The sequence below is a fragment of the Paracoccus zhouxuedongae genome, from assembly GCF_041927815.1.
Classification (GTDB): domain Bacteria; phylum Pseudomonadota; class Alphaproteobacteria; order Rhodobacterales; family Rhodobacteraceae; genus Paracoccus.
The window spans coordinates 1-112,111 of the sequence record NZ_JBHFHM010000006.1 but is presented as its reverse complement, the minus strand read 5'-3'; the positions used below and the strand labels follow the sequence as shown (position 1 = coordinate 112,111).

Below are 112,111 nucleotides of genomic sequence, written 5' to 3'. Positions count from 1 at the left end.
GCACCGACCTGCAAAAGGCCGTGGCCGGTGGTGCCGCCGCCGCGACCTATGTTCTGGCCGAGGGCGGCAAGGGCCTTTACGCCCGCCTGCATGGCAAGCTGTCGCAGAATGACGACCCGGCCAAGCTGGAAGAAGTCTGGAACTTCGTCGCCGATGCCTGGTTCGAGGGCGGTAAGCGCGATGACGACGTGCGTCTGCTGGAACTGCGCCTGACCGAGGGCGAGGCCTGGGTCACCAGCAAGTCCGGCCTGCGCTTTCTGTACGAGGTCGCCAAGGCCCGCATCACCGGTGCCGAGCCGGACATGGGCCAGCATATGAAGCTGCGCTTCTGAGCGAATGCGAAACGGCCCGCCAGCGGCGGGCCGTTTGCGTTTCAGATCATAGGGTTACAGCTTGCCGTTGCGCTGCTGGATCATCATGAACGTGTCATAATTATATTCGGCCACCTGCGCGTTCAGATAGTAATCCGCGCGGAACGCCTTGATCGATTCCCACAGCTTTGCGAATGCCGGGTTCGAGGCGACCAGCTCATCATAGACGCCGTTGGCCGCGTCATAGCAGGCGTTCAGGACTTCCTCGGTGAACGGGCGCAGTTGCGCGCCGCTGGCGACCAGGTTCTTCAGCGCCGCCGGGTTCTTGTAGTCATACTTCTGCAGCATGTCGGCATCGGCAGCCTGACAGGCGGTGTGCAGAAGCGCCTTGTAGGCCGCCGGCAGTTCCTCGAACTTGGCCTTGTTGAACATGAAATGGACGGTCGGGCCGCCTTCCCACCAGCCGGGGTAATAGTAATAGGGCGCGACCTTGTAGAAGCCCAGCTTTTCATCGTCATAGGGGCCGACCCATTCTGCGCCGTCGATCGTGCCCTTTTCGAGCGCCGGATAGATGTCGCCACCCGCGATCTGCTGCGGAACCACCCCCAGCTTTTCCATGACCTTGCCGGCAAAGCCGCCGATCCGCATCTTCAGGCCCTTCATGTCGTCCAGGGTGTTGATTTCCTTGCGGAACCAGCCACCCATCTGCACGCCGGTATTGCCGCCCGGCAGCGCATAAAGGCCATTCGCGCCGACGAATTCGTTATACAGGTCGTTGCCGCCGCCATGATAGAGCCAGGCGTTATGGCCGCGCGCGGGCAGGGCAAAAGGAACCGCCGCGCCAACCGCCCAGGCCGGATCCTTGCCCCAGTTGTAGTAGCCGACGGTGTGGCAGGCTTCGACCGTGCCGGCCGAGGCAGCATCGGCGGCTTGCAGACCGGGGACGATTTCGCCCGCCGCAAAGACCTGAAGCTGGAAATTGCCGTCGGTCGCTTCGGACAGCATCTTCGACAGCACTTCGGCGCCGCCATAGATCGTGTCCAGCGATTTCGGGAAGGAACTGGTCAGGCGCCAGGTCACCTTGGGCGCCGATTGCGCCAGTGCCGGCGCGGCGAGGGCGCCAGCGGCGGCAGCAGTAGCCCCGCCAACCGTGGCGCGGGTCAGAAACGAACGACGATCCATCAGCAAACTCCTCCATGTCGTGATCGCGGCGGCTTATCGGGCCGTTCAGGGTCAGCTTAGGGCGGGTCAACAAGGCTGTCCAGAAAGCTTGCGACTTTTATCGGATCGACGTCTGGGGCAGGCGCATGTCGACCCAGATTGGCAGATGGTCCGAGGCCCGCCGCGCCAGCCGCGTGTCATGCACACCGGCATCGGTCAGGGTAATCGCCTGCGGCAGCGCGATGCGGTCCAGCGCCAGTTTCGGCGCCGGGGCGGGATAGCTGGGGCCGGGGGCGATCATGCGCCATTCGGACAAAGCCTCGGTGCCGCGATCGGGCCGCCATTCGTTGAAATCGCCGGTCAGCACGGTGGGCGGCGCGCCGGGGCGCTGCGCCATCCGCGCCAGCCGCGCCAGTTGCGCCCGGCGCGAGCTGCGCAGCAGCCCCAGATGCACCGCGACCAGCCGCCAGCCCGGCAGATCGACCAGCACCGCGCCGCGCGGCTCGACCCCCGGCAGGGCCAGGCGGCGCACCCGCGCGATGGCGGCCAGATCGGGCCGCATCAGCACCGTCTGGCCGTGCCAGCCCAGCGATTCCGGCCCGGTCGGGCGCAGGTTTACCGGCTCCATCCCGGTATGGTCGCGCAAGAGATCACGCGGCAGCGCCTGCGGGCGCGCGCCCATGCGGAAGTCGACCTCTTGCAGGGCGATCACATCGGCGCCGATTTCCGCGATCACCAGCAGATTGCGCACCGGATCGAAGGGGCCGACCATGCCGCGGCATTTGTGCAGGTTATAGCTGGCCAGCCGAATGCGCATATCAGGTGCCGCAGAAGGTCCGGGTGACGGCCTCGCCCTCGGACGGCGGCAGGGCGTAGGTGTCCCATTCGGGGCGGTCGGTGAACGGGTCGGTCAGCGCCGCAAGAAGCGCGTGGAAGGGGGCGGGATCACCGGCGACCGCGGCCTCGATCACCTGCTGGATGCGGTGATTGCGCGGGATGCGGCGCGGATTGGCGCGGGCCATGATCGCGGCATCGGGGGCGCGGGCCTGCCAACGCGCGGCCCAGGCGTCGAAACCGTCGCGGTCGATCACCTCATCGCGGGCCGAGCCATCCGCCAGCCCGGCAAAGACGCGGGTGAAATCGGCGCGCCCCGCCGCCATCAGCGCCAGCAGGTCGTCGATCAGGTCGCGGTCCTGATCCTGCGGATCGGCCAGCCCCAGCTTGGCGCCGAACACCCGCAGGAAGGCCGCGTGATAGGCGGGGGCAAAGCCATGCACCGCCTCAGTCGCGCGGTCGAGGCCATCGGCCCCCATCAGCGGCAACAGCGCGGTCGCCAGTTGCGCCAGGTTCCACGCACCGATCTGGGGCTGGTTGGCCCAGGCATAGCGGCCATTGCGGTCGATGGCGGAAAACACCGTGCCGGGGTGATAGCCATCCATGAAGGCGCAGGGACCATAGTCGATCGTCTCGCCGCTGATCGTCATGTTGTCGGTGTTCATCACGCCGTGGATGAACCCAAGGCCCATCCAGCCCGCGATCAGATCGGCCTGCGCCGCGACCACGGCTTTCAGCAGCCCCAGAGGGCCGTCCGCGCCCGGATGATGACGCGCAATGGCGTGGTCGGTCAGGGCCGCCAGGGCATCGGTGTCGCGGCGCGCGGCAAAGACCTGAAAGGTGCCGATGCGGATATGGCTGGCCGCGACACGGGTCAGCACCGCGCCGGGCAGCGGGCCTTCGTCGCGCCAGACGACCTCGCCGGTGGTGGCGGCGGCCAGGGCGCGGGTGGTCGGGATGTCGACCGCCGCCATGTATTCGCTGACCAGATATTCGCGCAGCACCGGGCCAAGCCAGGCGCGCCCGTCGCCGCCGCGCGAGAACGCCGTGCGGCCCGCGCCTTTCAGCTGAAGGTCAAAGCGCGCGCCATCGGGGGCGATGACCTCACCCAGAAGGACCGCGCGGCCATCGCCCAGTTGCGGGGTGAACTGGCCAAACTGGTGGCCTGCATAAAGCTGGGCAATGGGCTCGGCGCCGGGCGGCAGCGCATTGCCCGCCCAGACCTCGGCCCCCCAATCGGGCACGCCGAGGCGCGCGGCAAGACCGGCGTTGAAGGCCAGCGTCTGCGGATCGCGCACCGGCGTCGGCGCCTGACGGGCAAAGAATCGGTCGGGCAGGCGGGCATAGCTGTTGTCCCAGACCGTCACAGCCGACCAATCCGTTCGGTCAGCAGGGCATAGAAGCCCTTGGCGTCGATGTCGCGGATGAACAGCGCGTTCGGGGCGCGCCCGGTCACGCCCCACCAATCGGCCACGGTCATGCCGCGCGTCAGCGGGCTTTCGGTCTCGATCTCGATATTGATGTGGCGGCCCTCGAACAGGTCGGGGCGCAACAGCCAGGCGATCGTGCAGGGGTCGTGCAATGGCGCACCCTCGCTGCCGTATTTCTGCATGTCGAAGCGTTCAAAGAAGTCGGTCCAACTGGCCACGACCTCGCCCACCGGACCAAGCGCGCGCAGCGCCTCGATCCGGGGGCGGGTGGTCAGCGCCTTGTGGGTCACATCCAGCGGCATGACGACCAAGGGCACGCCCGCGCCAAAGACGATCTTCGCGGCCTCAGGGTCGACATAGATGTTGAACTCGGCCGCCGGGGTGGTGTTGCCGCCCTCGAAACAGCCGCCGCCCATCAGCACGATCTGGCGGATGCGCGGGATGATGTCGGGGGCGCGTTGAAAGGCAGTGGCGATGTTGGTCAGCGGCCCGATCGGCACCAGGGTGACGCTGCCCGCGTCCTCGCGCCGCAGGATGTCGATGATCGCATCGACGCCGTGGCCCTCGGCCAAGCGGCGCTGTGGCGCGGGCAGCTCGACCCCATCAAGGCCGGACTTGCCATGCACATATTCCGCCGTCACCAGCTTGCGCGCCAAGGGCCGGTCGCAGCCCGCGTGAACCGGCACATCGGCCCCCGCCAGCTCGACCACCTTCAGCGCGTTCACGCAGGTCAGCGGCAGGGCCACATTGCCCGCCACACAGGTGATCGCCAGCACCTCAAGCTCGGGGCTGGCCAAGGCCAGCAGGATCGCCACGGCGTCATCCTGGCCGGGGTCGGTGTCGATGATGATCTTTTGCGCCATGGTCACCTCTTTTACCCCGCAACCTTGCAAGCGACGGGGCGAGAGTCCAGCCAGACCCTCGCCCCCTTTCTTCTTGGTGAAAATATCCCGCAGGGTCCGGGGGCGCGTAGCCCCCGGCTTCGGCGGGACACCGCCGCCAGGTCAGCCGTCGAAGTTCACTTCCTCGATCAGCTTCAGCGCCTCGGGCCGCAGCTTGGCGATCTCGGTCAAGGACAGGCTGTCGGGCGTGAACTCACCCCAGCTTTGCACCAGTTCCGACCGCGCGACACCGGCTTTCACCGGGAACTCGTGGTTCGTCTCGGCATAGATCCGCTGCGCCTCGTCCGAGACCAGGAACTCCATGAACTTGATCGCGGCGTCCTTGTTCGGCGCCGATTTGGTCAGCGCCACGCCCGAGACGTTCACATGCGTGCCGCCATCTTCAAACTTGGGGAACACGATGCGCACCGATTCCGCCCAGTCCTTCTGTTCGGGATCGGCCATCATCTGACCCATGTAATAGGTGTTGCCCAGGCTGATGTCGCATTCCTTGGCCCAGATCGACTTGACCTGCGCGCGGTCGCTGCCCTCGGGCTTCTTGGCCAGGTTGGCCTTGACGCCCTCAAGCCATTTCTTCGTATCCTCGGCGCCGTGGTGGGCCAGATAGGCGGCGGTCAGCGCGACGTTGTAATCATTAGTAAAGGGGCGGGTGCAGATGCGGCCCTTCCATTTCGGATCGGCCAGATCCTCATAGCTGGTCACCTCGCCATCGGCCACGCGATCCTTGCTGGCATAGACGATGCGGGCGCGGGTGGTCAGGCCGAACCAGTTGTCGCCGCGCAGTTCGGCGGGGATGGCGGCGGTCAGAACGTCATCGCTGACGGGCTGGGTCACGCCCGCATCGACGACCTGGGTCAGGCGCGCGATGTCGACGGTCAGCACGATGTCGGCGGGGCTGCGGTCGCCCTCGGCTTGCAGGCGTTCGACCATGCCCTTGTCGACAAAGGCGATATTGGCGGTGATCCCGGTTTCCTTGGTGAAGGCGTCCAGCAGCGGCTGGATCAGTTCGGGCTGGCGGTGGGAATAGATGTTGATTTCTTCGGCCATCGCCGGGGCGGCGACACCAGCCAGGGCGGTCGCGGTCATCAGGGTGCGGAACATCGTTGACTCCTTTTGTCGGGATGCGGCCTTGGTGCCATCCCGCCACGGTGCAGTCAATGCCTGATCCTTATGATCAGCTTTGATGCAGCAGCACCGAGGCGCCCTCGGCCGCAGGCCCGACCGCCGCCCGGAAGGCCGCGAACAGCCGTGCGCCGGGGTCGCTGTCGGCCTGCACCGGCGCGGCGGCGGGGGCGCGGTCGGCAAAGCCGTCGGCCAGGCAATCCAGCCGCCCGGCGACGGCATCCAGCCGCACCAGATCACCGTCGCGCAGCCGCGACAGCGGACCCGCGCCCATGGCCTCGGGGCTGACATGGATCGCCGCCGGCACCTTGCCCGAGGCCCCCGACATCCGCCCATCGGTCACCAAGGCCACCCGCAGGCCGCGATCCTGCAACACCGCCAGCACCGGGGTCAGGCTGTGCAGCTCCGGCATCCCGTTGGCCTGCGGCCCCTGAAAGCGCACGACGACCACGGTGTCGCTGGTGAACTCGCCGCGCTTGAAGGCGGCCTTTACCGCCCCCTGATCGGAAAAGACGCGGGCAGGGGCCTCGATCACATGGCGCTCGGGGGCGACGGCGGAAATCTTGATGACGCCCGTGCCCAGGTTGCCGGCCAGCATCTTCAACCCGCCATCGCGGGCAAAGGGATCGGCGGCGGGGCGCAGGATGCGGTCGTTCAGGCTGGCCTTGGGCCCGTCGACCCAGACCGCCTTGCCGTCGATCAGCCGGGGTTCCTGCGTATAACGCGCAAGGCCCGACCCGGCGACCGTCTCGACATCCTCATGCAGAAGGCCCGCCGCCAGCAATTCGCCGATCAGCCAGGTCAGCCCGCCCGCCGCATGGAAATGGTTCACGTCGGCCAGCCCGTTCGGATAGACCCGCGCCATCAGCGGCACTACCGAGGAGATCGCGTCGAAATCCTCGAGCCGCAGTTCGATCCCGGCGGCGCGCGCCATCGCGGGCAGATGCAGGATCAGGTTGGTCGAGCCGCCCGTCGCCATCAGCCCGACCATGCCATTCACAAAGGCGCGTTCATCCAGGATGCGACCCAGCGGGCGGTAATCATTGCCAAGCGCGGTGATCGCCACCGCCCGATCCGCCGCCGCCTGCGTCAGCGCATCGCGCAGGGGCGTGTTCGGGTTGACAAAGGACGCGCCTGGCAGATGCAGGCCCATGATCTCCATCAGCATCTGGTTGCTGTTCGCGGTGCCGTAGAAGGTGCAGGTGCCGGGGCCGTGATAGCTGGCCATTTCCGCCGCCATCAGCGCGTCGCGCCCGACCTCGCCCGCCGCGAATTGCTGCCGCACCTTGGCCTTTTCGTCATTGGGCAGGCCGCTTGTCATCGGCCCGGCAGGCACGAAGATGCCCGGCAGATGGCCATAGGCCGCCGCCGCCATCACCAGCCCCGGCACGATCTTGTCGCAGACCCCCAGATAAAGCGCCGCATCAAAGGTGTTGTGCGACAAGGCCACCCCGGTCGCCAAGGCAATCACCTCGCGCGAGAACAGGCTCAGCTCCATCCCGCGCTGACCTTGCGTGACGCCATCGCACATCGCAGGCACCCCGCCCGCGACCTGCGCGGTGGCCCCGGCTGCACGCACCGCCGCGCGGATCAGGTCGGGATAGCGTTCATAGGGCTGATGCGCCGACAACATGTCGTTGTAAGCGGTGACAATGCCGATATTCGCGGCCCGCCCCTCGGCCAGGGCGGGTTTGTCGGCCCCCATCGCGGCATAGGCATGGGCCTGGTTGCCGCAGGCCAGATGCGCCCGCGCCGGGCCGCGCGCCGCCTGTTCGGCAATCCCCGCCAGATAGGCCGCGCGGCTGTCCTGCGACCGCGCACGGATCGCATCGGTGACACGGGCGATGGTGGCGTGCAGGGTCATGGCTTCCTCCGGCTTGCTGGCTTCGTTACCGCTAACACGCGCGCGGCCCATAGGCAAGCCCGCCCGCCCGCGCTAGAAGCCCCCGAAAAGCATGAGGCGCCCCATGACCTATCCCACCGTTCGCCTGCGGCCAAAGGCCGATGCCCGCGCGCTGCGCCACGGCGCCCCTTGGGTCTATGCAGATGAGCTGGTGACCGACCGGCGCAGCCAGGCGCTGCCCCCCGGCACTCTGGCCGTGCTTGAGGATGCCGAGCGCCGCCCGCTGGGGGTGGTGACGGTGAACCCCAAGTCCAAAATCATCGCCCGGATGCTGGATCGCGACGCGGGCGCGGTGATCGACCGGGCCTGGCTGGCCACGCGGCTGGCCCGCGCCATGGCCCTGCGTGAACGGCTGTTCGATCAGCCCTATTACCGGCTGGTTCATGCCGAAGCCGATGGCCTGCCCGGCACGATCATCGACCGCTTCGGCAGCGCCGCCGTGATCCAGCCGAACGCCGCCTGGGCCGAGGCGCTGATCGGCGATCTGGCTGCCGCCCTGGCCGATGTCACCGGCGTCACCACAATCGTCAAGAACGGCTCTGGCCGCGCCCGCGCGCTGGAGGGGCTGCCCGAGGAAGTCACCCTGCTGACCGGGGATCTTCCCGGCCCGGTGCCGGTGCCGATGAACGGCGCGATCTATATGGCCGACCTGCTGGGCGGGCAAAAGACCGGCCTGTTCTATGATCAACGCCCGAACCACGCCTTTGCCGCGCGGCTGGCGAAAGGGGCGCGGGTGCTGGATGTGTTTTCCCATGTCGGCGGCTTCGGGCTGGCCGCGCTTGCCGCCGGGGCCGCACAGGCAGTGGCGATCGATGGCAGCGCCGCGGCGCTGGATCTGGCCACGCAAGGCGCCGCCGCCATGGGCGTCACCGACCGCTTTGCCACGCGCCAGGGCGATGCCTTCAAGCAGTTGGAAGAACTGGGGGCCGAAGGCGCGCAGTTCGATCTGGTCATCTGCGACCCGCCCGCCTTTGCCCCCGCCAAGCCCGCGCTGGAGGCCGGCCTGCGCGCCTATGAACGGGTCGCGCGCCTTGCCGCGCCGCTGGTCGCGCCGGGTGGCTATCTGGTGCTGTGCTCGTGCAGCCATGCCGCCGATCTGACCGCCTTCCGCAACGCCAGTGCCCGCGGCATCGGGCGCGGCGGGCGGCGCGGGCAACTGATCCACACCGGCTTTGCCGGGCCGGACCATCCGCAACTGCCGCAACTGGCCGAAACCGCCTATCTGAAGTCGCTGTTCTTCCGGCTGGACGGCTGATGGCCCGGCGCGCGCTGCTGGACGCCTGCGTCCTTTACCCCACCATTCTGCGCGAAATCCTGATCGGCGCGGCCCAGGCCGGCCTTTACCGCCCGCTCTGGTCGGCCCGCCTGTTTGAGGAATGGGCGCGCGCCGCCGCCCGCCATTCGCCCGCGGATGAGGCGATCGCGCGCGGCGACATCGCGCTGATCCGGGCGGCCTTCCCGCAGGCCGAAGTCGCCGCCGCACCCGGCCTGGAGGCGCGCCTGCATCTGCCCGATCTGAACGACATTCACGTTCTGGCCGCCGCCATTGCCGGGTCCGCCGATCTGATCGTCACCTTCAACGCCCGCGATTTTCCGCGCGGCGTGCTGGCCGCCGAGGGGCTGGCGCGGCAGGATCCCGATGCCTTCCTGATGGATCTGTGGCTGGCCGACCCGCCCGCGCTGGAGGGCGTGGTGGCGCAGGTCCGCGCCCGGACCGAGGCGATCTCGGGCCGCGACCAGCCGCTGCGCGCGCTTTTGAAACGCGCCCGCCTGCCGCGCCTGGGCAAGGCGCTGGACCCCGCACGCGGCTGACGCACGGCCATCCGCGGGCCGCCTTCACGACCTGCGCCTGGGCGGCGACGGCTGGGCAAAAGAAAATGACGGCCGTGGTGATCCGACCGTCAGCGCAGGGAGCTTCCAGGACCATCACCGGTCTTCGCGTGCCTGCCCCGCCTGTATACGCTGTCACGCCACAGGTTGTCAAGTCCGCCGGTTCATCGCGACAACGCGACGGCCCGCAATCCGCCGCGCGGCTGAACGCAGGCCCTGACCTGTCGCTGCCCGCCCGCTTCTGCTAGACAAAACCGTCAAGATCGCGCAAAACACCCTTGTTTGCGCTAACAGGCTGAGGAAACGGATGATGGTCTCGCGTGTGATTCCGGTCGAGGATTTCGATCTGGTGATTTTCGGGGCAACCGGCGATCTGGCGCGGCGCAAGATCCTGCCGGGGCTTTATCGCCGCTATCTGTCGGGCCAGTTCGCCCAGGGCGCGCGCATCATCGGGGCGGCGCGGTCGAAACTGACCTCGACCGCCTTCCGCGAGGATGTCGCTACTGCCATTGGCGAATTCGTGGCCGAGGACAAGCGCGACCCCGCCGCCATTGCCGATTTCCTGAAGCTGGTCAGCTATGTGGCCATCGACGCCACCGGCACCGACGGCTGGTCGCGGCTGAAGGACAAGATGCGCGATGGCGTGACGCAGGCCTTCTACTTCTCGGTCGCGCCGTCGCTGTTCGGCGCATTGGCCGAACGGTTGCACAGCCATGACATTGCCGGGCCGCAGGCGCGGATCGTCGTCGAAAAGCCCTTTGGCCGCGATCTGGACAGCGCGCGGGCGCTGAACGCCACCCTGGCCGAGCATTTCAACGAAACCCAGATCTATCGTATCGATCATTATCTGGGCAAGGAAACCGTGCAGAACCTGATGGCGGTGCGGTTCGGCAATATCCTGTTCGAGCCGCTGTGGAACAGCCAGTATATCGACCATGTGCAGATCACCGTGGCCGAAACCGTGGGTGTCGGCGGGCGAGGGGCCTATTACGACAAGTCGGGCGCGATGCGCGACATGGTGCAGAACCATCTGATGCAGCTTTTGTGCCTGATCGCGATGGAGCCGCCCTATCACTTCGATCCCGATGCGGTGCGCGACGAAAAGCTGAAGGTGATCCGCGCCCTGGCGCCGCTGCGCCCCGAGGATATCGTGCGCGGCCAGTATGCGGCGCGCGGTGACGAAGCAGATTACGCCACCGATGCCGAAAACCCTGCCAGCACCACCGAAAGCTACATCGCCTTGCGCGTGCAGGTGCAGAACTGGCGCTGGCGCGGCACGCCGTTTTACCTCCGCACCGGCAAGAAACTGCGCGCGCGGGCCAGCGAAATCGCGATCGTCTTTCGCGAACCGCCGCATTCGATCTTCGACGATGCCGAGGGCTGGCGCGAGAACCAGCTTGTCATCCGCCTGCAACCGAATGAGGGTATGGACCTGAAGGTGATGATCAAGGAACCGGGGCCGGGCGGGATGCGTCTGGTGCAGGTGCCGCTGGACATGTCCTTTGCCGATGCGCTTGGGGCCGAGGGGGCCGATATTCCCGACGCCTATGAACGGCTGATCATGGATGTGATCCGCGGCAACCAGACCCTGTTCATGCGCGGCGATGAGGTTGAAGCTGCCTGGGCCTGGGTCGATCCGGCGATCCGCGGCTGGGAACAGGCGGGCCACAAGCCGCAATCCTATGACCCCGGATCGTCCGGGCCGGAAGATGCACTGGCGCTTTTGCACCGCGACGGCCGCCGCTGGAGAGAGATCAAGGCATGAGCTTTCAGGATTATCCCGACCGCGAGTTTCTGGAACTGGCCGTGGCCCGCGCCATTGCCGCCGATCTGGGTGCGGCCTTGCGCGCACGCGGGCGGGCGACGCTGGCGCTTGCCGGCGGCACCACGCCCGGCCCGGTGTTCGACATCCTGTCGGCCATCGAACTGGATTGGGCCAATGTCACGGTGACCGTCACTGATGAGCGCTGCGTGCCTGCCCATCATGACCGGTCGAACGCGCGGCTGTTGTCCGAACGGCTGCTGCGCGGGCATGCCCGCGCCGCCCGCCATCTGATCTGGTGGCAGGATGGCGACACCCCCGACAGCGCCGCCGCGCGTGTGTCGAGCGAATTGGCCGATCATCTGCCGCTGGATGTTGTGCTGCTGGGCATGGGCACCGATGCCCATACCGCCAGCCTCTTTCCCGATGCGCCGGAACTTCAGGCGGCTTTGGCCTCGGATGCGGCGCCGGTGATGGCGATCCATCCCGCCAGCCAGCCCGAGGCGCGTCTGAGCCTGACCGCCCCGGTGCTGAAAGGCGCGCTTGCGGCGCATCTGATGATGACCGGCGATGACAAGCGCAAGGTCTGGGAGGATACCCACGGCAAGCCCGCGACCGAGGCGCCGATCCAGGCCTTTGCCGGCGTTCTGAACGTACATTGGGCCGCGTAGGGCATCGGGGAACCATCATGGACAGTATCTGGACCCAGCTTGCCGATCACCACCGCCGCACCGCCGACCGCCCGATTGCCGATCTGATCGACGCAGGCCGCGCCCGCGATTTCAGCGCGGCGGCGGACGGGATGATCTTTGACTATGCCCGCACCGGCATCGACCAGACCGGGCGCGCGCTGCTGCTGAAACTGGCCGAGGCCAGCCCGCTGGCCACGCGCCGCGCCGCGATGTTTGACGGCGAACGCATCAACACGACCGAGGATCGCGCCGTCCTGCACACCGCGCTGCGCGCCCCCGACCGGGCGGTGACGGTGGATGGCACGGACGTCAGCATCGGCGTCCGCGACGTGCTGGCGCGGATGCGCGCCTTTGCGAATGACCTGCGCGCCGGTCGCTTCACCGGGCAGGGCGGGGCGATCACCGATGTCGTCAATATCGGCATCGGCGGGTCCGACCTAGGCCCGGCGATGGCGGTGGCGGCGCTTGCGCCCTATGCCGACGGGCCGCGCTGTCATTTCGTGTCCAACATCGACGGGGCGCATGTGCATGACGTCTTGAAGGGGTTGAACCCGGAGACGACGCTGGTGCTGGTCGCCTCGAAAACCTTTACCACGATCGAGACGATGACCAACGCCCAGACCGCGCGCGACTGGATGGCGGCGCGGGTGGCCGATCCGGCGGCGCAATTCGCCGCGATCTCGACCGCGCTGGACAAGACGGAGGCCTTCGGCATCCCCGAGGATCGTGTCTTTGGCTTTGCCGATTGGGTCGGCGGGCGCTATTCGATCTGGGGGCCGATCGGACTGTCGGTCATGATCGCCATCGGGCCGGACCGGTTCGACGACTTCCTGGCCGGGGGCCGGGCGATGGACGACCATTTCCGCGCCGCGCCCTTTGCGCAGAACCTGCCCGCGCTGCTGGCCCTGGTCGGGATCTGGCACAACCAGATCTGCGGCCATGCGACCCGCGCCGTGTTGCCCTATGACCAACGGCTTGCGCTGCTGCCCGCCTATCTTCAGCAGCTTGAGATGGAGAGCAACGGCAAGCGCGTGGGGCTGGACGGCCGCGCGCTGGACCACGACAGCGGTCCGGTGGTCTGGGGCGCGCCCGGCACCAACGGCCAGCACGCCTTTCACCAATTGATCCATCAGGGCACCCGCGTGATCCCGTGCGAGTTTCTGCTGGCTGCCCAAGGGCATGAGGCCGATCTGGATCACCATCACCGCAAGCTGATGGCCAACGCCCTGGCCCAGATGGCCGCGCTGATGCTGGGTCGGTCGACGGATGAGGTTCGCGCGGCGATGATCGCCAAGGGCATGGCGGCGGATCAGGCCAACCGTCTGGCGCCGCACCGGACCTTTCCGGGCAACCGGCCTTCGACCCTGCTGCTTTATCCGCGGCTGACGCCCTTTGTACTGGGACAGATCATCGCGCTTTATGAACACCGGGTGTTTGTCGAAGGCGTGATCCTGGGGATCAACAGTTTCGACCAGTGGGGGGTCGAGCTGGGCAAGGAACTGGCCCTTGCGCTGGAGCCTGCGATCGAGGGCAAGGACGTGCAGACCGATGCGGTGACGCAGGAAAGCCTGGCGCGGATCGCGGCCTTGCGCGGGTGATCTGGTGCGGGACCGGGGCGCTGCCCCGGACCCCGGCGTATTTGGGCAAGGAAGAAAGGGGCGCCGGTTCGGGTGCCCCTTTGGCTTACTTGACGCGGACCATGCCGGTCGCGCCGGCCAGGCCGCCGGCGGCGGCACCGACGGGGCCAGCAACGACGGCGCCGGTCGCGGCACCGGTGGCGGCGCGGGTGCCGGCATTCGGACCGCAAGCGGTCAGGGTCAGGGTCGCGGCGGTGACGATCAGGGCCAGGGTCTTGGTCATGGTGGAGCCTTTCGATTGACGATGTGACCCCAAGCCCCGCGCTGCGGAAAAGTTCCCTTACCGCGTGTCCTTTGGTCGCAGCACCAGCCAGATCAGCGCGGCGCCCGCCAGCATCAGGAACGGCACCATCGCCAGATTGACCGCCTGCCAGCCCGCCGCCGCATTTCCCGCGCTTGCGCAGTTCATCAGCCCGCCCGACGACAGGCTGGCCACGAACACCCCGCCGAAGACGACGAAATCGTTCAGGCCCTGCACGCGGCCCCGCTCGGCCGGGGTATGGGCGCGCGCCAGCATCGCGGTCGCGCCGATGAAGCCGAAGTTCCAGCCGATGCCCAGAAGGACCAGGGCGATGTAGAACTTTTCCAGCTCGACCCCGGTCAGCGCGACGGCCCCCGCCGCGCCCAGGATCGCAAGGCCGATGCCGACCACGGTGGTATGGCCCAGCCGGGCGATCAGATGGCCAGTGAAGAAGCTGGGAATATACATCGCCAGCACATGCGCGCCGACGATGTTTGCCGCCGTGCCCATGTCCAGCCCGCAGCCGACGGCGGCCAGCGGGGTTGAGGTCATGACCAGGTTCATCAGCGCGTAAGACACCATCGCGCAGATCATCGCCACGGCGATCACCGGGCTGCGCAGCAATTCGCGCGTGCTGCGGCCCTCGGGCAGGGCGGTGGCGCTGCGCGGCGCGGGGCGCGGGATGTCGAGGAAGGCAAACAGCAGCGGCCCCAGCAGGTTCAGCCCGATGATGGCGACATAGGTGGCGATGAAGGGGATTGCAGTCATCTCGGCAGTCAGGCGAACCAGTTGCGGGCCGGTGATCGCGGCGGCCAGCCCCCCGGCCATGACATATGAAATCGCCTTGGGCTGGAACGACAGGGGCGCGGTGTCGGTGGCGGCAAAGCGGTAAAAACCCTGTGCGGCCATATAGATGCCGGTCAGGAACGAGCCTGCGCAGAACAGCACGAAGCTGCCCTGCCAGATGCCGAATGCGGCGATGCCCGCACCAAGCGCGCCCGCGCCGGTGGCGAGGATGAAGCCGCTGCGCCGACCGTGGGTCTGCATCAGCCGCGCCAGTGGCTGCGCGCTGAGCGCCGATCCCAGCACGATCATCGACAAGGGCAGCGTGCCGATGCAGGGGTTGGGCGACAGCGACTGGCCCGCCAGCCCGCCGACGATGAAGATCATCGACATCTGCGCCCCCAGCAGCGCCTGGGCGATGACCAGCACGATGACATTGCGCCAGGCGCGGGCGGGGACGGGTTCGGGGGCGGCGGCGTGATCCATGCCAAACAGCTAACCCGGCGCACGGGTCTTGGGAAGGGGCTGGCGCGGGCTGCGGCAATCGTGCAGGCTGGCGGCATGAGGATCATTCACACCGATGACGACATTGCCGAGGGCGCGGCCCATCTGGCCGCCGCCGAGCCGCGCTTTGGCCATGTCCTGACCCTGTGCGGCCCGCTGCCGTTGCGGCGGCGCGGCGACGGATTTGACGCGCTTGCCGATGCCATCGTCGGCCAGCAGGTCTCGACCGCCGCGGCGCGCGCGATCCGGGGGCGGCTGGTCGCGGCGGGGTTCGACCAGCCCGCGCCGATCCTGGCCGCTGCCGATGACGATCTGCGCGGCTGCGGCCTGTCGCGCCAGAAGGTGCGCTATCTGAAGGCCTTGGCCGAGGCCGGGATCGACTGGGATGCGCTGCGCGATCTGCCCGACGAGGCGGTGGTCGACAGGCTGCTGCCCTTGCCCGGCATTGGCCGCTGGACGGTGCAGATGTATCTGATCTTTGCGCTTGGTCGGGCCGATGTCTTTGCCCCCGACGATCTGGCCCTAGCCGAGGCCGCGCGGCTTTTGTTCGATCTGCCCGACCGTCCCCGCCCCAAGGCCTTTGCCGCCATGGCCGAGGCCTGGTCGCCCTGGCGTGCCGTTGCCGCGCGCGCCTTGTGGGCCTATTACGCGCAGCAGAAATCCCGTGAAGGAGTAGCCCCATGACCCGCGATCTGAAAACCGGCCGGCGGCCTGCGCAATCGGGCAAGGCCACATCGGCGGTGGTGTTTCTGCATGGCTATGGCGCGGATGGCGCCGATCTGCTGGGTCTGGCCGATCCCTTGGCCCCGCATCTGCCCGATACGCTGTTTCTGGCCCCCGACGCGCCCGAACCTTGCGCGGGCAATCCCTTTGGGCGGCAATGGTTTCCGATCCCCTGGCTGGATGGATCGACCGAGGAGGCGGCGCGGCAGGGCATGGCGGCGGCGGTGGATGATCTGAACGCCTGGCTGGACCGGATGATGGCGGATGAGGGGCTGACCCCGGATCGCGTCATCCTGTTCGGATTTTCGCAGGGCACGATGATGGCGCTGCATGTGGCGCCGCGCCGCGATCTGCCGGTTGCCGGTGTGGTGGCCTTTTCGGGCCGCCTGCTGGAACCCGAAGCCCTGGCCGAACAGGCCCGCGTCAAGCCGCCGGTGCTGCTGGTGCATGGCGATGCCGACCCGGTGGTGCCTTTCGCCGACATGAAGCGGGCGGGCGATGCCCTGGTGGGCGCGGGGTTTGAGGTTTACGGCCATGTCATGCAGGGCACGCCGCATGGCATCGCCCCCGATGGTCTGTCGGTGGCGCTTGCCTTCATCCGCGAGCGGCTGGGGATCGCCTGACCCCCGCCGCCCCCGGTGCAGCCCCGTCACCGCCCGTCACATCGGCGTCACCTTGTCGCGCTATCTGGCCACTGACGCCCCGTGTTGGGGGTTGTCAGGTCAAAGACGCCAGATATAGTGGCGGCATGGCTGGGGCGGTTCCCCGCCCTGATGCCATGGCGGCAGGCAGGGCAAGGGGGATTCGATGCTGGATCATGACGTCCCGACAACCGATGGCCTTGGCATCTTGCCCGGCGCTGCCGGCGATTTTCGCAGCGATTTCGTCCGAGAACCGGCGCGGCTGAAGCATTTCCCCTCGTTGGTCTTGAATGCCGATTACCGCCCGCTGTCCTATTACCCGCTGTCGCTGTGGCCCTGGCAAGAGGCGATGAAGGCGGTGTTTCTGGACCGGGTGAACATCCTGGCCGAATATGACGCGGTGGTGCGCAGCCAGCGGCAGGCGTTCCGCATCCCCTCGGTCGTGGTGCTGAAGGATTTCGTCAAGCCGCGCAAGAAGGTGGCCTTCACCCGCTTCAACCTGTTCATGCGCGACGAGTTTCGCTGTCAGTATTGCGGCGGGCGCGATCACCTGACCTTCGATCACGTCGTGCCCCGGTCGCGCGGCGGCATCACCAGTTGGGAAAACGTGGTGGCCGCGTGCAGCCCGTGCAACCTGAAGAAGGCCAACAAGTCGCTGCGTGCATCCGGCATGGTGCTGCGCAAGAAGCCGGTCGCCCCCACGCCCGAGGTGATGCACGCCATCGGTCGCCGCTTTCCGCCGGGCCATCTGCATGAAAGCTGGATGGACTACCTGTATTGGGATACCGAGCTGGAAAGCTAGGCCCGCTTCAGCCCCGCCAGAACCGTCGCCAGATCGCCGTAGCCCGTCAGGCGGCGTTCATAGGCCAGACCCAGCCGGGCGGCGGCGTCGCGCGCCTGCGCATCCAGTGCCGCATCGTCGGTCTGCGCCAGATAGATCAGCTTTTCATACTGGCCGAACATGATGCCGATCAGTTCGGGATGGCGGTCGAACCCCATCGGACGCCAGCAAAAGGCGTCGAACTGGCGGGTCAGGAAATCGGTCAGGTAAAAGGCCCGCGCCTCGGTCTCGGCCCGGGCCTGAAAGGCGGGAAGGCCGTCGAAAAACGCATAGCAATGCGGCCCGGCGATCATCGCCACGCCCAGCCTTTCGCAGGTCGCGGCCAGCCCGCCGCCGGTGCCGCAGTCGGCATAGGCGATGAAGATCCGCTGACCATAGGTGGGGCGGTGATGGGCGACGGCGGCCTCGACCGCGCCGGGGATCAGGTCGGGGGTCAGATGCAGATCGGCGGGCAGACAGGTCAGGTCGACATGCTGCCAGCCGCCGATCTGACGCAGGGCCGTGATCTCGCGCGCAAGGGCGCCGCAGGCGATGACCAGCACGCGGTCCGGCCCATCCCCGCCGGTCGAGACCGCGCCCCGCACCGGCGGCGCGGCGCGCGGCCGGCGCTGCGCGGCGCGTTCGCGCAGGCCGCGCTTCACCCGTGGCGGTCCTGATGCGGCCCCGGACGGTGCAAGGCCAGGCGCATGATCGCGGCCCCGACAAGGGCCGCCATCCCCAGCGCGCCCAGAGGCAGGCCGGATCCGGCCACCATCCAGATCGTCGCCCCGGCCAGGGCGATCACGCCAAACAGCATCAGCAGGAAATGGGGCAGGGGCATGGCACTCTCCTTCAACCGGGCCAATATGGGGGGCAGGCGCGGAAAGGAAAAGCCCCGCCATGGCAGGCGGGGCCGGTTCGCAGCGGTTCTGGCGGGTTCACGCCGGGTCAGCGCCCGGAAAACGCCCGGTCAGCGCCGCGTCATGGGGCAGGTGTTCATGCCCATCAGCCGATACAGCGGGCAGGTCTGGAAGATCCCGGTCAACAGCGGGATCAGCCCCAAGAGATAGGCCCAGCGATAGGTGGCGTCGGTGTTCAAAAAGAACCCGGCGATCAGCGCCAGACCGATGAGGATGCGCAGGATGCGGTCGATGCCGCCGACATTCTTGACCATGATGGCCCCCTTTCATTCATGGGTATGAATGTATCAGCTTTCGGCGGCGTGGCAAGCGCGCAACCCCCGTCAGTTCGGCGCGCCATCAACCTGCCGCACCAGCCCCAACAGATCGCGGGTGGCGGGGTCAAAGCGGATGATCGTGCCCTCGACAAGGGCATAGTCCCACGCGCCATCGGGGATCGGCAGGCCAAGGCGTAGCGGATCGTCGATCCGCGCCACGCCGATGTCGCGCGCAAGTGCCGCGCGGATGCGCCCGACCTGACCCGGCGGGATGCAGGCCGGTTCCTTCTTCGCAAGGCCCGGTGGGCAATCGCGCGGCGTCAGCGCGCGAACCGTGTCGATCACGCGAAAGCTGTCGGCCTCGGCCCGCAGGATCTGATCGCCCGCGATGACATAGTGGCTGCCGTCGATCAGCGCGGGCAGGCCGAACAGCGCGGGGTCGGCGATCGTGTAATAGCGCGCATCGCCCAGGATGCTGCCGGGGGCGAGGATACCCTCGGGCGTCTCGGCCTTGGGTGCGGGCTTCGCGGGCTTGGCCTTCGGCTGCACCTGATCGCAGCGCCCCTGTTTGGCCAGACCGGGCGGGCAGCCGTCCTTCGCATGGGCGGGTGTGGTCATGGCGATCGCGCCCAACATCAGCGCGGCCACTGCAAGGGGGGAACGGGTCATCGCATGGCTCCGGTTCTGCGCCGCACGCGGCGGCCATCAGGGGTCAACGCGCGGGGCCGCGCCTGGTGCCCGCGCCCCGCCGATGCAGGCAGGCGACGGCGCCTTGCCGCCGATGCCCACTGACAGCCGCAAGGCCGGGCCGATCCCGCGCGGCCATTGACCCGCCGCTCTGACCCTCAGGCCTGGCCCTGCCGCCCGCGCCCCGTGAAACGGGGCAGCATGGCCGAAAAGTCGCGGCCCCGGCCATCCTCGGCCTCGACGAAATCGGTGTAAAGCCGGGTCGCCAATTCGCCCATCGGCGTGTCGGCATCGGCACTGGTCGCGGCCTGCTGCGACAGACGCAGATCCTTCAGCATCAGTTCGGCGGCGAAACCGGGCTTGTAGCCGTTGTCCGCGGGCGAGGTCGGGCCGACCCCCGGCGCGGGGCAATAGGCGTTCAGGCTCCAGCTATAGCCCGAGGAGGTGCTGACCACATCGAACATCTTTTGCCGGTCCAGCCCCAGCTTGTCGGCCAAGGCGAAGGCCTCGCAGGTGGCCAGCATGGTCACGCCCAGGATCATGTTGTTGCAGATCTTGGCGGCCTGACCGGCACCGGATTGCCCGCAATGGACGGCCTTCTGTCCCATGATCGCAAACAGCGGCTGGACGGTCGCAAAGGCCGCGTCGCTGCCCCCCACCATGAAGGTCAGCGTGCCCGCCGCCGCCCCGCCAACCCCGCCCGAAACGGGCGCATCCAGCGCGCCCAGACCCGCCGCCACCGCCTGATCGGCCACGTCGCGGGCGCTGTCGACATCGACGGTGGAACAATCGCAGAGCACCGCGCCGGGCTGCATCGCGGGCATCACCTCGGCCGCGACGGCGCGCAGGATCGCGCCATTGGGCAGCATGGTGATGACGACCTCGGCCCCGGCGGCGGCCTCGGCGGCAGTAGCGGCGCGGGTGACGCCCGCGGGCATCGGTGCGGCCAGATCGAAGCCCGCGACCTGATGGCCCGCCGCCGCCAGATTGGCCGCCATCGGCCCGCCCATATTGCCCAAGCCGATAAAGCCGATCTTCATTCGATTTTCTCCAGATGCAGGGATTTGTCGCCCAAAGGGGCCAGGATCGCCGCGACCTGATCGCGGCTCACATCCTCGGGGCGGGCGTGTTTCCAGCGCGGGTTGCGATCCTTGTCGATGATCTGGGCGCGCACGCCCTCAAGAAAATCGGCCTCGGGCAGGGCGCGGAAGGTAAAGCGGAACTCGTTTTCCAGCGCATGTTCGATGGTGTCGGCCTGACGCGCGCGGGCGATCAGGTCCAGCGTCGCGGCCATCGACAGCGGCGCGTTGCGGCGCAGCACCTTGGCGGTGTCGCGGGCGAAATCGCTGTCGGTGCGATCAAGGCTGGCAAGGATCGCACCGACATCGGGCAGCGCGAAATGGTGGTCGATCTCGTCCTGAAGGGCGATCAGCCTTTCACCCTCGGGCGGGGTGGTGGCGCGGCGCAAGATCTCATGCGTGTCGCCGGTGTCGATCAGGTGGCGCTTCAGCCCCTCCCACGCGGCCTGGGGGATGAAGTAATCGGCAAAGCCCGCGTGGATCGCATCGCCCGGACCCATCCGTGCCCCGGTCAGGCCCAGATATTCGCCGATCCGCCCCGGCGCGCGCGCCAGCAAAAGGCTGCCGCCGACATCAGGGATGAGGCCGATGCCGGTTTCGGGCATGGCGACCTGGGTGGTCTCGCCGACGATGCGGTGGCCCGAATGGCCGCCCACGCCGACGCCGCCGCCCATCACGAAGCCCTGCATGAAGGCCACGATCGGCTTGTCATAGCCGTCGATCTTGGCGTTCATGCGGTATTCGTCGCGCCAGAATTGACGCGGGCCGTCGAAATCGCCCGCCACCCCGGCGTGATACATCGCAGCGATGTCGCCACCCGCGCAGAACGCCCGATCCCCCGCCGCGTCGATCAGCACAAGCTCCACCTCGGGGTGGTCGCGCCACTGATCCAGCGCCTTGTCGATGGCCAAAGCCATCGGATGCGACAGCGCGTTCAGCGCGCCCTCACGGGTAAAGGTGATGCGACCCGCGCGCCCCTCGCGCCGGATATGCAGGTCATTGGTGCCCCAGTCGATCGTCGTCGGCATGTCTACCCCCGTTCGGCAAGAACGGCGCGGCTGGTGATCAGGCGCATGATCTCGTTCGTGCCCTCAAGGATCTGGTGAACGCGCAGGTCGCGCACGATCTTTTCGATCCCGTAATCGGCAAGGTAGCCGTAACCGCCGTGCAGTTGAAGGCATTGATTGGCGACATCAAAGGCGTCGTCGGTGACTTTCAGCTTGGCCATGGCGCAGAACTTGGTGGCGTCGGGCGCGCCCTGGTCCAGCTTCCACGCCGCCTGACGCAGGAAGATGCGCGACGATTGCAGGCGGGTTTCCATCTCGGCCAGCCGGAATTGCAGCGCCTGGAACTGATCCAGCGTTTTGCCGAAGGCGCGGCGTTCGCCCATATAGGCCAGCGTTTTCGTCATCGCCGCCTGCGCGCCGCCCAAGGCACAGGCCGCGATGTTCAGCCGCCCGCCATCCAGCCCCGCCATGGCATAGGCAAAGCCGCGCCCGTCCTGGCCGATCTGGTTGGCCTCGGGGATCACGCAATCGTCGAATTGCACCTGCGCGGTCGGCTGCGCCTTCCAGCCCATCTTGTGTTCAAAGGCGCCAAAGGACAGGCCGGGGGTGCCCGCCTGGACCACCACGGTCGAGATGCCCTTCGGCCCGTCCTCGCCGGTGCGCACCATGGTCAGATAGCAGTCGGAATAGCCGCCGCCACTGATGAAGGCCTTGGTGCCGTTGAGCCGGAACCCCTGCGCGTCGCGATCCGCGCGGGTGCGCAGGGCGGCGGCGTCGGACCCCGACCCGGGTTCGGTCAGGCAATAGGAGAACACCTTTTCCATGCTGCACAGGCCGGGCAGCCAGCGTTCTTTCTGCTCGGGCGTGCCGAACTTGTCGATCATGCCGCCGCACATGTTGTGGATCGAGAGAAACGCCGCGACCGAGGGACAGGCCTGCGACAGCGCCTCGAACACAAGGGTCGCGTCCAGCCGCGTCAGCCCGGTGCCGCCGTAATCGTCACTGACATAAACCCCGCCCAGGCCCAGCTCGGCCGCCTTGCGCCACAGATCGCGCGGGATGGTGCCGTCCTGTTCCCACTGATCGGCATGGGGCGCGATCTCATCCTGCCCAAAGGCATAGGCCATGTCGTAGATGGCCTGTTGTTCCTCGGTCAGCGCGAAATCCATGGCATCCCCCCGGCTTGGAAACTGAACAGGTGTTTAGTTTCCAAATCTTGCGGAAGTTTTGCAAGGGTCAGGCGGGGTGGGGCGGATGCGGGTGGCTGTGTGGTGGTCGGCAGTGGTGTCAATGAGGATCTTGGCAAGCGCGGTCGTAAGGGCGGCGATGACGCTGCCGTCAGCCTTGGTGCAGGCCCATTCGTCGCTGCAACAGACAGAAAGCGCCCCGCTGCGACGCGCCCGCAGGGCCGAAACGGTCATAGACAGGTGATGGGGCGAGCCGCATCGACACCCCGCCTTCTTCGTCAATCAACGTCTCAAGCGAAATCGCGCCCCTCACCACCGCGTGAAGATACCGGCCCCTTGGGGCCGGTCAAGTGATCACAACCCCAGTTTCTGCGCCACCATCTTGTTCACGACCGCCGGGTCGGCGGTGCCGCCGGTGGCTTTCAGGACCTGGCCGGTGAACCAGCCCGCCAGTTTGGCGTTCACCTTGGCCTTTTCGACCTGCGCGGGGTTGTCGGCGATCAGTTGATCCAGCGCGGCCTCGATCGCGCCGGTGTCGGTGACGGCTTTCATGCCGCGCGCGGCGGCGACCTCGGCGGGGTTGCCGCCCTCGGTCCACAGGATTTCAAAAAGATCCTTGGCCATCTTGCCGGTGATCTCACCCGAGGCCAGCAGGTCCAGCATCCCGCCCAGTTGCGCCGCCGACAGCGGGCTTTCGCTGATCGCCAGACCCTGCTTGTTCAGCCGCCCGAACAATTCGTTGATGACCCAGTTCGCGGCCTGCTTGCCGTCGCGGCCCTGCGCCACGGCCTCGAAGTAATCGGCGTTTTCCACCTCGGCAGTCAGCACATCGGCATCATATTCCGACAGGCCCATGTCTTTGACAAACCGTGCCTTTTTCGCATCCGGCAGTTCCGGCATCGCGGCCGCGATGTCGTCGACCCAGGCCTGTTCGATTTCCAGCGGCAAAAGGTCGGGGCAGGGGAAATAGCGATAGTCGTGGGCCTCCTCCTTCGACCGCATCGAGCGCGTCTCGCCCTTGTCGGGGTCGTAAAGCCGGGTTTCCTGCACGACCTTGCCGCCATCCTCGATGATGGCGATCTGTCGGCGGGCCTCATAGTCGATCGCAGCCTGGATGAACCGCAGGCTGTTCATGTTCTTGATTTCGCAGCGCGTGCCCAGATGGCTGAAATCCTGGGTTTCCTGATAGCGTTCATAATCGCCGGGGCGGCAGACGCTGACGTTCACATCGGCGCGCAGGTTGCCGTTCTGCATGTTGCCATCGCAGGTGCCCAGATAGCGCATGATCTGGCGAAGTTTCGCCACATAGGCCGCCGCTTCCTCGGGGCCGCGGATGTCGGGGCGGCTGACGATCTCCATCAGCGCGACGCCGGTGCGGTTGAAATCGACGAAGGACATGTTGGGGTCCATGTCGTGAATCGACTTGCCGGCATCCTGTTCCAGATGGATGCGTTCGATGCGCACGCGGCGGGCGACGCCGGGGCCAAGATCGACGATTACCTCGCCCTCGCCCACGATGGGGTGGTAAAGCTGGCTGATCTGATAGCCCTGCGGCAGGTCGGGGTAGAAGTAATTCTTGCGGTCAAAGGCGCTGCGCAGGTTGATCGCGGCCTTCAGGCCCAGCCCGGTGCGCACGGCCTGGGCCACGCAGAACTCGTTGATGACGGGCAGCATGCCGGGCATTGCGGCATCGACGAAGGCCACATTGGCATTCGGTTCAGACCCGAAGGCGGTCGAAGCGCCGGAAAACAGCTTGGCGTTGGATGCGACCTGGGCGTGAACCTCAAGCCCGATGACCAGTTCCCAATCCTCCTTGGCCCCCGAGATGACCTTGGGTTCGGGCGCGCGATAGGACAGATGGTCAAGCATGGTGGTTCCCTTTGGCTATGGCCTGCGTTTTAGGCCGGGGCGCGGGGCAGGGCAAGCGGTCTGGCAAGCTGCGTGACAGGCGCAAGCCCGCCGATGGCACGCAGTCGCATCGGCAAAAGCCCGCCGAAACGGTGGCTTGGCCCGGTGGCGCGGTCTTGCGGGGGTTTACAGCCCGACCGCCGCGCGGGCAGATCAAGCGCGCAACAACCGGAGTGCCCGCATGAAAATGTGGATGAAGGCCCTGACGCTGGGGGCCGCGATGATCGCCAGCCCGCTGGCTGCAACGCTGACGGCGACCCCCGTCGAGGCCCGGCAGGCCGCCGCCAACGCCCAGATCATCCAGGTCGCGATGCGGTGGGATCACCGGCGCGAGGCGAACACCTGGACCCGCTCCACCATGTCGGCGGTGTCGCAGACCCGGCTGACGCGGATCATCCCGCATGACATCGCGCAATTCTGCCCCGGCTATGCGCAGGGCGACAGGGTGCAGCGCGCCGCCTTCTGGACGGGCCTTCTGTCGGCGATCGCCAAGCATGAAAGCACCTGGAACCCGCGTGCGGCGGGCGGCGGCGGGCGCTATCTGGGGCTGATGCAGATCTCGCGCGGGACATGGGGGCATTACGGCTGCGGCGGCAATATCCGCGACGGGTCGGACAATCTGGCCTGCGCGGTGCGGATCATGGCCAGCCAGGTCGGGCGCGACGGCGTGGTCGGCGCGGGCGGGCGCGGCGGTGTGGCGCGCGACTGGGGTCCGATGAAGATGCAGGGCAAGCGCGCCGACATTGCCGCCTGGACCCGGCGTCAGGCCTATTGCCAGAACTGATCCGATGAAAAACGGGGCGCCAGTGGCGCCCCGCTTGCGTTTTGGCCATCAGCCCTGCTGGGCCTCGATGCCATAGAACTCCTCGGGTTTCGGTGTGTCGTGGCCGCGCACCGGCAGCACCGGATGCACGACCTGCGGCTGTTCGCCCGACAGCGTATGCAGGAAGGCCACGATGTCATCGATCTGCGCATCGCTCAGCTCGGCCCCCAATTGCGAGTTGGCCATGATGTCGACCGCCTGCCGCAGATCCCAGACCTTGCCGGAATGGAAATAGGGCGCGGTCAGCGCGATGTTGCGCAGGGGCGCTGCGCGGAACACGTAGTCATCGCCCGCCGTCTCGGTCACGGCAAAGCGGCCACGGTCGCCTTCGGGCAGCACGTCGGCGCCGGGTTTTTCAACCACGCCAAAGGGATAGTAATCCTGACCGCCGAAGTTCACGCCGCCATGGCAAGATGCGCAGCCGGTATCCACGAACAGTTTCAGCCCGTTCTTTTCCTGTTCCGTCATCGCCCCGTCCTGGCCCATCAGGAACTGGTCGAACTTCGAGTTCGGGGTGATCAGCGTGGCCTCGAACGCCTCGACCGCCAGGGCGAAATTGTCGAAGCTGACGGCATCGTTGCTGCCGGGGAAGGCGGCGGCAAAGGCATCGACATAGCCCGGCATCGACTTCAGCGTGGCGACCACATTGTCGGGGGTGTTGTTCATCTCGACCCCGGCCTGCACCGGGCCTTTGGCCTGCGCGGCCAGATCGGGGGCGCGGCCGTCCCAGAACTGGGCGATGTTATAGACGGCGTTCAGCATGGTGGGGGCGTTGCGCGGCCCCTTTTGCCAGCCATGCCCGATCGAGGTCTCCAGCCCGTCGACCCCGGCCAGGCCGACATTGTGGCAGGACTGGCAGGAAAACAGACCCGAGCGCGACATGCGCGGGTCGAAGAACAGCTTGGCGCCCAGGTCGATGCGTTCGCGGGTCAGCATGTTGCCGTCGTGGATCGTCGGCGCCAGCGGGATCGGCTTGAAGTTTTCCTGCGCGACGGCGCGCAGATCGGCGTCGGGCGTGGCCGTTTCGGCCAGGGCGGGCAGCGCCGCCGTGGTCAGGGCCACCGTCACGAGCAAGCGGGTAAGCATGGGACATCTCCTGTCTGATTCTGGATTTATTCTAAATGCAGGATCTGCCCCCGCCTTGATCTGGCGCAAACGGACGTTGCCGGGGCGGGGGGTTTTCGCCATTCTGCCCCCACCCGAATGGAGACGCGCGACATGGCCCTTGAGGATGCCAAGACCCAGACCGACCTGGCCTTTCTGCGCGATGATCCGCGCGGCCTGGCCTTTGAAAACGCCTTTGCCGGGGCGACCAGCTTTCTGCGCCGCCGCTATACGCGCGATCTGCGCGGCTTTGATCTGGCGATCACGGGGGTGCCCTTTGATCAGGCGGTGACGCATCGCCCCGGCACCCGCTTCGGCCCGCGCGCCCTGCGCGAGGCCAGCACGCTGCAAGCCTTCGACGCGCCCTATGGCTGGGGCTATGACCCGTTCACCGAGCTGGCGATTGCCGATTATGGTGACATGCCCTTTGATTATGCAGCGATTTCCGACGTGCCCGCGCGGATCGAGGCGCATATCGGCGGCATTCTGGATCAGGGCGCGGGGGCGATCACCCTGGGTGGGGATCACTCGATCACGCTGGGTGCCTTGCGCGCCCATGCCCGCCGCCACGGGCCGCTGGCGGTGATCCAGTTCGACGCGCATTCCGACACCTGGGCCGATGACAACCCGGCGCGGATCGACCACGGCACCTTCCTTTATACCGCGATCCGCGAGGGGACGGTCGACCCTGCCGCCTCGGTCAGCGTGGGCATTCGCACGGATAATCCCGACACTTTGGGCGTCACCATCCTGGATGCGGCATCGGTTCACCGCGACGGCGTGCCCGGCACGCTGGACCGAATCCGCGCCGTGGTGGGCGACCGCCCGGTCTATCTGACCTTCGATATCGACGCGCTGGACCCCGCCTTTGCGCCGGGCACCGGCACCCCGGTCTGGGGCGGGCTGGCCAGTTGGCAGGCGGCGGCGCTGTTGCGGGGCCTGGCCGGCATCAACCTGATCGGCGGCGACCTGGTCGAGGTCAGCCCGCCCTATGACCATGCCAATGTGACGGCGGTCATGGGCGCGCATGTGGTGGTCGAGCTGATCGCGCTGTGGGGCTGGACCCGGCGCAAGGCGCTGAAATAACAGAAAAACCACGTATTTTTGCCGTATCGCGCGCGTATCCTTTGCGTATCTTTTCCGTATCACGCCGCGTGATACGCCATGCAACGGGGCCGCAACGCCCGCACGCAGGGGCGCTTGAATCCGCAACGGCGCAAGGATAGCTGGGGGCCATGACGCATCCTCATCCCATTCTGCTGTCGGGCGCGCCCGAAGGCTATGACGCCCGCCTGATCGCCCGCGAACTGGCGCAGGGCAGCGGCGCGGTGATCCATATCGCCCGCGACGACCGCCGGATGGAGGCGATGCGGCAGGCTTTGGCCTTCTTCGCCCCCGATCTGCCGGTCATCACCTTTCCGGCCTGGGACGTGCAGCCCTATGACCGGACCTCGCCCAATGCGGCGATCTCGGCGGCGCGGATGGCGGTGCTGGCGGGGCTGGCGGCGGGGGCGTTCCCCGAACGCATGGTGCTGCTGACCACCCTGTCGGCGGCCATGCAGCGCGTGCCCGCGCCCGAGGTGCTGAAGGGCGCGAGTTTCGCCGCCCGTGTCGGCGGCCGCGTGGATGAGGGGGCGCTGCGGGCGTTCCTGACGCGCATGGGCTATACGCAAAGCCCGACCGTGACCGAACCCGGCGATTACGCCGTGCGTGGCGGCATCATCGACATCTATCCCCCCGGCCAGCCCGGCCCGATCCGGCTGGACCTGTTCGGCGACGTGCTGGACGGCGCGCGCCGGTTCGACCCCGAGACGCAGCGCACCACCGAAAAGCTGGACGGGATCGAACTGGCCCCCGTGTCCGAGGTGATCCTGGACGAGGCCGCGATCACCCGCTTTCGCCAGAACTACCGCCTGGCCTTTGGCGCGGCGGGCACGGACGACCCGCTGTATGAGGCCGTCAGCGCGGGCCGCAAACACGCCGGCATGGAACATTGGCTGGCGTTCTTCCACGACCGGCTGACCCCGATCCTGGACTATCTGCCCGGTGCCAGCGTCATCGAGGATGACCAGCTTGGCCCGATGCGCGACGCCCGCTGGGAAAGCCTGGCCGACCAATACGACGCCCGGCGCGAGGCGATGGGTCGGCGCGACCGGGTGGATACGGTCTATAAACCGGTCGAACCGGGGCTTTTGTATCTGGACGATGCCGCCTGGCACGCCGCGATGGCGGGGCATCGGCTGGTTCGGCTGTCGGTCAATCCGCTGCCGCCCGGCCCCGGCGTGCTGGATGCGGGCGGGCGGCTTGGGCGGTCCTTTGCCGCTGAACGGCAGATGGAAAACGTCAGCCTGTTCAACGCTTTGGCGGACCATGTTCGCAAACGCCTGCAACTTGGCCCGGTGGTCATCGCCAGTTGGTCCGAGGGCGCGCGCGAGCGGCTGAAGGGCCTTCTGGCCGATGAGGGCGTGCATGATGCGCAGCCGATCCGGGCGCTGTCGGACCTTAGGTCCAAGCTGGGCCTTGCCGTCTGGGCGCTGGATCAGGGGTTCGAGGTCGACAACCGCGATTTCGGCCATCTGACGGTGATTTCCGAACAGGACGTGCTGGGCGACCGCCTGATCCGCGCGCCGCGCCGCAAGAAACGCGCCGAAAACTTCCTGACCGAGGCGACCAGCCTGTCGCCCGGCGATCTGGTCGTGCATGTCGATCACGGGGTGGGGCGCTACAAGGGCCTGGAAACCGTCACCGCCATGGGCGCGCCGCATGATTGCGTGCTGATCGAATATGCCGGCGGCGACAAGCTGTATCTGCCGGTCGAGAATATCGAACTGCTGTCGCGTTACGGGCATGAGGACGGGCTTCTGGACAAGCTGGGCGGCGGGGCCTGGCAGGCGAAAAAGGCGCGGCTGAAGGAACGCATCCGCCAGATTGCCGACCGGCTGATGCGGGTGGCCGCCGAACGCCTGCTGCGCAAGGCCCCGGTGCTGGAAGCGGCCCATCACGAATGGGAGGAGTTCGCGGCCCGCTTCCCCTGGCAGGAAACCGATGACCAGTTGTCCGCCATCGGTGACGTGATCGAGGATTTGCAGGCCGGCCGCCCGATGGACCGGCTGATCGTCGGCGATGTGGGCTTTGGCAAGACCGAAGTGGCGATGCGCGCGGCCTTTGTCGCGGCCAGTGCCGGGGTCCAGGTGGCGGTCATCGCGCCGACCACGCTGCTGGCGCGCCAGCACTACAAGACCTTCGCCGAACGCTTCCGCAACACGGCCGTAACCGTGCGCCCGCTGTCGCGCTTTGTCACCGCCAAGGACGCGGCCCTGACGCGCGAGGGGCTGGCGAACGGCAGCGTCGATATTGTCATCGGCACCCATGCCGTGCTGGCGAAAGCCGTGAAGTTTCAGGATCTTGGCCTCTTGATCATCGACGAGGAACAGCATTTCGGGGTGACCCACAAGGAGCGCCTGAAAGAGATGCGGTCGGACGTTCACGTTCTGACGCTGACCGCGACCCCGATCCCGCGCACGCTGCAACTGTCGCTGACCGGGGTGCGCGACCTGTCGATCATCGGCACCCCGCCGGTGGACCGCCTGGCGATCCGCACCTATGTGTCCGAGTTCGACGCCGTGACGCTGCGCGAGGGGCTGCTGCGCGAACATTACCGCGGCGGGCAGTCGTTCTTTGTCGTGCCGCGCATCAGCGACCTGCCCGAGATCGAGGATTTCCTGCGCGAACATGTGCCCGAGGTCAGCTTCATCACCGCCCATGGCCAGATGGCGGCGGGCGAGCTTGATGACCGCATGAACGCCTTTTACGATGGCAAATATGACGTGCTGGTGGCGACCACCATCGTCGAATCCGGCCTTGATATTCCCACGGCCAACACGATGATCGTCCATCGCGCCGACATGTTCGGCCTGGCCCAGCTTTACCAGATCCGGGGCCGCGTGGGCCGCGCCAAGACCCGCGCCTATTGCTATCTGACGACCAAGCCGCGCAGTCCGCTGACGCCCGGCGCCGACCGGCGGCTGAAGCTGCTGGCCAGCCTCGACAGCCTTGGCGCGGGCTTCAGCCTGGCCGCGCAGGATCTGGACCTGCGCGGGGCGGGCAACCTTCTGGGCGAGGAACAATCCGGCCATATCAAGGAGGTCGGCTATGAACTTTACCAGCAGATGCTGGAGGAAACGATCGCCAAGCTGAAAGCGGGCGAGATTGCGGCGCCCGAGGATGGCCAATGGGCGCCGACCCTGAACCTGGGCGTCGCGGTGACCATCCCTGAAAGCTATGTGACCGATCTGGACGTGCGGCTGGGGCTTTACCGCCGGCTGTCCGGCCTGGTCACCAAGGTCGAGATGGAGGGTTTCGCCGCCGAGCTGATCGACCGTTTCGGCCCCCTGCCGCCCGAGGTCGATACGCTGCTGAAAGTCATGCGGATCAAGGCCTTGGCCAAGCGCGCGATGATTGCGAAGCTGGATGTGGGGCCGCGCGGGGCGACCGTCGCCTTCCATCAGGATCGCTTCCCGAACCCCGCCGGGCTGGTCGAATACCTGACCGCGCAGCGCGGCACGGCCAAGGTCGACGGCAACCGCATCGTGCTGCGCGCCGAATGGAAATCCGAGGCCGAGCGGATCAAGGGTGCCTTCGCCATCGCCCGCGATCTGGCCGAAAAGGTCATCGCCGCCGAGCGCAAGGCAAAGGCGGCGCAGCCTGCCGCAGCGCCGCCCAAGTCCAGACGAGACTAGGGCGCGACCCGTTGCGAACTCAGCCGCGGATCAGCCGCATCAGCGCCGCCGCAAGCGCTGAACAGATCAGCGCCGCCAGCACCGCAGGCAGCGGCGTGCCGTCGAAGGCCAGCCCCACCGGCACCGCGATCGCCACCGCCGCCAAGGTCGAGACCGCCGCCATGATCGAGGCCGTCATCCCCGCGATATGGCCCATCCGTTGCAGCGCAAGCGCGTTCAGATTGCCGAAGGTGATCCCCGCCATGGCAAACAGGCTGACCGCCCAGATGAAGAACAGCGCGAAATCAAAGGGCGCAGGCAGCGGCCCGGCGATCAATGTCACCAGATAGATCCCCGCCACGACGATCTGCATCAGATAGGCGCCGCGCGCCATCGCCCGCATCCCCAGCCGCATCACCAGCCGCGCATTCAGCACCGTGCCCATGCTGGAAAGCAGCGCCAGCCCCGCGAACCACAAGGGAAAGGCCGCGCCGCGCCCGAAACTGTCGAACAATTGCTGCGCGCTGGACAAAAGCGCCATCATCTGCCCGAAACCCAGCGACAGCACGGCGGTGATGATGACCACCTGCCGGTCGCCCAGAACCTCGCGCGTGCCCGCCCACAGGGTCGTGGCGCGGAACGGGCGGCGGGCGGCGACGGGCAGCGTCTCGGGTTGGCGCAGGTTCATCCAGACCGCGCCGATCAGCGCAAAGACGACGAAGGCCGCAAACACCGCGCGCCAGCCCGCCAGCCCGATGATCACCGCCCCCAAGGATGGCGCAAGCGCCGGCACCAGGATGAACACCATCATCACGAAGGACGAGATCCGCGCCATCTCGCGCCCCTCGTAAAGGTCGCGCACCATGGCTTGCCCCGCGATGCGCGGCCCGGCGGCACCAAGCCCCTGGGCAAACCGCGCCGCCAAAAGCAGCGTCAGGCTGTTGGCATAGATCGCCGCAAGCGCCGCGATCATGTAGACCAGAAAGCCGATGTTGATGATCCGCTTGCGCCCGAACGCATCCGACAGCGGACCCGAGATCAACGTGCCAAGGCCCAGGCCCGCCATGAACGCCGTCACCACCAGCTGCGCGCGGTTCACCGCATCAGGCGACAATTCGCCCGCGATCACCGGCAGCGCGGGCAGCATCGCGTCGATGGAAAAGGCGATCGTGGCAAACAGCATCGCCAGCAGGGCGACAAACTCGGGCAGGGGCAGGCGGCGGATGGGCTGGTTCATGTCGGACCTCTGGATGAACCCCCTCTCATCTGCCTGCGCCGGGCCAAGCGCAAGGGCGCATTTGGGCACACCACAGGGACTTTACTTTTCCGACCGTTTCAATCAGAAAAAAACCGATACGACGAAAGGGGGCCGCCATGGCACAGATTTCCACCCGTTTCATCCTTGCCGCCGCGATCAGCCTGGGGCTGACCGGCGCGCTTCTGGCGCCGCGCCCGGTGCTGGGCCAGGACGCCGCAGCCGCCGCGCCGGAAACGCCGCTGGTGCTGGACTATGCCACGTTCGAGGCAACGGTGCCCCATGCCGATCTGACCGATTGCCCCGCCGCCCTTGCCGGGCCCGATCGCTTTTGCCGCATGACCCTGGCCGCCGAGACCATCGGCGTCTGGGTGTTCAGCCTGAATGGCGACCAACCGCTGCTGGCGCTGCAAACCTATGATGTCGAGGAAACCGACATCGCCTTCTAAGGCAAGCCGCGCTTCTTTCTTGCCAAAATACGCTGGGGGGCGCGGCACGCGCGGGGGCAAAGCCCCCTCGACGCCCGCCCGCAGCGCCGCCGGATGTCAGCCGCGATCCCCGTCGTCATCGTCGCCGAAACGGGAATCGTCGTCATATTCATCCTCGCCCTCGCCGACATATTTCGACGACAAAGCGATGGAATGATTGTCATGGACCGGGTTCATGACGACATCAGCGGGCAGTTCGCCGGTCAGCCAGTCGCGGATCTCGACGCGGGCATCGGCCGCATCCTGCCCGGTCAGCTCGGCGATATAGGCGACAAAGGCGCGCTGGTCGCCGTCGATACTGTCCAGCTCATCCTCATCGGCATCGGGCCATTTCTCAAGGATTGCCTCGAAAAAGGCGGGCCAGTTGTCCTGCACATGCTGCCATTTCATCGCTGACCCCCTTTCGCGATCAGAACCCGCTGCTGCCGGCGCCGCTGAAGCCGCCAAACGCCCCCGAGGTGCCTTGCGCCACCGCGGTGATATCCTGGCCGACCCCGGCGACGGTGTTGCAACCCGCCAAGGCCATCAGCGCCGCAACCGCGGCCATCATCGTGAACATCTTCATTTCGCGGCGTCCTTCCACCAGACTTCAGGCATGAAACCGGGCCAATCCCCGTAAAGCGGCAGGGTTTCGGGATAATGCAGATCGGCCTTGTAGGCGATCCGCGTGACTTTCGGATAGGTGACCGGGATCACATAGCGACCGGCGGTCAGCACGCGATCCAGTGCCTGCACGGCGGCCGTGAAATCCTCGGGCGCGGTGGCGGTCAGCATGGCATTCACCATCGCCTCGGCGGCGGGGCTGTTCATGCCCATATAGTTGCGGCTGCCCGGCTCGGTCACGCCCTTGGCACCCCAATACAGCATCTGTTCGTTGCCGGGGCTCAGCGACAGCGCGATCTGGCGATAGATCATGTCATAGGCATAGCTGTTGGTGCGCTCGGCATATTGGGCGCTATCGACGACCGTGACCTTGGGCTGAATGCCCAGACCCTTCAGCGCCTCGGTATAGATGTTCATCATCTGCTGGGATTCGCTGGCGCCCTGGGCCAGCAGCACCTCAAAGGTGAAGGGCGTGCCTTCGGCGTTCTTCAGCACCCCGTCCTGAACCGTCCAGCCGGCTTCCGCCAGCAGCGCCGCGGCCCGGCGCAGACCGCCGCGATCCTGGGCGCGTTCGGCATTGCCCTGGGGCAGGGCATAGCCCTCGATCGTGCCGGGCGGCAGATCGGCGGCAAAGGGCGCCAGCAGTTCGGCCACCTTGCCGGTCGCGGGGCCTTCGCCCATCGCCAGCGGCGAGTTGCAGAAATACGAACAGATCCGCGGATCGGCGCCGCCTGACAGCGTAGTGTTGATGAAGTCGAAATTGAACGCCTCGATCATCGCCTGACGCACGCGCCAGTCGGCAAAGATCGGGTTGCGGGTGTTCATCATCCAACCGATGATCCCCGAAGGCCGCTGATGCGGGATCTCGGCCTTGATGACCTTGCCGTCGCGCACCGCGGGATAGTCATACTGGCTGGCCCATTTGGCGGGGTTCGTCTCGCGCCAGAAATCCAGATCGCCCGCCTTGAAGGCCTGGAACACCACATCGCCATCGCCGAAATAATCGTATCGCACTTCGTCGAAATTGTTGCGGCCCTTGTTCACGGGCAGATCGCGGCCCCAGTAATCGGGGTTGCGCACGAAGGTCACATAGCGGCCCGCCTCGAACTTGCCGATGGTGTAAGGCCCTGATCCGATGGGACTATCCAGGCCGGAGGCGGTGAAGTCCTTGCCCTCCCACTGGGCCTTCTTCAGGATCGGGCGCATCCCCATCAACAGCGTCAGTTCGCGGTCGGGCTGTTTGAAGGTAAAGCGCAGCTTCAGCGGGCCGGTCTGTTCCATCCGGTCGATCTTCGCCCAGGCCCCCTGATAGCGCGGATGCCCCTTGGTCCCCAGCGTCTCATAGGACCACATCACATCCTCGACGGTCACCGGGCTTCCGTCGGAAAACCGCGCGTCGGGACGCAGGGTGAACTCGACCCATGACCGCGCGTCATCGGTTTCGACGGTTTCGCACAGCAGGCAATACAGGGTGAACGGCTCGTCGATCGACCGGGCCATCAGGCTTTCGGTGACATAGAGGCCAAGGCCCCAGGGCGCGTTGCCCTTGAGGATCCAGGGGTTCAGCGAATCGAAGCCGCCCGGTTCGCCAAAGCGAATCGTGCCGCCCTTGGGGGCGTCGGGATTGGCATAGGGCAGGTGGGTAAAGTCCGCCGCCAGCGCCGGTTGGCCATACATGGCGATGGCATGTTTCGGCTCGGCCTGTGCCATCCCTGCCACAGCGCCCAGCAGCAGGGTGATGACGCCCAACCTCACGGTGTTGTTAAGGGTGGGGGATGAAAGCCCCAGATATGCGCTGCGAATCGGGCGGGGGGTCATGCTCTGGCTCCTCATGGCTGAACCGTCTGCGGCGGTTTTTCAGCGTTTTCAGGGGCTAGACTAACCCGGCGTTTACCACAGCGCAAACTTTTCCCTTGGAGGCGCGCGCCCGGCAGCTTATACAAACAGCACTGCTCGATAGGTTTCTTGCCTGTATGAAACCTGCCTCATGACTGGCGCCCGTCCCTTGTGGCGGGCGCTTTTTTTCGCCTGATGCCGCGACTATGTTGGGTGCGCAACTGACGAAAGGTTCATGAGATGACGACCAGCGACAAGCCGCTGAAGGGCAAGACCGCGATCATCACCGGGTCGAACTCGGGCATTGGCCTGGGCATCGCGCGCGAGATTGCGCGCGCCGGTGCCGATGTGGTGATCAACAGCTTCACCGATGATGCCGCCGATCACGATCTGGCCGCGCAGATGGGGGCCGAGTTCGGCGTGAAGGCGCGCTACATCAAGGCCGACATGTCCAAGGCCGATGAGTGCCGGGCGCTGATCGAACAGGCCGGGGGCTGCGACATCCTGATCAACAATGCGGGCATCCAGCATGTCGCGCCGATCCCCGAGTTTCCGGCGGAAAAATGGGATGCGATCATCGCCATCAACATGTCATCGGCCTTTCACTGCACCGCCGCCGCGCTGCCGGGGATGCAGGCAAAGGGCTGGGGCCGGGTCATCAACATCGCCTCGGCGCATGGCCTAACCGCCAGCCCCTATAAATCGGCCTATGTCGCGGCCAAGCACGGCGTGGTCGGCCTGACCAAGGTCACCGCGCTGGAGGAGGCCGGCAAGGGGATCACCTGCAACGCCATCTGCCCCGGCTATGTGCTGACGCCGATCGTCGAAAAGCAGATCCCCGACCAGATGAAGACCCACAACATGTCGCGTGAGGATGTGATCGCCAAGGTGATGCTGTCGCGCCAGCCCTCGGGTCAGTTCGCCACGGTCGAACAGATGGGCGGCACGGCGGTATTCCTGTGCAGCGAGGCGGCGGCGCAGATCACCGGCACGACGATCAGCGTCGATGGCGGCTGGACGGCGATGTAAGGCCGGGCCTGCGGCGGCCAAAGTGTCGCAGGCAAAACCTCTGGGCACTTGATCCAGATCAAGCCAGGCTGCGGGGGCGGGGCGTAAAAGCTGGCCATCGGGTCCAACTCTCCCTGTAGCGGTCTCCCTCCGCACGGACCCAAGGGTCGGGACGTTCTCCCTCGTCCCCCCCAAATGCGCCGCGGGCCTCCCTCCCGCGGCGCTTTTATTTCGCGGGTGAGCGAATGGATCAGGTCACTTTTCACGCGTGCGATTGGGCAGGGCCCGAGCAGGTCTATGGCGACCTGCTGGACTGGCTGGGGGCGCCGGCCTGGCATGGCCGCAATCTGGATGCACTGTGGGACGGGCTGACGGGCGGGCTGCACCGGCGCGGGCCGCCCTATGCGATCCGGGTGACGGGCATCAGCGCAGCCACCCCGCAGGTTGCCGCGCTGCTGGCGGACATGGTCCGGCTCTTTGACGCGGCGCGGGCGGATCACGGGCTGGAGATCGCGCTGATCCTGCAGGATTAGGCCGCCGGTCGCGGGCGGGCAAGGAAGTCGCGGGCGGGCAAAGAAAAAGGCCCCGTCGCCGGGGCCATTCGTCGGTTCTGTCCGTGGCGCTTTACTTCGCGGGGGCCGGGGCGATCATCATCACCATCTGGCGGCCCTCAAGCTTGGGCATCGATTCAACCTTGCCGGCCTCGCCCACGTCATCCTTGACGCGGTTCAAGAGTTCCAGGCCAAGCTGCTGGTGGGCCATTTCACGGCCACGAAAGCGCAGGGTGATCTTCACCTTGTCGCCCTCATCCAGGAACTTCATCACCGACCGCATCTTTACGTCATAATCATGCGTGTCGGTGCCGGGGCGGAACTTGATTTCCTTGATCTCGATGATCTTCTGCTTTTTGCGGGCCTCGGCTTCGCGCTTTTGCTGTTCGTATTTGAACTTGCCAAGGTCCATGATCTTGCAGACCGGCGGCACCGCATTGGGCGAGATTTCCACCAGATCCAGGCCCGCTTCTTCGGCCATCTGCATCGCACGCGCCGGGGTGACGACCCCGACATTTTCGCCATCCGCGCCGATCAGGCGGATTTCCGGGGCGCGGATGCGATCATTGACGCGCGGGCCGGTGTCACGGGTGGGCGGGGCGTTGTGGGGTCTGCGGGCTATGGCGTGGCTCCTTTGGCAGCCTGGGGAATCGAGGCGGAAAATAGTCGTCGCGCGCCGTGGTTTCAACCCGCCGTGGCGCGGCAGACCTTGGAAAACCCGGTTTTTTCCGCCCAAGGCCGCGCCTGCGGCGTGCAAATATGACGATTGCGGTGCTTCCGCAGGCAGCCGGGCTGTGGCACAACGGGTGAAAGGATGTCGCAAAGGGGGCGATGATGCGCTGGCTGATCGGTCTGATTGGGGTGGTTCTGCTGGCGGTGGCCGCCTATATCTTTGTGGCGCCGCAGTTTCTGGGCGGCAATGGTGTCAGCGTGGAAAATCCCGCCGAATCCGCCGCCCCCGCCGTGACGCCGCCGCCCGATGCTGCCCCCGATCAGGGCGGTGAGCCGTCGGCGGGCGGTCTGCCCCCGGCATCCCCCGGCGATACCGCCGCCCGCACCGAGGCCGCCGCCGAGGCTGCCGTCGACGCAGCCCAGGCCGAGGCCCAGGCAGATGCCGCCCGCCGCGAGGCCGCCGCCGCCGAGGCGCGGCGTGTTCAGGCGGTGCTGGACGACCCCGCCGCCCGCGATGCGGCGCTAAGCGTGGCGGGCTATGACGCGGCCGTCGCCGCTGCCGCGATCGACGCGACCAGCCTTGCGGGCCCGCAGAAACTGGCGCTGAAGAACCTGCTGGCCGCCGCCGCCAGCGATCCGCAGATGCTGGCGGGCGCGCTGGATCAGGTCCGCGCCGCGATGGCGCAGGACTAGGGGGCCGTCACGCCCCGCGCGGGTTCAGAAGCCGCGCGATCAAGCTGTCGCGCGTCACCCGCCCGCCGCCCGCGACCGGCAGTTCCGGCGCGTCGGCAAGCGCCGCCATCACCGCCCGCACCGGCAGATCGGCGGGCAAAGGCGCACCCGGCGCGTGCCCCGGCTCGGCCACATCCTGCGCGGTCAGCACCCCCATCGGGTTCATATGCGCAACGAAATCAGCGACATAGGCATTCGCGGGATTGGCGATGATCTGACGCGCGGTGCCGCATTGCACGATCCGCCCGCCCTCCATCAGCGCGATGCGATTGCCCAGTTTGAAGGCCTCATCCAGGTCGTGACTGACAAAGATGATGGTGCGCTTCAGCTTGGCTTGCAGATCCAGCAGCTCATCTTGCAGCCGCGCGCGGATCAGCGGGTCCAGCGCGCTGAAGGGTTCGTCCATCAGCAGGATCGGCGCCTCGGTCGCAAAGGCGCGGGCAAGGCCCACGCGCTGCTGCATCCCGCCCGACAATTCGCCCACCTTGCGGTCGGCCCAGTCGGTCAGCCCGACCAGTGCCAGTTGCCGGTCGACGCGCGCGCGCCGCTCGGGCGCCGCGATGCCCTCCAGCTCCAGCCCAAGGCCCACATTGTCGCGCACGCTGCGCCAGGGCAGCAGGCCGAATTGCTGAAAGACCATGGCGATGTCATGCAGGCGCAGCCCGCGCAGCGTCGCGCGGTCGGCATGGGTGACCGAGACCATGCGATCGTCCGAGCGCACCCGCACCTCGCCCCGGCAGACGGGGTTCAGCGCGTTGACGGCGCGCAGCAGGGTGGATTTGCCCGAACCCGACAGGCCCATCAGCACCAGGATCTCGCCCTCGGCCACGGTCAGGCTGCAATCGTGAACCCCCAGGATCTGCCCGCATTCGGCCTGGATGCGCGACCGCGACAGGCCCTGATCCATCAGCGGCAGGGCGCTGTCGGGGTGATCGCCAAAGACGATCGACACATTGTCGAAAATGACGGCGGCATCGGTCATTCCGGTTTCTCCCACCGCAGCATCCGGTCCAGGATGATCGCCAGAACCACGATCACCAGCCCCGATTCAAAGCCAAGCGCGGCGTTCACCGTGTTCAGCGCCCGCACCACCGGCACCCCCAGCCCCGGCGCGCCGACGAGCGCTGCGATCACCACCATCGACAGCGACAGCATGATGGTCTGGTTCAGCCCGGCCATGATCTGCGGCAGCGCGGCGGGCAGTTCGACCTTCCACAGAAGCTGGCGCCCGGTGGCACCAAAGGCGCGCGCGGCCTCGATCAGCGGGGTGGGGGTGGCGCTGACGCCCAGATAGGTCAGCCGGATCGGCGCGGGCAGGGCAAAGATCACCGTGGCGATCAGGCCCGGCACCATCCCCAGGCCGAAAAAGGTGATCGCGGGGATCAGATAGACGAATGTCGGCAGCGTCTGCATCAGGTCCAGCACCGGGCGCAGCCAGGCGTAAAGGGCAGGGCGATGGGCGGCGGCGATGCCGATCGGAACGCCGATCCCCATGCAGATCACGCAGGCGGCCAGCACTAGCGTCAGCGTCTGGGTGGTTTCCGTCCAGTAACCTTGATTGAGGATGAACAGAAAGCCCAGGACGACGCCCAAGGCGGTCATCCAGCGCCGCTGCGCCAGCCAGGTCAGGGCGGCGAAGGCCGCGATCACGACCAGCGGATGCGGCGTCTGCAAGACCCACAGGATCGCATCGACCAGCCCCTGCAACGCGGCGGCGAGCGCATCGAACAGCCCTCCCGCATGGGTTTTCAGCCAGTCGAACACCGCCCTGGCGCTGCGCCCGACGGGGATTTTCGTGTCGGTCAGAAAGTCCAATCGGCTCTCCCTTGCCCGGTTCTTCCGATCTCGGTTGACCCCCGCAGGACGCATCCTGCGGGGGCGATGTGGGGGTGGGCTGCACGGGTCCGCTCAGCGTTGCGCGCCAGGCCATCGGTCTTGCGCCGCGTGCCGGAGGCGTCAGCGCCTTGCCTTCTGGCCCTGCCCTTGGCCCCTTGCGTGGCTTACTTCAGCGCGGCCTGCACTGCCGCCATCGCATCGCTGCCGTCCTTGGCGGTGACGCCTTTCAGCCACGGCTCCAGCGCCTCGGGATGGGCGGCCAGCCAGTCTTTCGCGGCTGCCGCCGGTTCGGCGCCGTCGTTCAGGATCTTGCCCATGACCTCGTTTTCCATCGGCAGGGTAAAGACCAGATTGTTCAGGAAAACCCCGGCATTGGCGCATTCGGCGGCATAGCCCTTGCGGGTCAGGGTGTGAACCTCGGCGCCGCCGAAGTTCGGGCCGAACACGTCATCGCCTCCGGTCAGATAGGTGATGTCGAAGGCCGCGTTCATCGGATGCGGCTCCCACCCCAGGAACACCACCGGCTGCCCGGCGGCATCGGCGCGGCCGACCTGGGCCAGCATCCCCTGTTCGCTGCTTTCGACCAGGCTCAGCGCCTTCAGGCCGAAGCTGTCCTTTTCGATCATGTCCAGGATCAGGCGGTTGCCGTCATTGCCCGGCTCGATGCCATAGATCTTGCCGTCCAGTTCCTTGGAATGGTCGGCAATCTTGGAAAAATCATCAATTCCCAGGGCTTTGCCTGCGGCATTGGTGGCCAGCGTGTATTTCGCGCCGGTCAGGTTGGTGCGGATGGTGTCGATCGTGCCTGCGTCACGATAGGGCTTCAGGTCGGCCTCCATCGTCGGCATCCAGTTGCCCAGGAACACATCGACATCGCCGGTGGAGAGGGCCGAAAATGTCACCGGCAGTGCCAGAAGTTTCGTCTCGGTCTCATAGCCCAGCCCTTGCAGGACCGTGCTGGCCAGCGCCGTGGTCGCGGTGATGTCGGTCCAGCCCACGTCCGAAAAGGTGATCTTGTCGCAACCCGCCGCCAGTGCGGCGGAGGAGGTGGTCGAGATCGCGACAGCGGCGATCAGGCCGCGACGCAGGGTCTTGGTATGGGTCATGATGGCTCCCTGTTTTTTGTTGATTGACGAGTCAATAAACAATGCCTAGCTGCATCTTGCAACAGATCTGGGGGATCTTATGCCGAAGATTGGGGCAGAGCCTATCCGACGCGCGGCATTAGTCAAAGCGGCGATTGCCGCCGTGGGTGAGGCCGGTTCGCTGGATGTGACCGTGGCGCAGATCGCGCGCCGGGCGGGCATGTCATCGGCCCTGGCGCATCATTACTTCGGGTCCAAGGACCAGATCTTCCTGGCGGCGATGCGCCAGATCCTGTCCGATTTCGGGGCCGAAGTGCGGCGTGGGCTGGCCTTGGCCGGATCGCGCCGGGCGCGGCTGGGGGCGGTGATTGCGGCCTCGTTCACGCCGGTCAACTTTCAGCCCGAAATCATCGGCGCCTGGATGAGCTTTTACGCCATGGCGCATTCCAGCCCCGAGGCGCGGCGGCTGCTGGTGATCTATCAGAACCGGCTGCGATCCACGCTGTTGCACGACCTGCGGCCGCTGATCGGCACGCGCGCCCCGGCGGTGGCCGAGGGGGTGGCGGCGCTGATCGACGGCATGTATCTGCGCGCCGCGCTGGCCCATGACGCGCCCGATGGCGATCACGCCCGCGATCTGGTGCTGGGCCATCTGGCCCGCGAACTGACCCATTCACGCGGCGATGCCTGACAGGGGGGATGCCTGATGATCTGCCAACCGAAAGCCAGCCATTTCATTGATGGCGCCTATGTCGATGATGCGGCCAGTGCGACGTTCGACACGCATTATCCCTTTGACGGCAGCGTGATCGCGCGCCTTCATGAGGCGACGCCGAAATTGATTGACCAGTCAATCAAGGCAGCCCAGACCGCGCAACCCGCCTGGGCCGCGCTGCGGCCGGTGGAGCGCGCGCGCATCCTGCACCGCGCCGCCCAGATCATCCGCGATCGCGGCCCCGAACTGGCCGAACTGGAAAGCCGCGACACCGGCAAGCCGATCCAGGAAACCGAGGTCGCCGACTGGCCGAGCGGGGCCGACGCGCTGGAGTTCTTTGCGGGCCTTGCCCCCTCCGTCACCGGCGACACCATCCCCTTGGGCAGCGATTTCGCCTATACACGGCGCGAGGCTTTGGGGGTGTGTGTCGGCATCGGCGCCTGGAACTATCCCAGCCAGATCGCCTGCTGGAAGGCCGCGCCGGCGCTGGCGATGGGCAACACCATGGTCTTCAAACCCTCCGAGGTGACGCCGCTTGGCGCGCTGAAACTGGCCGAAATCTTCATCCAGGCCGGGATGCCGCCCGGCGTGTTCAACGTCGTGCAGGGCATGGGGGCGGTTGGCGCCGCGCTGATCGGTGATCCGCGCGTGGCCAAGGTCTCGCTGACCGGATCGGTGCCGACCGGGCGCCGCGTCTATCAGGCCGCCGCCGCCGGGCTGAAGCATGTGACGCTGGAACTGGGCGGCAAGTCGCCGCTGATCGTCTTTGACGATGCCCGGCTGGAGGACGCGATCGGCGCGGCGATGCTGGGCAACTTCTATTCCGCCGGTCAGGTCTGTTCCAACGCCACGCGGGTGTTCGTGCAGCGCGGCATCTATGACGCCTTTCTGGCCCGCCTCAAGACCCGCGCCGAGGCGATCGTCATGGGCGATCCGCTGGATCCGGCAACGCAGATGGGCCCGATCGTGACGCCCGCGCAACTGGACAAGATCGCCGGTTTCATCGACCGCGCCACCGCACGTCTGGTGACCGGCGGCACGATCACCGCCCCCTTTGTCGCGCCCACGGTCTATGCCGATGTGACCGACGACATGGAAATCGCGCGCGAGGAAATCTTTGGCCCGGTCATGTCGGTGCTGCCCTTTGACAGCGAGGATGAGGTGATCGCCCGCGCCAACAGCCTGCCTTACGGCCTTGCCGCCGGGGTGTTCACCGAAAACCTGACCCGCGCGCACCGGGTGATTGCGGCGCTGAATGGCGGCACCTGCTGGATCAATGCCTATAACCTGACGCCGGTGGAAATGCCCTTTGGCGGCATGGGCGACAGTGGGTTGGGGCGCGAAAACGGCCGGGCCGCGCTGGAACATTACAGCCAGATCAAGGCGGTCTATGTGGGCATGGGCGCGGTGGAGGCGCCTTACTGAGATGCAGGCAGATTATGTGATTGTCGGCGCGGGCAGCGCCGGGTCGGCGCTGGCTTACCGGCTGGGCGAGGCGGGGCATTCGGTGATCGTGATCGAGGCGGGCGGCAGCGATGCCGGCCCCTTCATCCAGATGCCCGGCGCGCTGTCCTATCCGATGAACATGGCGCGCTATGACTGGGGCTATCAGTCCGAGCCGGAGCCGGGCCTGGGCAATCGTCGTCTGGTCTGCCCGCGCGGGCGGGTGATCGGCGGGTCGTCGTCGATCAACGGCATGGTCTTTGTGCGCGGGCACCGGATGGATTTCGACCATTGGGCCGATCAGGGCGCGACAGGCTGGGATTACGCGGGCGTGCTGCCGTTTTTCAAGCGCATGGAAAGCTGGCACGGCGGCGATGATCCGCAGCATCGCGGCAGCGACGGCCCGCTGCATGTCACGCGGGGGACGCGGGCGAACCCGCTGTTCGACGCCTTCATCGCTGCCGGTCAGCAGGCCGGCTGGCCCCATACCGAGGATTACAACGGCGCGCGCCAGGAGGGGTTCGGCCCGATGGAGGCGACGATCTGGCAGGGCCAACGCTGGTCGGCGGCCTCGGCCTATCTGAAGCCTGCGATGCGGCGGTTCGGCGTGCGGCTGGTGCGGGGGCTGGCGGAAAAGGTGGTGATCCGCGATGGCCGCGCGGTCGGCGTGCAGGTTGATGGGCGTCAGATCGCCGCGCGGGCCGAGGTGATCCTGTCGGCCAGTGCGATCAACACCCCCAAGCTGCTGATGCTGTCGGGCATCGGGCCGGGCGCGCATCTGCGCGACAACGGCATTCAGGTGATCGCCGATCGCGCCGGGGTGGGCGGCAATCTGCAAGACCATCTGGAGGTCTATGTCCAATATGCCGCGCGCCAGCCGATCACCCTGTTCAAATATTGGAACCTGCCCGGCAAGGCCTGGGTCGGGGCGCGCTGGCTGCTGACCGGCACCGGGCCGGGGGCCTCGAACCAGTTCGAGGCCTGCGGCTTCATCCGCACCACGCCCGACCAGCCCTATCCCGATATCCAGTATCACTTTCTGCCGATTGCCGTGCGCTATGACGGCCGCGCGGTCGCGGCGGGCCACGGATTTCAGGTGCACACCGGGCCGATGCGGTCGAAATCGCGCGGCACGGTGCGGCTGGACGGGCCGGATCCCGCGCGCGCGCCGAAGATCCGCTTCAACTATATGTCCCATCCCGACGACTGGGAGGAGTTCCGCGCCGTCATCCGCCACACCCGGACGATCTTTGGCCAGCCCGCCATGGCCGAACATGTGAAACATGAGATCCAGCCCGGCGCGGGCGTCATCAGTGACGATCAGATCGACGCCTTCGTGCGCGATCACGCGGAATCGGCCTATCACCCCTGCGGCACGGCGCGGATCGGGGCGGCGGATGATCCGCAGGCGGTCGTCGATCCGCAGGCGCGGGTGATCGGGGTTGCGGGGCTGCGGGTCGCCGACAGCTCGATCTTTCCGCGCATCACCAATGGCAATCTGAACGCGCCCTCGATCATGACCGGGGAAAAGGTCGCCGATCTGATCCTGCGGGGTGCGTCTTAGGATGTTCTTGACGGTTTTGCTTGATACCGGTCAAAGCCAAGGGCTGACGGGCGAGTTAGGATTCGCCTGAAACATCACCAAAGGGAGATTGCGATGTCCAACACCCCCCACACGCTTCAGGAAGAATTCCCCCATCAGATCGACAAGATCCACGCGCTGAAGGTCGCGAATGCGCATTTCGCCAAGCTGCTGGAGGATTACGACGCGATCAACGACAAGGTGCATCGCGCCGAAACCCGCGTCGATGTGGTGGATGAGCTGGTCGAACATCAGTGGCGCAAGGAGCGCAGCCATATCAAGGACGAGATCGCGCGGATGCTGGCGGCTGAATAAGCGGCTGCGCTGATCGCGGCCGCGGACCGGGGGTTTTCCGCCCCCCGGCCCGCCGGAGGATATGGTGGCCAAGAAGAAGGGGCAGGGCGGTGGTCCTGCCCTTTTCGCGTGCCAGAGGGCTTGCGGAATCGCTTTACAGGAATGCGACCTTTGGGTTAGCCAAAGCGACATCAGGATCGGGAGAATCCGGCGGGGGCGTGCCCTTGACGGTGCCGAAGGAGCAACCGCCCCGGTAAACTCTCAGGCGCAAGGACCGTCCTGATGACAGGCTCTGGAGAGTGGCGGCCCGGTCCAACGGGTTGCCCGCCGAAGGGATAACGATCTCAGGCGCCCGGCGACGGGTAGGGACAGAGGGGGCATCGACCGGACGATCCGTCCGGGGGGATGCCGGCATTTTCACGACCGGCGATGTCAGGGGAGGGGCGCGATGAGCGACCTGAAGCGCACCGGTCTTTATGACCTGCACGTTCGGCTGGGGGCCAAGATGGTGCCCTTTGCCGGCTATGAGATGCCCGTGCAATATCCGCTGGGGGTGATGAAGGAACATCTTCATACCCGTGCGGCGGCGGGGCTGTTCGACGTCAGCCATATGGGGCAGGTGATCCTGCGCGCGCCCTCGGGGAAGGCCGAGGATGCGGCGGCGGCGTTGGAGGCGTTGGTGCCGGTCGATCTGATCGGGCTGGCCGAGGGGCGGCAGCGGTATGCGTTTTTCACCGATGATCGGGGCGGCATTCTGGACGATCTGATGGTGGCCAATCGCGGCGATCATCTGTTCGTCGTCGTCAATGCCGCCTGCAAGGAGGCCGACATTGCCCATCTGCGGGCGGGTTTGCCGGGGATTTCGGTCGAACAGATCACCGACCGCGCGCTGCTGGCGCTGCAAGGCCCGGCGGCGGAAGCGGCGCTTGAGGCTTTGGTGCCGGGTGTCGGCCAGATGCGCTTCATGGATGTCGCGGTCTTTGGCGATTATTGGGTGTCGCGGTCGGGCTATACCGGCGAAGATGGGTATGAAGTCTCGATTCCCGAGGCGCAGGCGGTGGGTTTTGCCGAGGCGCTTTTGTCCAATCCCGAGGTGCAGGCCATCGGCCTTGGCGCGCGTGACAGCCTGCGGCTGGAGGCGGGGCTTTGCCTTTATGGCCATGATATCGACACCACCACCAGCCCGGTCGAGGCGGCGCTGACCTGGGGTATCCAAAAGGCCCGCCGGGCGGGTGGGGCGCGCGAAGGCGGCTTTCCGGGGGCGGATGTGATCCTGCCGCAACTGGCCGATGGCACCGCGCGCAAGCGGATGGGCCTGCGCCCCGAGGGCCGCGCGCCGATGCGCGAGGGGACCGAGATTTACGCCGACGCCGAAGGCGGCACGCCGATTGGCCGCGTCACCTCGGGCGGGTTCGGCCCGACCATCGAGGCGCCGATGGCGATGGCCTATCTGCCCAGCCATCTGACCGAGGGAACCCTTGTCTATGGCGATGTGCGCGGCAAACGCCTGCCCGCGCGGATCGCGCCGATGCCCTTTACCCCCAACACCTACAAACGCTGAGGAGCGACCCATGTCTGTCAAATATACCGAAGATCACGAATGGCTGCGCGTCGAAGGCGATGTGGTGGTGGTCGGCATCACGCCGCACGCCAGCGAGCAGTTGGGCGATGTCGTCTTCATCGACCTGCCCGAGGAAGGCCGCCGCGTGGCCAAGGGCGATGAGGTCGTGGTGATCGAATCCGTCAAGGCGGCCAGCGACATCCTGGCGCCGCTGGACGGCGAAATCGTCGCCGTGAACCCCGATCTGGGCGACAACCCGGGGCTGGTGAATGACGACGCCATGGCCGCGTGGTTTTTCAAGATGAAAGTGGCCGATCTGGCCGCGCTGGACGGCTTTATGGATGAAGCCGCCTATAACGCCCTGATTGGCTGAGGTTTTCCATGACTTTCACCCCCACCGACTATAACCCCTATGATTTCGCCAACCGCCGCCATATCGGCCCCAGCCCGGCCGAAATGGCGGATATGCTGGCGGCGGTGGGGTGTGAAAGCCTGGATCAACTGATCGCGGAAACCATCCCGGCCAGCATCCGCCAAAAGGACGTGCTGGACTGGGCGCCCCTGACCGAACACCGCCTGCTGGACCGGATGCGGCGGGTGGCGGGCAAGAACAAGGTGATGGCCAGCCTGATCGGCCAGGGCTATTACGGCACCGTCACCCCGCCCGCGATCCAGCGCAACATTCTGGAAAACCCGGCCTGGTATACGGCCTATACCCCCTATCAGCCCGAAATCGCGCAAGGCCGGCTTGAGGCGCTGCTGAATTACCAGACGATGATCTGCGATCTGACGGGTCTGGACATCGCCAATGCCAGTCTGCTGGACGAGGGCACGGCGGCCGCCGAGGCGATGACCATGGCCGAGCGCGTGGCCAAGTCAAAGGCGCGGGCGTTTTTCGTGGATGAAAACTGCCATCCCCAGACCATCGCCGTGATCCGCACCCGCGCCCTGCCTTTGGGGATCGAGATCGTGACCGGCGCGCCCGACGATCTGGATGCGGGCGCCGTCTTTGGCGCGATCTTCCAGTATCCGGGCACCTTCGGCCATCTGCGCGACCTGACCCCGCAGATCGAGGCGCTGCACGGCGCGGGCGCGATCGCGGTGGTGGCGACCGATCTGCTGGCCCTGTGCCTGATCCGCGAACCCGCCGCGATGGGCGCGGATATTGCCGTCGGCTCCTCGCAGCGGTTCGGGGTGCCGATGGGCTATGGCGGCCCGCACGCGGCCTTCATGGCCTGCCGCGATGCCTATAAGCGGGCGATGCCAGGGCGGATCGTGGGCGTCAGCATCGATGCCAAGGGCAACAAGGCCTACCGTCTGGCGCTGCAAACCCGCGAACAGCATATCCGCCGCGAAAAGGCCACGTCGAACGTCTGCACCGCGCAGGCGCTGCTGGCGGTGATGGCCAGCTTCTATGCGGTCTTTCACGGTCCCAAGGGCCTGCGCGCCATTGCCGAGCGTGTGCATTTCCGCGCCGCCCGCATCGCGGCCGCCCTTAAGGCCGCAGGGGCCGATGTGCAGCCCGAGGCGTTTTTCGACACGATCACCGTGCGCGTCGGTGTGGGGCAGGCGGGCATTCTGGCAGCGGCTCAGGCGCGCGGAATCAACCTGCGCAAGGTCGGCCGCGACCGGGTGGGGATCAGCGTCGATGAGGTGACGAATGATGACGTCATCACCCGCCTGCTGGACGCCTTCGGCATCACCGACCCCGCGCCCGAGATCCGCGAACCGGCCTTTCCGGGCGCGTTCCTGCGGACGAGCGACTATCTGACCCATCCCGTGTTCCACATGAACCGCGCGGAATCGGAAATGATGCGCTACATGCGCCGTCTGGCCGACCGCGATCTGGCGCTGGATCGGGCGATGATCCCGCTGGGGTCGTGCACGATGAAGCTGAACGCGGCGGCCGAGATGATGCCGATCACCTGGCCCGAGTTTGGCGCGCTGCACCCATTTGCCCCCGCCGATCAGGCCGCAGGCTATGCCGAGGTGCTGCGCGATCTGGAGGAAAAGCTCTGTGCCATCACCGGCTATGATGCCTTCTCGATGCAGCCCAACAGCGGTGCGCAGGGCGAATATGCGGGGCTTTTGACGATCCTTGGCTATCACCGCGCGCAGGGCGATCACGACCGCAAGATCTGCCTGATCCCGGTCAGCGCGCATGGCACCAACCCGGCCAGCGCGCAGATGGCGGGGATGGAGGTGGTGGTCGTGGGGTCCATGCCCAATGGCGACATCGACCTTGATGACTTCCGCGCCAAGGCGGCCAAGGCCGGCGACAAGCTGGCGGCCTGCATGATCACCTATCCCTCGACCCATGGCGTCTTCGAGGAAACCGTGCGCGAGGTTTGCCAGATCACCCATGATCATGGCGGCCAGGTCTATATCGACGGGGCCAACATGAACGCGATGGTCGGGCTGGTTCAGCCCGGCGCGATTGGCGGCGATGTCAGCCACCTGAACCTGCACAAGACCTTCGCCATCCCGCATGGCGGCGGCGGCCCGGGCATGGGTCCGATCGGCGTCAAGGCGCATCTGGCGCCCTATCTGCCGGGGCATCCGGCCACCGGTGGCGAGGAAGGGCCGGTCAGCGCCGCGCCCTATGGCTCGGCTTCCATCCTGCTGATTTCATGGGCCTATATCCTGATGATGGGCGGTGCGGGGCTGACGCAGGCGACGCGGGTGGCGATCCTGAACGCCAACTATATCGCGGCGCGGCTGAAGGCGTCTTACCCGATCCTTTTCATGGGCAACCGGGGGCGGGTCGCGCATGAATGCATCCTGGACACCCGGCCCTTTGCGGCGGCGGGCGTCACTGTCGATGACATCGCCAAGCGGCTGATCGACAACGGCTTCCACGCGCCCACGATGAGCTGGCCGGTGGCTGGCACGCTGATGGTGGAACCCACGGAATCCGAAACCAAGGCCGAGATCGACCGCTTCATCACCGCGCTTGAGGCGATCCGCGCCGAAATCGCGGCGGTGGAAAAGGGTGAGATCAGCGCCGAGGACAGCCCCCTGCGCCATGCCCCCCACACGGTCGAGGATCTGGTCGCCGACTGGAACCGCGCCTATTCGCGCGAACAGGGTTGCTTCCCGCCCGGCGCGTTCCGCGTCGACAAATACTGGCCGCCGGTCGGCCGCGTCGACAATGTCTGGGGCGACCGCAATCTGACCTGCACCTGCCCGCCCCTCAGCGACTATGCCTGAGGTCGCTTGAGTATTTGGACAAAGAGGAAGGGGGCAGGCGCGCGCTTGCCCCTTGTCGTTTGCGCGCCTAGAACGGGTCAGACAAAGGGGGGTGCCATGCGCATTCTGCTGATCATCGGCGGCGGGATTGCCGCCTATAAAAGCCTCGACCTGATCCGCCGCCTGCGCGAGCGCGGCGATCAGGTGGTGCCGGTGCTGACCCGCGCGGCGCATGAGTTCGTGACGCCGCTTTCGGTCGCCGCGCTGGCCGGGGTCAAGGCCTATACCGATCTGTTCGACCTGAAGGATGAGGCCGAGATGGGCCATATCCAGCTGTCGCGCGATGCCGATCTGCTGGTGGTGGCACCCGCGACTGCCGATCTGATGGCGAAGATGGCGGGGGGGCATGCCGACGATCTGGCCTCGACCCTGTTGCTGGCGACCGACAAGCCGGTGCTGATCGCGCCTGCGATGAATGTGCGGATGTGGGATCACCCGGCGACACAGCGCAATCTGGCGACGTTGCGGGCCGATGGCATTCGCATCGTCGGGCCGAATGTCGGCAACATGGCCTGCGGTGAGGTCGGGCCGGGGCGGATGGCCGAGGTCGCCGAGATTGTTGAGACGATTTCTGAAGATCGATCTGTAAGGCCCTTGTCTGGCAGGCATATTCTGGTGACATCCGGTCCCACGCATGAGCCGATTGATCCGGTGCGTTACATCGCCAATCGGTCCTCTGGCGCGCAGGGGGCGGCGATTGCGGCGGCCTTGCGCGATCTGGGCGCGCGGGTCAGCTTCGTGACCGGCCCGGCCAGCGTCCCGCCGCCCGCGGGCGTTCAGGTGATCCGGGTCGAAACCGCGCGCGAGATGCGCGAGGCGGTGCTGGCCGCGTTGCCTGCCGATGCGGCGGTGATGGCGGCTGCGGTGGCTGACTGGCGCGTGGCCAATGCCGGGGCCAGCAAGATCAAGAAGGATGGCTCGGGCCGCCTGCCGGTGCTGGAGTTCACTGAGAACCCCGACATTCTGGCTGAGGTCAGCCGCCTGGCCGAGGGCCGTCCGCGTCTGGTCGTGGGTTTCGCTGCCGAGACCGACACCGTGGTCGACCACGCCCAGGCCAAGCGGGCGCGCAAGGGTTGTGACTGGATCGTGGCCAATGATGTGCGGCCCGAAACCGGCATCATGGGCGGGTCGGAAAACCGCGTCACGCTGATCACCGCGGAGGGGGCCGAGGATTGGCCGCGCCTGCGCAAGGATCAGGTCGCGCGCCGTCTGGCCGCCCGCATTGCCGAGGCGCTGAATGGCTGATCCAGTGATCCAGGTCCAGCGCCTGCCCGGCGCCGATCCGGCGGTGCCGCTGCCCGCCTATCAGACGGCGGGCGCGGCGGGGGCGGACGTTTGCGCCAATTTTCCCGGCGGGCAGGGCGTCACGCTGGCCCCCGGCGAGCGCGCGCTGATCCCCACCGGCCTTGCGATGGCGATCCCCGACGGGTTCGAGGTGCAGATCCGCGCGCGGTCGGGGCTGGCGCTGAAGCACGGGCTGGCGTTGGTCAACGGGATCGGCACGATTGATGCCGACTATCGCGGGCCTGTGTCTATAATCGTTGTGAACCTTGGGCTGGAAGCGATTGAAATCACGCATGGAATGCGGATCGCGCAGATGGTGATCGCGCCGGTGATCCGCGCCCGGTTCGACCTCGCCCCTGCATTGCCCGAGACAGCGCGGGGCACGGGCGGCTTTGGCTCGACGGGGATGGAATGATCGGGGTGTTCCTGCTGATCGCGGTCGCCCTGGCGGGCTGGGCCTTTGGCCTGCGCGGGCGGGTGATCCTCTTGGTGCTGGCGGGCGTCTGGCTGGCGGGTCTGGCCGCCTCGATGCAGCCGGGGCTGGCCGGGCGCTTTGGCGGCGGCCCGCAAGGTTGGGCGGCCTGGGGCATGGGGCTGGCGCTGATCGCCACCTATCGCGCGGGTCTTGGCTGGCTGCGCGCCCGCGCGCTGCCGGTGCCGGAACCGATTGCCGCGCCGGTCGCGGCCCCCGCCGACATGATGGGCGAGGATGAGATCGACCGCTATGCCCGCCATCTGATGCTGCGCGAGATCGGCGGGCCGGGGCAGGGCCGCCTGCGGTCGGCGCGGGTGCTGGTGGTCGGCGCGGGGGGGCTTGGCTCGCCCGTGCTGATGTATCTGGCCGCCGCCGGTGTGGGGCGGATCACGGTCATCGACCATGATACCGTCAGCCTGTCGAACATGCAGCGCCAGATCATCCATGCGACCGACCGGATCGGCATGAACAAGGCGCTTTCGGCCCGGCAGACCATGGCCGCGATCAACCCTCATGTCGCGGTGACGGCGATCACCGACCGGCTGGATGCGGCCATCGCCGCGCGGCTGTTTGCCGATCACGACCTGATCCTCGACGGCACCGACAATTTCGACACCCGCTATCTGGTCAACGCCGCCGCCGTGGCCGCGCGCAAGCCCTTGATCGCCGGTGCCATCGGCCAGTGGGAGGGGCAGATTTCCCTGTATGATCCGGCACATGGTGGGCCTTGTTACCAATGCATCTTCCCCGAGCGCCCAAGCGCCGGCCTGGTCCCCGCCTGCGCCGAGGCGGGCGTCGCCGCCGCCCTTCCGGGTGTCATCGGCACGATGATGGCGCTGGAGGCGATGCGCGTGATCACCGGCGCGGGGGCCACGCTGCGGGGCCGCCTTGTCATCCATGACGGGCTTTATGGCGAGGGGCGCGAGATCCGCACAAAGCCCCGCCCCGATTGCCCGATCTGCGCTGGACAGGGCGCAGATTCCACCGCACATTGACCACCACCCCCCTGCCGGAGACCCCCAGATGACGAAATCCGCCCTGCTGGCTGCTGCCCTTTCGCTTGGCCTTGCCGCGCCTGCGCTGTCTGCCGATCTGCCCGACCTGGGTGGCCGCGCCGTGACCGTCGCGGTCGAAAACGCCTATCCGCCGCTGCAATACATGGGGCCAGAGGGCACGGCGATCGGCTGGGAATATGACGCCATGGCCGAGATCGCCAAGCGGTTGAACATGACCGTCAGCTATCAGACGACATCCTGGGATGCGATGATCCCGGCGGTGGCCGAGGGCCAGATGGACATCGGCATGACCGGCATCACCATCCGCGATGATCGCAAGGAAAAGGTCGATTTTTCAGACCCCTACATGCGGTCAGAAATGGTGATGATGGTGCGCGGCGATGAGGCGCGCTTTACCGATGCCGCCAGTTTCAAGGCTGATGACAAGCTGCTGATCGCCGCGCAGCCCGGTACCACGCCCTTTTACGTCGGTGTCTATGAACTGCTGGACGGCAATGAAGCCAACCCCCGCGTCAAGCTGTTCGAGACTTTCGGCGCGGGCGTCGCGGCGCTGCAAACCGGCGATGTCGATCTGGTGCTGACCGATGAGACCTCGGGCAAGGGCTATGTCGCCGCCAGCGAGGGCAAGCTGAAGATCATCGGTGAAAAGCTGGGGGCCGAGGATTTCGGCTTCATCTTCGCCAAGGGGTCCGACCTGGTTGGCCCGGTCAATGCCGCGATTGACAGCCTGAAGGCGGATGGCACGCTGGATGCGCTGACGACTAAGTGGTTCCTGGAAACCAAGCTGGGCCAGTAACATGGGGCCTGTGCGCAAGCCGGGGGCGGATCGCCCCTGGTGGCTGGCGGTCCTGCTGATCTGCGGCGCCCTTGCGGCGTGGCAGGTGGCCAGCGACCCGGTGCAGGTCAAAACGCTGGCGATCCTGGCCAAGGGCATCCGCATCACGCTGATGGTGACGCTGACGGCCTTTGCCGGGGCGCTTCTGGTCGGGCTTGGCCTGGCCCTGGCCGGGCAATCCCGCTGGCTGCTGGTGCGCCAAAGCGCGCGGCTGTTCATCGAGGTGATGCGCGGCCTGCCGATCATCGTGGTGCTGCTGTACACCGCCTTCGCCCTTGCGCCCGCCCTTGTCGCGGGCTGGAACGCGCTTGGCCTGCCCGCTGTCAGCACCCGCGACTTTCCGCTGATCTGGCGCGCCGTGCTGGCCCTGATCCTGGCCTATGGCGCCTTCTTGGCCGAAGTCTTTCGCGCCGGTCTGCAATCGGTCGAACAGGGCCAGATCGAGGCCGCCAAGGCGCTTGGCCTGAACCGCTGGCAACGCTTCCGCCATGTCACCTTTCCGCAGGCCTTCCGCACCATCCTGCCGCCCTTGGGCAATGATTTCGTGGCCATGGTCAAGGATAGCTCGCTTGTGTCGGTGCTGGGGGTTGCGGATGTGACGCAGATGGGCAAAGTCACCGCTGCCGCGAACTTTCGTTATTTCGAGACCTATAACCTTGTGGCGCTGATCTATCTGACGCTGACCGTTTCCCTGTCGCTGGCTCTGTCGGCGCTGGAACGGCATCTGCGATCGCGTGGCGCACCGGAAAGGGACTGACATGAGCATTGATCATTTGCTGAACCCCGGCACCGGCCCGTTCGGCCTGCCCGATTACGCCGCCATCCGGGATGAGGATTTCGCCCCGGCCTTCACAAAGACCATGAACATCGCCCGGCAGCGCATTGATGCGATTGCCGAAAATCCCGATGCCCCCGATTTCGCCAACACCATCGAGGCGCTGGAACTGGCCGAGGATGAGCTGTCGCGGGTGGCGGGTGTCTTTTACAACCTCGTCGGTGCCGACAGCACCCCCGCGCGTCAGGCCATCGAGCGTGAGATGGCGCCGAAGCTGGCCGATTTCTCGTCTCAGGTGCTGCTGAACCCGGCGCTTTATGCCCGCGTTCAGGCGGTGCCGGGCGATGGCCTGTCGGGCGAACAGGCCCGCGTGCTGGATCTTTACCGGCAGATGTTCACCCGCGCCGGAGCCGGTCTGGACGATGCCGGCCGGGCGCGGATGGCCGATCTTGCCCAGCAGGGCGCGGTCGCCAGCACCGCCTTTGCCCAGAACGTGCTGGCCGAGGAGGCCGACTGGTTCCTGGACATGACCGCCGCCGATCTTGAGGGGCTGCCGGCCGACCTGATCGCGGCGATGCGCGATGCGGGCACCGACCGGGGGCGGCGCGGCGCGGTGCTGACGCTGAACCGGTCGCTGATCGTGCCCTTCCTGCAAACCAGCCCGCGCCGCGATCTGCGCGAACTGGGTTGGCGCGCCTGGGTGGCGCGCGGGCGCAATGGCAATGACCATGACAACCGCGATCTGGCCGCGACCATTCTGGCGCTGCGCCATGAACGCGCGCAGATGCTGGGCCATGCCGATTACGCGCATCTGAAGCTGGAACCGGAAATGGCGCGGACGCCCGATGCGGTGCGTGATCTGCTGATGCAGGTCTGGGACCGGGCGCAGGCCAAGGCGCGGGCCGATCACGCCGTGCTGCAACAGATGATGGCCGAGGACGGCGTGAACGGCGCGCTTGAGGCCTGGGACTGGCGCTATTACGCCGAAAAGCGTCGGGCGCGCGACCATGACTTCGATGAGGCCGCGCTGAAGCCCTATCTCTCGCTCGAGGCGATGCTGGCGGCGATGTTCGACGTAGCGCACCGGCTGTTCCGGCTGAACTTCCGCCCGTTCAACGCGCCCCTTTACCACCCCGATGTCCGCGCATGGGAGGTGACGCGCGATGGCGAGCATGTGGCGGTGTTTCTGGGCGATTACTTCGCGCGGGCCTCGAAACGCTCGGGTGCGTGGTGTTCGGCGATCCGGGCGCAGCGCAAGCTGGGCGGCGACACCCGGCCGATCGTCGTCAACGTGTGCAACTTTGCCAAGGGCGATCCCTGCCTGCTGGGTTGGGACGATGCGCGCACGCTGTTTCACGAATTCGGCCATGCGCTGCATCAGATGCTGTCCGATGTGACCTATGGCTTTGTGTCCGGCACCTCGGTCGCGCGCGATTTCGTCGAGCTGCCCAGCCAGCTTTACGAACATTGGCTGACCGTGCCCGCCGTGCTGGACGCCCATGCCCGCCATTTCCGCAGCGCCGCGCGGATGCCGGCCGATCTGCGCGACCGGCTGTTGGCGGCGCAGACCTTTGATCAGGCGGCGGCGACGGTCGAATATACCGCATCGGCACTGGTCGATCTGGCCTTCCACAGCGGCCCGCCCCCCGCCGACCCCCTTGCGCGCGAGGCAGAGATCCTGGCCGAGCTGGACATGCCGCCCGCGTTGGCGATGCGCCATGCGACGCCGCATTTCGCCCATGTTTTCGCCGGTGAGGGATATGCGGCGGGCTATTACAGCTACATGTGGTCCGAGGTGATGGACGCCGACGCCTTCGCCGCCTTTACCGAGACGGGCGATCCGTTCGACCCCGAAACCGCCGCCCGGCTGGAAGGCACCATCCTGTCGCAAGGCGGATCGGTCGCCCCGGATGATCTGTATGTTGCCTTCCGGGGCCGGATGCCGGGTGTCGGGCCGATGCTCGAGGGGCGCGGGCTGGCCTAATCCTGCGGCGCGGGCGCGGTGGGCGAGGGCAGGTCATCGCCCACGCCGTCATCCTGCCAGTGCGCGCTGTCCAGCCGGGGGTTCGGCAGCCCGCGCAGGGCCGATGACAAGGCCGCGCCCCAGCCCTTTGAAATCATGTGGAAATAGGGGTCATCCTCGGCGATGCGGTGGCTCAAGACCACCTCCATCGTGCCCCGTTCCATGACCGTCACATCCAGCGGCAACCCGACCGAGAGGTTTGCCTTCAGCGTGGAATCGAAGCTGACGGTCAGCAACTTCACCGCCTCGGGGAAGGACATCGCGCGGTCATAGGCGCGCACGATGATCGGCCGGCCATATTTGGTCTCACCGATCTGGAAGAACGGCGTGTCAGGCGTGGCCTCGATGAAATTGCCCTCGGGGTAGATCAGGAACAGGCGCGGTTCCGACCCGGCGATCTGGCCGCCGAGGATCAGGCTGGCCCCGAACCGGCCCTGCGCCTGCGGCCCCGCCGCGCCGTCCTGGCGCTGGATCTCGTCGCGCAGCAGGCGGCCGATCAGCTCGGCGGTGCGGAACATGGTGGGCTGTTGCAGGATCGGGATGGTGCGCGCATCGGCGGCCAGATCGCGTTCGTCCAGCCGTCCGATCACCGATTGTGTGGTGGCCAGATTGCCCGCCGACATCAGCACGATGGTGCGGTCGCCCGGTTCGTGCCAGATGCGGGTCTTGCGGAACACCGAGATATTGTCGACCCCCGCATTGGTGCGGGTATCCGACATGAACACCAGACCCCTGTCCAGTATCATGCCCACGCAATAGGTCATCGCGCCCTCATGCCTGTTGCTGGCTGGCCACCGTCAGTTGCACATCCAGCGTTTCCGCCCCGGCGCCGAATCGCAGCCCGGTGATCGGCGCAGCATCCGCATAATCGCGGCCCGTCGCAATGCGGACATAGCGGGCATCGGGGCAGATGCGGTTGGCGACGTCGAAGCCGACCCAGCCCAGACCATCGACATGCGCCTCGGCCCAGGCGTGGCTGGCGGCCTGTTCGGTGCGATCATCCATGCGCAGATAGCCGCTGACATAGCGCGCGGGCCAGCCAAGCGCGCGGGCGGCGGCGATGAACACATGCGCCTGATCCTGACAGACGCCGCTGCCCGTCGTCAGCGCCTGTTCGGCGGTGGTCGCGGCATCGGTATCGCCCACGCGCCAGGTGACGGCATCGGCCACCCGGCCCATCAGATCGTGCAGCCCGTCCAGACCCTGCGCGGCGCCCGGACGCCCCGCCACCAGATCGGCCAGCCGGTCCGCCCCTTGGGTCAGCGCGGTCGGGCGCTGGAACAGCCACAGGGGCGCGGCGCCGCGATGCGCGCCGACGACGCCCGCCGAATCCTCGGTCTCGACCGTGCCGCGCGCGGTGATGGTGATCTGATGCGGCAGGCCCTCGGCGGCGATCAGCCGCGTGTCATTGCCGAACTGGTCACGATAGGCCACCTGTTCGGTCGCCCCCTCGATGCTTAACCGCCAGTCGCGCACCCGTTGCAGCGGCCCGTTGCGCGGCACCAGCCGCAGCCGGGTCAGGCCATAACCCACCGGGCGATCATAGGCATAGCTGGTGCGGTGGCTGATCGTCAGAAGCATGGGGCGACCTCGGTAAACTGGTAATCGCGGGCGATCTCATTGCCCAGCCGGGCGTTGCCGCTCAGGAAGCCCGACAGGAACTCATGCAGGCCCTGTTCAAAGATCTCGTCGATGCCCTGCACCTCAAGCTGGCGGCGGATGCGGGCGCAGGTCTCATGGCAGGGGGGGCGGGTGCCGTATTGCGCGGCCAGCCGCTGAAGGGATTCGGCCACCACCGCATAGTTATAGGCCAGCGAGCGCGGCATCCGCGGGTTCAGGATCAGGAAATCCGCGACATTGGCCGGGTCGACATCGGCCTGATAGGCCCAGCGATAGGCCTTGTGCGCGCTGACCGACCGCAGGATCGATTCCCATTGCACCGTATCCAGCGCCGATCCCACCCAACTGACCGAGGGCAGCAGCACGAAATATTTCACATCCAGAATCCGCGCCGTGGTGTCGGCGCGTTCCAGATGCAGGCCGATCTGGGCGAAATCGAAACTGTCGGTGCGCAGTTGGGTGTTCTGGATCGACCCGCGGATCAGCGTTGTCGCCTGCTTGATGTCGCGGATCAGCGCCGGCAGTTCCGCGGCGCCCACCGGCGCCGCCAGCCGGGTGCGCAGCCGCCGCCAGGCCTCGTTCACGGCCTCCCACACGTCGCGGGTCAGCGCGGTGCGCACCATCCGCGCGTTCGACCGGCCCGCATCCAGGCAGGACAGCACCGATGAGGGGTTGCCCACGTCGCGCAGCAGAAAGTCGATCGCATCGCGCCCCTGCACCGGGCCATCGCCCGGATGGGTGGCCAGATAGCCCCCCAGCACCCCGGCCGAGGCCATCACCGACCGCCAGTCGGCCACCTGCGGCCCGCGCGTCAATTCCATATGTTGCCCGGCGTCGATCAGCCGGGCCATCGCCTCGCAGCGCTCGATGTAACGCGCCATCCAGAACATGCCGTTCGCGGTGCGGCCCAGAAGCATGGTGATCCCCCCTCAGTCCCGCAACACCCAGGTGTCCTTGGTCCCGCCGCCCTGCGACGAGTTCACGACCAGCGACCCTTCCTTCAGCGCCACCCGCGTCAGCCCGCCGGGCACGATGCGGATCTTGTCGGAGACCAGCACAAAGGGGCGCAGATCGACATGGCGCGGGGCAAGCCCGGCCTCGGTCAGGATCGGGCAGGTCGACAAGGCCAGCGTCGGCTGGGCGATGTAATTGCCGGGCCGCGCCCGCAGCTTGTCGGCAAAGGCGGCGCGTTCGGCCGTGGTGGCAGCGGGACCGACCAGCATCCCGTAGCCGCCCGATCCGTGAACCTCTTTCACGACCAGATCGGCCAGATTGTCCAACACATGCGCCAGGCTGTCGGGTTCCGAGCAGCGCCAGGTGGGGATATTCCCCAGGATCGCATCCTTGCCGGTATAGAACCGAATGATGTCAGGCATATACGAATAGATCGCCTTGTCATCCGCGATCCCGGTGCCCGGCGCGTTGGCTATGGTGATATTGCCCGCGCGGTAAACATCCATGATGCCGGGCACGCCCAGCACGCTGTCGGGGCGGAAGCTCATCGGGTCCAGATAATCGTCGTCGATGCGCCGATACAGCACGTCGATCTGGCGATAGCCTTCGGTCGTGCGCATCGCCACATGGCCGTCGATCACCCGCAGGTCCGACCCTTCGACCAGTTGCACCCCCATCTGATCGGCCAGAAAGGCGTGTTCGTAATAGGCGCTGTTGTGAATGCCCGGCGTCAGCACCGCAATCGTGGGTTGCGAGGGCGCGCCTGCCGGCCGCGCCGCCGCCAGGCTGGCGCGCAGCAGATGCGGGTAATCCTCGATCGGCTCAACCCCCACGCGGCTGAACAGTTCGGGGAAAAGCTGCATCATCGTCTCGCGGTTTTCCAGCATGTAGCTGACACCGGACGGGGTGCGGGCGTTGTCCTCCAGCACGAAGAAATCGTCGGGGCCGGTGCGGACGATATCGGTGCCAATGATGTGGGTATAGATGCCGCCGGGCGGGCGCATCCCGATCATCTGCGGCAGGAAGGCGTCGTTATCCGCGATCAGCCGCTGCGGCACGATCCCGGCCTGGATGATTTCCTGGCGGTGATAGATGTCGTCCAGAAAGGCGTTCAGCGCGCGGACCCGCTGTTCGATCCCCGCCGACAGCCGCCGCCATTCGGCAGCCGAGATGACGCGCGGCACGATGTCAAAGGGGATCAGCCGCTCGGCGGCCTCGGCATCGCCATAGACGGCAAAGGTGATGCCGGTGCGACGAAAGACCTCCTCGGCATCCTGGGCCTTGGCGGCCAGCCGCTCTGGTGGCTGTTCGGTCAGCCAGCGGTGATAGTCGCCATAGGGCGCGCGCACCGGCTGGTCAGTCCCGTCCCCGGCGGTCGAGGTCATCTCATCAAAAGCACTCATCCCCACACCCTCTTTGCCCCTAATCTGCCGGTTTTCCACGCCCCGTCAAACCCTTCGCGGCGAAAACCCGTGCCAGACCGTCCCGGTTCCGGCCCGTGCCCAAAAACCGGGCAGCCGACGGCCTTTCTTCGTGGCAGGCATATCCTCGGGGGTGCGAAGGGTCACGAAAAGGTCCGGTGGACCTTTTCGCCGACGGACGCCCGCAGCCCATGGCCGAGGGTCGGGGGCGGACAGCCCCCGCATCCGGTCCCGCCAGCTGCGCCCCGCTCAGGACGGATCGCGCCAGTGGTTCACGATCGGATAGCGGCGGTCCAGCCAGAAGGCCTTGGTCGTCAGGCGTGGGCCAGGGGCGGATTGGAAGCGTTTCCATTCGCTGATCTGGATCAGCCGTTCCACGCGGCGCACGGTGTCGCGGTCAAAGCCCGCGCCGACCACCTCAGCCACCGATTGATCGCCCTCGATCAGCCGCTCCAGGATCGCGTCCAGCACCGGATAGGGTGGCAGGCTGTCCTCGTCCTTCTGGTCGGGGCGCAGTTCGGCGCTTGGCGGCTTGTCGATGATACGCGGCGGGATCACCTCGCCCGCAGGCGCCGCCATCCAGTCGCGGTGATTGTCGTTGCGCCAGCGGCAGGCCGCAAACACCCGCGTTTTATACATGTCTTTCAGCGGGTTATAGCCGCCCGCCATGTCGCCGTAAATGGTGGCGTAACCGACGGCCACCTCGGATTTGTTGCCGGTGGTCAACAGCATCTCGCCATGCTTGTTGGAAATCGCCATCAGCATCAGACCGCGCAGCCGCGACTGGATGTTTTCCTCGGTCACATCGGGCTTGGTGCCGGCCATCACCCCGGACAGCGCATCGGCCACGGCAGCGCGCGGCCCCTCGATCGAGACGGTATCCAGCCGGATGCCCAGCCGCCCGGCGATGTCGGCGGCGTCATCCAGACTGCCTTGCGAGGTATATTCCGACGGCAGCATCACGCCGCGCACATACGCAGGCCCCAGGGCATCGGCGGCGATGGTGGCGACAAGCGCGCTGTCGATGCCACCCGACAGGCCCAGCACGACCTTGGAAAAGCCGGATTTGCGCAGGTAATCGCCAAGGCCCAGCACCATGGCGCGGTAATCCTGTTCCAGATCGCCGGGCTGCGGGGCCATCAGGCCGGGTTCGGCGCGCCAGCCATCGGGGCCACGGGTGAAATCGACATGCGCCACGCAGTCGTCAAAGGCGGGCAGTTGCACGACCTTTTGCCCATGCGGGTTCAGCACGAAGCTGGCACCGTCGAACAGCTGGTCATCCTGCCCGCCGACCGCGTTCAGATAGACGGCGGGCAGGCCGGTCTCGACCACGCGGGCGACGATGACATTCATCCGCAGGTCCAGCTTGTCCCGGCGATAGGGTGAGCCATTGGGGATGAACAGCACCTCCGCCCCGGCCTCGGCCAGAGTCTCGGGGACGTCGGAATGCCAGGCGTCTTCGCAGACCGGGGTGCCGATGATCGGACCATCGGCGCGGGTCCGGTAAGGGCCGGTGATCGGGCCGGTGTCGAACAGCCGTTCTTCGTCGAACACGTCTTCATTGGGCAGGTTGTGCTTCAGCGCCCGCGCGATCAGGCGGCCGTCCTGCCAGACCTCATAGGCGTTGAACAGCCGCGCGCCATCACGCCAGGGCAGGCCGATCCCCAAAGCCGGGCCGCCGGTGCAATCGGCCACCAGCCGGTCGCGCACCGCCGCCGCGTGATCGGTGAAGGCAGGCTTCAGCACCAGATCCTGCGTCTGATAGCCGGTCAGGAACATCTCGGGCAGCATCACCATGTCGGCGCCCGCGCCGCGCGCTTGCGCCCAGGCGTCGCGGGCCTTGTCGGCATTGGCCTCCAGCGCGCCGACGGTCGGGTTCAACTGCGCCAGGGTCAGGCGGAAGTGGTCGGTCATCGCGCGCTCCGTTGCGGTTCTGCCCCCGATGTAAGGGCTTTGCCTTCGCCGCGCCAGCCGTTAGGAACAAGGGGCCATCAACCGCAAGGAGACCGCGATGAAAGGCCCCGTCGCCGCTTTGGTGCTGCTGCTGTCCACGCTGCCCGCCGCCGCACAAGAGGTGGTGACCAAGCAATATGATGATGGCGGTGTCTATCAGGGCACCTTCCGTGACGGCAAACAGCACGGGCGGGGCAGCTATCGGCTGCCGAATGGCTATGAATATGACGGCGATTGGGTGGCGGGGGAAATTCTGGGCCAGGGCCGCGCGGTGTTTCCCAATGGCGCGGTCTATGTCGGCCATTTCGTCAAGGGCAAGCCGCAGGGCCAGGGCAAGATCACCTATGCCGATGGCTCGACCTATGAAGGCAATTGGCAGGACGGCGAGATCACCGGCGAAGGCCGCGCGGTCTATGCCAATGGCACCACCTATCAGGGCCAGTTCCAGAATGCCGTTCACCATGGCAAGGGCGTGATGACCGCGCCCGGCGGCTATCGCTATGACGGCGATTGGGTGAATGGCGTCAAGGAAGGCCAGGGCAAGATCACCTATCCCGATGGCTCGGTCTATGAGGGCGGGATGATCGGCGGGGCGCGGGCCGGGCAGGGGCGGCTGACGATGGCCGACGGGCTGACCTATGATGGCGTCTGGGCGGATGGCCAGATGGGCGGGCAGGGTCGGCTGGTGCAGCCCAATGGCGACATCTATGAAGGCCCGATGGTCGGCGGCAAGCGTCAGGGTCAGGGCAAGGTCACCTATGCCGGGGGCGACAGCTATGAGGGCGGCTTTGTCGATGACCGCCGTCAGGGGCGCGGCGTCTTTCGCGGCACCGATGGTTATGTCTATGACGGCGACTGGATGGCTGGCCGGATGGAGGGTCAGGGCCGCGTGACCTATCCCGATGGCTCCGTCTATCAGGGCGCGCTGATGGCCGATCTGCCGCAGGGGCAGGGCAAGATCACCTATCCCGATGGCGCGACCTATGAGGGCGGCTGGAACGGCGGCGTGATCGAGGGCAAGGGCCGCGCCGCTTACGCCAACGGTCTGGTCTATGAGGGCGATTTCGTCGCCGCCCGCAATCAGGGCCGGGGCAAGATGACCTATCCCGATGGCTACAGCTATGACGGCGAATGGCAGGCCGGTCAGCGCGAGGGGCGCGGGACGGCGACCTATGCCGATGGCACGATCTATCAGGGCCAGTTCAAGGCGGGCCTGCGCGACGGTCAGGGCGTGCTGACCATGCCCGACGGCTTCCGCTATGAAGGCGGCTGGAAAGCGGGTGAGATCGACGGTCTGGGCGTGGCCACCTATGCCAATGGCGATGTCTATGAAGGGGCGTTCGCCGCAGGCAAGCGCCAGGGCGCGGGCACGATGCGCTATGCCGGTGGCCAGCAGATCGCCGGGGATTGGCAGGGCAATGTGCTGACGCATGAGGTCGGGGCCGAGGATGCGGCCGGCCAAAGCGCCGCGCAGGCCGCCGCCGATCAGGCCCGCGCCGCCGCCCAGGCCGCGCGCGACCTGGCCAGCCAGCCGCTGACTGAGGCCGCCAAGACCCCGGCGGCCCCGGCCCCGGTCACGCCCACCCCAGCCGCGCCGCCCGCCCCGGCGATGGACCAACCCACGCCCGCCGCCCCCGCCGAGGCCGCCGCCCCCGGCCCGCAGATGCAGATGACCGCACCGGTCGCGCCGGGCGGATCGGGCGCGGGCGGGAATTGATCTGTCGGTGATCGGCCCGCTCGCTTGATCGGGCGGTGGCTTGCGTCTGGCCTTGGGTCCAGACTACCGGACATCGTGGTTCGGGGGCGTTTATCCGGCAGCCCGGATGGCAATCCGCACGGCGTCGGTCAGTCCTGAAGGGGCCGTTTCCAGTCGATCCAGCGGCCATGGAAACAGGCGCGGCCCAGGTCAAGCCGCAGATCGCCCGGCCAAAGCCGCAGCGTGACACCGGCGCCGGGGGATTGGCTGTCAGCCTCATAGGTCAGCCAGGCCAGAGGTGCCTGATCGGTCGCGCCGCGCCCGGCGGCCTCGATCAGGCGGGTGCCGCGCGCCTGCGCCGCCGCCGGGACATACTGCCAGGCGACGGTGCTGTAGATCAGATGCAGCCGATCCGGCATCGGATGGGCCAGCCGCATGGCCAACCAATCCACCGCATCGCCGCGCGCCACCTGCGCGTCAAACATCGCCATCGCGGCCTTGGCGCGGGTCAGCCGCGCGGGCTGGTCGGGCCAAAGATAGGACAGCAGCCGCAGCCGGTCGCCCGGATCGCGCGGATCGGCGGGGTTCAGATCGACGCCCTGCCGATCAGCGACGACCAGCGGCCCGGCCATCGGCGGATCGCCGCGCCAGTCCGGGGCCAGCCGCACCGGGCTGTCCGCCGGGCCGATGGTGCCGCCGGGCGTCGCCAGGGCGAAGCGGTCGAACATCAGGTTGAGCCCTGCACTGGCCCCCAGCTCCGACAGCGCCAGCGGCAGGCCGAACCGCGCCGCCAGCGCGTTCCCGGCGGCGATCAGCACCGCGCTGCGCCCGACCTCATTGGTCTGCGGGGCGCGCGACAGCCCGGCGCACAGATCCGCGTCATGTCGGCGAAGCGCCGCCAGAACCGCCGCGATCAGGGCGTCGTCGTCCACCTGGTGCGGCGGATAGACAGCGGCAAGCGCGCTGTCCTGCCCCGACAGAACCAGAGCGTGCAACCCGCCCGCGATGCGCAAGGGCAGGCTGTCGCCCGCGCTGTCGATCCGCCCCGGCCATGCCGCGACCCGGGCCGCCAGCGCCGTATCCCCCGGCCAGTGATCCGCCATCAGCCGCATCAGCCGCGCCATGAAGGGCGATCCCAAAGCCTCGCAGGATTGCGCCTGCGACAGGAAGGCGGCGCGCAGGGCGGCGCTCATCGCCCCGTCACAACATCCCCGGCACAACCAGGTCCGGCGGGCGGTGGCCGTCGGCGAAGGTCTTGATGTTCAGGATCACCTTTTCGCCCATCTCGACCCGGCCCTCGGTCGTGGCGCTGCCCATGTGGGGCAGCAGCACGACATTGGGCAGCTCGCGCAGGCGCGGGTTGATCTCGGCGCCGTGTTCGTAGACGTCCAGCCCCGCGCCCGCGATCTCGCCCGCGCGCAGCATCCGGGTCAGGGCGTTTTCGTCGATCACCTCACCGCGCGAGGTGTTGACGATCACCGCCGAGGGCTTCATCAGCTTCAGCCGCCGCGCGTTCATCAGGTGAAAGGTGCTGGGCGTGTGGGGCGCGTTGATCGACAGCACATCGACCCGCGCCACCATCTGATCCAGGCTTTCCCACCAGGTCACGCCCAGCGATTCCTCGACCTCGGGGCGCAGGCGCTTGCGGGAATGGTAATGCACCTGCATTCCGAAAGCCGCGGCGCGGCGGGCGACGGCCTGGCCGATCTTGCCCATGCCCAGAATGCCCAGCCGCTTGCCGCCGATACGCCCGCCCAGCATTGCGGTGGGCGACCAGCCGGCCCATTGGCCCGACTGCATCAGCGCCAGCCCCTCGGGGATGCGGCGGGTGACGGCCAGGATCAGCGCCATGGTCATGTCGGCGGTGTCCTCGGTCAGCACGCCGGGGGTGTTCGAGACCAGCACACCGCGCTGGCGGGCGCTGGTGACGTCGATATGGTCAACGCCCGCGCCATAATTGGCGATCAGCTTCAGCTTGTCGCCCGCCTGCGCCAGCAGATTGGCGTCGATGTGATCGCCCAGACTGGGCACCAGCACATCGGCGCGCCGCATTGCCGCGCCCAGTTCGTCGCGGGTCATCGGCGTGTCATCATCGCGCAATTCGACGTCGAACAGCTCGGTCATGCGGGTCTCGACAACCTCGGGCAGGCGTCGGGTAACGACGACACTCAGGCGCGGCATGGGCATGGCGGTCTCCTTGTCGTTTTGGCGCCTGGCTCTTTCCAAGACCGGGCGTTTGGGGCAAAGTGCCGCGCAACGGGGGCAGGCACAAGACCCCCAACCCACCCGGGCCGCGACGTTAGCGACGAAGGTGGGCGATCACGAGGGTATGCAGGACGGCAGCATGGCGATTTCAGCGGGCAAGGCGGCATGGGCCGCGGGGGTTCTGGTCTGGGGAATGGGGCTGGCAGTCACGCCGACCCTTGCGCAGGAGGCCGATCCCGACGGCGTGGCCAAGGCCGAGGAAACGGCGCAATCCGATGCCGACAAGCCCGGTGATTTCGCCAATGCCTATGCCAGCCGCGTCGGCGGCGCCGATCAGAACGGCAAGGGCCCGGTCACCAATCTGCCGCTGCCGCGCTATGTCAGCCTGAAGGGAAATGAGGGCAACGCCCGGCGCGGCCCCTCGCTGAGCCACCGCATCGACTGGGTGTTCCGGCATGAGGGGATGCCCTTGCGCATCACCGCCGAGTTCGGCCATTGGCGCCGGGTCGAGGACCGTGACGGCGCCGGCGGCTGGGTGCATTACTCGCTGCTGTCGGGGGTGCGCAATGTGTCGGTTCTGGACAACATGACCGGCTTTCACGCCCGCCCCGACATCAATGCCGAGGTGGTGGCGCGGGCCGAGGCCGGGGTGATCGCGCGGCTGGGCGAATGCCGCATCGACTGGTGCCGGATCTCGGCCGGGGGCGCGCGGGGCTGGGTGCCGAAAACCGTGATCTGGGGCGTGGACGCCGACGAAATGCGGGATTGACCGGGTGCAGGCGGGCCATGCACGGCTGAACCTGTCGGCGGGTCTGGCCTCGGTCGCGGTGGCGCTGCTGCTGGTCGGGCTGAAACTTTACGCGGTGATCCAGACCGGGGCCTTGTCGGTCGCGGCCTCGCTGACCGATAGCGCGATGGATCTGCTGGTGTCGGCGGGCGGGCTGGTGGCGATCATCTATGCGATGCGCCCGGCCGATGACGATCACCGCTTTGGCCATGCCGCCGCCGAGGATCTGGCGGCGCTGTTTCAGGCGCTGGTGGTGACCGGGGCGGGGCTGTGGATCGGCTGGCTGGCGATCGGTCGGCTGAGCGGTCCGGCGATGCCGGGGTTGCAGGCCACCGGCACCGGGCTGTGGGTGATGGCGGTGTCGGCGGTGCTGACGCTGGGGCTGGTGATCTGGCAGGCCCGCGTCGCGGCACGCACCGGCAACCGGGTGGTGGCCGCCGACCGGCTGCATTACATCGGCGATCTTGGCCCGACGCTTGGGGCGATGGCGGCGCTGGCGCTGGCTGCGCCGCGGCTGGATGCGGTGATCGCCCTGCTGGCCGCCGCCTGGATGATCGGCGGCGCGATCGTGATCGGCCGCGCCGCCTGGGACGCGCTGATGGACCGCGAGGCGGACGCGGCCACCCTGGCCGGGATCACCGCAATCCTCGATGGCTGGCCGGGCGTTCACGGCTGGCACGATCTGCACACCCGCACCTCTGGCTCGCGTCTGTTCGTACATGTGCATATCGAACTGGACGGCGACCAGCCGCTGCGCGACGCGCATGAGATCGGCCGGGCCTTGCGCGCCGCGATCCTGGCCGCCCATCCCGGTGCCTATGTGCTGATCCACAAGGATGTCGCCGGTCGGCCCTAGGCGGGGCGTGGCCCCAAAAGGGCGTATTTGGACAAGAAAGAAGGGCTGGTCTTCCTTGCCCGAATACCCACGCATCAGCAGCGGCTGAGGACGACCTGACGCAGGAGGCGTTTCTGATCGGCGCGGGTGCAGAGCGCGGTTGCCTCGGTCATCACCGCCGCCGCCGCCGCCGCCGCGCCATGGACCAGCGCCTGTTCGGGTGCCAGGTCGCGGGCCAGTGCCAGCACCAGCGCGCCGACGAAACTGTCACCCGCGCCGACCTTGCTGATCACCGGCACGGCGGGCGCGGTGGCGTGGAAGCGGGCGTCATGGGTGGCGAGGATGTTTCCCTCGGACCCGCGGGCGACGATCACCATCTGGGCCACCCCGGCCTGCACCAGCGATTGCGCGAAATCGGCGCTGTCGCGGCGTTCGGGCAGGGGGCGGCCGGCCAGATCCTCGGCCTCTTCGCCGTCCATGCGCAGGATGAAGGCCGGCTTTTTCGGCTGCGCCGCCATCTGATGCAGCGCCTTGCCCGAGGTGTCGACGACCAGCCGCGCCCCGGTGCGGGCGATCCGCGCTGCCAGCCGCGCCGGGAAATCGGCGGGCACGCCCGGCGGCTGGCTGCCCGACAGCACCACGATCCCGCCCGAGGGCGCGGCCCGCGAAATCCGCGACAGCGCCAGATCGACATGTTTCGGCGTCCAGTCCGGGCCGGGCATCACAAAGCGGAACTGCTGGCCGCTGGCCTGGTCGATGACCGAGAAACTTTGCCGCGTCTCGCCGGGGGCGGGGAAAGGGGCGAGGCCGATCCCGGCCTCGGACAAGAGATGGATCAGCTTGTCACCGACCTGGCCGCCGACCGCGACAAAGGCGGTTGAATGGCCGCCAAGGATCTGGATGGCGCGGCTGACATTGATGCCGCCGCCGCCGGGATCGACGCTGGCGCGGTCGCAGCGCAGCTTGACATCGGGGATCACGCGATCGGCGCTGGTGGCGAAATCGACGGTCGGGTTCAGGGTGACGGTCAGGATCGGGGTCATGCTTATTCCCACCAGCGGTCGATCTGGGCGATGTCATCATCGGACCAGCCGAAATGATGCGCGAATTCATGCACCAGGACATGCGCGACCAGATGGTTCAGCGACACATCGCCGCGCGCCACCCATTCATCCAGAATGGCGCGGCGGAACAGCACGATGCGGTCGGGCGACAGCGGCTGATCGGCCAGCGATTTCTCGGTCAGCGGGATGCCCTCGTAAAGGCCGGTCAGCTCGAACGGGTCGTCGATCTCCAGCTCGTCGCACAGATCGGCATCGGCCAGCTCCTCGATCACCAACGCAACTTCGGCGGCGGCATCGCGCACCTTGTCGGGCAGCGCGGCGCGGGCCAGATTGGCCAGGCGCAGGATCTCGGTTGCATCGGGGGCGAACTGGTCGCTGTCGGCAAAGCGTTCGGGCATGTGATGTCCTTTCCTGCACTGGATATGGACAAAAACGCGGGCCTGTGAAAGAGCCATGACAACAGGAGACGCCCCATGACCACCGTGACCCGCTTTGCGCCGTCGCCGACCGGCTATATCCATGTCGGCAATCTGCGCACCGCGCTGATGAACCACCTGATCGCCCGCAAGACCGGCGGCACCTTCATCCTGCGCCTGGACGATACCGACCGCGAGCGGTCGAAACAGGAATATGCCGACCAGTTGCAGCGCGATCTGGAATGGCTGGGGCTGCATTGGGACCGGATCGAGCGGCAATCCGACCGGCTGGACCGCTACCGCGACCAGGCCGAGGTGCTGAAGGCCAAGGGTCGGTTCTATGAATGCTTTGAAAGCCCGACCGAACTGGATCTGAAGCGCAAGAAGCTTTTGAACATGGGCCGCCCGCCGGTCTATGACCGCGCCAGCCTGGCGCTGGATGAGGCCGCGAAAGAGGCCTACCGCGCCGAGGGTCGCGACGGCTATTGGCGCTTTCTGCTGGATCAGGAGCGCATCGAATGGACCGATGGCATCCTGGGGCCGATCTCGATCGACGCGGCCAGCGTCAGCGACCCGGTGCTGATCCGCGCCGATGGGCAGGTGCTGTATACCTTTGCCAGCTCGGTCGATGATATCGACATGGGCGTGACCCATATCGTGCGCGGCGCCGATCACGTGACCAATACCGCGACCCAGATCCAGATCATGCAGGCGATGGGCGGCACGCCGCCGCAATTTGCCCATCACAGCCTGCTGACCGGCGCGCAGGGCGAGGAATTGTCCAAGCGGCTGGGCACACTTTCGCTGAAAGACCTGCGCGAGGCGGGCGTCGCGCCCGAGGCGCTGCTGTCGCTGATGGCCCGTCTGGGATCATCGCAGCCGGTCGCGCTGCGCCTGTCGCTGGACGAGATCGCTGAGGGCTTTGATGTCGGCCAGTTCGGCGCGGCGCCCACCAAGTTCGACCCCGAAGACCTGTGGCCGCTGACGCGCGAGCGCAACCAGCAGCTGCCCTTCGAGGCCGTGCAGGCCCGCATTGCCGATCTGGGCGTGCCGGCGGATCGCGCGGAAGCCTTCTGGAATGTCGCACGCCACAACATCACCAAGCTGGACGATCTGGCGCCTTGGGCGGATCTGGTGATCAAGGGGGCCACGCCGCTGGTGGCCGATGAGGACCGCGAGTTCGTGGCCACCGCCCTGTCGATGCTGCCCGCGCAGCCCTGGGGGCCGTCGACCTGGGGCGAGTGGACCGGCGCGGTCAAGGCCGCCACCGGGCGCAAGGGCAAGGGGCTGTTCATGCCGCTGCGCCGGGCACTGACGGGCATGGATCACGGCCCTGAAATGGCCGAACTGATGCCGCTTTTGCCCGCGCCGCGCACCCAGGACTGATCGCCAACGGGGGGCGCTGCCCCCCGCACCCCCCGGCGTATTTGGTCAAGAAAGAAGATGACGCCGGTTTTCTTTCTTGCCCAAATACGCCGGGGGTGAGCGCGGCACGCGCGAGGGGGCAGCGCCCCCTTTTCTTTCACAACCTTGCCGTTTCGCTGCGTCGCGGCAATTTGGGCTTGCCGTTTCGGTCGGTTCCATGGTCCCTGACGAAAGAAAGTTGCGAGGAGCCGAATCATGACCCGTCCCTATCGTTCCGTCCTTTACATCCCCGGCTCGAATGCGCGGGCGCTGGACAAGGCGCGCGGGCTTGCGGCGGATGCGATCATCTTCGACCTTGAGGATGCGGTGGCGGCCAGCGAAAAAGTCGCGGCGCGCGCGATCCTGGCCGAGGAACTGGCCAAGGGCGGCTTTGGCGCACGCGCGCGGATCGTGCGGATCAATGGTTTTGACACCGAATGGGGGCGCGACGATGCGGCGGCTTTCGCGGACAGCGATGCCGATGCGATTCTGATCCCCAAGGTCTCGACCCCCGATCTGCTGGATCAGGTGGCGGCGGTGACCGGCGACATGCCGTTGTGGGCGATGATGGAAACGGCCTTGGGGATGCTGAATGCGGCAGCCATCGCCGCGCATCCGCGGCTTCAGGGCATGGTGATGGGCACCAATGATCTGGCCAAGGAGCTGAACAGCCGCGCCCGTCCTGACCGGCTGGCGATGCAGGCCGGCCTTGGCCTGTGCCTGCTGGCCGCGCGCGCCCATGGCCGGGTGATCGTCGATGGCGTCTATAACGCCTTCAAGGACGATGACGGGCTGGCCGCCGAATGCGCGCAGGGCCGCGACATGGGTCTTGACGGCAAGACCCTGATCCATCCCGCGCAACTGGCCATCGCCAATGCGGCCTTTGCGCCCACCGATGTCGAGGTCGATCTTGCCCGCCGCCAGATCGCGGCCTTTGACGCGGCGCAGGCGGCGGGGCAAGGTGTGGCTGTCGTCGACGGCAAGATCGTCGAGAACCTGCACATCGTGACCGCGCGCCGCATTCTGGCGCAGGTCGACGCCATCGCCGCGCTGGAGGCGCAAACGTCATGACGCTTCTGATCCTCGGTATCGCGCTGTGGGTCTTTGCCCATTCCGCCCGCCGCATCGTCCCCGGCTTTCACCGCGCCATGAAGGGCAGCGAAAAGCCGATGGTGACCGGGATGCTGGTGCTGGCGATCCTGCTGATGGTGATCGGCTACCGCGCCGCCGATATCGTGCCGGTCTATACGCCGATCCCCGGCATGGGCCATGCCAACAACACGCTGATGCTGATCTCGATCTTTCTGTTCGGGGTGGGCGGCACCAAGGGTACGCTTTACCCGCGGCTGCGCCATCCGATGCTGATCGGCATGGTGCTGTGGGCCGTCGCGCACCTGTTGGTGAATGGCGATCTGGCGTCGATCGTGCTGTTCGGCGGCCTTGGCCTGTGGGCGGTCGCAGCGATGGTTCTGATCAACCGCGCCGGTCCCTGGCAGCGCCCCAAGCCTGGGCGCGGCATCAAGGGCGATCTGATGAATCTGGTGGGCACGCTGGTGATCTATGGCATCATCGCGGGCATCCACATCTGGCTGGGTTACAATCCTTTCCTGGGGACTTACGGATGAGCAAGATCTATCGCCTGCTGACCGAGGACGACACCGCCGCCTTTTGCCACAAGGTGTCCAAGGCACTTGCCCAAGGGTGGGAGCTGCACGGCAGCCCTGCCTATGCCTTTGACGCGGGAAATGGCGTCATGCGCTGCGCCCAGGCCGTCACCAAGGATGTCGCGGCCGATTACACGCCTGACATGAAGCTGGGTGAACAATGACCGGCAAAGCCAAGACCAACCCCGGCAATTTTTTTGAAGACTACCGTATCGGCCAGGTGATCCACCACGCCGTGCCGCGCAGCGTCGGCGCGGGGGAACGCGCGCTGTATCACGCGCTTTATCCCGCGCGCGGCGCGATCTATTCCAGCGATGAGTTCGCCCGCGCCAGCGGCCTTGCCGCCAGCCCGATCGATGACCTGATCGCCTTTCACATCGTCTTCGGCAAGACCGTGCCCGACATCAGCCTGAACGCCGTGGCCAATCTGGGCTATGGTCAGGGCCGCTGGCTGCGCCCGGTCTGGCCCGGCGATACGCTGCGCGCCCAGTCCGAGGTGATCGGCCTGCGCGAGAACTCGAACCGCACATCTGGCGTGGTCTGGGTGCGCTCGCGCGGCATCAACCAATGGGGCGATGTGGTGCTGGATTACGTTCGCTGGGTGATGGTGCGCAAACGCGACGCGGGTGCCCCTGCGCCCGATCCGGTGGTGCCCGATCTGCCCTCGGTCGTGGACCCCGCCGATCTGGTAATCCCCGAGGGGCTGGATTTCAGCCGCTACGATTTCGATCTGGCCGGTGAGCCGCACCGCTGGGGCGATTATGCCGTGGGCGAAAAGATCGACCATGTGGACGGCGTGACCATCGAGCAGGCCGAACACATGATCGCCACCCGGCTGTGGCAGAACACCGCCAAAGTGCATTTCGACGCCACCTTCCGGCCCGATGGCCAGCGGCTGATCTATGGCGGCCATGTCATCAGCCTGGCGCGCGCGCTGTCCTTCAACGGGCTGGCGAATGCGCAGATGATCGTGGCGCTGAATGGCGGCGCCCATGCCAACCCTTGCTTTGCCGGCGACACCGTCAAGGCCTGGTCCGAGGTTCTGGACAAGGCCCCGACCGATGCCCCCGGTATCGGCGCGATCCGGCTGCGGCTGGTCGCGGTCAAGGCCGGGGCCGCGCCCTTCGCGCTGAAAGGCGCGGATGGCAAATATGATCCGGCGGTGCTGCTGGATCTGGACTATTGGGCCTTGATGCCCCTGTAAGGAAGACCGATGCTGCGAAACGCGACCCTGATGGCGGCCCTGCTGGCCGCCGGTATGGCCCCTGCTTTGGCCCATGCCGAAACCGCTGCCCCGACCGAAACCGACGCGGCCGCCGCGCCATGGCCCGAGGATCCGGTTCCCGTCGCGCTGGACGCCAGCACCCGCCAGGACTTCATCGAGGCCAATGTGCTGGCGATCTTCTATCACGAACTCGGCCATGCGCTGATCCATGTCGAGGATCTGCCGGTTCTGGGCCGCGAGGAGGAGGCGGTCGACGGCCTGTCCGCCATCATGATCGACGCCCTGTGGGAAGCCGAGAGCGCCGAGAACATGCTGCGCCTGAACGGGGCCGCCTGGATCGCGCTCGCGAATGAGGCCATGGATGATCCGCCCGCCTATTGGGATGTTCATGCGCTGGACCGGCAACGCTATTACAACCAGCTATGCCTGATCTATGGTGCCGATCCCGACCGGCGTGAGGGTGTGGCCAAGGAAATGGGCCTGCCCGAAGAGCGCGCCGAGGGCTGCCCCGACGAATACGCCTTGGCCGCGCGGTCCTGGGGTACCATGCTTGAACTGATCGAGAAGGACGCCCCCGGCGCCGGGCCCGGTCAGCTGGTGGCCGAGATGAAGGACATCCGCCCCGAGGATGCCGGGATCGCGGCGATGCTGACGACCGAGATCAAGGATTTCAACGCCCATTACCGCTTGGCCCGCGACATCACCGTGGGCATGGAAAGCTGTGGCGAGGCGAACGCGTTTTACGACCTCGACCTGCATCGCGTCATCATCTGCACCGAGTTCGGCGACGAATTGGCGCGGCTGCACGACGGGATCGTGGCGGCGGCTGAGGCGCCGACCGAAGGCGCGCCCGACAAGGCGGCCGAGCAACCGGCGGCAAAGCCTGCGCCCTGATGGGCGTGGGGCGGGCGGTGGTCGGCCATCGCCCCGCCGCGGATGCCGCGCATGGCCCGGGGGGTGATGCTGCCATCACCCTTGACGCCGCCCCCGCGCCAATCCGGCGTCGCAGATCGGTGCGCCGGCCATCGCGCATCAGCGCCGCCATGCGCCGCCTGCGCGCAGGACCGGGGCGGATCCTGTCCGGTTTTTTGGGGGGCATTCAGGACGAAGATGCGGCGATCGAACACATCACGCCCGCCATCGCCATCGCCTGCCGGATCGGTGAGCTGCCCTCGCGGGCGGTTCAGTCTGGCGCAGCCCTTGCTGGCGCACCGACGCATGATCCGCGCCTTGTGCCGTCATGTGTCTTGCCACGGGCGGACGAACCCGTTGCCTTCGGGACAGAACGCAAGAGGGCAGGAACATGACCTCCGGCACTGACAAGGACAGCCTGACTGGGTGCGCCGGTGGACAAGACGGGGCTGGCCGGCAGGGCAGGTTTGCCGAATGTCGGCCGTTGCGCACGGCGCAGCGTGGCGCGGCTTTTTGGGCGCATCAATGCCTGCTCCGCGTCTTGCATGGTCATGTGTCTTGCCACGCGGCAACGAACCCGTTGCCTTCGGGGTAGAACGACAGGGGGCAGGGGCATGACCTCCGGCACTGACAAGGACAGCCCGACTGGGTGCGCCGCTGGAACAGAAGGGGCTGGCGGGCAGGGTGGTTTTGCCGAGTGTAGGCCGTTGCGCGCGGCGCAGTCTGGCACGGCGCTTTTTGGCGCATCAACGCATGATCCGCGCCTTGTGCCGTCTTGCGTCTTGCCACGGGCGAACGAACCCGTTGCCTTTGGGTTGGAACGAAAGGGGGCAGGGGGATGACCTCCGCCACTGACAAAGACAGCCCGACAGGGGGCGCCGGTGGGCAAGATGCGGCTGGCGGGCGGGGCGTTTTGCCGAATGTCGGCGCGCGCGCGGGGCCTAGTCTGGCGCTGCGCGTTATGGCGCACCGATGCCTGATCCACGCCTTGCACGGTCATGCAGCTTACCACGCGGCAACGAACCCGTTGCCTTTGGGTTGGAACGAAAGGGGGCAGGGGGATGACCTCCGCCACTGACAAAGACAGCCCGACTGGGTGCGCCGGTGGGCAAGATGCGGCTGGCGGGCGGGGCGTTTTGCCGAATGTCGGCGCGCGCGCGGGGCCTGGTCTGGCGCTGCGCGTTATGGCGCACCGATGCCTGATCCACGCCTTGCACGGTCATGCAGCTTGCAAAGTGGCAATGGAACCGTGCATTCGGGGCAGAGCGAAAGGGGCAAGGTAATGACCTCCGCCAGTGACAAGAGACACGCGACAGGGTGCGCCGGTGGGCAACACGGGACCGGCGGGCAGGGCGTTTTTGCCGAACGTAAGCCCTCGCGCGCGTCGCAATCGGGCGAGGCGCATCAAGCGCTTGTCGCAGTCCGCAGAGCCGGGGCGCAATCCGCGCGTTCGGGATCGCCGGGTGCCCCGGACCATGCCGCCAGCCCGGCCGACGCCCATGGCACCCGCGCGGCGCTGATCGCGGCGGGGGTGGATCTGTTCGGCCAGCGCGGTTTTTCCGCCGTCTCGGTGCGCGATCTGGTGGCGCGCGCGGGGGCGAATATTGCTGCTGTCTCTTATCATTTCGGTGGCAAGGCCGGGCTGCGGCAGGCCTGTGCCGATCACGTCGCCGGGCTGATCGCCGGGCAGATCGGGCTGGATGCGCTGCCCAAGGGTGGGGTGCCCGCGCATCTGGCCCAGGATCTGCTGGAGGATCTGCTGGCCGGTGCCCTGCGCGCCTTTGCCAGCGACGGCCCCGCAGCACCTGCCGTGGCCTTTCTGCTGCGTGAGGTGCTGCCCGACCCGGTGCTGGCCGGGCCGGTGCAGGCGGCGCTGGTCGATCGGCTGCATGACCGGATGTGCGCGCTGTGGGCCTCGGCCACCGGGGCGGATGAGGCCAGTCCGGCGACCCGGCTGCGGATGCTGGGCCTGATCGGGCAGGTGGCGATCTTTCGCGGTGCGGCGCCGATGGTGTTGGCGCGGATGGGCTGGACCGCCTTGGGCGAGGCCGAGACCGAGGCCTTGCGCCGCGCCCTGACCACCACCTTGCGCGCCATGATCGCCGCCGAGCGCGCCGCTCAGGGCAGCGTCTGGCCCAGATAGCGCATCATGTTGCCGCCCATGACCTTGGCGATCTGCGCATCGGTCAGCCCGGTATCCATCAGCGCGTGGGTCAGCGCCGCCAGCCCTGCCACGTCAAAGGGCGCATCGACCGAGCCGTCATAATCCGACCCGAGGCTGATGTGATCCTCACCCACCAGGGCGATGCCTGCGCGGATCGCGGCGGCAATGTCGGCCGGGGTCTGGCCGCAGACCACATCGGCCCAATAACCGATGCCGATCACCCCGCCCTTGGCGGCAATCGCCTGCATCAGATCGTCATCCAGATTGCGGTGGCTGGCGCAATGGCCATGGATGCCAGTATGCGACAGGATCGGCCGGGCAGCGGGAATGGCCAGCACGTCGCGCACCATCTGCGGGCTGGCATGGGCCAGATCCACGACCATGCCGCGCGCGATCATCCGGTCGACCACCTGACGGCCAGAGTCGGACAGGCCCGCACCGCTGCCCCCCTCGCCATGCAGGCTGCCGCCCAGTTCGTTGTCGAAGAAATGCGTCAGCCCGATCAGGCGGAACCCCGCGTCATACATCACATCCAGATTGGCAATGTCGCCTTTCAGCGGATGGCCGCCCTCGCTGCCGATCAGCCCGCCGACGACGCGGCTGCCTGCCGCCCGATCGGCCAGAAGTGCTGCCAGATCGGCGCTGCTGCGGATGATGCGCAAAGCCTGCGGATCGCGCGCCGCCGCATCGACCAGTGCCTCTGCCTGCACCAGTGCGCGTTCGCGCAGGTCGAACCAGGACCGCATCGGACGCAACTGGCCGATGAACAACGGCGTGATGTTATCCGCCGCATCGGCACTGTTATGGCCGTAGTTCTGCCCGCGCGGGCTTTTCGTCACAGTGGTAAAGACTTGCAGCGCGACATTGCCTGCCGCCAGCCGCGGGATGTCGGTATGGCCGCGATCCGCGCGCGCCAGCAGGTCACGATCCCACAGCAGGGCATCGGAATGCCAGTCGCCGATCACCAGCCGGTCATGCAAAGCCTGGGCCTGCGGGCTGACGGGCCATCCTGCCGTCGGAGCCGTCACCGGGTTGCGCCCGGTCTCGACCCAAGCCGGACCAAAGGCCAGCACCCCGGCCAGCGCCAGCACCACCACCCCCAGCACAATGGCGATCAGCTTGCGCATCCGAATCCCCTTTCATCTGCCGTTCTAGACAGCAGACCCTGAAGATAGTCCTAACGCCAGCGTCTTCCTTGCAAAAATACGCACGCGACCGAGGGCAAGAGGCGCCCGCTCAGCCCTCAAGCGCCTCAAGCTCGTCGATCAGCCCCTCGATCATCGCCAGCCCCTTGTCCCAGAACGCCGGGTCGCTGGCGTCCAGACCGAAGGGGGCAAGCAGATCCTTGTGATGACGCGATCCGCCAGCCGCCAGCATGTCGAAGAACTTGTCCTCGAAACCCTCCAGCCCCTCGCGGTAGGCACCATAGAGGGCGTTCACCAGCCCGTCGCCAAAGGCATAGGCATAGACATAGAAGGGCGAATGCACGAAATGCGGGATATAGGCCCAGAAGGTTTCATATCCCGGCATGAAATCGAACACCGGACCCAGGCTTTCGGCCTGCACCGACATCCACAGATCGTTGATCTGATCGGGTGTCAGCTCACCATCGCGACGCGCGGCGTGAAGTTTGCATTCAAAGTCGTAGAAGGCGATCTGGCGCACGACGGTGTTGATCATGTCCTCGACCTTGCCGGCCAGCAGCGCCTTGCGCGCGGCGGGGTCGGTGGTCTTGTCCAAGAGGCTGCGGAAGGTCAGCATCTCGCCAAAGACGCTGGCGGTTTCGGCCACGGTCAGCGGGGTCGAGGCCAGCAGCTCGCCCTGGCTGGCAGCCAGCCGCTGATGCACGCCATGCCCCAGTTCATGCGCCAGCGTCATCACGTCGCGCGGCTTGCCCAGATAGTTCAGCAGCACATAGGGATGCACCGTGGTAACGGTCGGATGGGCGAAGGCCCCCGGCGCCTTGCCCGGCGTCACGCCCGCGTCGATCCAGCCCAGATCGAAGAACGGCTGGGCGGCCTCGGCCATGCGGGGGTCGAACTCGCCATAGGCGTCCAGCACGATCTGGCGGGCGCGGTCCCAGCCGATCAGATCGGGGCTGGCCTGTGGCAGCGGCGCGTTGCGATCCCAGACCTGCATCCGGTCCAGCCCCAGCCATTTCGCCTTCAGCGCGTAATAGCGGTGCGACAGGCGCGGATAGGCGGCGACCACGGCGTTACGCAATGCCTCGACCACCTCGGGCTCGACATGGTTCGACAGATGGCGGCCGGCCTGCGGGGTCGGCAGCTTGCGCCAGCGGTCCTCGATTTCCTTTTCCTTGACCAGCGTGTTGTGGATGCGGGCAAAGGTCTTTTGCGTCTGCCCGAAGGTCACGGCGAGGGCGCGGGCGGCGGCCTCGCGACGCGGGCGGTCGTGGTCGGTCAGCCGGTCCAGCGTCGCCTCGATCCCCAGGGTCTCGCCCTCGACATCGAAGGTCAGGCCCGCGACGGTCTCGTCGAACAGCTTGTTCCAGGCGGCAGCGCCCACGACCGAGGCGTCATGCAGGAACTGCTCCATCTCATCGGACAACTGATGCGGGCGCATGGCGCGCATCCGGTCGAACACCGGGCGATAGCGGGCAAGCGCCGGGTCGGCGTCGAAAACCGAACGGTAACGATCCTCGGGGATGCGGTTGAACTCAAGGCTGAAGAACACCAGCGGCGTGGTCATGGTGGTGATCTTGTCCTGCATGTCGGACAGGAACTTGGCGCGCGCGGCATCGGTGGTGTTCTGGTAATAGCGCAGGCCCGCATAGGACATGATGCGCCCGGCGGCGATGTCGATCGCCTCATACCGGCGGATTGCGTCCAGCATGGCGGGGGTATCGAGATCGGCCAGCTTGCCCTGATAATCGCGTGCGAAATCGCCGCAGGCGGCCTCCAGCCATTTCAGATCGTGGCCCAGCTTCGGCGCATCGGGCGCGGCGTAAAGATCGTCCAGCTTCCAGACCGGCAGATCGCCCGGCCCGGCGGCGTGGGCGGCGGGGTCGGCATCATGGGCGGGGCTGGGCAGGGGCAGGGTCATGGTGTCCTCGGTCTGGTTCATGGCTGCAAGGTGGCGGTGCGCGGCGCGGGCTTCAAGGGTGAAAGCGCGCGACCCGGCATCGCGGCAGGCCGAGTCGCGCCGTTGCGGCCGATCGGGCAGCCGGTCGCGCTAACATGTGATCACGCCGGGAAAAATCGTGATCACAACGGCGGTTTTTCGCGGCAGCGCGGCATGGCTTGCGACTTTCGGCGGGTTTCGGGCGTGACATGCGGCGAAAAGGCGCTATGACGGGGCAAATGCCAGCCAGCGGGGGCGACTGCCGCCGCCGCCAGAAGAAAGGGTGTCCGTCATGGCCGACATCGAACGTGGCAACAGGCCGCTGTCCCCCCATTTGCAGGTCTATCGTCTGCCGATTACCGCCTATGCCTCGATCCTGACGCGGATTTCGGGCAATGCGCTGATCGCTGGCGCCATGCTGCTGGCCTTTTGGCTGGTCGGGCTGGCGGTCGGCGGGCGCTGCTGGGCCTGGGCGAACGGGCTGGCGACCAGCTGGTTCGGGATGCTGGTCTGGCTCGGGACGATCTGGGCCTTGTGGTATCACCTGCTGGGCGGGCTGCGCCATCTGGTCTTTGACGCGGGCCACGGGCTTGAGCTGAAGCAGGCCGAGGCCTCGGGCTGGGGCGCGATCATCGGTTCGGTCGTGCTGACCGTGCTGACCGTCCTTTACTTCATTGTCTTCTAAGGGGGCCGGAATGCGTTATCTGACCGATCGCAAACGCGCCGTCGGGCTGGGGGCCTCGGGCACCGGCACCGGGCATCAATGGTTCATGACGGTCACGGCGGCGGCGCTGCTTGTGCTGGTGCCGCTGATGATCTTTGTCGTCGGCCACGCCATCGGCCTGCCGCGCGGGCAGGCGATGGTCTATATGGGCCGCCCGTTCCCGGCCATCGTCACCGGTCTGACGCTGGTCGTCGGGATGCGCCATTATGCCAAGGGCGTGAAGATGATGCTGGAGGATTACACCGACGGCCTGCTGCGCGAGGTGCTGGTGATCGGCGCCACCGTGCTGGGCTATGCGGTGATGGCCGCGGGGCTTTATGGGCTGATCGTCGTGTCGGTGTTCAGCGCCGCCGCCAGCGGGATGTAAGGAACTGACCATGGCTGTCTATACATACGAAACGCATAATTACGATGTCGTGGTGGTTGGGGCCGGTGGTGCCGGTCTGCGCGCCACCCTTGGCATGGCCGAACAGGGCCTGCGCACCGCCTGCGTGACCAAGGTGTTCCCGACCCGCAGCCACACGGTCGCGGCCCAGGGCGGCATCGCCGCGTCGCTGTCGAACATGGGGCCGGACAACTGGCAGTGGCACATGTATGACACGGTGAAGGGCAGCGACTGGCTGGGCGACACCGATGCCATGGAATATCTGGCGCGCGAGGCCCCGAAAGCGGTCTATGAGCTGGATCACTATGGCGTGCCGTTCTCGCGCACCGAGGAGGGCAAGATTTATCAGCGTCCCTTCGGCGGCCACACGACCGAGTTCGGCGAAGGCCCGCCCGTGCAGCGCACCTGCGCCGCCGCCGACCGCACCGGCCATGCGATCCTGCACACGCTTTACGGCCAAAGCCTGAAGGAAAAGGCCGAGTTCTTCGTCGAATATTTCGCGCTGGACCTGATCATCACAGATGGCAAATGCACCGGCGTGGTGGCGTGGAAGCTGGATGACGGCACCATGCATGTGTTCAACGCCAAGATGGTGGTGCTGGCGACTGGCGGTTACGGCCGCGCCTATTTCAGCGCGACCTCGGCCCATACCTGCACCGGCGACGGCGGCGGCATGGTCGCCCGCGCGGGCCTGCCCCTGCAAGACATGGAGTTCGTGCAGTTCCACCCGACCGGCATCTATGGCTCGGGCTGCCTGATCACCGAGGGCGCGCGCGGCGAGGGCGGTTACCTGACCAACTCGGAAGGCGAGCGGTTCATGGAACGCTACGCGCCGACCTACAAGGATCTGGCCTCGCGCGACGTGGTCAGCCGCTGCATCACCATCGAGATCCGCGAGGGTCGCGGCGTCGGTCCGAACAAGGACCACATGCACCTGCACCTGTCGCACCTGCCGCCCGAGGCCTTGGCCGAGCGGCTGCCGGGGATTTCGGAAAGCGCCAAGATTTTTGCCGGGGTCGATGTAACCAAGGAACCGATCCCGATCCTGCCGACCGTGCATTACAACATGGGCGGCATTCCCACGAACTATTGGGGCGAGGTGCTGAACCCGACCGAGGCGAACCCCGACCAGACCTTCCCCGGCCTGATGGCGGTGGGCGAGGCCGGTTGCGCCTCGGTGCATGGCGCGAACCGTCTGGGGTCGAACAGCCTGATCGACCTGGTGGTCTTTGGCCGCGCGGCCGCGATCCGCGCCGGTCAGGTGATCGACCGCGACGCGCCGGTGCCGGCCACCAACACCCCGGCGGTGGACGCGATCTTTGACCGCTTCGACAGATTCCGCAACGCCAATGGCAGCATCCCGACCGCCGAACTGCGGCTGGAAATGCAGCGCACCATGCAGGCCGATGCGGCGGTGTTCCGCACCGACAAGACCCTGGCCGAGGGCGTCGACAAGATGCGCGCCGTCGCCGCCAAGATGGGCGATCTGAAGGTCAGCGACCGCAGCCTGATCTGGAACAGCGACCTGATGGAGACGCTGGAGCTGGCCAACCTGATGCCGAACGCGCTGGCCACGATCAACGCCGCCGAGGCCCGCAAGGAATCCCGTGGCGCCCATGCGCATGAGGATTACCCCGACCGCGACGATGCCAACTGGCGCAAGCACAGCCTGGCCTGGGTCGAGGGCAACCAGGTGACCCTGCGCTATCGCCCTGTGCATCTTGAGCCGCTGACGAAGCAGGAAGATGGCGGCATCGACCTGACCAAGATCGCGCCGAAAAAGCGGGTCTATTGATGCGCGCGCTGCCTTTCATCGGGGCCGGGTTGCTGGTGGCACTGGCCGCCTGCGGCCCCGTGCCCGTCGATCAGGCCGAACGCCAGTGCCTGTCGGATGCCCGCCTCGCCCAGCAACCGCGCGGCGAGGTCGCCGTCGGGATCAATAGCAGCGGCAATCTGGCCAGCCGGGTCAAGGTCTCGGTCTCATCCGATTACCTGATGGGCCGCGACCCAAGCCAGGTCTATATCGATTGCGTCTATCGCCGCTCGGGCCAGTTCCCGCGGACGCCGCTGGGGGCGCTGTAGGATGACGGCTCAGGGTGCAATCGGCCACCGAGCCGACGTTTCGCTGGTCCAGGCTCTCGAGTGAATCGACAATGGGCATGATCCGCGCACACATGGCCACCTTTCCGTCCCGGCACGAGCTGTGCCCGACGGCTGTCAACTCGATCCTGCCGCAGGTTGACCGGCTGTTTCTGGTGCTCAACCAGTATGAGGCGATGCCGGATTGGGCGCGCGATGAAAAGATTACGGCGGTCATTCCCGACCGCGACCTCAAGGACGTGGGAAAGTTTTATTTTACCCCGGACCCCGACGATCTGGTGTTTTTTGTCGATGACGACATCCTGTATCCCGCCGATTACGTCGCGCTTACACAGGCGCGGTTCGCCAAGCTTGCACGCAGCACCAGTTGCGTGGGGTATTTCGGCAATGCGCTATCGCCCCACGAACAGCCGGGCCGGGTCAAATGGAAGACCTTCCAGTTTGAACAGCCGCTAGGGCGCACGGTCGGCGCGTCGTTGCTGGGCACTGGCACGGTCTGTGCCTGGGGCCGCAATGTGCCGCCACTTGACTTCATGACCGACTACATCGGCATTTGCGACATGGGCTTTGCGCTGTGGCAGATGCAGACCGGCTGCCTGACCTGGGTCTTGCCGCGCGACGGCGGCTGGATGCGCAATGTCCTGCCTGCCGAGCTTGAGGCCGATTCGCTTTACGAGACGGTTCACAAGCGCGGCAGCAGTCAGCAGTCACGAATCCTGCGCCAATTGGCCGAAGGCTGGCCCCATGCCGGCGAGACCTTTCGCAACTTCATGGCCAGCCCCGCCGCCGACGCCTATCGGGTGACGACATGAGCGCGCGACCCTCTGACATCGCAGCCAGGTGGCACGCCATGACGCGCGCCATCGCCCATCGGCCCGCGTTGGCCATCATTCCGCATTCGGCCGCCCGTGCCGCAGCAAAAGGAGCGTGACCCATGGTCCAGTTCACCCTGCCCAAGAACAGTCAGATCCGCACCGGCAAGACCTGGCCCAAGCCTGCGGGCGCCACCAATGTGCGCAAGTTCATGATCTATCGCTTTGATCCCGACAGCGGCGAGAACCCTCGGGTCGACACCTATTTTCTGGACATGGACCAGTGCGGGCCGATGGTTCTGGACGCGCTGATCAAGATCAAGAACGAGATCGACCCGACGCTGACCTTTCGCCGGTCCTGCCGCGAGGGGATCTGCGGCTCTTGCGCGATGAATATCGACGGCGGCAACCATCTGGCCTGCATCTATGGCCTGGATGAGATCAAGGGCGACGTGAAGATCTATCCGCTGCCGCATATGGGCGTCGTCAAGGATCTGGTGCCGGATCTGACGCATTTCTATGCCCAGCACGCCAGCATCATGCCCTGGCTGGAAACCAAGACCAACCGCCCGGCAAAGGAATGGCGCCAGTCGATCGAGGATCGCAAGAAGCTGGACGGGCTTTATGAATGCGTGATGTGCGCATCGTGCAGCACCGCCTGCCCAAGCTATTGGTGGAATGCCGACAAATACCTTGGCCCGGCGGCCTTGCTGCATGCCTATCGCTGGATCGTCGACAGTCGTGATGAGGCCACGCCCGAGCGGCTGGACCAGCTTGAGGATCCCTTCAAGCTGTATCGCTGCCACACGATCATGAACTGCACCCAGACCTGCCCCAAAGGTCTGAACCCGGCCAAGGCGATTGCGCAGATCAAGAAGCTGATGGTCGAACGCGCGGTTTGACCCTGGTTCGAGGCTTGGCAAAAGCGCGCCCCTGCGGCGCGCTTTTTGCTGCGACGCAGCGTCGCGTGGGGCGGGGCTTGGCGGCGACGGGCGGCGGGACTATATCGGGCCCGGGGAGAGCAGCTTGAACGAAAGTGCCGCCCGATGACCGCCCATGATCTTGACCTTCTGAACCCGCTGACCTCGCGCCGCGCGGCCGAGGCCGTGCATCGCGCCGATGTCGATGAGGCCTTGGGCGATGCGCCCGCCGCCTCGGACGCCGTGTTCACCGCCCGCGCCGCCGAGGCCCGCCGCGTGATCGAACAGGCCTGGGCCTATTACAGCCGCGATTGATCGCTTGTCCGGCGGGGCCGGGTCGGGCAGGCTGGGGCGATCACGCCACGAGGTCCGCCCCAATGCCCGACACCCCAGACCCTGACCACATCGCCGCCGCCCGCGCCGTGACGCCGGTGGTCTGCTATCCGGTCGCAAGTTTGCCGCAGCCCGATCTGCCCAGCCTGCACGCCGCGCGCGAAGGCTGGACCCTGGCCGAGCGGGTGATCGCTCCGCCGCGTCAGGCCGCGACATTCCGCGTGCCCGCCGGCTGGTTCTTCCGTATAACCTGCATCGATGGGCCGCAGGTCGGCGATCTGAACCTGTGGAATGCGCATGACCTGTCGGAACGGTTCTATTCCGGCAAGACCCGCGCGCTGCATGGCACCCATGTGACGACCGGCCACCGGCTGTGGTCATCCTTCCCGCATCTGCGCCCGATGGCGACGATCACCGATGACAGCCTGGCCTGGTATGGTCAGGACGATTTCGGCGGCCGCGTCCATGACGTGATCGGCACGCGCTGCGATCCCTATACCCATCATCTGCTGTCGGGTCAGGATTACCACCATTGCTGCCATTCCAACCTGACCCGCGCTTTGGCGCAGGCAACCGGACTGACGACGGACGCCGCCGAGGCGCATGTGCATGACGTGCTGAATGTCTTCATGTGCACCGGTTTCACCCGCGATACCGGCCAGTATTTCATGAAGGCCAGCCCGGTGCGCCCGGGCGATCATCTGGAGTTCTTTGCCGAGATCGACCTTTTGGGCGCGCTGTCGGCCTGTCCTGGTGGCGATTGTTCGGCCGAGCATTCCTCGGATGTTGCCGCCTGTCATCCGTTGGGGGTAGAGATCTACCGCCCCGCAGCCCCGCCGGTGGGATGGGTCGAACCCGCGCGCAATGGCTATGATCGCCGCCATGGCATGTGACGGGCCGGGGCTTTGCCCTGGACCCCAGGATGTTTCGGCCAAGAAGAAAGCCTAGCCCTCGTCGCCCAGTTCCTGTTCAAGGAAGCGTTCGAAATCATCCAGGTCGATCGGGTCAAGCTGGCCGAAGCCCGCGATCCAGATCGTTGCCGCGCGCATCGCATCGGGGTTCAGCTTGCACCATTTGACGCGGCCGCGCTTGTCCTGGGTGATCAGCCCGGCCTCGGTCAGCACGCCCAGATGTTTCGAGATCGCGGCCAGCGACATGGCGAAGGGGTGGGCGACATCGGTCACCGCCATGTCGTCCTCAAGCAGCATCGACAGGATCGCCCGGCGGGTCGGGTCGGCGAGGGCTGCAAAGATCAGGTCAAGCGGCTGGGTCATGGTGCGATCAGCGCCGGGCAGGGCGCGATTGTCAACCGGGGGGTTGAATATGCGGTCGGGCGCCCGGCGCGACTGGCCGCGGGGCGGCGGGTGACGCATGAATGTGAAAATCGTTATACGTCAATGACTTGATACTTAACCATCCGGTTGTGCATCCACCGTTTTGGGCGGTTGACTCACGCGCGGGTGATCCTTAGGAACAAGCCGGAACAGATGGGGTTGCGGGCATGTCCGAAAGCGATGCGGACCGGCTGCGTCGGTTGGAACAGCGCCTGGCCGAAATCCGGCAGCGCGATGCGCCCGCCGCCCCGAAGGAAGATCACTTCGCTCAGGCCAATACCGCCTGGCGCATGGTGATCGAGCTGGTGTCGGGCCTGGGGATCGGGTTCGCTGTGGGCTATGGGTTGGACTGGCTGTTTGGCACGACCCCCTGGCTTTTGGTGATCTTCATCCTTGCGGGTTTTGCCGCCGGCGTTAAGACGATGCTGGGCACCGCGCAAGAGATGGCGCGGCGGCAAGCCGGCGAAGGGCAACAGGCCGCCGAGACGGCCAAGGACGAGGGCGAATAACGTGGCGACGGAACAAGCTAGCGGCGGTCTTGCGTTTCATCCGATGGATCAGTTCCATGTGCGTCCGCTGTTCGGTGACGGGCCGGTCCACTGGTATACGCCCACCAATGCGACGCTGTGGATGATGCTGGCGATCGTCGCCGTGGTCACCATCCTGGTCATCGGCACCCGTGGCCGCGCCATCATCCCGTCGCGCGTCCAGTCGGTCGCCGAACTGGCCTATGGCTTCATTCACAAGATGGTCGAGGACATCGCCGGCAAGGACGGGCTGAAGTATTTCCCTTATATCTTCACGCTGTTCCTGTTCATCGTGCTGTCGAACGTGCTGGGCCTGCTGCCCAAGGCCTTCACCCCCACCTCGCATATCGCGGTGACGGCGGTGCTGGCGATGCTGGTCTTTGTCACCGTCACCGTGATCGGCTTCGTCAAGAACGGCGCGCATTTCCTGGAACTGTTCTGGGTGAAATCGGCGCCGCTGGCGCTGCGCCCGGTGCTGGCCGTGATCGAGCTGATCAGCTATTTCGTGCGCCCGGTCAGCCATTCCATTCGTCTTGCCGGCAACATGATGGCCGGTCACGCGGTGATCAAGGTGTTCGCGGCCTTCGCGCCCCTGGTGCTGATGTCGGGCATCGGCTTTGTCGTCACGCCGCTGTCGATCCTGGCGATCACCGCCATGTATGGCCTGGAAATCCTCGTGGCCTTCATCCAGGCCTATGTCTTTACCATCCTGACCTGCGTCTATCTGAAGGACGCGCTGCATCCGGCCCACTAAGGGCCGGTGTCGGGAACCTGAACCACATACTTTCCATAACAAGGAGAAACACCATGGAAGGCAGCATCTCGCAACTCGGTCAATACCTCGGTGCCGGCCTGGCCTGCATCGGCATGGCGGGCGCCGCCATGGGGGTGGGCAATGTCGCTGGCAACTACCTGTCGGGCGCGCTGCGCAACCCGTCGGCCGCCGCCGGCCAGACCGCGACGCTGTTCATCGGCATGGCTTTCGCCGAAGCCCTGGGCATCTTCTCGTTCCTGGTCGCGCTGCTGCTGCTGTTCGCAGTCTGATCCGATCCTCGCTCCTTGTGGCCGGGCTGGGCTGTGATGGCCCGCCCGGTGCATCTGAAAGGCCCTGGGGGATAAGATGATTGGATTTCTGCAACAGGCCGTGACCGGAATGGCGGGCCACGCGCAGGACGCCATGACCGGCATGACAGGCCAGGCGCCCGATGCGGGCATGGCCGGAATGCACGGCATGGACGGTGCGCATGGCGTTGCCGGGGCCGAACACGGCATGGCGGGGATGGCCGGCATGGCCGGTCACGCCGAGGCCGCCGCGCATGGCGCCGAACATGGTGGCGCCGCGGTTGGTATGCCGCAACTGGACCCCAGCACCTTTGGCAACCAGATCTTCTGGCTGCTGGTGTCGCTGGCCGCGATCTACTGGATCCTGTCGCGCATCGCCATCCCGCGCATCGCGGCGATCCTGGCGGACCGGCAAGGCACCATCACCGGCGATCTGATGGCCGCCGAAGAGTTCAAGCTGAAGGCCAAAGAGGCCGAGGCCGCCTATGACAAGGCCCTGGCCGATGCCCGTGCCGAAGCCGGCAAGATCGTCGCCGCCAACCGCGCCGAGATCCAGAAGGATCTGGATGCGGCCATCGCGCGCGCCGATGCCGAAATCGCCGCACGTGCGGCGGAATCCGAGGCCCGCATCAGCGAGGTCCGCGCCGGCGCCGTCGAGGCCGCGGGCGAGGTTGCCCGCGATGTCACCGCCGAACTGGTGGCGGCTTTGGGTGGCAAGGCTGACGCCAAATCGGTGGCCGATGCGGTTGCCGCGCGACTGAAAGGGTGATGCGATGAAAAAGCTTTCCATCCTGCTGTCGCTGATCGCCAGCCCGGCTATGGCGGCCAGTGGCCCGTTCTTCAGCCTGCGCAACACCGATTTCGTGGTGCTGATCGCCTTCCTGCTGTTTGTCGGGATCCTGCTGTATTACAAGGTTCCGGCGATGCTGGGCGGGCTTCTGGACAAGCGCGCCCAGGGCATTCGCGGCGATCTTGAGGAAGCCCGCCGCCTGCGCGAGGAAGCCCAGGAAATCTATGCCGGTTACGAACGCAAGGCGCGTGAGGTTCACGAACAGGCCGATGCGATCGTTGCCGCCGCCAAGCGCGATGCGACCGCCGCCGCCGAACAGGCCAAGGCCGATCTGAAGGACTCGATCGCCCGCCGCCTGAAGGCCGCGGAGGATCAGATCGCCTCTGCCGAAGCCGGTGCGGTGCGCGAAGTGCGCGACCGGGCGGTGCAGGTGGCCGTGGCCTCGGCCCGGCAGATCCTGGCGGCGCAGATGGGCAAGGCCGACCGTTCGGCCGGCATCGACGCCGCGATCCGCGAAGTCGATCAGCGTCTGAACTGATCGCCTGAACCAACGAAAAAGGCCGGGTCGCAGCGATGCGGCCCGGCCTTTTCATGTTGCGGGGGCGGGGCTGTCGGCCCCGCCGATGCGCCTTAGCGGGTCGGCGTCACGATGATTTCCACGCGACGGTTCTGGGCGCGGCCCTGGGCGTTCAGGTTCGAGGCCACCGGCTGATCCTCACCCCGGCCCACCGCGCTGATCCGGTTCGGGTTCACGCCATTGCCGGTCAGCACATTCGCGACGGCGCGGGCGCGCTGTTCGGACAGCTGCTGGTTATAGGCGGCGGCCCCGGTGTTGTCGGTATGGCCGACGACCGAGATGGTCGAGTTCGGATAGCGGTTCAGCGTCGCCGCGACATTGGCCAGGCTGACTTGCAGGTCGGGACGGACATTCGCGCTGTCGACGGCAAAGGTCACGTCCTGCGGCATGGTCATCACGACCGACTTGCCGTTGTTGACCACGGTCACGTTGGGGTTGTTCACGGCGGTCTGCAGCGCCGCCGCCTGCTGATCCAGCTGCGAGCCGACAACGCCGCCGACCGCGCCACCGATCAGCGCACCGGCCAGGGCCTTGTCCAACTTGTTGTCCTTCTGCATCGCGCCGGCGGCGGCACCGATGACCGCGCCGGTGACGGCGCCTTGCTGGGCGCGGGTATATTCGCCCTGCGTGCCCATCGGCTGACAGGCGGCAAGGGCCAGGACGGCCGTGCTGGCCAGGCCAAAGTTGCGGATCATGCTCATGTTCATCGTCCTTTACGCATTGCGCGGTTCGCGCCCTAACGCCGCCAGCCTAGCGCAAGTTCCCGCCCCGCGCACGGAAATGACACGGCCCATGCGCCGCCTTTGCGTCAAATCTGGTTGAAAATCGGGGTGAGCCGTGCCGCGAACGCCCTTGCGCGGGGGCGGGGCTGCGGGCATATCGGCGCCATGCTGAAGCCCTTGCCCTATGCCGCGCAGCAGGCGATCTTTGCCCGCCTGGCCGCAGACAACCCCGAACCGCAGGGGGAGCTGGACCACACCAATGCCTTCACCCTGCTGGTGGCGGTGGCCTTGTCGGCACAGGCCACCGACAAGGGCGTGAACCGCGCCACCCGCGATCTGTTCGCCATCGCCGACACGCCCGAAAAGATGCTGGCCCTGGGGGTCGAGGGCGTGACCGAGCATATCAGGACGATCGGCCTTTACCGGCAGAAGGCAAAGAACGTGATCCGGCTGTCGCAGATCCTGGTCGATGATTTCGGCGGCCAGGTGCCATCCTCGCGCGCGGCGCTGATGACGCTGCCGGGGGTGGGCCGCAAGACCGCCAATGTCGTGCTGTCGATCTGGTTTCACCACCCGGCGCAGGCCGTCGACACCCATATCTTTCGCGTCGCCAACCGCACCGGCATTGCGCCGGGCCGCGATGTCGATGCCGTCGAACGCGCGATCGAGGATCACGTCCCCGTCCCGTTCCAGACCCATGCCCATCACTGGCTGATCCTGCACGGTCGCTATATCTGCACCGCGCGCAAACCCCGTTGCGGCATCTGTCCGATCCGCGACCTTTGCCTGTTCCCGGAGAAAACCGAATGAAACGCTATCAGGTTGTTGGCATCGGCAATGCCATAGTCGATGTGCTGTCGAATTGCGACGATGACTTTCTGGCCCGGATGGGCATCGAAAAGGGGATCATGCAACTGATCGACCGCGACCGGGGTGAGGCGCTTTATGCCGCCATGGCCGACCGGACCGAGGCGCCGGGCGGATCGGTCGCCAATACGCTGGCGGGGCTGGGCAATCTGGGCCTGACCACCGGCTTCATCGGGCGGGTCAATGATGATCCGCTGGGCCGTTTCTACAAGGCCGCGATGGAGGCCGAGGGCACCGATTTCGTCAATCCGCCGGTCGCCGGGGGGGATCTGCCGACCTCGCGCAGCATGATCTTTGTCACGCCGGATGGGGAACGCTCGATGAATACCTATCTCGGGATCTCGGGCGATGTCTCGACCGAGGATGTGCCGCTGTCGGTTGCCGAGGCCACCGATTACCTGTTCCTTGAAGGCTATCTGTTCGACAAGGACAAGGGCAAGGCCGCCTTCCTGAAGGCCGCCGAGGCTTGCCACCGGGGCGGCGGCAAGGCCGGGATCGCGCTGTCCGACCCGTTCTGCGTGAACCGCCACCGCGACGATTTCCGTCGCCTGCTGCGCGACCAGATGGATTACGTCATCGGCAATTCCCATGAATGGGAGGCGCTTTATCAGACCGATCTGGATGCCGCCCTGGCACAGGCCGCGACCGAATGCCCGCTGATCGTCTGCACCCGGTCGTCGCAGGATGTCGTCATCATCCGCGACGGCGTGACGGTGACGGTGCCGGTCCATGCCGTGCCGGTGGTCGATGCGACCGGGGCGGGCGACCAGTTCGCCGCGGGCTTCATCCATGGCCTTGCCACCGGCCGCCCGATGGAAGTGGCGGGCAAGATGGGCGTGATCTGCGCGACCGAGGTGATCGGCCATCTGGGCGCCCGCCCGGAAACCGACCTGCTGGCGGCCTTCCGCGACCACGGGCTGATGTGACCAGACAAGCAAAAGGCCGGGGCTTGCCCCGGCCTTTGTGTCTTGCGGTTACGCCGACAGCTTGGCGTGAACCTCGTCCAGGTCGACTTCGGATTTCGGCAGCTTGTTGTCGGGATCGTCGAAGTCGTATTTGAACAGTTGGAAATCCTTGCGGTAGATTTCCCAGATCAGATGCCGCGACAGGTCGTCGAAATAATCGCTGACCTTGTGCAGCCGCTTCGGCCCGTGGCCTTCGGATTCGTTGAACTTCGGCACCGCATTCACATCGACGGCGACCGGCGTGGTCACGTCATCCAGCACCGCCTGCATCCCCTCGTTGAACTTTTCGGTAAAGAAGATGCGGTTGTAGCGCCCGCCATTGGCGATGAAGGTGCCGATATGGCCCGACATGGCCGACCAGTGGATATCCGGCTCCATCGGGCGGCGCCAGCGGATCGTGTCGCGCGCGAACAGCAGGAAGCGGCGGAAACTGGCGATCTGGTCAAAGTCGAAGTTATCCTCGGGCGAGCCAACCTTGATGCCGTATTTCTGCGCCAGTTGCGGCACCAGATTGCCGCGATAGCGTTTGCCGTTGCGCTGGATGCCCGCAATCTTGTCAAAGAACGACGACAGGATCCGCGCATAGGGGTTGCGCACGCAGGTAAAGGCATAGACCTGTCGCCCGCGCACCGCGTTTTCGATGGGCGCGTGGCTGGCCTCGATCGCCCATTTGTGGATGCCCGCCGTCGCATCATGGATGTCGCCGTCGAAATAGCGGCCATGATCGGAATAGAACATGATCTGCCCGATGGTCGAGCAGGCGCATTTGGGCACCACGCGATAGACCATGCTTTGACTTTCGGTCATCCATGTTCCGGGGAAACCCATTCTGCCCTCATGCGCTTTGGTGGACCACGCCCTTGTCGGGACGTGGAAAATTGCTAGACAGAGACCAAATCCCGGCGCGCTTTGCAATCGGCTTATGCGGGTCATGTCGGACTTTTGCCGCCCGGTCGCGGCGCGATACAACCCTGGGGCGTCATGGCGCGCATTGCCTTTATCCTGTTGACACACAAAGACCCCGAGGGCGTGATCGCGCAGGCCGAGCGGCTGACCGCGACCGGCGACTATGTGTCGATCCATTTCGATGGCCGCGCCAAGCCCGCCGATTACCAGAAGCTGCGCGATGCGCTGCACGGCAATCCCGGCGTGGTCTTTGCCCCGCGCCGGCACAAATGCGGCTGGGGCGAATGGAGTCTGGTCGCAGCCACCTTGGAGGCTTTGCGCGCCGCCGAGGCCGCCTTTCCCCGCGCCACGCATTTCTACATGCTGTCGGGCGACTGCATGCCGATCAAGTCGGCCGCCTATGCCCATGCCTTTCTGGATTGCCACGATGTCGACTACATCGAAAGTTTCGACTTTTTCGGGTCGGACTGGATCAAGACCGGCATCAAGGAGGAACGGCTGATCTATCGCCACTGGTTCAACGAACGCAACAGCAAGGGGCTGTTCTATGCCAGCATGAACCTGCAAAGGCGGCTGGGTCTGGCGCGCAAGGTGCCGGCCGATCTGGACATCATGATTGGCAGCCAGTGGTGGTGCCTGCGCCGCCCGACCGTCGAAAAGGTGCTGGGCTTTTGCGCGGCGCGGCCCGATGTGCTGCGGTTCTTCTCGACCACCTGGATTCCCGACGAGACGTTTTTTCAGACCATCGTCCGCCACCTGATCCCGGCGAAAGAGCTGCGCACCCGCACGCTGACCTTCCTGCTGTTCACCGACTACGGAATGCCCGCCAACTTTTACAACGACCATTATCAGATGCTGCTGGCGCAGGATTACCTGTTTGCCCGCAAGATCAGCCCCGACGCGCGGCAGATGAAGGCGCAGATGGCCGATCTGTGGCTGGAGGATCGCGCCGATTTCACCATCTCGGGCGAGGGGCCGGGTCTGTTCCGCTTTCTGACGCAGCGCGGCCGCATCGGTCGCCGCTTCGCCCCCCGCTTCTGGGAGGACGCGGCCAGCGTCGGGCGCGACCGCACGCTGAATGTGGTGGTCTGCAAGAAATGGCATGTCGCCAAGCGCCTGGCGCGCAAGACGCATGAGGTGACGGGCATTCCGATGCTGGAGTACCTGTTCAACGAAGCGAACGCGGGCCTGCCCGATCTGGGCGGGGTGGAACGCTCTGTCGGCAAGCGCACGCGCCACCGCCGCGCGCTGATGCGGCTCTTGTTTGATCATTACGGCACCGGTCGGCTGGGGCTATGCGTCGATCCCTCCGACATGGACCTGTTGCGCGACTTTGCCGGGGACCGGGCCGAGACGCGCATCCTGCTGATCGACGTCGATTTCTCTGACGATTACCTGCGCGGGCATCTGAAGCGCGTGGGGCTGGCCGCCGACACCACGCCGCCCGATGTGATCGACCGTCTGCTACCTACGCTGCGCAACGATCTGCGGTTTGAAACCGAACGGCTGTCGGATGCCGGTTTCGCGCAATTCGCCCGCATCCGCCCCGGTCTCGCCCCCGAGGTCAACGCCCATGCCATTGCCGATTTCCTGGAAATCGGTCATGCCGAGGCAGAGGCCATCGCCCGCACCCCCCATCTGTTCGACGATTAGGAAAGGCCCGCCATGACCGATCAACCGTCTGACCGCTACGACGACACCAACATCTTTGCCCGCATCCTGCGCGGCGAGATTCCGAACAAGACCGTGCTGGACAGCGATCACACGCTGGTCTTTCACGACATCAATCCCGCCGCGCCGCATCATCTGCTGGTGATCCCCAAGGGGCGCTATGTCGATTACGCCGATTTCGCGGCCCATGCCTCGGGTGCGGAAATCGTCGATTTCCACCGCGCGGTGGCGGCGGTGACCGAACGGCTGGGCATCCAGCCGGGGCAGGGCGGCGCTGGCTTCCGCGCCATCACCAATGCGGGGTCCGATGGTGTGCAAGAGGTGCCGCATTTCCACCTGCATATCCTGGCCGGCCGCCCCCTGGGCCGGATGCTGGGGCGGCCGTCCGAATAAGGGCGGGCGTTACGCGGTCTCGGGGTCCAGCGTGACCGACCACAATTCCTGATCGGCGCGGTCCATCAGCCGCACCTTCATCTGGCCCGTCGCGCCGATCACATCGACCAGCCCGAAGAACTGCATCCCCGCCGAAGGCGGCAGGTTCGCCTGCCCCTCGGGCGGGGCCTTGATGAAGCGGACCTCGGGGCCGAAGGTCTGGTCCAGATCGTTCGGCCCGAAGGTGCCGGCGTGAAGCGGGCCCGAGACGAACTCCCAGAAGGGCGCGAAATCCTGAAAGGCGGCGCGGTCGGGGCTATAGTGATGGGCGGCGGTGTAATGCACATCGGCGGTCAGCCAGACGGTGTTCCTGATCCCCTGATCGCGGATGAATCGCAACAGGTCAGCGATTTCCAGCTCGCGCCCCAGGGGGATGCCATGATCGCCATTGGCGATCGCCTCGACGCCGCTGCGGTCCTTGAAATTGTCCCAGATGATCAGGCCGATCGGCATGTCGCAGGCGATCACCTTCCATGTCGCGGCCGAGGCCGCCAGTTCCCGTTTCAGCCAGGCCATCTGCTCGGCCCCCAGCAGGCGCGCGCTGTCGACCAGTTCGGTTTCCATCCCCGGCCCGTTGGCGGCGCGATAGCTGCGCAGATCCAGGAAGAAGATGTCCAGCAGCGGGCTATAGGCGATCTTGCGATAGATGCGGCCCGGCTCGGCGGGGGTGTGGCGGATCGGGGTCATCTCGTGAAAGGCGCGCCCGGCGCGGGCGACCAGCAGCGGCACGGATTTTTCGGTGTAACGGTCATCGGCGGACAGATCCTTGCCGGGCGACCAGTTGTTCACGACCTCATGATCGTCCCACTGAAAGAACGTCGGGCAGACCGCGTTCAGCGCGCGCAGATGATCGTCCAGCAGGTTGTATTTGAAATTGCCGCGATATTCGTCCAGCGTCTCGGCGACCTTGCGCTTGGCATCGGTCAGCACGGTATTCTTCCACAGGCTGCCATCCGGCAGTTCGACCTGTTCCGTCATCGGCCCGTCGGCATAGATCGTGTCGCCCGAATGGATGAAGAAATCGGGCTGGTGGCGGGCCATCGTCGCATAGGTCGCCATGCCCTGATCGTCGATCCCCCAGCCCTGACCGGCGGTGTCGCCCGACCAGACAAAGCGGATGTCGCGCCGGGTGGTGGGGGCGGTGCGGAAGCGGCCGGTGATCGGCTGGCCGGTCATGTTGACATCGGACAGATCGGCGGGCGTCAGACGGTAGAAGATGTCCTGATCGGCGGGCAGATCGGTCAGCAGCGTCTTGGCGGCGAAGTCGCTGTCGGGCAGGGCGGTCAGCGGCGGCAGGCGGCGGGCATTGGCAAAGCTCTCGGTCGTGGCGATCTCGATGCCGATGCGGGCGGGGCGGTCGGTGCGGGTCCAGATCATGCCGCTGGCCGCATCGACATCGCCCGATTGAACGCCATGGGTAAAGACCGGCGCGCTGCCGGCGCGCAGGATGGCGGGCATGGCCAGCAAGGCGGCGCTGCCAAGTGCCCCGCGCAGGGTGGCGCGGCGGGTGATCGAAACGGGGCGGATCAGGCGGGTCATCGGTGCGGTCCTGGCTGCTGGGGCCGCGCATCAGGCGGCAGACAGGCCAAGGCTGCCCGGCGGCCATGACAGCCGCTTGGCGAAGGTGTGAAGCCTGGGTAAAAATGTGGCCCGCTCAGTCGCGGGTGATGGCGACGAAGACGTCCTCAAGCCCCGGTTGTTCGGTGGCGACGTCGCGGATATGGATGCCGGCGGCGCGCAGCGCATCCAGGATCGCCTCGGCGCGCGTCGCGTTGCGGCGATAGCCGAAGGCCAGCCGTCCATCGGCGCGCCGCTCCATCGTAACGCCGGGCGGCAGCGTCAGATCCTGCGTCACCGGGCTTTCCGGTTCGACCAGCAGCGTCTTGCTATCCATTCGCCCCAAAAGCGCGGCGGTCGTGTCATGCGCGACAAGCTGGCCATGGTTGATGATGGCGATCTGGTCGCACATCTGTTCGGCCTCTTCCAGATAATGCGTGGTCAGGATGATGGTCATGCCCTGATCGTTCAGATGCCGGACATTTTCCCACAGCATCGCGCGCAGTTCGATGTCGACGCCCGCGGTCGGTTCATCCAGCACCAGGATCTGCGGGCGGTGGACAAGCGCCTTGGCCAACAACAGCCGCCGCTTCATGCCGCCCGACAGGCTGCGGGCATAGGCATTCGCCTGCGCCCCGAGGCCCACCAGCGACAGGATCTGATCGGTCCAGCGGTCGGCGGCGGGCACGCCGTAAAGCCCGGCCTGCATCTCCAGCGCGTCGCGGGGCGTGAAGAACGGGTCGATGTTCAGTTCCTGCGGCATGACGCCGATAGCGGCGCGCGACTGGCGCGGGTTCACGTCCTGATCGAAGCCCCAGATCGTGACCTGGCCCGAGGTCTTGCGCACCAGCCCCGCCAGAATGTTGATGATCGTCGATTTGCCCGCGCCATTCGGCCCCAGAAGACCGAAGATCGACCCGGTGGGGATCGTCAGGTCGATGCCGTGCAGCGCGACCTTTTCCGGCGCCCGGCCGCTGGCGGCATAGGTCTTGCGCAGTTGCGACAGGCGGATGGCTGTGTCGGTCATCGCGGTGATCCCCCATTGCCCACGGATTTCAGGGCGTTATGATGCGGGCCTGTTTAAGCGCGGATCAGCCCGCGCGACAAGTGATGCCGGAGCCAGCCATGACCAAAGCCTCTGCCCCCCTGACCGCGCCCAAGGTCGTGACCGTGACCGCCTGGAAAGTGGCCTGCGACGGCGCCGGGCCGGGCCTTGGGCATCCGCGCGTCTGGCTGGCGATCCCCCATGACAGCGGCGCGGTGGAATGCGGCTATTGCGGCACGACCTATCAGATCGACCGCGCCCACGCCCACGACGATCACTGACATCAAGGCGGGGCAGGGGGCGCTGCCCCCTCTGGGCCTGCGGCCCATTCACCCCCGGCGTATTTTGGCAAGAAAGAACGGCTGTCGGCTGAGCAGCAGCGGCGCCTGTCCGCAGGGCAGGTTCGGGCGGCCCTGCGGGTCGGTGCGCTTCAGCAGGTCAGGGATGTTGTTGCCCGACCAGGTTTTGATGGCCTGGCCGGTGTCTGTCTGGCCATGGCCGAGCGCGGTGCCGGTATAGCTGTCCTGATACAGGAACATGACCGTCATCCGGGTGCCGTCGGCGCAATCGGCCTCGGCCGTGCCATAAAGCCCGGTCTGTTGGTCGAAGCTGCCGGTGCAGGTGATGCCGTCGCTGGTGGTGGCCGTCAGCGTGCCATGGCCGCGCCCGATGGCGGTGCCGTCGAACCAGCGGCCCTGATCGCCGATGCAGCCCAGAAAGCGCACGCAATTGTCCGCGCCATCGGTTGTGGCGCAGCCGCCAGCCATCGCGGCGCTTGCGAAGGTCAGGGCAAAGGCTGGAAGCAGCGCGCGGAACATGGCATCACCTGTGGCAGGATGACGAAAGGATGCCAAGCATGACCGCCCCTGACCAGCCCGTGTTCGACCGTGGCACGCATCTGCATCTGATCGACGGATCGGCCTATATCTTTCGCGCCTATCACGCGCTGCCGCCGTTGACGCGGGCCTCGGACGGGCTGCCGGTGGGGGCGGTGTCGGGCTTTTGCAACATGATCGCGCGCTATGTCGAAGGGGCCAGCGGGGCAGACGTGCCGACCCATGCGGCGGTGATCTTTGACCATTCCAGCCACACGTTCCGCAACGATCTTTACACCAGTTACAAGGCCAACCGCCCCGAGCCTCCCGAGGATCTGCGCCCGCAATTCCCGCTGGTGCGCGAGGCGACGCGGGCCTTTAACCTGGCCTGTCTTGAGCAGGAGGGGGTCGAGGCCGATGACATCATCGCCACCCTGGCGCGGCAGGTGCGCGAAGCGGGCGGGCGGGTGACGATCATCAGTTCCGACAAGGATCTGATGCAGCTTGTCGGCGGCGGGGTCGAGATGCTGGACCCGATGAAGGCCAAGCGCATCGGCGTCGAGGAGGTCGAGGAAAAGTTCGGCGTCGGTCCCGACCGGGTGGTCGATGTGCAGGCCCTTGCCGGGGATTCGGTCGACAACGTGCCCGGCGCGCCCGGCATCGGGATCAAGACCGCCGCGCTGCTGATCCAGGAGTTCGGTGATCTGGACAGCCTGCTGGCACGCGCAAGCGAGATCAGCCAGCCCAAGCGCCGCCAGACTCTGATCGATCATGCCGACCAGATCCGGCTGTCGCGCGATCTGGTGCGGCTGAAGGATGACGTCGCCATGGAGGTGACCCCGGCCGAGCTGGAGGTGCGCGCCCCCGATCCCGACACCGTGCTGGACTTTCTGGCGCGGATGGAGTTTCGCACCCTGACCAACCGGCTGGCCGCGCGGCTGGGAACCGCCGCGCCGCCCGTGTCCGAGGCCGCGCCCGCTGCCGAAGCTGCGCGCCCGGCGCTGCCCGCCATCGATACATCCGCCTATCGCGCGATCCGTGACGGCGATGATCTGCGCGACTGGCTGGCGGTTGCGGTTCAGCGCGGCGTGCTGGCGGTCGATACCGAGACCACAAGCCTGGATGAGATGCGCGCCGATCTGGTCGGCATCAGCCTGTGCCGCGCACCCGGCGAGGCGGTCTATATCCCCTTGGGCCACCGCGAGGGCGGGGGCGATCTGTTCTCATCCGACACGCTGGCCGATGGGCAGATGCCGATGGATCAGGCGCTGGCGATCCTGCGCCCGGTGCTTGAGGACGCGGCGATCCTGAAGATCGGCCAGAACATGAAATACGACATGAAGATCCTGGCCCGCCACGGGATCCGCCTTGCCCCGATCGATGACACGATGCTGATGTCCTACGCGCTGAACGCGGGGCGGCATGGGCATGGGATGGACCAGTTGGCGGAAAGCTATCTGGATCACAAATGCATTCCGATTAAGGACTTGCTGGGGTCCGGCAAGGCGCAGATCACGTTCGACCGGGTGCCTGTCGACCGCGCCGTGCCCTATGCCGCCGAGGATGCCGATGTGACCTTCCGGCTGTGGCTGGCCTTCCGCGACGAGCTGTCCCGCGCCGGTGTTGCCACTGTCTATCAGACGCTGGAACGCCCGCTGGTGCCGGTTCTGGCCGATATGGAGATGACCGGCATCCGCCTGGACCCCGCGCATCTGTCGCGCATGTCGGGCGTGTTCGCGCAGCAGATGGCCGGGCTTGAGGCCGAGATCGAGGGCCTGGCCGGCCAGCCCTTCAACGTCGCCAGCCCCAAGCAACTGGGCGAGATCCTGTTTGACAAGATGGGCCTGCCCGGCGGCGAAAAGGGCAAGACCGGGGCGTATTCGACCAGTGCCGATGTGCTGGAGGATCTGGCCGCCGAGGGCCACGACCTGCCCGCCCGCGTGCTGGACTGGCGCCAGATCGCCAAGCTGAAATCGACCTATACCGATGCGCTGCAAACCCATGTGAACCCTGATACGGGCCGCGTCCATACCAGCTATTCCATCGCCGGTGCGCAGACCGGGCGGCTGGCCTCGACCGATCCGAACCTGCAAAACATCCCTGTGCGCAGCGAGGAAGGCCGCCGCATCCGCGAGGCCTTCATCGCCGGTCCGGGGCGGCGCATCGTCAGTCTGGATTACAGCCAGATCGAATTGCGCATCCTGGCCCATGTCGCCGACATCCCGGCGCTGAAACAGGCCTTCCGCGACGGCATCGACATTCACGCGATGACCGCCAGCCAGATGTTCGGCGTCCCGGTTGAGGGGATGCCCGCCGTCATCCGCCGCCGCGCCAAGGCGATCAACTTTGGAGTCATCTACGGCATTTCGGGCTTTGGCCTGGCGCGCAACCTGCGCATCCCGCGCGCCGAGGCGCAGGCCTTCATCGACACCTATTTCGAGCGTTTCCCCGAAATCCGCCGCTATATGGACGACACCGTGGCCTTTGCGCGCGAACATGGCTTTGTGCAGACGATCTTCGGGCGACGCATCCACACGCCCGGCATCCGCGACAAGGGGCCGGGTGCGGGCAATGCCCGGCGCGCCGCGATCAACGCCCCGATCCAGGGCGCGGCAGCCGACATCATCCGTCGCGCGATGATCCGCATTCCGGCCGCGATTGCCGACCTGCCCGCGCAGATGCTGCTGCAAGTCCATGACGAACTGGTGTTCGAGGTCGATGAAGGCGCGGTCGATGCCCTGATCGCCGCCGCCGGCCGCGTGATGGAGGGTGCCGCCGCGCCCGCCGTGCATCTGTCGGTTCCGCTGGAGGTGGAGGCCGGATCGGGCGCCAACTGGGCCGAGGCACATTGACGCGCTTCCCCGGCCTGCCGCGCTAGTTTAGGCTGGGCTGAAATTGGCGGGCATGGCCCGATGGAGTAGCGGACATGTCGCAGCATCAACATCAGGATCATGACCACGGCGCGCATGACCATGGCGCGCATGGCCACAGCCATGCCGGCCACAGTCATGCGGTGCCCGACAGCGACCGGCTGATCCTGCTGGCGGTCGTCATCAACCTTGCGCTGACCGTGGCGCAGGTGCTGGGCGGCTGGATCGCCGATTCCATGGCGCTGATCGCCGATGGCGTCCACAACCTGTCCGACGCGATGGCGCTGGTGCTGGCCTTCGGAGCCCGCCGCCTGTCGCGCCGCGCGGCGAGTGCCGCGATGAGCTTTGGCTGGCGCCGGGCCGAGACCCTGGCCGCGCTGGTCAACTATCTGACGCTGATTGGCATTTCTGTCTGGCTGATCATCGAGGCCGCCGGGCGCCTGACCGCGCCCCCCGAAGTCGCGGGCGGCATGGTGATGGCGCTGGCGGGCCTCGCGCTGGTGATCGACATCGCCACCGCCGCGCTGATCTTCGGCCAGGCGCGCGACAGCCAGAACATCCGCGCGGCGTTTCTGCACAATCTGGCGGATGCCGGGGCCTCGGTCGCCGTGCTGATCGGCGGCGCGGTGATCTGGGCCTGGGGCTGGCATCTGGCGGATCCGCTGCTGACGATGCTGATCTCGGTCGTCATTCTGGCCCATGTCGCGGGTGATCTGCCGGGCGTCTGGCGCATCCTGATGCTGGCCGCGCCGCCGGGCCTTGACGCCGCCCGCGTCAGCGCCGCCATCGCCGCCGTGCCGGGCGTGATCGGCAGCCACCACCTGCATCTGTGGATGATCGACGAAAAGACCGCCGCCGTGCAGGCTCATGTCGTGATCGCCCCCGGCACCGACCCCGCGCCCATCCTGCGCCAGATCAAGACCCGCCTGGCCCAGGATTTCGCCCTGCACCACGCCACGCTTGAGGTCGAGACCGAGGCGGGCGGCTGCGCCGATCCGCAAGGCGGGTGTGTCAGCGCCTGACCGGGGTGCGGGGGCAGCCCGCGCCGGGTCAGCCTGCAAGGACGGCTTGGCCCACCGGGGTTTGGATCGCCGCAAGGCGGCTGATCTCGGTAGCTGAAGCAAGCTCAGCCGCTCGCCTGAGGCGCGCCGCCCTGCAAGGTGGCGCCAGATCGCCCCCTTGCGGAACTGGTGGGGCATGTGCCTGTCCAGGCGGCGCGGTCTGGGGCCGATCCGCACGGCCAGGGTTTCGGCGGTCCGGCGTAAGCACTGGCTCAGCGCGTCAGGCGGCGCAGATACCATGTGGTTATCGTGCGCGCCGGCGGCCTCGGCCAAGCCCGACCCCAAGCGCCAGCCGACAGGCCGACGGGCCGCGACTGCATCCCGGACCGGACAAGGGCAGGCTGCAACCGGCTTTGCATGGGCCTTGCCTTGTGCCCCGCCGCCCGCGCGTGACGATGGGCGCGACGGTCGGGGGCAGTCCGACGCCCGTGAACATCGCCGCCCTCGCGCCGCTTGCGCCGCCGCCCATGTGCGTGACGGTGGGGGGCCGTCCGATGCCCCTGAACGTCGCCGCCGTGGCGCCACCGTCGCGCCGCCTGCGCTGCCGTCGCGCGCCCATGGGCGTGGCGAACGGGGGAAGTCCGACGATCCTGAAAGTCGCCGCCCTCGCGCCGTCTGCGCCGCGACCACTCGCCTGCCGCCAGGCCGTGTAACGTCAGACTGACCGAGGATGGCGCATCACGCCCCGCGTTGGCAAGGCGGCGCCGGACGTGACGTCGCCTGCGCCGACCTGACGCACCCTTGGCCAGCGTAGCCCCGGGCAAGGCGCGTCATGCAGCGCCGGGGCGGGTTCCAGCCGCGGCGCGAGCCCGGCGACACCGCCCTGGCGCGACCTGGCCGGATCGGATGCCGCGGGGCCTGGTCGGCCCTGCCCACTCTTGGGCAGAACGCTGTGCCCCAACAACGACCGTAAGCCCCGCCCGCGCCTGTCAACCCGATGGGGGCGCACGCAGCGCCCGCCTGCGGTGGCACCGGCTTCATCTGGCGCGACCTCTGCCCGATGATAACGGCCTCGGTTGCGCGGAGCGTCGGCGGCACGGTCCTTTGACCAAGATGGCCCCACCGGAGGGCCGCCACGCCGGGCGACAGTCTTCCGCCTGGAGCCTGCCAACCGCGCTGTGCTGTCGCCGGATCGGCTCAGGCTGACGGGGAGGGTGGGCCATTCATGCCATCCCATGCCCCTGCGTCCTGGCCGATGCCGTGCCCGCCCGCGGTGGCACCGGCTTCATCTGGCGCGACGTCTGCCTGATGATAACGGCCTCGGTTGCGCGGAGCGTCGGCGGCACGGTCCTTTGAAAAGCGGCAGCCGCCACCGGAGGGCCGCCACGCCGGGCGACACTCTTCTGCTTGGGCCTTGCCAACCGCGTTGTGCAGTCGCCGGATCGGCTCGGGCGGACGGGGAAGGTGGGCCATTGATGCCATCCCATGCGCCTGCGTCCCGGGCGGATGCCGCGCCCGCCCAAAGGCCGAGGTCTTCAACGGCCCCCGGTTCGCGGGGCCGAACGACAGGCAGGACCGCCCATGCTGCCGCCTGAGCGCCCGAGACTGCGCGGTGCTGCTGGCGCCTGCCGCGTTTTTACCCTTCGACATGCCCTCGATGGGCGGCAGCGGATGGCCGGGGTGCTTTGGCCATAGCCGTCGGATCCCATGCCCCGCAGCGGACGGCCACAGCTACCCTAGACCCCGCAGCGCCTGTTCGATCCAGCCAAGGCCGTCGCCGGTCACCGTGCGCGGGTTGTATTCGGCGGAAATCCAGCCCGCATAGCCGCTATCGCGGATGGCGCGCAGCAGGGTGGGGTAGTCGATGTCGGACGGGATCGGCTCGAACCGGCCCGGCGTTCCGGCGATCTGGATATGCACCGCGCGGTGGCCATGCGCGGCCCAGACGGCAAGCGCGTCGCCGGTCAGCATCTGCGCGTGATAGGCGTCGAATTGCAGGCCCAGATTGGGGGCGCCAACCTCATCCAGGATGGCGGCGGCCTGATCGAAATCGTTCAAGAAATAGCCCGGCATGTCATGGCCGTTCAGCGGCTCGATCGTCAGGCTGCGGCGGGGCGCGCGGGCGGCGGCCCATTGCAGATTGGCGACATAGGTGGCGCGCGCGACCGAACCCGTCGCCTTGCCCGCCATGATGTGAATGTGGCGCGCCTTCAGCACATCGGCAAAACGGCAGGCGCGGTCGAAATCGTGGCGAAACCGCGCCTCGGCCCCCGGCACGGCGGCAAAGCCACGCTCACCCCCCGTCCAGTTCGGGGGCGGGCAGTTCAGCAGCACGAACTCCAGCCCGGCCATCACCGTGGCCTTGCGCATATCCTGTGCCGAATCCTCATAGGGAAACAGCATCTCGACCCCGGTGAAACCGGCGGCTGCGGCGGCGGCAAAGCGTTCGGTGACCGGAAGTTCGGTGAACAGAAGCGACAGGTTGGCGGCAAGCTTCACGATCAGGCCCCCGGCCCGATGTCGAAATCCGCCCCGCCCGAGGTGACCCACATCCGCCCGTCGCGGGGCAGGGCGATCTCGGCCAGGCGGTAGAAGGTCTTGCGGTCGATGCGCGCCCATAGCCCGCGGCGGATGTGGATATAGGGGCGCGGCGTGCCGGTTTCGGCATCCTCATCCACGCGGATGGCGTGATCTGGCCCGGCGATCACCCGGTCGCCGACATTGGTGACAAAGGCCAGCCCGTCCCCCTCGGCCGTCATGTCGACGGCGATGAAAGGCGCATCGGCCACCCGGATGCCGACCTTCTCGACCGGCGTGACCAGATAGAACCGCCCATCCTCGACCTTCAGGATGGATGCGAACAGGCGCACCAAAGCCTCACGCCCGATGGGGGTGCCCAGATAGAACCAACTGCCATCAGCCCGGATCTCGATATCCAGATCGCCGCAGAAGGGCGGGTTCCACAGATGCACGGGCGGCGGGCCTTTCGCGCCGGCCTGCGCGGCGGCGGCGGCCAGCCCATCGGCGGAGGGCGGGGTGTCGCGGGTCACGGTCATGTGTCGAATGTCACTTTGCGATTGGTCACGGGCGGCTGATCTGTCTTTATACCTGACAGTATAACGATGAAGGAAAGGTTGTCATGACCAGCCTTGATGCAGAAAATCCCGTGCAATCGGCGGCGGCGCTGTCGGATCGGCTGACCGATGCCCGCGCCCAGATCGCGCGGCGCTTCATCGGGCAGGAACAGGTGGTCGATCAGGCGCTGGCGGCGATCCTGTCGGGGGGCCATGCGCTGCTGGTCGGGCTGCCGGGCCTGGGCAAGACCATGCTGGTCGACACCCTGGCCCGCGTCATGGGCCTCGACAGCGCGCGCATCCAGTTCACCCCTGACCTGATGCCCGCCGACATCCTGGGGTCCGAGGTGCTGGAGACCGCCGCAGACGGCGCCCGCGCCTTTCGCTTTATCCCCGGCCCGATCTTCACCCAGCTTCTGATGGCGGATGAGATCAACCGCGCCAGCCCCCGCACCCAGTCCGCCCTGCTGCAAGCCATGCAGGAGCACGAGGTGACGGTGGCCGGCACCCATCACCCGCTGGGCCGGCCGTTTCACGTTCTGGCGACCCAGAACCCGCTGGATCAAGAGGGCACCTATCCGCTGCCCGAGGCGCAGCTTGACCGGTTTCTGGTGCAGATCGACGTGGGCTATCCCGACCGCGACACCGAACGCGCGATCCTGTTGGCCACGACCGGTGTGGCGCAGGATCAGCCGGTGGCAGTGTTCGACGGGCCGGGCCTGATCGCGGCGCAGGCTTTCGTGCGGCAGATGCCGGTCGGCGATCAGGTGCTGGGCGCGATCCTTGATCTGGTGCGGGCGGCGCGTCCGGGGCAGGCGGCGGCGCCCGACTGGCTGGCCGAGGCGCTCGCCTGGGGGCCGGGGCCGCGCGCCGCGCAGGCGCTGATGCTGACGGTGCGGGCGCGGGCCTTGCTGACCGGGCGGCTGGCGCCCGATCTGGGCGATGTCGCGGCGCTGGCCCCGGCGGTGCTGCGGCACCGGATGGCTTTGTCCTTTGCCGCGCGGGCGCGCGGGCAGGATCTGGACGGCATCATCGCGCGGCTGATGGCTGACCATCAGCTTGCCGCTGCATGACCACCTCTGCCGCCGATCTGCGCCGCGGGGCCGAGGCCGCCGCCGCTGGCCTGCCCGCGTTGGTGATGGCCGCGCGGCATCTGGCGGCCAGCGTTGCGCCCGGCCTGCATGGCCGCCGCCGCGCCGGTGCGGGCGAGGATTTCTGGCAATATCGCCCCGCCCAGCCCGGTGACAGCGCGCGCCAGATCGACTGGCGGCGCAGCGCGCGGGGCGATACCGCCTTCGTCCGCGACCGCGAGGCGCAGGCGGCGCAGACGCTGGCGATCTGGGTCGACCCGGCGGCGCGGATGGATTTCACCGCGGCGCCCGGACGCCCCACCAAGGCCGATCGCGCGCGCCTGCTGGCGCTGGCCGCCGCCGCGCTGGCGCTGCGCGGGGGGGAACGGGTGGCGCTGGCCGATCCCGGTGCGCGGGCCGGGCAGGGGCTGGCGCAACTGACGCCGCTGGCCGCCGGGTTGATCGACGTGCAGGCGGCCGCCCCGGCGCTGCCCACGCGCGGGCGCGCCCTGATCCTGTCGGACTTTCTGGGCGACCTCGCGCCCTTCGCCGCGATGCTGACCGATGCGGCGGATCGCGCGGTCTCGGGCGTGCTGGTGCAGGTGCTGGACCCGGCCGAGGCCAGCTTCCCCTTTGCCGGGCGCACGATCCTTCATGAGGGCGGTCTGGCCCATGACACCGCCCGCGCCGAGGGGTTGCGCGACCGCTATCTGGCGCGGCTGGCGGATCGGCGTGCCGAGCTGGCGGCGCTGGCGCAGGGCGCGGGTTGGCGGCTGGTCAGCCATGTCACCGACATGCCGCCCGCGCTGGCGCTGATGGCGCTGCATCAGGGGCTGGGGACGGCATGATGGCTTTGGGTTGGACCGCGCCCTGGCTGCTGGTCGGGCTGGCCGCGCTGCCGGTGATCTGGCTGATCCTGCGCGCCGTGCCGCCCGCGCCGGTCCGGCACCGGTTCCCGGCGGTGGCGCTGCTGATCGGCCTGGGCGATGAGGGCGTGCAGGCGGCGCGCACGCCGGTCTGGCTGCTGATGCTGCGGATCGCGGCGCTGGCGGCGCTGATCGTGGGGCTGGCCGGGCCGGTCCTGAACCCCGACACCGGCCCTGCGCGCCGCGCGCCGCTGCTGGTGGTCATCGACGGCGATTGGGCGCAGGCCGCGATCTGGGCGCGCGTCACGCAGCGGCTGGGCGATGCGTTGCGCGGCGCGGGGCGCGACGGGCGGCCGGTCGCGCTGCTGTCGCTGACCGCACCCGAGACCGCACCGGTGTTTCGCGATGCGGCCGCGCTGATGCCGGCGCTGGTGGGGCTGAAGCCGCAGCCCTGGCGGGCGCAGGCCGACCCGCTGCCCGCGCTTCCTGCGGGGGAGTTCGACACAATGTGGCTGGCCTCGGGGGTCGATTTCACGGGCCGCACGGCGCTGGCGCAGGCGCTGGCCGCGCGCGGCCGGGTCCAGCTTGACGCGCCCGCCCTGCCGCAGGCCGCGCTGTCCGATCTGCGCGTGGTCGATGGACAACTGACGCTGCGGATGCAGGCCACGGCGCCGCTGCCGCTGCGGCTTCAGGCGGTGGGGCCTGACCCGGCGGGTGTCACGCGGGTGCTGGCCGAATGGGATCAGCAGGCCGCGCCGATTGCGCGCGACGTGACGCTGGACCTGCCGATCGAGCTGCGCAACCGCGTGACCCGCGTGCAGATCGCGGGCCAGGCCAGTGCCGGGGCCGTGGTGCTGGGCGATGACCTGATCCGGCGGCGCAAGGTCGGCCTGGTCAGCACGGCCGCGACCGAGGCGCAGGCGCTGCTCTCGCCCGATCACTACCTTGAACAGGCGCTGCAACCCTCGGTCGATCTGACCCAAGGGGCGCTGCCCGATCTGATCGCCGCCGCCCCCGATGTGCTGATCCTGCCCGACATCGCCCATCCGCCGCAGGCCGAGGCGCTGGTGGACTGGGTGCGCGCGGGCGGGCTGTTGATCCGCTTTGCCGGGCCGAACCTGGCGCAGGCAGGCAGCACGGATGACCCGCTGCTGCCGGTGCGGCTGCGGCCCGGTGACCGGTCGGTTGGCGGCGCGCTGTCCTGGGGCGCGCCGCGCCGCATCGCGCCCTTTGCGGCGGATGGTCCCTTTGCCGGGCTGGTGCCGCCCGATGAAACGCTGATCCGCGCGCAGGTGATGGCCGAGCCCGGCCCCGATCTGGCGGGCGCCGTGCTGGCCAGTCTCGAGGATGCCACCCCCCTCGTCACCCGCAAGCCGCTTGGTCAGGGCCAGGTGGTGCTGTTTCACGTCACCGCCAATGCCGATTGGTCGAACCTGCCGATCTCGGGGCTGTTCGTGCAGATGATCGACCGGCTGATTGCCGGGGCGGGGACGGGCCAGGCGGTCGACCGCGCCGCCATCGCGGCAAGCGCCTGGCAGGCCGAGACCTGGCTGGACGGCTTCGGCGCGGCCAGCCCCGCACCGCCCGAGGATCCGGTGGCGGGCGCGGCGTTGGCGCGGGCCACGGTCGGCCCCGACCTGCGCCCCGGCCTTTACCGTGCGGGCGACCGTCGGGTGGCGCTGAATGCGCAGGCACCGGATGCGGATTTCGCGCCCGCTGTCGATTGGCCGGGCGGTGTCGAGCGGGTCGATCAGGCGGCGGCCCCCTCGCGGCCCCTGGGCGGCTGGCTGATCGCGGCGGCGATTGCGGCGTTGGCGCTGGATGTCCTGGCCAGCCTTGCGGTGGCGGGGCGGCTGCGGCGCGTGGCGATCGTCGGGCTGGCGGTGATGCTGGTGCTGGTGGCCCAGCCCCCCGCCGCGCATGCCGATGAGACCGATACCCCCCCGGTCAGCGACACCACCCTGGCCGCCGCCGACCGCTTCCATCTGGCGCGGATCGCCAGCGGCGATGCTGCGGTCGATGACATGGCCGAACGCGGTCTGCGCGGCCTGACCGCCGTGCTGAACGCGCGCACCACGATTGATGCGGGCGGCGTGCTGACGGTCGATCCCGACACCGACGATCTGTCGGCCCTTAGCCTGATCTATTGGCCGGTGACGGCGGGGCAGGCCGCGCCCTCGGTCGCGGGCTATGCGGCGCTGAACCGCTATCTTGCCCACGGCGGCATGATCCTGTTCGACACCCGCGATGGCGATCTGGCGGGCCTGGGCGCCGCCACCCCCGAGGCCGAGGCCCTGCGCAACCTGGCCGCGCCGCTGGACATTCCGGCGTTGGAGGTGATCCCGCCCGACCACGTTCTGACCCGCAGCTTTTATCTGCTGCGCGATCTGCCGGGCCGCCATGCGGGGGTGCCGGTCTGGGTCGCCGCGCGCGCGCCCTTGGGCGATCCAGCGCAGGCGCCGGAGCGCAATGACGGCGTGACCCCGGTCGTGATCGGCGGTGGCGACTGGGCGGCGGCCTGGGCGATTGATGACACCGGCCTGCCGCTGGCCGCAGTCGGGCAGGGCTTCGCCGGCGAGGATCAGCGCGAGATGGCCTTTCGTTTTGGCGTCAATCTGGCGATGCATGTGCTGACCGGCAATTACAAGGCCGATCAGGTCCATGCCGCCGAGATCCTGGAAAGGCTGGGGCGATGATCGGCGCGCTGCCCGCCCGGCTGGATCAGGCGCTGGCCGAAGGGTTCGGGCCGGTGGCCTTTCAGCCGCTGGTGCCGGGCTGGCTGATCGCGGCGCTGGCCGGGGCCGCGGTGGCCGCGCTGCTGCTGGCGATCTGGCGCGGCGGGCTGGCGGCGGGGCTGCGGGCGCTGGCCCTGGCCGTGGCGCTGGTGGCGCTGGCCGGGCCGGTCTGGCGGCAAGAGGACCGGCAGTCGCTGGACGATATCCTGCTGCTGATCGAGGATCAGACCGCCAGCCAGTCGCTGTCGGACCGCGCTGCGCTAAGCCGCGCCGCCGTCGACCACATCGCCGCGCAGGCTGCCGCCATGCCAGGGCTGGTTCTGCACCGCATCACCCTGGGCGACGGTGCCGATGACGGCGGCACCCGGCTGGCCCATGCCCTGTCCGAGGCCGTCGCGGCCCAGCCCGCCGCGCGGCTGGCCGGGGTGATCGCGATCAGCGACGGGCAGCTGCATGACGAAGCCGACCTGCCGGACACGCTTCCCGCGCCGCTGCACCTGCTGCTGACCGGGCGCGAGGGGGACCGCGACCGCCGACTGGTGATCGAGGCCGCCCCCGCCTATGGGCTGGTCGGGCAGACCGCGCAGATCCGCCTGCGGGTTGAGGATCAGGGCGCGTTGCCCCCCGATCCCGGGCCGGGCGGCTGGGCCGAGGTCACGCTGTCGATCGACGGCGATGCGCCCACGACGCACCGCGTGCCGGTGGGGCAGGCGCTGGACCTGCCGCTGACCCTGGATCACGCCGGGCCGAACATCGTGCAACTGGCGGTCGGCCCCCTGGACGGTGAGCTGACCGAGGTCAACAACCGCGCCGTGATCCAGGTCAACGGCCTGCGCGACCGGTTGCGGGTGCTGCTCGTCTCGGGCCAGCCCCATGCGGGCGAACGCACCTGGCGCAACCTGCTGAAGTCCGATCCCGCGGTCGATCTGGTGCATTTCACCATCCTGCGCCCGCCCGAGAAATACGACGGCGTGCCCGATGACGAACTGGCGCTGATCGCCTTTCCGGTGGATGAGCTGTTCCGCGACAAGATCGAGGATTTCGACCTGATCGTGTTTGATCGCTATGTCGAACGCGGCCTGCTGCCGGTGGATTACTTCGACAATATCGCCCGGTTCGTCGATCAGGGCGGCGCGCTGCTGGTCGCGGCCGGGCCGGAATATGCCGGGGTGGAAAGCCCCTGGCAGACCAGCCTGCGCGCGCTGTTGCCGGGCCAGCCGACCGGGCGGGTGATCGACGCCCCCTTCCGTCCGCGCCCGACCGATGCCGGTGCCCGCCATCCGGTGATCGCCGGCCTGCCGGGTCTGCCGGGCGTGACCGGCGACGCGCCGGGCGATTGGGGCCGCTGGCTGCGCCAGGTCGAGGTCACGCCGACGCGCGGCCAGGTGCTGCTGTCGGGGGCCGAGGATCGCCCGCTGCTGATGCTGGACCGGGTGGGCAAGGGGCGGGTGGCGCTGATCGCCTCGGATCAGGGCTGGCTGTGGGCGCGCGGGTTCGAAGGCGGCGGGCCGCAACTGGAATTGCTGCGCCGCATCGCCCATTGGTCGATGAAGGAACCCGAGCTTGAGGAAGAAACGCTGCGCGCCAGCGTCGAGCCGGGCAGCCGGGTCATCACCATCACCCGCGCCAGCATGGGCGATGGGGTCGGGCCGGTCACCATCACCGCGCCTGACGGCAGCACCGCCACGCTGCCCCTGGCCGCCACCCAGCCGGGCCGCTGGGCCGCGCGCTGGACCGCCCCCGCCGAGGGGCTTTACCGGCTGGCCGAGGGCGATCTGACCGCGGTCGTGGCGCTTGGCCCCGCCGCCCCGCGCGAGTTCGATGAGGTGCTGGCCAGCGATGCCGCCCTGTCGCCGCTGGTGACGACCAGCGGGGGCGGGGTGGTTCATCTGGCCGATGGCCTGCCCGACCTGCGCCGCATCACGCCGGGCCGGGTGCCGCATGGCCGCGACTGGATCGGCCTTGTCGAACGCGGTGCGGGTGCGGTGACCGGCATCCGCCAGACCGCGCTGCTGCCGCCCTGGGGCTGGCTGATGCTGGCGGCGGGGCTTGCGGTGCTGGCCTGGCTGATCGAGGGCGGGGCCATGCGGCGGCGCCACGGGTAAGGGGCGGCGTTCGGACGGGCCATTGTCTTGAAGATCGGCGACGGGTCTGTATGGATGGGCCGGACGGGGGGGGGGGGGGGGGGGGGGGGGGGGGGGGGGGGGGGGGGGGGGGGGGGGGGGGGGGGGGGGGGGGGGGGGGGG

107 protein-coding genes and 1 riboswitch (1 of these 108 cut by a window edge) are annotated in these 112,111 nt (G+C 67.2%); of the genes, 63 read left to right on the top strand and 44 right to left on the bottom strand.

Going from position 1 to position 112,111, the window contains the following annotated elements:
• Positions 1–332, top strand: the 3' portion of a protein-coding gene (locus ACEYYA_RS08990) for a pyridoxamine 5'-phosphate oxidase family protein (protein ID WP_374799784.1). It extends 166 nt beyond the left edge of the window; only the last 332 of its 498 coding nucleotides appear in the window; its start codon lies beyond the left edge, outside the window; the stop codon is at positions 330–332.
• Between the two features lie 54 nt (positions 333–386).
• Here the strand turns inward: ACEYYA_RS08990 and ACEYYA_RS08985 are convergent, their stop codons facing one another.
• The 6 genes from ACEYYA_RS08985 to edd all read right to left on the bottom strand — a co-directional run bounded on the left by ACEYYA_RS08985 (position 387) and on the right by edd (position 7,624).
• A complete protein-coding gene (locus ACEYYA_RS08985; RefSeq protein ID WP_374799782.1) occupies positions 387–1,493 on the bottom strand; it encodes a TRAP transporter substrate-binding protein in 1,107 nt (368 codons plus the stop codon).
• A gap of 97 nt (positions 1,494–1,590) precedes the next feature.
• Positions 1,591–2,289 (bottom strand): endonuclease/exonuclease/phosphatase family protein, encoded by a 699-nt coding sequence (locus ACEYYA_RS08980; protein WP_374799780.1) that lies wholly within the window; start codon positions 2,287–2,289, stop codon positions 1,591–1,593.
• Between the two features lies 1 nt (position 2,290).
• Entirely contained in the window at positions 2,291–3,673 is a 1,383-nt protein-coding gene (locus ACEYYA_RS08975; RefSeq protein WP_374799778.1) for a protein adenylyltransferase SelO, read from the bottom strand.
• Positions 3,670–4,599: a nucleoside hydrolase gene (locus ACEYYA_RS08970; protein ID WP_374799776.1), complete on the bottom strand. Its 930-nt coding sequence runs from the start codon at positions 4,597–4,599 to the stop codon at positions 3,670–3,672. The genes ACEYYA_RS08975 and ACEYYA_RS08970 overlap by 4 nt, the downstream gene beginning before the upstream one ends.
• 141 nt (positions 4,600–4,740) lie before the next feature.
• Positions 4,741–5,739 carry a Fe(3+) ABC transporter substrate-binding protein gene (locus ACEYYA_RS08965; protein ID WP_374799774.1) on the bottom strand — a complete coding sequence of 333 codons (999 nt, stop codon included), beginning with the start codon at positions 5,737–5,739 and terminating at the stop codon, positions 4,741–4,743.
• 73 nt (positions 5,740–5,812) lie between these two features.
• The gene (gene edd, locus ACEYYA_RS08960; RefSeq protein WP_374799772.1) at positions 5,813–7,624 is read right to left on the bottom strand and encodes a phosphogluconate dehydratase; all 1,812 of its coding nucleotides are present in this window, start codon (positions 7,622–7,624) and stop codon (positions 5,813–5,815) included.
• 103 nt (positions 7,625–7,727) lie between these two features.
• Here edd and ACEYYA_RS08955 point away from each other — a divergent pair, with 103 nt between their 5' ends.
• From ACEYYA_RS08955 to pgi, 5 genes are all read left to right on the top strand, one after another.
• Positions 7,728–8,918 (top strand): RSP_2647 family RNA methyltransferase, encoded by a 1,191-nt coding sequence (locus ACEYYA_RS08955; protein WP_374799770.1) that lies wholly within the window; start codon positions 7,728–7,730, stop codon positions 8,916–8,918.
• Positions 8,918–9,475, top strand: coding sequence for an RSP_2648 family PIN domain-containing protein (locus ACEYYA_RS08950; protein ID WP_374799768.1), 558 nt, complete (start codon positions 8,918–8,920; stop codon positions 9,473–9,475). The genes ACEYYA_RS08955 and ACEYYA_RS08950 overlap by 1 nt, the downstream gene beginning before the upstream one ends.
• 328 nt (positions 9,476–9,803) lie before the next feature.
• Positions 9,804–11,258, top strand: a complete 1,455-nt coding sequence (gene zwf / locus ACEYYA_RS08945; protein WP_374800019.1) for a glucose-6-phosphate dehydrogenase — start codon at positions 9,804–9,806, stop codon at positions 11,256–11,258.
• Positions 11,255–11,926, top strand: a complete 672-nt coding sequence (gene pgl, locus ACEYYA_RS08940) for a 6-phosphogluconolactonase (RefSeq protein WP_374799766.1) — start codon at positions 11,255–11,257, stop codon at positions 11,924–11,926. Before zwf ends, pgl begins: the two co-directional genes overlap by 4 nt.
• Positions 11,927–11,943: 17 nt before the next feature.
• Positions 11,944–13,545, top strand: coding sequence for a glucose-6-phosphate isomerase (gene pgi, locus ACEYYA_RS08935; RefSeq protein ID WP_374799764.1), 1,602 nt, complete (start codon positions 11,944–11,946; stop codon positions 13,543–13,545).
• 85 nt (positions 13,546–13,630) lie between these two features.
• On the opposite strand, the gene ACEYYA_RS08930 is transcribed toward pgi, so the two are convergent.
• Together ACEYYA_RS08930 and ACEYYA_RS08925 are read right to left on the bottom strand one after the other, a co-directional pair.
• Positions 13,631–13,807: a hypothetical protein gene (locus tag ACEYYA_RS08930; RefSeq protein ID WP_374799762.1), complete on the bottom strand. Its 177-nt coding sequence runs from the start codon at positions 13,805–13,807 to the stop codon at positions 13,631–13,633.
• Between the two features lie 57 nt (positions 13,808–13,864).
• A complete protein-coding gene (locus ACEYYA_RS08925) occupies positions 13,865–15,094 on the bottom strand; it encodes an MFS transporter (RefSeq protein WP_374799760.1) in 1,230 nt (409 codons plus the stop codon).
• 75 nt (positions 15,095–15,169) lie between these two features.
• Here ACEYYA_RS08925 and ACEYYA_RS08920 point away from each other — a divergent pair, with 75 nt between their 5' ends.
• The 3 genes from ACEYYA_RS08920 (at position 15,170) to ACEYYA_RS08910 (ending at position 17,278) form a co-directional block, all read left to right on the top strand.
• Complete coding sequence (locus ACEYYA_RS08920; protein ID WP_374799758.1) at positions 15,170–15,796, top strand: DNA-3-methyladenine glycosylase family protein; 627 nt, start codon at positions 15,170–15,172, stop codon at positions 15,794–15,796.
• Positions 15,793–16,458 carry an alpha/beta hydrolase gene (locus ACEYYA_RS08915; protein WP_374799756.1) on the top strand — a complete coding sequence of 222 codons (666 nt, stop codon included), beginning with the start codon at positions 15,793–15,795 and terminating at the stop codon, positions 16,456–16,458. The genes ACEYYA_RS08920 and ACEYYA_RS08915 overlap by 4 nt, the downstream gene beginning before the upstream one ends.
• Positions 16,459–16,642: 184 nt before the next feature.
• Positions 16,643–17,278 carry an HNH endonuclease gene (locus tag ACEYYA_RS08910; RefSeq protein ID WP_374799754.1) on the top strand — a complete coding sequence of 212 codons (636 nt, stop codon included), beginning with the start codon at positions 16,643–16,645 and terminating at the stop codon, positions 17,276–17,278.
• Here the strand turns inward: ACEYYA_RS08910 and ACEYYA_RS08905 are convergent.
• The 8 genes from ACEYYA_RS08905 to gatB all read right to left on the bottom strand — a co-directional run bounded on the left by ACEYYA_RS08905 (position 17,275) and on the right by gatB (position 24,302).
• Entirely contained in the window at positions 17,275–17,901 is a 627-nt protein-coding gene (locus tag ACEYYA_RS08905) for a DUF1638 domain-containing protein (protein WP_374800018.1), read from the bottom strand. The two genes, ACEYYA_RS08910 and ACEYYA_RS08905, sit on opposite strands and share 4 nt — an antisense overlap.
• 53 nt (positions 17,902–17,954) lie before the next feature.
• Positions 17,955–18,137, bottom strand: coding sequence for a hypothetical protein (locus ACEYYA_RS08900; protein ID WP_374799752.1), 183 nt, complete (start codon positions 18,135–18,137; stop codon positions 17,955–17,957).
• Between the two features lie 129 nt (positions 18,138–18,266).
• Positions 18,267–18,470 carry a YgaP family membrane protein gene (locus ACEYYA_RS08895; protein ID WP_374799750.1) on the bottom strand — a complete coding sequence of 68 codons (204 nt, stop codon included), beginning with the start codon at positions 18,468–18,470 and terminating at the stop codon, positions 18,267–18,269.
• Positions 18,471–18,539: 69 nt separating this feature from the next.
• On the bottom strand, positions 18,540–19,142 hold the full coding sequence (locus tag ACEYYA_RS08890; RefSeq protein WP_374799748.1) for a hypothetical protein: 603 nt from the start codon (positions 19,140–19,142) through the stop codon (positions 18,540–18,542).
• Between the two features lie 176 nt (positions 19,143–19,318).
• A complete protein-coding gene (gene mmsB / locus ACEYYA_RS08885; RefSeq protein WP_374799746.1) occupies positions 19,319–20,200 on the bottom strand; it encodes a 3-hydroxyisobutyrate dehydrogenase in 882 nt (293 codons plus the stop codon).
• On the bottom strand, positions 20,197–21,267 hold the full coding sequence (locus ACEYYA_RS08880) for an enoyl-CoA hydratase/isomerase family protein (protein ID WP_374799744.1): 1,071 nt from the start codon (positions 21,265–21,267) through the stop codon (positions 20,197–20,199). Before ACEYYA_RS08880 ends, mmsB begins: the two co-directional genes overlap by 4 nt.
• Before the next feature lie 2 nt (positions 21,268–21,269).
• Complete coding sequence (locus tag ACEYYA_RS08875; protein ID WP_374799742.1) at positions 21,270–22,415, bottom strand: acyl-CoA dehydrogenase family protein; 1,146 nt, start codon at positions 22,413–22,415, stop codon at positions 21,270–21,272.
• Between the two features lie 372 nt (positions 22,416–22,787).
• A complete protein-coding gene (gatB, locus tag ACEYYA_RS08870; protein WP_374799740.1) occupies positions 22,788–24,302 on the bottom strand; it encodes an Asp-tRNA(Asn)/Glu-tRNA(Gln) amidotransferase subunit GatB in 1,515 nt (504 codons plus the stop codon).
• 220 nt (positions 24,303–24,522) lie between these two features.
• Between gatB and ACEYYA_RS08865 the strand changes: the two genes are divergently transcribed.
• The gene (locus tag ACEYYA_RS08865; protein ID WP_374799738.1) at positions 24,523–25,125 is read left to right on the top strand and encodes a transglycosylase SLT domain-containing protein; all 603 of its coding nucleotides are present in this window, start codon (positions 24,523–24,525) and stop codon (positions 25,123–25,125) included.
• A gap of 48 nt (positions 25,126–25,173) precedes the next feature.
• Here ACEYYA_RS08865 and ACEYYA_RS08860 read toward each other — a convergent pair whose 3' ends face one another.
• The gene (locus ACEYYA_RS08860) at positions 25,174–26,250 is read right to left on the bottom strand and encodes a cytochrome-c peroxidase (RefSeq protein WP_374799736.1); all 1,077 of its coding nucleotides are present in this window, start codon (positions 26,248–26,250) and stop codon (positions 25,174–25,176) included.
• A gap of 132 nt (positions 26,251–26,382) precedes the next feature.
• Here ACEYYA_RS08860 and speB point away from each other — a divergent pair, with 132 nt between their 5' ends.
• The gene (gene speB, locus ACEYYA_RS08855) at positions 26,383–27,354 is read left to right on the top strand and encodes an agmatinase (RefSeq protein WP_374800017.1); all 972 of its coding nucleotides are present in this window, start codon (positions 26,383–26,385) and stop codon (positions 27,352–27,354) included.
• A 149-nt stretch (positions 27,355–27,503) separates the two neighbouring features.
• Complete coding sequence (mfd, locus tag ACEYYA_RS08850) at positions 27,504–31,007, top strand: transcription-repair coupling factor (protein WP_374799734.1); 3,504 nt, start codon at positions 27,504–27,506, stop codon at positions 31,005–31,007.
• 19 nt (positions 31,008–31,026) lie between these two features.
• Here the strand turns inward: mfd and ACEYYA_RS08845 are convergent, their stop codons facing one another.
• Positions 31,027–32,223 (bottom strand): MFS transporter, encoded by a 1,197-nt coding sequence (locus tag ACEYYA_RS08845; RefSeq protein ID WP_374799732.1) that lies wholly within the window; start codon positions 32,221–32,223, stop codon positions 31,027–31,029.
• A gap of 137 nt (positions 32,224–32,360) precedes the next feature.
• Between ACEYYA_RS08845 and ACEYYA_RS08840 the strand changes: the two genes are divergently transcribed.
• Positions 32,361–32,690: a hypothetical protein gene (locus tag ACEYYA_RS08840; protein WP_374799730.1), complete on the top strand. Its 330-nt coding sequence runs from the start codon at positions 32,361–32,363 to the stop codon at positions 32,688–32,690.
• A 96-nt stretch (positions 32,691–32,786) separates the two neighbouring features.
• Here the strand turns inward: ACEYYA_RS08840 and ACEYYA_RS08835 are convergent, their stop codons facing one another.
• Genes ACEYYA_RS08835 through ACEYYA_RS08825 form a run of 3 tightly spaced genes read right to left on the bottom strand, consistent with a single transcriptional unit; the run spans position 32,787 to position 35,042 of the window.
• Positions 32,787–33,119, bottom strand: a complete 333-nt coding sequence (locus ACEYYA_RS08835) for a hypothetical protein (RefSeq protein ID WP_374799728.1) — start codon at positions 33,117–33,119, stop codon at positions 32,787–32,789.
• 19 nt (positions 33,120–33,138) lie between these two features.
• Positions 33,139–33,294: a hypothetical protein gene (locus tag ACEYYA_RS08830; protein ID WP_374799726.1), complete on the bottom strand. Its 156-nt coding sequence runs from the start codon at positions 33,292–33,294 to the stop codon at positions 33,139–33,141.
• Complete coding sequence (locus ACEYYA_RS08825) at positions 33,291–35,042, bottom strand: extracellular solute-binding protein (RefSeq protein WP_374800016.1); 1,752 nt, start codon at positions 35,040–35,042, stop codon at positions 33,291–33,293. Before ACEYYA_RS08825 ends, ACEYYA_RS08830 begins: the two co-directional genes overlap by 4 nt.
• A gap of 366 nt (positions 35,043–35,408) precedes the next feature.
• On the opposite strand from ACEYYA_RS08825, the gene ACEYYA_RS08820 reads away from it, so the two are divergent.
• Both ACEYYA_RS08820 and ACEYYA_RS08815 read left to right on the top strand, forming a co-directional pair.
• On the top strand, positions 35,409–36,197 hold the full coding sequence (locus ACEYYA_RS08820; RefSeq protein WP_374799724.1) for a 3-hydroxybutyrate dehydrogenase: 789 nt from the start codon (positions 35,409–35,411) through the stop codon (positions 36,195–36,197).
• 224 nt (positions 36,198–36,421) lie between these two features.
• Positions 36,422–36,709 carry a barstar family protein gene (locus ACEYYA_RS08815; RefSeq protein WP_374799722.1) on the top strand — a complete coding sequence of 96 codons (288 nt, stop codon included), beginning with the start codon at positions 36,422–36,424 and terminating at the stop codon, positions 36,707–36,709.
• 91 nt (positions 36,710–36,800) lie between these two features.
• Here ACEYYA_RS08815 and infC read toward each other — a convergent pair whose 3' ends face one another.
• Positions 36,801–37,415: a translation initiation factor IF-3 gene (infC, locus tag ACEYYA_RS08810; RefSeq protein WP_459349875.1), complete on the bottom strand. Its 615-nt coding sequence runs from the start codon at positions 37,413–37,415 to the stop codon at positions 36,801–36,803.
• Between the two features lie 146 nt (positions 37,416–37,561).
• Here infC and ACEYYA_RS08805 point away from each other — a divergent pair, with 146 nt between their 5' ends.
• Positions 37,562–38,092: a hypothetical protein gene (locus ACEYYA_RS08805; RefSeq protein ID WP_374799720.1), complete on the top strand. Its 531-nt coding sequence runs from the start codon at positions 37,562–37,564 to the stop codon at positions 38,090–38,092.
• A gap of 7 nt (positions 38,093–38,099) precedes the next feature.
• On the opposite strand, the gene choV is transcribed toward ACEYYA_RS08805, so the two are convergent.
• The 3 genes from choV to choX all read right to left on the bottom strand — a co-directional run bounded on the left by choV (position 38,100) and on the right by choX (position 41,073).
• Positions 38,100–39,113: a choline ABC transporter ATP-binding protein gene (gene choV, locus ACEYYA_RS08800; protein ID WP_374799718.1), complete on the bottom strand. Its 1,014-nt coding sequence runs from the start codon at positions 39,111–39,113 to the stop codon at positions 38,100–38,102.
• The gene (choW, locus tag ACEYYA_RS08795) at positions 39,110–39,946 is read right to left on the bottom strand and encodes a choline ABC transporter permease subunit (protein WP_374799716.1); all 837 of its coding nucleotides are present in this window, start codon (positions 39,944–39,946) and stop codon (positions 39,110–39,112) included. The genes choV and choW overlap by 4 nt, the downstream gene beginning before the upstream one ends.
• 185 nt (positions 39,947–40,131) lie before the next feature.
• Positions 40,132–41,073 (bottom strand): choline ABC transporter substrate-binding protein, encoded by a 942-nt coding sequence (gene choX, locus ACEYYA_RS08790; RefSeq protein WP_374799714.1) that lies wholly within the window; start codon positions 41,071–41,073, stop codon positions 40,132–40,134.
• Between the two features lie 79 nt (positions 41,074–41,152).
• Here choX and betI point away from each other — a divergent pair, with 79 nt between their 5' ends.
• The 13 genes from betI to ACEYYA_RS08725 all read left to right on the top strand — a co-directional run bounded on the left by betI (position 41,153) and on the right by ACEYYA_RS08725 (position 56,265).
• Positions 41,153–41,743: a choline-binding transcriptional repressor BetI gene (betI, locus tag ACEYYA_RS08785; RefSeq protein WP_374799712.1), complete on the top strand. Its 591-nt coding sequence runs from the start codon at positions 41,153–41,155 to the stop codon at positions 41,741–41,743.
• A gap of 15 nt (positions 41,744–41,758) precedes the next feature.
• Complete coding sequence (betB, locus tag ACEYYA_RS08780; protein ID WP_374799710.1) at positions 41,759–43,192, top strand: betaine-aldehyde dehydrogenase; 1,434 nt, start codon at positions 41,759–41,761, stop codon at positions 43,190–43,192.
• Between the two features lies 1 nt (position 43,193).
• Entirely contained in the window at positions 43,194–44,774 is a 1,581-nt protein-coding gene (gene betA, locus ACEYYA_RS08775) for a choline dehydrogenase (RefSeq protein ID WP_374799708.1), read from the top strand.
• Positions 44,775–44,867: 93 nt separating this feature from the next.
• Entirely contained in the window at positions 44,868–45,107 is a 240-nt protein-coding gene (locus tag ACEYYA_RS08770; RefSeq protein ID WP_374799707.1) for a YdcH family protein, read from the top strand.
• A 167-nt stretch (positions 45,108–45,274) separates the two neighbouring features.
• Positions 45,275–45,372: riboswitch (glycine riboswitch) on the top strand.
• 162 nt (positions 45,373–45,534) lie between these two features.
• Entirely contained in the window at positions 45,535–46,647 is a 1,113-nt protein-coding gene (gene gcvT, locus ACEYYA_RS08765) for a glycine cleavage system aminomethyltransferase GcvT (RefSeq protein WP_374799705.1), read from the top strand.
• A gap of 10 nt (positions 46,648–46,657) precedes the next feature.
• On the top strand, positions 46,658–47,020 hold the full coding sequence (gene gcvH / locus ACEYYA_RS08760; RefSeq protein ID WP_374799703.1) for a glycine cleavage system protein GcvH: 363 nt from the start codon (positions 46,658–46,660) through the stop codon (positions 47,018–47,020).
• A gap of 8 nt (positions 47,021–47,028) precedes the next feature.
• Positions 47,029–49,857 (top strand): aminomethyl-transferring glycine dehydrogenase, encoded by a 2,829-nt coding sequence (gene gcvP, locus ACEYYA_RS08755; protein WP_374799701.1) that lies wholly within the window; start codon positions 47,029–47,031, stop codon positions 49,855–49,857.
• A 96-nt stretch (positions 49,858–49,953) separates the two neighbouring features.
• Entirely contained in the window at positions 49,954–51,141 is a 1,188-nt protein-coding gene (gene coaBC / locus ACEYYA_RS08750; RefSeq protein WP_374799699.1) for a bifunctional phosphopantothenoylcysteine decarboxylase/phosphopantothenate--cysteine ligase CoaBC, read from the top strand.
• Entirely contained in the window at positions 51,134–51,595 is a 462-nt protein-coding gene (gene dut / locus ACEYYA_RS08745) for a dUTP diphosphatase (protein WP_374799697.1), read from the top strand. The genes coaBC and dut overlap by 8 nt, the downstream gene beginning before the upstream one ends.
• A complete protein-coding gene (locus tag ACEYYA_RS08740) occupies positions 51,592–52,650 on the top strand; it encodes a HesA/MoeB/ThiF family protein (protein WP_374799695.1) in 1,059 nt (352 codons plus the stop codon). The genes dut and ACEYYA_RS08740 overlap by 4 nt, the downstream gene beginning before the upstream one ends.
• Positions 52,651–52,678: 28 nt before the next feature.
• The gene (locus ACEYYA_RS08735; RefSeq protein WP_374799693.1) at positions 52,679–53,467 is read left to right on the top strand and encodes a transporter substrate-binding domain-containing protein; all 789 of its coding nucleotides are present in this window, start codon (positions 52,679–52,681) and stop codon (positions 53,465–53,467) included.
• Position 53,468: 1 nt separating this feature from the next.
• On the top strand, positions 53,469–54,263 hold the full coding sequence (locus ACEYYA_RS08730; protein ID WP_374799691.1) for an amino acid ABC transporter permease: 795 nt from the start codon (positions 53,469–53,471) through the stop codon (positions 54,261–54,263).
• A gap of 1 nt (position 54,264) precedes the next feature.
• Positions 54,265–56,265: a M3 family metallopeptidase gene (locus ACEYYA_RS08725; protein ID WP_374799689.1), complete on the top strand. Its 2,001-nt coding sequence runs from the start codon at positions 54,265–54,267 to the stop codon at positions 56,263–56,265.
• Here the strand turns inward: ACEYYA_RS08725 and ACEYYA_RS08720 are convergent.
• The 5 genes from ACEYYA_RS08720 to ACEYYA_RS08700 form a co-directional block, all read right to left on the bottom strand.
• Positions 56,262–57,068, bottom strand: coding sequence for a peptidase (locus ACEYYA_RS08720; RefSeq protein WP_374799686.1), 807 nt, complete (start codon positions 57,066–57,068; stop codon positions 56,262–56,264). The two genes, ACEYYA_RS08725 and ACEYYA_RS08720, sit on opposite strands and share 4 nt — an antisense overlap.
• Before the next feature lie 7 nt (positions 57,069–57,075).
• A complete protein-coding gene (locus ACEYYA_RS08715; RefSeq protein WP_374799684.1) occupies positions 57,076–57,885 on the bottom strand; it encodes a transglutaminase family protein in 810 nt (269 codons plus the stop codon).
• Complete coding sequence (locus ACEYYA_RS08710) at positions 57,876–58,841, bottom strand: alpha-E domain-containing protein (protein ID WP_374799682.1); 966 nt, start codon at positions 58,839–58,841, stop codon at positions 57,876–57,878. The genes ACEYYA_RS08715 and ACEYYA_RS08710 overlap by 10 nt, the downstream gene beginning before the upstream one ends.
• 12 nt (positions 58,842–58,853) lie before the next feature.
• Positions 58,854–60,281, bottom strand: a complete 1,428-nt coding sequence (locus ACEYYA_RS08705; protein WP_374799680.1) for a circularly permuted type 2 ATP-grasp protein — start codon at positions 60,279–60,281, stop codon at positions 58,854–58,856.
• Positions 60,282–60,548: 267 nt separating this feature from the next.
• Entirely contained in the window at positions 60,549–62,213 is a 1,665-nt protein-coding gene (locus ACEYYA_RS08700) for an NAD+ synthase (protein WP_374799678.1), read from the bottom strand.
• 97 nt (positions 62,214–62,310) lie between these two features.
• Between ACEYYA_RS08700 and ACEYYA_RS08695 the strand changes: the two genes are divergently transcribed.
• The gene (locus ACEYYA_RS08695; RefSeq protein WP_374799676.1) at positions 62,311–63,969 is read left to right on the top strand and encodes an MORN repeat-containing protein; all 1,659 of its coding nucleotides are present in this window, start codon (positions 62,311–62,313) and stop codon (positions 63,967–63,969) included.
• A gap of 128 nt (positions 63,970–64,097) precedes the next feature.
• Here ACEYYA_RS08695 and ACEYYA_RS08690 read toward each other — a convergent pair whose 3' ends face one another.
• Both ACEYYA_RS08690 and ACEYYA_RS08685 read right to left on the bottom strand, forming a co-directional pair.
• Entirely contained in the window at positions 64,098–65,141 is a 1,044-nt protein-coding gene (locus ACEYYA_RS08690; protein WP_374799674.1) for a DUF2332 domain-containing protein, read from the bottom strand.
• Between the two features lie 7 nt (positions 65,142–65,148).
• On the bottom strand, positions 65,149–66,135 hold the full coding sequence (locus ACEYYA_RS08685) for a 2-hydroxyacid dehydrogenase (protein ID WP_374799672.1): 987 nt from the start codon (positions 66,133–66,135) through the stop codon (positions 65,149–65,151).
• 157 nt (positions 66,136–66,292) lie between these two features.
• Here ACEYYA_RS08685 and ACEYYA_RS08680 point away from each other — a divergent pair, with 157 nt between their 5' ends.
• Positions 66,293–66,922, top strand: a complete 630-nt coding sequence (locus ACEYYA_RS08680; protein ID WP_374799670.1) for an SH3 domain-containing protein — start codon at positions 66,293–66,295, stop codon at positions 66,920–66,922.
• Between the two features lie 4 nt (positions 66,923–66,926).
• Positions 66,927–67,796, top strand: a complete 870-nt coding sequence (locus ACEYYA_RS08675; RefSeq protein WP_374799668.1) for a cation diffusion facilitator family transporter — start codon at positions 66,927–66,929, stop codon at positions 67,794–67,796.
• Positions 67,797–67,870: 74 nt separating this feature from the next.
• On the opposite strand, the gene ACEYYA_RS08670 is transcribed toward ACEYYA_RS08675, so the two are convergent.
• Together ACEYYA_RS08670 and ACEYYA_RS08665 are read right to left on the bottom strand one after the other, a co-directional pair.
• Positions 67,871–68,818 carry a 1-phosphofructokinase family hexose kinase gene (locus tag ACEYYA_RS08670; protein WP_374799666.1) on the bottom strand — a complete coding sequence of 316 codons (948 nt, stop codon included), beginning with the start codon at positions 68,816–68,818 and terminating at the stop codon, positions 67,871–67,873.
• A 2-nt stretch (positions 68,819–68,820) separates the two neighbouring features.
• Entirely contained in the window at positions 68,821–69,237 is a 417-nt protein-coding gene (locus ACEYYA_RS08665; RefSeq protein ID WP_374799664.1) for a metallopeptidase family protein, read from the bottom strand.
• A gap of 75 nt (positions 69,238–69,312) precedes the next feature.
• Here ACEYYA_RS08665 and gltX point away from each other — a divergent pair, with 75 nt between their 5' ends.
• From gltX to ACEYYA_RS08630, 7 genes are all read left to right on the top strand, one after another.
• Entirely contained in the window at positions 69,313–70,641 is a 1,329-nt protein-coding gene (gene gltX / locus ACEYYA_RS08660) for a glutamate--tRNA ligase (protein WP_374799662.1), read from the top strand.
• A gap of 234 nt (positions 70,642–70,875) precedes the next feature.
• Positions 70,876–71,730, top strand: coding sequence for an HpcH/HpaI aldolase/citrate lyase family protein (locus ACEYYA_RS08655; RefSeq protein WP_374799660.1), 855 nt, complete (start codon positions 70,876–70,878; stop codon positions 71,728–71,730).
• Complete coding sequence (locus tag ACEYYA_RS08650; protein ID WP_374799658.1) at positions 71,727–72,284, top strand: NnrU family protein; 558 nt, start codon at positions 71,727–71,729, stop codon at positions 72,282–72,284. Before ACEYYA_RS08655 ends, ACEYYA_RS08650 begins: the two co-directional genes overlap by 4 nt.
• Positions 72,281–72,487: a DUF1737 domain-containing protein gene (locus tag ACEYYA_RS08645; protein WP_374799656.1), complete on the top strand. Its 207-nt coding sequence runs from the start codon at positions 72,281–72,283 to the stop codon at positions 72,485–72,487. Before ACEYYA_RS08650 ends, ACEYYA_RS08645 begins: the two co-directional genes overlap by 4 nt.
• The gene (locus ACEYYA_RS08640; protein ID WP_374799654.1) at positions 72,484–73,527 is read left to right on the top strand and encodes a MaoC family dehydratase; all 1,044 of its coding nucleotides are present in this window, start codon (positions 72,484–72,486) and stop codon (positions 73,525–73,527) included. The genes ACEYYA_RS08645 and ACEYYA_RS08640 overlap by 4 nt, the downstream gene beginning before the upstream one ends.
• Before the next feature lie 9 nt (positions 73,528–73,536).
• Positions 73,537–74,442 carry a DUF4344 domain-containing metallopeptidase gene (locus tag ACEYYA_RS08635; protein ID WP_374799652.1) on the top strand — a complete coding sequence of 302 codons (906 nt, stop codon included), beginning with the start codon at positions 73,537–73,539 and terminating at the stop codon, positions 74,440–74,442.
• A 1,300-nt stretch (positions 74,443–75,742) separates the two neighbouring features.
• Positions 75,743–76,603, top strand: coding sequence for a CerR family C-terminal domain-containing protein (locus tag ACEYYA_RS08630; protein ID WP_374799650.1), 861 nt, complete (start codon positions 75,743–75,745; stop codon positions 76,601–76,603).
• Here the strand turns inward: ACEYYA_RS08630 and ACEYYA_RS08625 are convergent.
• The gene (locus ACEYYA_RS08625; RefSeq protein ID WP_374799648.1) at positions 76,579–77,751 is read right to left on the bottom strand and encodes a dipeptidase; all 1,173 of its coding nucleotides are present in this window, start codon (positions 77,749–77,751) and stop codon (positions 76,579–76,581) included. The two genes, ACEYYA_RS08630 and ACEYYA_RS08625, sit on opposite strands and share 25 nt — an antisense overlap.
• Before the next feature lie 109 nt (positions 77,752–77,860).
• Positions 77,861–79,687 carry a M3 family oligoendopeptidase gene (locus tag ACEYYA_RS08620; protein WP_374800012.1) on the bottom strand — a complete coding sequence of 609 codons (1,827 nt, stop codon included), beginning with the start codon at positions 79,685–79,687 and terminating at the stop codon, positions 77,861–77,863.
• Positions 79,688–79,997: 310 nt separating this feature from the next.
• Here ACEYYA_RS08620 and sdhC point away from each other — a divergent pair, with 310 nt between their 5' ends.
• The 8 genes from sdhC (at position 79,998) to ACEYYA_RS08580 (ending at position 85,872) form a co-directional block, all read left to right on the top strand.
• Positions 79,998–80,390: a succinate dehydrogenase, cytochrome b556 subunit gene (sdhC, locus tag ACEYYA_RS08615; RefSeq protein ID WP_374799646.1), complete on the top strand. Its 393-nt coding sequence runs from the start codon at positions 79,998–80,000 to the stop codon at positions 80,388–80,390.
• A 10-nt stretch (positions 80,391–80,400) separates the two neighbouring features.
• A complete protein-coding gene (locus tag ACEYYA_RS08610; protein WP_374799644.1) occupies positions 80,401–80,796 on the top strand; it encodes a succinate dehydrogenase, hydrophobic membrane anchor protein in 396 nt (131 codons plus the stop codon).
• 10 nt (positions 80,797–80,806) lie between these two features.
• The gene (gene sdhA, locus ACEYYA_RS08605) at positions 80,807–82,609 is read left to right on the top strand and encodes a succinate dehydrogenase flavoprotein subunit (RefSeq protein WP_374799642.1); all 1,803 of its coding nucleotides are present in this window, start codon (positions 80,807–80,809) and stop codon (positions 82,607–82,609) included.
• The gene (locus ACEYYA_RS08600) at positions 82,609–82,896 is read left to right on the top strand and encodes a hypothetical protein (RefSeq protein ID WP_374799640.1); all 288 of its coding nucleotides are present in this window, start codon (positions 82,609–82,611) and stop codon (positions 82,894–82,896) included. The genes sdhA and ACEYYA_RS08600 overlap by 1 nt, the downstream gene beginning before the upstream one ends.
• A 77-nt stretch (positions 82,897–82,973) precedes the next feature.
• Positions 82,974–83,726, top strand: a complete 753-nt coding sequence (locus ACEYYA_RS08595; protein WP_374799638.1) for a hypothetical protein — start codon at positions 82,974–82,976, stop codon at positions 83,724–83,726.
• A gap of 122 nt (positions 83,727–83,848) precedes the next feature.
• The gene (locus tag ACEYYA_RS08590; RefSeq protein WP_374799636.1) at positions 83,849–84,628 is read left to right on the top strand and encodes a succinate dehydrogenase iron-sulfur subunit; all 780 of its coding nucleotides are present in this window, start codon (positions 83,849–83,851) and stop codon (positions 84,626–84,628) included.
• A gap of 144 nt (positions 84,629–84,772) precedes the next feature.
• Positions 84,773–84,961, top strand: a complete 189-nt coding sequence (locus ACEYYA_RS08585; RefSeq protein ID WP_374799634.1) for a hypothetical protein — start codon at positions 84,773–84,775, stop codon at positions 84,959–84,961.
• A gap of 62 nt (positions 84,962–85,023) precedes the next feature.
• A complete protein-coding gene (locus ACEYYA_RS08580; RefSeq protein ID WP_374799632.1) occupies positions 85,024–85,872 on the top strand; it encodes an urea carboxylase-associated family protein in 849 nt (282 codons plus the stop codon).
• Positions 85,873–85,923: 51 nt separating this feature from the next.
• Here the strand turns inward: ACEYYA_RS08580 and ACEYYA_RS08575 are convergent, their stop codons facing one another.
• On the bottom strand, positions 85,924–86,253 hold the full coding sequence (locus tag ACEYYA_RS08575; protein ID WP_374799630.1) for an ArsR/SmtB family transcription factor: 330 nt from the start codon (positions 86,251–86,253) through the stop codon (positions 85,924–85,926).
• Between the two features lie 227 nt (positions 86,254–86,480).
• On the opposite strand from ACEYYA_RS08575, the gene ACEYYA_RS08570 reads away from it, so the two are divergent.
• The 5 genes from ACEYYA_RS08570 to ACEYYA_RS08550 all read left to right on the top strand — a co-directional run bounded on the left by ACEYYA_RS08570 (position 86,481) and on the right by ACEYYA_RS08550 (position 89,230).
• Positions 86,481–86,822, top strand: a complete 342-nt coding sequence (locus ACEYYA_RS08570; protein WP_374799628.1) for an AtpZ/AtpI family protein — start codon at positions 86,481–86,483, stop codon at positions 86,820–86,822.
• A gap of 43 nt (positions 86,823–86,865) precedes the next feature.
• Positions 86,866–87,594: a F0F1 ATP synthase subunit A gene (locus ACEYYA_RS08565; RefSeq protein WP_374799626.1), complete on the top strand. Its 729-nt coding sequence runs from the start codon at positions 86,866–86,868 to the stop codon at positions 87,592–87,594.
• A 53-nt stretch (positions 87,595–87,647) separates the two neighbouring features.
• Positions 87,648–87,884, top strand: a complete 237-nt coding sequence (locus ACEYYA_RS08560; protein WP_374799624.1) for a F0F1 ATP synthase subunit C — start codon at positions 87,648–87,650, stop codon at positions 87,882–87,884.
• A gap of 244 nt (positions 87,885–88,128) precedes the next feature.
• A complete protein-coding gene (locus ACEYYA_RS08555) occupies positions 88,129–88,671 on the top strand; it encodes a F0F1 ATP synthase subunit B' (RefSeq protein ID WP_374800010.1) in 543 nt (180 codons plus the stop codon).
• Between the two features lie 4 nt (positions 88,672–88,675).
• Entirely contained in the window at positions 88,676–89,230 is a 555-nt protein-coding gene (locus tag ACEYYA_RS08550) for a F0F1 ATP synthase subunit B (protein ID WP_374799622.1), read from the top strand.
• Positions 89,231–89,322: 92 nt separating this feature from the next.
• On the opposite strand, the gene ACEYYA_RS08545 is transcribed toward ACEYYA_RS08550, so the two are convergent.
• Complete coding sequence (locus tag ACEYYA_RS08545; RefSeq protein ID WP_374799620.1) at positions 89,323–89,970, bottom strand: OmpA family protein; 648 nt, start codon at positions 89,968–89,970, stop codon at positions 89,323–89,325.
• 186 nt (positions 89,971–90,156) lie between these two features.
• Between ACEYYA_RS08545 and nth the strand changes: the two genes are divergently transcribed.
• Positions 90,157–90,801 carry an endonuclease III gene (gene nth / locus ACEYYA_RS08540; RefSeq protein ID WP_374799618.1) on the top strand — a complete coding sequence of 215 codons (645 nt, stop codon included), beginning with the start codon at positions 90,157–90,159 and terminating at the stop codon, positions 90,799–90,801.
• Positions 90,798–91,784, top strand: coding sequence for an adenosine kinase (locus ACEYYA_RS08535; RefSeq protein WP_374799616.1), 987 nt, complete (start codon positions 90,798–90,800; stop codon positions 91,782–91,784). The genes nth and ACEYYA_RS08535 overlap by 4 nt, the downstream gene beginning before the upstream one ends.
• Positions 91,785–91,832: 48 nt before the next feature.
• Here ACEYYA_RS08535 and ACEYYA_RS08530 read toward each other — a convergent pair whose 3' ends face one another.
• A complete protein-coding gene (locus ACEYYA_RS08530; RefSeq protein ID WP_374799614.1) occupies positions 91,833–92,651 on the bottom strand; it encodes a sulfotransferase family protein in 819 nt (272 codons plus the stop codon).
• A 153-nt stretch (positions 92,652–92,804) separates the two neighbouring features.
• Here ACEYYA_RS08530 and ACEYYA_RS08525 point away from each other — a divergent pair, with 153 nt between their 5' ends.
• Together ACEYYA_RS08525 and ACEYYA_RS08520 are read left to right on the top strand one after the other, a co-directional pair.
• Positions 92,805–94,382 (top strand): DUF5928 domain-containing protein, encoded by a 1,578-nt coding sequence (locus ACEYYA_RS08525; protein ID WP_374799612.1) that lies wholly within the window; start codon positions 92,805–92,807, stop codon positions 94,380–94,382.
• Positions 94,383–94,394: 12 nt separating this feature from the next.
• Entirely contained in the window at positions 94,395–94,793 is a 399-nt protein-coding gene (locus tag ACEYYA_RS08520) for an HIT domain-containing protein (protein WP_374799610.1), read from the top strand.
• A gap of 9 nt (positions 94,794–94,802) precedes the next feature.
• Here ACEYYA_RS08520 and ACEYYA_RS08515 read toward each other — a convergent pair whose 3' ends face one another.
• Complete coding sequence (locus ACEYYA_RS08515) at positions 94,803–96,371, bottom strand: alkaline phosphatase D family protein (RefSeq protein WP_374799608.1); 1,569 nt, start codon at positions 96,369–96,371, stop codon at positions 94,803–94,805.
• A gap of 115 nt (positions 96,372–96,486) precedes the next feature.
• Entirely contained in the window at positions 96,487–97,416 is a 930-nt protein-coding gene (locus tag ACEYYA_RS08510) for an ABC transporter ATP-binding protein (protein ID WP_374799606.1), read from the bottom strand.
• A 98-nt stretch (positions 97,417–97,514) separates the two neighbouring features.
• Between ACEYYA_RS08510 and ACEYYA_RS08505 the strand changes: the two genes are divergently transcribed.
• Positions 97,515–97,715, top strand: a complete 201-nt coding sequence (locus ACEYYA_RS08505) for a zinc-finger domain-containing protein (RefSeq protein WP_374799604.1) — start codon at positions 97,515–97,517, stop codon at positions 97,713–97,715.
• Between the two features lie 48 nt (positions 97,716–97,763).
• Here ACEYYA_RS08505 and ACEYYA_RS08500 read toward each other — a convergent pair whose 3' ends face one another.
• Positions 97,764–98,252, bottom strand: a complete 489-nt coding sequence (locus ACEYYA_RS08500; protein ID WP_374799602.1) for a hypothetical protein — start codon at positions 98,250–98,252, stop codon at positions 97,764–97,766.
• Between the two features lie 38 nt (positions 98,253–98,290).
• On the opposite strand from ACEYYA_RS08500, the gene polA reads away from it, so the two are divergent.
• Both polA and ACEYYA_RS08490 read left to right on the top strand, forming a co-directional pair.
• On the top strand, positions 98,291–101,101 hold the full coding sequence (gene polA, locus ACEYYA_RS08495; RefSeq protein ID WP_374799600.1) for a DNA polymerase I: 2,811 nt from the start codon (positions 98,291–98,293) through the stop codon (positions 101,099–101,101).
• A gap of 74 nt (positions 101,102–101,175) precedes the next feature.
• Entirely contained in the window at positions 101,176–102,141 is a 966-nt protein-coding gene (locus ACEYYA_RS08490; protein WP_374799598.1) for a cation diffusion facilitator family transporter, read from the top strand.
• 1,710 nt (positions 102,142–103,851) lie between these two features.
• Here the strand turns inward: ACEYYA_RS08490 and ACEYYA_RS08485 are convergent.
• Together ACEYYA_RS08485 and ACEYYA_RS08480 are read right to left on the bottom strand one after the other, a co-directional pair.
• A complete protein-coding gene (locus ACEYYA_RS08485) occupies positions 103,852–104,622 on the bottom strand; it encodes a hydroxypyruvate isomerase family protein (RefSeq protein ID WP_374800008.1) in 771 nt (256 codons plus the stop codon).
• Positions 104,622–105,176, bottom strand: coding sequence for a DUF1285 domain-containing protein (locus ACEYYA_RS08480; RefSeq protein ID WP_374799596.1), 555 nt, complete (start codon positions 105,174–105,176; stop codon positions 104,622–104,624). The genes ACEYYA_RS08485 and ACEYYA_RS08480 overlap by 1 nt, the downstream gene beginning before the upstream one ends.
• Before the next feature lie 83 nt (positions 105,177–105,259).
• Between ACEYYA_RS08480 and ACEYYA_RS08475 the strand changes: the two genes are divergently transcribed.
• The 4 genes from ACEYYA_RS08475 to ACEYYA_RS08460 are packed head-to-tail and all read left to right on the top strand — an operon-like array spanning position 105,260 to position 111,970.
• Positions 105,260–106,267, top strand: a complete 1,008-nt coding sequence (locus tag ACEYYA_RS08475; protein WP_374799594.1) for an AAA family ATPase — start codon at positions 105,260–105,262, stop codon at positions 106,265–106,267.
• Positions 106,264–107,112, top strand: a complete 849-nt coding sequence (locus ACEYYA_RS08470) for a DUF58 domain-containing protein (protein ID WP_374799592.1) — start codon at positions 106,264–106,266, stop codon at positions 107,110–107,112. The genes ACEYYA_RS08475 and ACEYYA_RS08470 overlap by 4 nt, the downstream gene beginning before the upstream one ends.
• Positions 107,109–109,826 carry a DUF4159 domain-containing protein gene (locus ACEYYA_RS08465; protein WP_374799590.1) on the top strand — a complete coding sequence of 906 codons (2,718 nt, stop codon included), beginning with the start codon at positions 107,109–107,111 and terminating at the stop codon, positions 109,824–109,826. The genes ACEYYA_RS08470 and ACEYYA_RS08465 overlap by 4 nt, the downstream gene beginning before the upstream one ends.
• Entirely contained in the window at positions 109,823–111,970 is a 2,148-nt protein-coding gene (locus tag ACEYYA_RS08460; RefSeq protein ID WP_374799588.1) for a hypothetical protein, read from the top strand. The genes ACEYYA_RS08465 and ACEYYA_RS08460 overlap by 4 nt, the downstream gene beginning before the upstream one ends.
• The last annotated feature ends 141 nt before the right edge of the window (positions 111,971–112,111 follow it).

Coding starts and splice junctions, on each gene's coding strand:
- gcvT (WP_374799705.1), top strand. CDS start 45,535: ATGAGCGACCTGAAGCGCACCGGTCTTTATGACCTGCACGTTCGGCTG.
- ACEYYA_RS08545 (WP_374799620.1), bottom strand. CDS start 89,970: ATGAGCATGATCCGCAACTTTGGCCTGGCCAGCACGGCCGTCCTGGCC.
- ACEYYA_RS08900 (WP_374799752.1), bottom strand. CDS start 18,137: ATGCCCCTGCCCCATTTCCTGCTGATGCTGTTTGGCGTGATCGCCCTG.
- ACEYYA_RS08620 (WP_374800012.1), bottom strand. CDS start 79,687: ATGACCCTGCCCCTGCCCAGCCCCGCCCATGATGCCGACCCCGCCGCC.
- pgi (WP_374799764.1), top strand. CDS start 11,944: ATGGACAGTATCTGGACCCAGCTTGCCGATCACCACCGCCGCACCGCC.
- ACEYYA_RS08525 (WP_374799612.1), top strand. CDS start 92,805: ATGGCGCGCATTGCCTTTATCCTGTTGACACACAAAGACCCCGAGGGC.
- ACEYYA_RS08895 (WP_374799750.1), bottom strand. CDS start 18,470: ATGGTCAAGAATGTCGGCGGCATCGACCGCATCCTGCGCATCCTCATC.
- ACEYYA_RS08735 (WP_374799693.1), top strand. CDS start 52,679: ATGACGAAATCCGCCCTGCTGGCTGCTGCCCTTTCGCTTGGCCTTGCC.
- ACEYYA_RS08530 (WP_374799614.1), bottom strand. CDS start 92,651: ATGGGTTTCCCCGGAACATGGATGACCGAAAGTCAAAGCATGGTCTAT.
- ACEYYA_RS08875 (WP_374799742.1), bottom strand. CDS start 22,415: ATGGATTTCGCGCTGACCGAGGAACAACAGGCCATCTACGACATGGCC.
- choV (WP_374799718.1), bottom strand. CDS start 39,113: ATGACCGATGCCGCCGTCATTTTCGACAATGTGTCGATCGTCTTTGGC.
- ACEYYA_RS08555 (WP_374800010.1), top strand. CDS start 88,129: ATGGCCGGTCACGCCGAGGCCGCCGCGCATGGCGCCGAACATGGTGGC.
- ACEYYA_RS08820 (WP_374799724.1), top strand. CDS start 35,409: ATGACGACCAGCGACAAGCCGCTGAAGGGCAAGACCGCGATCATCACC.
- ACEYYA_RS08915 (WP_374799756.1), top strand. CDS start 15,793: ATGACCCGCGATCTGAAAACCGGCCGGCGGCCTGCGCAATCGGGCAAG.
- ACEYYA_RS08685 (WP_374799672.1), bottom strand. CDS start 66,135: ATGCCCATGCCGCGCCTGAGTGTCGTCGTTACCCGACGCCTGCCCGAG.
- betI (WP_374799712.1), top strand. CDS start 41,153: ATGCCGAAGATTGGGGCAGAGCCTATCCGACGCGCGGCATTAGTCAAA.
- betA (WP_374799708.1), top strand. CDS start 43,194: ATGCAGGCAGATTATGTGATTGTCGGCGCGGGCAGCGCCGGGTCGGCG.
- ACEYYA_RS08570 (WP_374799628.1), top strand. CDS start 86,481: ATGTCCGAAAGCGATGCGGACCGGCTGCGTCGGTTGGAACAGCGCCTG.
- ACEYYA_RS08590 (WP_374799636.1), top strand. CDS start 83,849: ATGGTCCAGTTCACCCTGCCCAAGAACAGTCAGATCCGCACCGGCAAG.
- betB (WP_374799710.1), top strand. CDS start 41,759: ATGATCTGCCAACCGAAAGCCAGCCATTTCATTGATGGCGCCTATGTC.
- ACEYYA_RS08865 (WP_374799738.1), top strand. CDS start 24,523: ATGAAAATGTGGATGAAGGCCCTGACGCTGGGGGCCGCGATGATCGCC.
- ACEYYA_RS08695 (WP_374799676.1), top strand. CDS start 62,311: ATGAAAGGCCCCGTCGCCGCTTTGGTGCTGCTGCTGTCCACGCTGCCC.
- ACEYYA_RS08880 (WP_374799744.1), bottom strand. CDS start 21,267: ATGCCGACGACGATCGACTGGGGCACCAATGACCTGCATATCCGGCGC.
- ACEYYA_RS08955 (WP_374799770.1), top strand. CDS start 7,728: ATGACCTATCCCACCGTTCGCCTGCGGCCAAAGGCCGATGCCCGCGCG.
- ACEYYA_RS08825 (WP_374800016.1), bottom strand. CDS start 35,042: ATGGCACAGGCCGAGCCGAAACATGCCATCGCCATGTATGGCCAACCG.
- ACEYYA_RS08580 (WP_374799632.1), top strand. CDS start 85,024: ATGCCCGACACCCCAGACCCTGACCACATCGCCGCCGCCCGCGCCGTG.
- ACEYYA_RS08645 (WP_374799656.1), top strand. CDS start 72,281: ATGAGCAAGATCTATCGCCTGCTGACCGAGGACGACACCGCCGCCTTT.
- ACEYYA_RS08520 (WP_374799610.1), top strand. CDS start 94,395: ATGACCGATCAACCGTCTGACCGCTACGACGACACCAACATCTTTGCC.
- ACEYYA_RS08840 (WP_374799730.1), top strand. CDS start 32,361: ATGGCACAGATTTCCACCCGTTTCATCCTTGCCGCCGCGATCAGCCTG.
- sdhA (WP_374799642.1), top strand. CDS start 80,807: ATGGCTGTCTATACATACGAAACGCATAATTACGATGTCGTGGTGGTT.
- ACEYYA_RS08910 (WP_374799754.1), top strand. CDS start 16,643: ATGCTGGATCATGACGTCCCGACAACCGATGGCCTTGGCATCTTGCCC.
- ACEYYA_RS08505 (WP_374799604.1), top strand. CDS start 97,515: ATGACCAAAGCCTCTGCCCCCCTGACCGCGCCCAAGGTCGTGACCGTG.
- ACEYYA_RS08585 (WP_374799634.1), top strand. CDS start 84,773: ATGACCGCCCATGATCTTGACCTTCTGAACCCGCTGACCTCGCGCCGC.
- ACEYYA_RS08595 (WP_374799638.1), top strand. CDS start 82,974: ATGATCCGCGCACACATGGCCACCTTTCCGTCCCGGCACGAGCTGTGC.
- ACEYYA_RS08475 (WP_374799594.1), top strand. CDS start 105,260: ATGACCAGCCTTGATGCAGAAAATCCCGTGCAATCGGCGGCGGCGCTG.
- ACEYYA_RS08600 (WP_374799640.1), top strand. CDS start 82,609: ATGCGCGCGCTGCCTTTCATCGGGGCCGGGTTGCTGGTGGCACTGGCC.
- polA (WP_374799600.1), top strand. CDS start 98,291: ATGACCGCCCCTGACCAGCCCGTGTTCGACCGTGGCACGCATCTGCAT.
- gatB (WP_374799740.1), bottom strand. CDS start 24,302: ATGCTTGACCATCTGTCCTATCGCGCGCCCGAACCCAAGGTCATCTCG.
- ACEYYA_RS08925 (WP_374799760.1), bottom strand. CDS start 15,094: ATGGATCACGCCGCCGCCCCCGAACCCGTCCCCGCCCGCGCCTGGCGC.
- ACEYYA_RS08630 (WP_374799650.1), top strand. CDS start 75,743: ATGACCTCCGCCAGTGACAAGAGACACGCGACAGGGTGCGCCGGTGGG.
- ACEYYA_RS08965 (WP_374799774.1), bottom strand. CDS start 5,739: ATGTTCCGCACCCTGATGACCGCGACCGCCCTGGCTGGTGTCGCCGCC.
- ACEYYA_RS08815 (WP_374799722.1), top strand. CDS start 36,422: ATGGATCAGGTCACTTTTCACGCGTGCGATTGGGCAGGGCCCGAGCAG.
- ACEYYA_RS08515 (WP_374799608.1), bottom strand. CDS start 96,371: ATGACCCGCCTGATCCGCCCCGTTTCGATCACCCGCCGCGCCACCCTG.
- ACEYYA_RS08470 (WP_374799592.1), top strand. CDS start 106,264: ATGACCACCTCTGCCGCCGATCTGCGCCGCGGGGCCGAGGCCGCCGCC.
- ACEYYA_RS08690 (WP_374799674.1), bottom strand. CDS start 65,141: ATGAGCGCCGCCCTGCGCGCCGCCTTCCTGTCGCAGGCGCAATCCTGC.
- ACEYYA_RS08490 (WP_374799598.1), top strand. CDS start 101,176: ATGTCGCAGCATCAACATCAGGATCATGACCACGGCGCGCATGACCAT.
- ACEYYA_RS08670 (WP_374799666.1), bottom strand. CDS start 68,818: ATGACCCCGATCCTGACCGTCACCCTGAACCCGACCGTCGATTTCGCC.
- ACEYYA_RS08460 (WP_374799588.1), top strand. CDS start 109,823: ATGATCGGCGCGCTGCCCGCCCGGCTGGATCAGGCGCTGGCCGAAGGG.
- ACEYYA_RS08465 (WP_374799590.1), top strand. CDS start 107,109: ATGATGGCTTTGGGTTGGACCGCGCCCTGGCTGCTGGTCGGGCTGGCC.
- choX (WP_374799714.1), bottom strand. CDS start 41,073: ATGACCCATACCAAGACCCTGCGTCGCGGCCTGATCGCCGCTGTCGCG.
- ACEYYA_RS08665 (WP_374799664.1), bottom strand. CDS start 69,237: ATGCCCGAACGCTTTGCCGACAGCGACCAGTTCGCCCCCGATGCAACC.
- ACEYYA_RS08640 (WP_374799654.1), top strand. CDS start 72,484: ATGACCGGCAAAGCCAAGACCAACCCCGGCAATTTTTTTGAAGACTAC.
- ACEYYA_RS08650 (WP_374799658.1), top strand. CDS start 71,727: ATGACGCTTCTGATCCTCGGTATCGCGCTGTGGGTCTTTGCCCATTCC.
- ACEYYA_RS08950 (WP_374799768.1), top strand. CDS start 8,918: ATGGCCCGGCGCGCGCTGCTGGACGCCTGCGTCCTTTACCCCACCATT.
- ACEYYA_RS08720 (WP_374799686.1), bottom strand. CDS start 57,068: ATGACCTATTGCGTGGGCATGATACTGGACAGGGGTCTGGTGTTCATG.
- gcvP (WP_374799701.1), top strand. CDS start 47,029: ATGACTTTCACCCCCACCGACTATAACCCCTATGATTTCGCCAACCGC.
- dut (WP_374799697.1), top strand. CDS start 51,134: ATGGCTGATCCAGTGATCCAGGTCCAGCGCCTGCCCGGCGCCGATCCG.
- ACEYYA_RS08550 (WP_374799622.1), top strand. CDS start 88,676: ATGAAAAAGCTTTCCATCCTGCTGTCGCTGATCGCCAGCCCGGCTATG.
- ACEYYA_RS08980 (WP_374799780.1), bottom strand. CDS start 2,289: ATGCGCATTCGGCTGGCCAGCTATAACCTGCACAAATGCCGCGGCATG.
- coaBC (WP_374799699.1), top strand. CDS start 49,954: ATGCGCATTCTGCTGATCATCGGCGGCGGGATTGCCGCCTATAAAAGC.
- mmsB (WP_374799746.1), bottom strand. CDS start 20,200: ATGAAGATCGGCTTTATCGGCTTGGGCAATATGGGCGGGCCGATGGCG.
- ACEYYA_RS08680 (WP_374799670.1), top strand. CDS start 66,293: ATGGCGATTTCAGCGGGCAAGGCGGCATGGGCCGCGGGGGTTCTGGTC.
- ACEYYA_RS08635 (WP_374799652.1), top strand. CDS start 73,537: ATGCTGCGAAACGCGACCCTGATGGCGGCCCTGCTGGCCGCCGGTATG.
- ACEYYA_RS08715 (WP_374799684.1), bottom strand. CDS start 57,885: ATGCTTCTGACGATCAGCCACCGCACCAGCTATGCCTATGATCGCCCG.
- ACEYYA_RS08565 (WP_374799626.1), top strand. CDS start 86,866: ATGGATCAGTTCCATGTGCGTCCGCTGTTCGGTGACGGGCCGGTCCAC.
- gltX (WP_374799662.1), top strand. CDS start 69,313: ATGACCACCGTGACCCGCTTTGCGCCGTCGCCGACCGGCTATATCCAT.
- ACEYYA_RS08560 (WP_374799624.1), top strand. CDS start 87,648: ATGGAAGGCAGCATCTCGCAACTCGGTCAATACCTCGGTGCCGGCCTG.
- ACEYYA_RS08835 (WP_374799728.1), bottom strand. CDS start 33,119: ATGAAATGGCAGCATGTGCAGGACAACTGGCCCGCCTTTTTCGAGGCA.
- ACEYYA_RS08970 (WP_374799776.1), bottom strand. CDS start 4,599: ATGGCGCAAAAGATCATCATCGACACCGACCCCGGCCAGGATGACGCC.
- ACEYYA_RS08740 (WP_374799695.1), top strand. CDS start 51,592: ATGATCGGGGTGTTCCTGCTGATCGCGGTCGCCCTGGCGGGCTGGGCC.
- ACEYYA_RS08510 (WP_374799606.1), bottom strand. CDS start 97,416: ATGACCGACACAGCCATCCGCCTGTCGCAACTGCGCAAGACCTATGCC.
- ACEYYA_RS08535 (WP_374799616.1), top strand. CDS start 90,798: ATGAAACGCTATCAGGTTGTTGGCATCGGCAATGCCATAGTCGATGTG.
- ACEYYA_RS08805 (WP_374799720.1), top strand. CDS start 37,562: ATGCGCTGGCTGATCGGTCTGATTGGGGTGGTTCTGCTGGCGGTGGCC.
- gcvH (WP_374799703.1), top strand. CDS start 46,658: ATGTCTGTCAAATATACCGAAGATCACGAATGGCTGCGCGTCGAAGGC.
- nth (WP_374799618.1), top strand. CDS start 90,157: ATGCTGAAGCCCTTGCCCTATGCCGCGCAGCAGGCGATCTTTGCCCGC.
- ACEYYA_RS08830 (WP_374799726.1), bottom strand. CDS start 33,294: ATGAAGATGTTCACGATGATGGCCGCGGTTGCGGCGCTGATGGCCTTG.
- ACEYYA_RS08930 (WP_374799762.1), bottom strand. CDS start 13,807: ATGACCAAGACCCTGGCCCTGATCGTCACCGCCGCGACCCTGACCCTG.
- ACEYYA_RS08610 (WP_374799644.1), top strand. CDS start 80,401: ATGCGTTATCTGACCGATCGCAAACGCGCCGTCGGGCTGGGGGCCTCG.
- sdhC (WP_374799646.1), top strand. CDS start 79,998: ATGGCCGACATCGAACGTGGCAACAGGCCGCTGTCCCCCCATTTGCAG.
- edd (WP_374799772.1), bottom strand. CDS start 7,624: ATGACCCTGCACGCCACCATCGCCCGTGTCACCGATGCGATCCGTGCG.
- ACEYYA_RS08890 (WP_374799748.1), bottom strand. CDS start 19,142: ATGACCCGTTCCCCCCTTGCAGTGGCCGCGCTGATGTTGGGCGCGATC.
- speB (WP_374800017.1), top strand. CDS start 26,383: ATGGCCCTTGAGGATGCCAAGACCCAGACCGACCTGGCCTTTCTGCGC.
- mfd (WP_374799734.1), top strand. CDS start 27,504: ATGACGCATCCTCATCCCATTCTGCTGTCGGGCGCGCCCGAAGGCTAT.
- ACEYYA_RS08920 (WP_374799758.1), top strand. CDS start 15,170: ATGAGGATCATTCACACCGATGACGACATTGCCGAGGGCGCGGCCCAT.
- ACEYYA_RS08625 (WP_374799648.1), bottom strand. CDS start 77,751: ATGCGCAAGCTGATCGCCATTGTGCTGGGGGTGGTGGTGCTGGCGCTG.
- ACEYYA_RS08730 (WP_374799691.1), top strand. CDS start 53,469: ATGGGGCCTGTGCGCAAGCCGGGGGCGGATCGCCCCTGGTGGCTGGCG.
- zwf (WP_374800019.1), top strand. CDS start 9,804: ATGGTCTCGCGTGTGATTCCGGTCGAGGATTTCGATCTGGTGATTTTC.
- ACEYYA_RS08860 (WP_374799736.1), bottom strand. CDS start 26,250: ATGCTTACCCGCTTGCTCGTGACGGTGGCCCTGACCACGGCGGCGCTG.
- ACEYYA_RS08845 (WP_374799732.1), bottom strand. CDS start 32,223: ATGAACCAGCCCATCCGCCGCCTGCCCCTGCCCGAGTTTGTCGCCCTG.
- ACEYYA_RS08710 (WP_374799682.1), bottom strand. CDS start 58,841: ATGCTTCTGGGCCGCACCGCGAACGGCATGTTCTGGATGGCGCGTTAC.
- ACEYYA_RS08655 (WP_374799660.1), top strand. CDS start 70,876: ATGACCCGTCCCTATCGTTCCGTCCTTTACATCCCCGGCTCGAATGCG.
- ACEYYA_RS08705 (WP_374799680.1), bottom strand. CDS start 60,281: ATGAGTGCTTTTGATGAGATGACCTCGACCGCCGGGGACGGGACTGAC.
- ACEYYA_RS08770 (WP_374799707.1), top strand. CDS start 44,868: ATGTCCAACACCCCCCACACGCTTCAGGAAGAATTCCCCCATCAGATC.
- ACEYYA_RS08575 (WP_374799630.1), bottom strand. CDS start 86,253: ATGACCCAGCCGCTTGACCTGATCTTTGCAGCCCTCGCCGACCCGACC.
- ACEYYA_RS08700 (WP_374799678.1), bottom strand. CDS start 62,213: ATGACCGACCACTTCCGCCTGACCCTGGCGCAGTTGAACCCGACCGTC.
- pgl (WP_374799766.1), top strand. CDS start 11,255: ATGAGCTTTCAGGATTATCCCGACCGCGAGTTTCTGGAACTGGCCGTG.
- ACEYYA_RS08500 (WP_374799602.1), bottom strand. CDS start 98,252: ATGTTCCGCGCGCTGCTTCCAGCCTTTGCCCTGACCTTCGCAAGCGCC.
- ACEYYA_RS08985 (WP_374799782.1), bottom strand. CDS start 1,493: ATGGATCGTCGTTCGTTTCTGACCCGCGCCACGGTTGGCGGGGCTACT.
- ACEYYA_RS08480 (WP_374799596.1), bottom strand. CDS start 105,176: ATGACCGTGACCCGCGACACCCCGCCCTCCGCCGATGGGCTGGCCGCC.
- ACEYYA_RS08725 (WP_374799689.1), top strand. CDS start 54,265: ATGAGCATTGATCATTTGCTGAACCCCGGCACCGGCCCGTTCGGCCTG.